The 94,251-nt window shown below is 44.0% G+C and carries 73 protein-coding genes; 52 read left to right on the forward strand and 21 right to left on the reverse strand.

The genetic code is table 11. The features are described from left to right. Positions 1 to 40: 40 nt before the first annotated feature. Positions 41 to 1,018: a transposase gene (locus D2V93_RS06630; RefSeq protein WP_119618839.1), complete on the reverse strand. Its 978-nt coding sequence runs from the start codon at positions 1,016 to 1,018 to the stop codon at positions 41 to 43. A gap of 295 nt (positions 1,019 to 1,313) precedes the next feature. On the opposite strand from D2V93_RS06630, the gene D2V93_RS06635 reads away from it, so the two are divergent. From D2V93_RS06635 to D2V93_RS06665, 7 genes are all read left to right on the forward strand, one after another. Further along, a complete protein-coding gene (locus D2V93_RS06635) occupies positions 1,314 to 1,493 on the forward strand; it encodes a hypothetical protein (RefSeq protein WP_119618877.1) in 180 nt (59 codons plus the stop codon). A gap of 471 nt (positions 1,494 to 1,964) precedes the next feature. Continuing rightward, a complete protein-coding gene (locus D2V93_RS06640; protein WP_119618878.1) occupies positions 1,965 to 2,552 on the forward strand; it encodes a BfmA/BtgA family mobilization protein in 588 nt (195 codons plus the stop codon). Between the two features lie 2 nt (positions 2,553 to 2,554). After that, the gene (gene mobB, locus D2V93_RS06645) at positions 2,555 to 3,574 is read left to right on the forward strand and encodes a MobB family relaxase (RefSeq protein ID WP_119618879.1); all 1,020 of its coding nucleotides are present in this window, start codon (positions 2,555 to 2,557) and stop codon (positions 3,572 to 3,574) included. 11 nt (positions 3,575 to 3,585) lie between these two features. Continuing rightward, positions 3,586 to 5,181 carry a type IV secretory system conjugative DNA transfer family protein gene (locus D2V93_RS06650; protein ID WP_119618880.1) on the forward strand — a complete coding sequence of 532 codons (1,596 nt, stop codon included), beginning with the start codon at positions 3,586 to 3,588 and terminating at the stop codon, positions 5,179 to 5,181. Between the two features lie 258 nt (positions 5,182 to 5,439). Then, positions 5,440 to 8,868 (forward strand): hypothetical protein, encoded by a 3,429-nt coding sequence (locus D2V93_RS06655; protein ID WP_119618881.1) that lies wholly within the window; start codon positions 5,440 to 5,442, stop codon positions 8,866 to 8,868. Next, positions 8,846 to 9,292, forward strand: a complete 447-nt coding sequence (locus D2V93_RS06660) for a hypothetical protein (RefSeq protein WP_119618882.1) — start codon at positions 8,846 to 8,848, stop codon at positions 9,290 to 9,292. The genes D2V93_RS06655 and D2V93_RS06660 overlap by 23 nt, the downstream gene beginning before the upstream one ends. Beyond that, positions 9,289 to 10,407: a response regulator gene (locus tag D2V93_RS06665; RefSeq protein ID WP_119618883.1), complete on the forward strand. Its 1,119-nt coding sequence runs from the start codon at positions 9,289 to 9,291 to the stop codon at positions 10,405 to 10,407. Before D2V93_RS06660 ends, D2V93_RS06665 begins: the two co-directional genes overlap by 4 nt. Before the next feature lie 80 nt (positions 10,408 to 10,487). On the opposite strand, the gene D2V93_RS06670 is transcribed toward D2V93_RS06665, so the two are convergent. Then, positions 10,488 to 10,721 (reverse strand): helix-turn-helix domain-containing protein, encoded by a 234-nt coding sequence (locus D2V93_RS06670; RefSeq protein WP_119618884.1) that lies wholly within the window; start codon positions 10,719 to 10,721, stop codon positions 10,488 to 10,490. 785 nt (positions 10,722 to 11,506) lie between these two features. On the opposite strand from D2V93_RS06670, the gene D2V93_RS06675 reads away from it, so the two are divergent. The 3 genes from D2V93_RS06675 (at position 11,507) to D2V93_RS06685 (ending at position 18,311) form a co-directional block, all read left to right on the forward strand. After that, on the forward strand, positions 11,507 to 14,476 hold the full coding sequence (locus D2V93_RS06675) for a SusC/RagA family TonB-linked outer membrane protein (protein WP_245978117.1): 2,970 nt from the start codon (positions 11,507 to 11,509) through the stop codon (positions 14,474 to 14,476). 108 nt (positions 14,477 to 14,584) lie between these two features. After that, on the forward strand, positions 14,585 to 15,931 hold the full coding sequence (locus D2V93_RS06680) for a RagB/SusD family nutrient uptake outer membrane protein (protein WP_182849954.1): 1,347 nt from the start codon (positions 14,585 to 14,587) through the stop codon (positions 15,929 to 15,931). Between the two features lie 196 nt (positions 15,932 to 16,127). Beyond that, a complete protein-coding gene (locus tag D2V93_RS06685) occupies positions 16,128 to 18,311 on the forward strand; it encodes a zinc-dependent metalloprotease (protein WP_182849955.1) in 2,184 nt (727 codons plus the stop codon). Positions 18,312 to 18,431: 120 nt separating this feature from the next. Here the strand turns inward: D2V93_RS06685 and D2V93_RS06690 are convergent, their stop codons facing one another. The 4 genes from D2V93_RS06690 to D2V93_RS06705 all read right to left on the reverse strand — a co-directional run bounded on the left by D2V93_RS06690 (position 18,432) and on the right by D2V93_RS06705 (position 20,619). Next, positions 18,432 to 18,686, reverse strand: coding sequence for a DUF6520 family protein (locus D2V93_RS06690; protein ID WP_119618888.1), 255 nt, complete (start codon positions 18,684 to 18,686; stop codon positions 18,432 to 18,434). 52 nt (positions 18,687 to 18,738) lie between these two features. Beyond that, a complete protein-coding gene (locus tag D2V93_RS06695; RefSeq protein WP_119618889.1) occupies positions 18,739 to 19,191 on the reverse strand; it encodes a MauE/DoxX family redox-associated membrane protein in 453 nt (150 codons plus the stop codon). Positions 19,192 to 19,287: 96 nt separating this feature from the next. After that, complete coding sequence (locus D2V93_RS06700; RefSeq protein WP_119618890.1) at positions 19,288 to 20,214, reverse strand: helix-turn-helix domain-containing protein; 927 nt, start codon at positions 20,212 to 20,214, stop codon at positions 19,288 to 19,290. A gap of 18 nt (positions 20,215 to 20,232) precedes the next feature. Continuing rightward, complete coding sequence (locus D2V93_RS06705; RefSeq protein WP_036379027.1) at positions 20,233 to 20,619, reverse strand: DUF7793 family protein; 387 nt, start codon at positions 20,617 to 20,619, stop codon at positions 20,233 to 20,235. 198 nt (positions 20,620 to 20,817) lie between these two features. Between D2V93_RS06705 and D2V93_RS06710 the strand changes: the two genes are divergently transcribed. The 13 genes from D2V93_RS06710 (at position 20,818) to D2V93_RS06775 (ending at position 32,873) form a co-directional block, all read left to right on the forward strand. Continuing rightward, complete coding sequence (locus D2V93_RS06710; protein ID WP_119618891.1) at positions 20,818 to 23,223, forward strand: aminotransferase class I/II-fold pyridoxal phosphate-dependent enzyme; 2,406 nt, start codon at positions 20,818 to 20,820, stop codon at positions 23,221 to 23,223. A 12-nt stretch (positions 23,224 to 23,235) separates the two neighbouring features. Further along, positions 23,236 to 24,075, forward strand: a complete 840-nt coding sequence (locus D2V93_RS06715) for an RteC domain-containing protein (RefSeq protein ID WP_119618892.1) — start codon at positions 23,236 to 23,238, stop codon at positions 24,073 to 24,075. A 284-nt stretch (positions 24,076 to 24,359) separates the two neighbouring features. Then, on the forward strand, positions 24,360 to 24,638 hold the full coding sequence (locus tag D2V93_RS06725) for a helix-turn-helix domain-containing protein (protein ID WP_119618894.1): 279 nt from the start codon (positions 24,360 to 24,362) through the stop codon (positions 24,636 to 24,638). Beyond that, a complete protein-coding gene (locus tag D2V93_RS06730) occupies positions 24,589 to 25,179 on the forward strand; it encodes a hypothetical protein (RefSeq protein ID WP_245978119.1) in 591 nt (196 codons plus the stop codon). Before D2V93_RS06725 ends, D2V93_RS06730 begins: the two co-directional genes overlap by 50 nt. Beyond that, positions 25,176 to 25,838: an ATPase gene (locus tag D2V93_RS06735; RefSeq protein ID WP_119618896.1), complete on the forward strand. Its 663-nt coding sequence runs from the start codon at positions 25,176 to 25,178 to the stop codon at positions 25,836 to 25,838. The genes D2V93_RS06730 and D2V93_RS06735 overlap by 4 nt, the downstream gene beginning before the upstream one ends. A gap of 292 nt (positions 25,839 to 26,130) precedes the next feature. Further along, entirely contained in the window at positions 26,131 to 26,418 is a 288-nt protein-coding gene (locus D2V93_RS06740; RefSeq protein WP_119618897.1) for a hypothetical protein, read from the forward strand. Then, positions 26,418 to 26,696 carry a hypothetical protein gene (locus D2V93_RS06745; protein WP_119618898.1) on the forward strand — a complete coding sequence of 93 codons (279 nt, stop codon included), beginning with the start codon at positions 26,418 to 26,420 and terminating at the stop codon, positions 26,694 to 26,696. The genes D2V93_RS06740 and D2V93_RS06745 overlap by 1 nt, the downstream gene beginning before the upstream one ends. After that, positions 26,689 to 29,100 carry a TraG family conjugative transposon ATPase gene (locus D2V93_RS06750; protein ID WP_119618899.1) on the forward strand — a complete coding sequence of 804 codons (2,412 nt, stop codon included), beginning with the start codon at positions 26,689 to 26,691 and terminating at the stop codon, positions 29,098 to 29,100. Before D2V93_RS06745 ends, D2V93_RS06750 begins: the two co-directional genes overlap by 8 nt. Then, on the forward strand, positions 29,097 to 29,702 hold the full coding sequence (locus D2V93_RS06755) for a conjugal transfer protein (RefSeq protein ID WP_119618900.1): 606 nt from the start codon (positions 29,097 to 29,099) through the stop codon (positions 29,700 to 29,702). Before D2V93_RS06750 ends, D2V93_RS06755 begins: the two co-directional genes overlap by 4 nt. Further along, on the forward strand, positions 29,702 to 30,541 hold the full coding sequence (locus tag D2V93_RS06760; RefSeq protein ID WP_119618901.1) for a hypothetical protein: 840 nt from the start codon (positions 29,702 to 29,704) through the stop codon (positions 30,539 to 30,541). Before D2V93_RS06755 ends, D2V93_RS06760 begins: the two co-directional genes overlap by 1 nt. 10 nt (positions 30,542 to 30,551) lie before the next feature. Then, positions 30,552 to 31,178: a conjugal transfer protein TraK gene (locus D2V93_RS06765; protein ID WP_119618902.1), complete on the forward strand. Its 627-nt coding sequence runs from the start codon at positions 30,552 to 30,554 to the stop codon at positions 31,176 to 31,178. Then, positions 31,159 to 32,091: a conjugative transposon protein TraM gene (gene traM / locus D2V93_RS06770; RefSeq protein ID WP_119618903.1), complete on the forward strand. Its 933-nt coding sequence runs from the start codon at positions 31,159 to 31,161 to the stop codon at positions 32,089 to 32,091. Before D2V93_RS06765 ends, traM begins: the two co-directional genes overlap by 20 nt. After that, positions 32,088 to 32,873 carry a DUF4138 domain-containing protein gene (locus tag D2V93_RS06775; protein WP_119618904.1) on the forward strand — a complete coding sequence of 262 codons (786 nt, stop codon included), beginning with the start codon at positions 32,088 to 32,090 and terminating at the stop codon, positions 32,871 to 32,873. The genes traM and D2V93_RS06775 overlap by 4 nt, the downstream gene beginning before the upstream one ends. A gap of 271 nt (positions 32,874 to 33,144) precedes the next feature. Here D2V93_RS06775 and D2V93_RS06780 read toward each other — a convergent pair whose 3' ends face one another. From D2V93_RS06780 to D2V93_RS18970, 3 genes are all read right to left on the reverse strand, one after another. Next, a complete protein-coding gene (locus D2V93_RS06780; protein WP_417935365.1) occupies positions 33,145 to 35,232 on the reverse strand; it encodes a copper-translocating P-type ATPase in 2,088 nt (695 codons plus the stop codon). Between the two features lie 16 nt (positions 35,233 to 35,248). Next, the gene (locus tag D2V93_RS06785; RefSeq protein WP_090294862.1) at positions 35,249 to 35,542 is read right to left on the reverse strand and encodes a phosphoribosylpyrophosphate synthetase; all 294 of its coding nucleotides are present in this window, start codon (positions 35,540 to 35,542) and stop codon (positions 35,249 to 35,251) included. Between the two features lie 177 nt (positions 35,543 to 35,719). Beyond that, a complete protein-coding gene (locus D2V93_RS18970) occupies positions 35,720 to 36,139 on the reverse strand; it encodes an HYC_CC_PP family protein (RefSeq protein ID WP_119618905.1) in 420 nt (139 codons plus the stop codon). Between the two features lie 570 nt (positions 36,140 to 36,709). On the opposite strand from D2V93_RS18970, the gene D2V93_RS06800 reads away from it, so the two are divergent. The 19 genes from D2V93_RS06800 to mobB (D2V93_RS06905) all read left to right on the forward strand — a co-directional run bounded on the left by D2V93_RS06800 (position 36,710) and on the right by mobB (D2V93_RS06905) (position 58,318). Continuing rightward, complete coding sequence (locus D2V93_RS06800; RefSeq protein ID WP_067035961.1) at positions 36,710 to 37,126, forward strand: HYC_CC_PP family protein; 417 nt, start codon at positions 36,710 to 36,712, stop codon at positions 37,124 to 37,126. Between the two features lie 104 nt (positions 37,127 to 37,230). Continuing rightward, positions 37,231 to 41,067 carry an efflux RND transporter permease subunit gene (locus tag D2V93_RS06805; RefSeq protein ID WP_108246726.1) on the forward strand — a complete coding sequence of 1,279 codons (3,837 nt, stop codon included), beginning with the start codon at positions 37,231 to 37,233 and terminating at the stop codon, positions 41,065 to 41,067. A gap of 1 nt (position 41,068) precedes the next feature. Beyond that, positions 41,069 to 42,292, forward strand: a complete 1,224-nt coding sequence (locus D2V93_RS06810) for a TolC family protein (RefSeq protein WP_119618907.1) — start codon at positions 41,069 to 41,071, stop codon at positions 42,290 to 42,292. A 4-nt stretch (positions 42,293 to 42,296) separates the two neighbouring features. Beyond that, the gene (locus D2V93_RS06815; RefSeq protein WP_119618908.1) at positions 42,297 to 44,138 is read left to right on the forward strand and encodes an efflux RND transporter periplasmic adaptor subunit; all 1,842 of its coding nucleotides are present in this window, start codon (positions 42,297 to 42,299) and stop codon (positions 44,136 to 44,138) included. Positions 44,139 to 44,163: 25 nt separating this feature from the next. After that, on the forward strand, positions 44,164 to 46,620 hold the full coding sequence (locus tag D2V93_RS06820; RefSeq protein WP_119618935.1) for a multicopper oxidase domain-containing protein: 2,457 nt from the start codon (positions 44,164 to 44,166) through the stop codon (positions 46,618 to 46,620). After that, positions 46,621 to 46,926: a hypothetical protein gene (locus tag D2V93_RS06825; protein ID WP_182849956.1), complete on the forward strand. Its 306-nt coding sequence runs from the start codon at positions 46,621 to 46,623 to the stop codon at positions 46,924 to 46,926. Between the two features lie 131 nt (positions 46,927 to 47,057). Beyond that, positions 47,058 to 47,687 (forward strand): DUF3347 domain-containing protein, encoded by a 630-nt coding sequence (locus D2V93_RS06830; RefSeq protein ID WP_119618909.1) that lies wholly within the window; start codon positions 47,058 to 47,060, stop codon positions 47,685 to 47,687. Further along, positions 47,688 to 48,146, forward strand: a complete 459-nt coding sequence (locus tag D2V93_RS06835) for a heme-binding domain-containing protein (RefSeq protein WP_036385864.1) — start codon at positions 47,688 to 47,690, stop codon at positions 48,144 to 48,146. Positions 48,147 to 48,486: 340 nt separating this feature from the next. Further along, a complete protein-coding gene (locus D2V93_RS06840) occupies positions 48,487 to 48,984 on the forward strand; it encodes a YybH family protein (protein ID WP_119618910.1) in 498 nt (165 codons plus the stop codon). Beyond that, positions 48,984 to 49,685, forward strand: a complete 702-nt coding sequence (locus D2V93_RS06845; protein ID WP_036385860.1) for a PepSY domain-containing protein — start codon at positions 48,984 to 48,986, stop codon at positions 49,683 to 49,685. Before D2V93_RS06840 ends, D2V93_RS06845 begins: the two co-directional genes overlap by 1 nt. 86 nt (positions 49,686 to 49,771) lie before the next feature. Then, positions 49,772 to 49,954 (forward strand): hypothetical protein, encoded by a 183-nt coding sequence (locus D2V93_RS06850; RefSeq protein ID WP_072882342.1) that lies wholly within the window; start codon positions 49,772 to 49,774, stop codon positions 49,952 to 49,954. 31 nt (positions 49,955 to 49,985) lie between these two features. Further along, positions 49,986 to 50,543, forward strand: a complete 558-nt coding sequence (locus tag D2V93_RS06855; protein WP_313790835.1) for a helix-turn-helix domain-containing protein — start codon at positions 49,986 to 49,988, stop codon at positions 50,541 to 50,543. Positions 50,544 to 50,747: 204 nt separating this feature from the next. Further along, complete coding sequence (locus tag D2V93_RS18625; RefSeq protein WP_161594393.1) at positions 50,748 to 50,972, forward strand: heavy-metal-associated domain-containing protein; 225 nt, start codon at positions 50,748 to 50,750, stop codon at positions 50,970 to 50,972. Positions 50,973 to 51,083: 111 nt separating this feature from the next. Continuing rightward, positions 51,084 to 51,647, forward strand: a complete 564-nt coding sequence (locus D2V93_RS06865; protein ID WP_036383513.1) for a DUF305 domain-containing protein — start codon at positions 51,084 to 51,086, stop codon at positions 51,645 to 51,647. Between the two features lie 293 nt (positions 51,648 to 51,940). Further along, positions 51,941 to 54,199, forward strand: coding sequence for a heavy metal translocating P-type ATPase (locus D2V93_RS06875; RefSeq protein ID WP_119618913.1), 2,259 nt, complete (start codon positions 51,941 to 51,943; stop codon positions 54,197 to 54,199). A gap of 27 nt (positions 54,200 to 54,226) precedes the next feature. Then, positions 54,227 to 54,436: a heavy-metal-associated domain-containing protein gene (locus D2V93_RS06880; RefSeq protein ID WP_051947607.1), complete on the forward strand. Its 210-nt coding sequence runs from the start codon at positions 54,227 to 54,229 to the stop codon at positions 54,434 to 54,436. 771 nt (positions 54,437 to 55,207) lie between these two features. After that, a complete protein-coding gene (locus D2V93_RS06890; protein WP_119618915.1) occupies positions 55,208 to 56,443 on the forward strand; it encodes a site-specific integrase in 1,236 nt (411 codons plus the stop codon). A 262-nt stretch (positions 56,444 to 56,705) separates the two neighbouring features. Beyond that, positions 56,706 to 57,290 carry a BfmA/BtgA family mobilization protein gene (locus D2V93_RS06900; protein ID WP_119618917.1) on the forward strand — a complete coding sequence of 195 codons (585 nt, stop codon included), beginning with the start codon at positions 56,706 to 56,708 and terminating at the stop codon, positions 57,288 to 57,290. Positions 57,291 to 57,295: 5 nt separating this feature from the next. Further along, positions 57,296 to 58,318 carry a MobB family relaxase gene (gene mobB / locus D2V93_RS06905; protein WP_119618918.1) on the forward strand — a complete coding sequence of 341 codons (1,023 nt, stop codon included), beginning with the start codon at positions 57,296 to 57,298 and terminating at the stop codon, positions 58,316 to 58,318. A 210-nt stretch (positions 58,319 to 58,528) separates the two neighbouring features. Here the strand turns inward: mobB (D2V93_RS06905) and D2V93_RS06910 are convergent, their stop codons facing one another. From D2V93_RS06910 to D2V93_RS18550, 3 genes are all read right to left on the reverse strand, one after another. Beyond that, the gene (locus tag D2V93_RS06910) at positions 58,529 to 59,524 is read right to left on the reverse strand and encodes an IS110 family RNA-guided transposase (RefSeq protein WP_119618919.1); all 996 of its coding nucleotides are present in this window, start codon (positions 59,522 to 59,524) and stop codon (positions 58,529 to 58,531) included. Between the two features lie 441 nt (positions 59,525 to 59,965). Beyond that, positions 59,966 to 60,715, reverse strand: coding sequence for a DUF2971 domain-containing protein (locus tag D2V93_RS06915; protein ID WP_119618920.1), 750 nt, complete (start codon positions 60,713 to 60,715; stop codon positions 59,966 to 59,968). A gap of 121 nt (positions 60,716 to 60,836) precedes the next feature. Further along, the gene (locus D2V93_RS18550) at positions 60,837 to 61,622 is read right to left on the reverse strand and encodes a hypothetical protein (protein WP_147377375.1); all 786 of its coding nucleotides are present in this window, start codon (positions 61,620 to 61,622) and stop codon (positions 60,837 to 60,839) included. Between the two features lie 1,335 nt (positions 61,623 to 62,957). Between D2V93_RS18550 and D2V93_RS06925 the strand changes: the two genes are divergently transcribed. The 3 genes from D2V93_RS06925 to D2V93_RS06935 all read left to right on the forward strand — a co-directional run bounded on the left by D2V93_RS06925 (position 62,958) and on the right by D2V93_RS06935 (position 71,939). Further along, on the forward strand, positions 62,958 to 65,843 hold the full coding sequence (locus tag D2V93_RS06925) for an RHS repeat domain-containing protein (protein ID WP_119618922.1): 2,886 nt from the start codon (positions 62,958 to 62,960) through the stop codon (positions 65,841 to 65,843). 601 nt (positions 65,844 to 66,444) lie between these two features. Beyond that, complete coding sequence (locus D2V93_RS06930) at positions 66,445 to 71,472, forward strand: DUF6443 domain-containing protein (RefSeq protein ID WP_182849957.1); 5,028 nt, start codon at positions 66,445 to 66,447, stop codon at positions 71,470 to 71,472. Further along, entirely contained in the window at positions 71,469 to 71,939 is a 471-nt protein-coding gene (locus D2V93_RS06935) for a WapI family immunity protein (protein ID WP_119618924.1), read from the forward strand. The genes D2V93_RS06930 and D2V93_RS06935 overlap by 4 nt, the downstream gene beginning before the upstream one ends. Before the next feature lie 431 nt (positions 71,940 to 72,370). On the opposite strand, the gene D2V93_RS06945 is transcribed toward D2V93_RS06935, so the two are convergent. From D2V93_RS06945 to D2V93_RS06970, 6 genes are read right to left on the reverse strand one after another with little or no spacing between them, the layout of a single operon-like run. Continuing rightward, positions 72,371 to 72,883: a hypothetical protein gene (locus D2V93_RS06945; protein WP_119618926.1), complete on the reverse strand. Its 513-nt coding sequence runs from the start codon at positions 72,881 to 72,883 to the stop codon at positions 72,371 to 72,373. Next, positions 72,867 to 74,075 carry a hypothetical protein gene (locus D2V93_RS06950; protein WP_147377376.1) on the reverse strand — a complete coding sequence of 403 codons (1,209 nt, stop codon included), beginning with the start codon at positions 74,073 to 74,075 and terminating at the stop codon, positions 72,867 to 72,869. The genes D2V93_RS06945 and D2V93_RS06950 overlap by 17 nt, the downstream gene beginning before the upstream one ends. Continuing rightward, on the reverse strand, positions 74,072 to 76,243 hold the full coding sequence (locus D2V93_RS06955) for a type II secretion system protein GspD (protein WP_119618928.1): 2,172 nt from the start codon (positions 76,241 to 76,243) through the stop codon (positions 74,072 to 74,074). Before D2V93_RS06955 ends, D2V93_RS06950 begins: the two co-directional genes overlap by 4 nt. Positions 76,244 to 76,246: 3 nt before the next feature. Beyond that, positions 76,247 to 77,659, reverse strand: a complete 1,413-nt coding sequence (locus D2V93_RS06960; RefSeq protein WP_119618929.1) for a GspE/PulE family protein — start codon at positions 77,657 to 77,659, stop codon at positions 76,247 to 76,249. Continuing rightward, positions 77,659 to 78,141: a hypothetical protein gene (locus D2V93_RS06965; protein WP_119618930.1), complete on the reverse strand. Its 483-nt coding sequence runs from the start codon at positions 78,139 to 78,141 to the stop codon at positions 77,659 to 77,661. Before D2V93_RS06965 ends, D2V93_RS06960 begins: the two co-directional genes overlap by 1 nt. Next, positions 78,141 to 78,554, reverse strand: coding sequence for a general secretion pathway protein GspG (locus tag D2V93_RS06970; RefSeq protein WP_119618931.1), 414 nt, complete (start codon positions 78,552 to 78,554; stop codon positions 78,141 to 78,143). Before D2V93_RS06970 ends, D2V93_RS06965 begins: the two co-directional genes overlap by 1 nt. Positions 78,555 to 78,869: 315 nt before the next feature. Between D2V93_RS06970 and D2V93_RS06975 the strand changes: the two genes are divergently transcribed. The 3 genes from D2V93_RS06975 to D2V93_RS06985 are packed head-to-tail and all read left to right on the forward strand — an operon-like array spanning position 78,870 to position 88,521. Continuing rightward, complete coding sequence (locus D2V93_RS06975; protein WP_119618932.1) at positions 78,870 to 82,007, forward strand: hypothetical protein; 3,138 nt, start codon at positions 78,870 to 78,872, stop codon at positions 82,005 to 82,007. Positions 82,008 to 82,042: 35 nt separating this feature from the next. Further along, a complete protein-coding gene (locus tag D2V93_RS06980; RefSeq protein ID WP_147377377.1) occupies positions 82,043 to 87,985 on the forward strand; it encodes an Ig-like domain-containing protein in 5,943 nt (1,980 codons plus the stop codon). After that, entirely contained in the window at positions 87,985 to 88,521 is a 537-nt protein-coding gene (locus tag D2V93_RS06985) for a hypothetical protein (protein ID WP_119618205.1), read from the forward strand. The genes D2V93_RS06980 and D2V93_RS06985 overlap by 1 nt, the downstream gene beginning before the upstream one ends. Here the strand turns inward: D2V93_RS06985 and D2V93_RS06990 are convergent. Both D2V93_RS06990 and D2V93_RS06995 read right to left on the reverse strand, forming a co-directional pair. Further along, positions 88,518 to 88,991, reverse strand: coding sequence for a hypothetical protein (locus D2V93_RS06990; protein ID WP_119618204.1), 474 nt, complete (start codon positions 88,989 to 88,991; stop codon positions 88,518 to 88,520). The two genes, D2V93_RS06985 and D2V93_RS06990, sit on opposite strands and share 4 nt — an antisense overlap. A gap of 8 nt (positions 88,992 to 88,999) precedes the next feature. Next, entirely contained in the window at positions 89,000 to 89,329 is a 330-nt protein-coding gene (locus tag D2V93_RS06995; RefSeq protein WP_119618203.1) for a helix-turn-helix domain-containing protein, read from the reverse strand. 141 nt (positions 89,330 to 89,470) lie between these two features. Here D2V93_RS06995 and D2V93_RS07000 point away from each other — a divergent pair, with 141 nt between their 5' ends. From D2V93_RS07000 to D2V93_RS07010, 3 genes are read left to right on the forward strand one after another with little or no spacing between them, the layout of a single operon-like run. Further along, positions 89,471 to 91,045: a hypothetical protein gene (locus D2V93_RS07000; RefSeq protein ID WP_119618202.1), complete on the forward strand. Its 1,575-nt coding sequence runs from the start codon at positions 89,471 to 89,473 to the stop codon at positions 91,043 to 91,045. A 37-nt stretch (positions 91,046 to 91,082) separates the two neighbouring features. Then, complete coding sequence (locus D2V93_RS07005) at positions 91,083 to 92,009, forward strand: tyrosine-type recombinase/integrase (RefSeq protein WP_119618201.1); 927 nt, start codon at positions 91,083 to 91,085, stop codon at positions 92,007 to 92,009. A gap of 6 nt (positions 92,010 to 92,015) precedes the next feature. Next, the gene (locus D2V93_RS07010; RefSeq protein ID WP_119618200.1) at positions 92,016 to 92,903 is read left to right on the forward strand and encodes a tyrosine-type recombinase/integrase; all 888 of its coding nucleotides are present in this window, start codon (positions 92,016 to 92,018) and stop codon (positions 92,901 to 92,903) included. Between the two features lie 370 nt (positions 92,904 to 93,273). Here the strand turns inward: D2V93_RS07010 and D2V93_RS07015 are convergent, their stop codons facing one another. Further along, positions 93,274 to 93,480, reverse strand: coding sequence for a hypothetical protein (locus D2V93_RS07015; protein ID WP_147377343.1), 207 nt, complete (start codon positions 93,478 to 93,480; stop codon positions 93,274 to 93,276). Between the two features lie 290 nt (positions 93,481 to 93,770). Between D2V93_RS07015 and D2V93_RS07020 the strand changes: the two genes are divergently transcribed. Next, positions 93,771 to 93,956: a hypothetical protein gene (locus D2V93_RS07020; RefSeq protein ID WP_119618198.1), complete on the forward strand. Its 186-nt coding sequence runs from the start codon at positions 93,771 to 93,773 to the stop codon at positions 93,954 to 93,956. The last annotated feature ends 295 nt before the right edge of the window (positions 93,957 to 94,251 follow it).

A 94,251-nucleotide genomic window follows, 5' to 3' on the forward strand; every position in this document is an offset into this window, starting at 1 on the left:
TTATATACTCTATTAAAAACCAAATAAAATCCTGAGTATTTCAATTCAATTGTCTTGGGTCATTACAAATATGGTTCATATCATATGGTTTTCGACTCTGGATTACACCATAGACAGTTCTGAGCATTTTATTGGATACATTGTTCATTATCAAGAAATAGGGTTTTCCCTCCAGTTTTTTTCGTTCTGCATATAGACTATACTCTTTATTGTGTGTCACGGCTGTCTTGGCGGCAAGGAACAACAGAGATTTCAGCTTTTTGTCGGCCATATGGCTGGTCTTGGACTTCATAGACATTTTCCCGGACGAATTGGGATACGGGCATACCCCGGCAAAGGCAGCAGCCTTTTTGGCTGTATTGATACGTTTGAAATTTTCCGTTTTGATGATCAGATTGTTTGCTATTACCGGACCAATACCTTTGATACTGGTAATAAGCTTGTAGTTATCATTTAAATCGGAATCGTTCTGAACGATTTTTTCAATTTCCTTTTCGATGGCATCAATTTCATTTTCCAGATTGGCTATCGCTCTCTGATAGCCTCTATGGGCCACAATGCTCTGGGAAGGACTGAGCTTTCTTGTTTTCTGTCCCAACAAAAGTGATGTCCTGCTCTTTGACAACTGTTCCCGCAAACTGTAAAGTTCCTTAAGTTCTTTGACCGATTCCGACCTTGGTTCCATAAAGCGTAATTCTTCCACAAACCTCTCACCATATTTCCTGATACGGTATGCGTCTTTTGAATCGCTCTTTCCCCGTTGCAATCCCAAGCTGTGCTTTATGTTGTAGCCAGGGACCAATGCTATTTTAATTTGGAACTGGTAACAGAGATGAACCAACAGGTCACCATAGCTTCCAGTATGTTCAGCTACCAGGATGCAACTATCTTCCACTTGTTTCAAAAAGTTGCAGATACCTTTAAAGTCATTTCTGACAAACCTCTTTTTCTCTTCACCTGCAAGAACATAGCTTACGTCAAATTTATCTTTGGACAGGTCGATTCCATATATTCTCATTAAAAGTCTTTTTGATGTTCCCTTTGAGCGGCTTAAATCGTTAGTGGGTTATGCCCTTAATACTCTCTGGCTTAGGCTCAAATAACTTACCGTACTTAATATAAACATTAGATTCCCTCTATTCCGTTTCTAAAGCTAATGCAGTAAGTGGAACTGTTGATTTAAGGTTAGAACTCTATCTGTTCCAACAATATTATTTCTATCGGCTAAGTAACGATTCCGTTTCCTTTTGAGCTGAAATTTTTGGGAAGTGCGGGGATGCCCTCAAATAATTAATAATCTAAAATCATGTATTATGAAAGCAATTGTAAAAAAGTCATTGGAAATCCCTGCAAAGAAACATCCACAGAAAAGCGTTGTCAAAAAGACAGCGGATGCCACGGTGGACAAAACCTACTCCCTGGTGGTCAATCTCTGGATATTTCGGTATGAGTATTACAGGGAACAGACCAATACTGTTCCATCGGAGGACTGACGGGAACAAGACCCTTGAAAAAGGGTCTTTTTTTTGGCGTTCCCGTGGAACTCCCGACGTTGTGGAAACCCAAAAATGGACGTTTCATATTTACTGCGGGCAAATGATGCCATTTGCCCGCAGAACGCATTTTTGTGCCTGAAGGAATGTGGGTATATTTAAGATGCTACATCGTAGCAAAGTTTGCACGGCAACCCAACTTGATCTGACTTTCCAAAAGTCCGTGCTCCATAGGGTAAAATATGAAAAGGGACGGCTGTCTTTTTAAGATGGTTTGTGCGATGCTTTTTGGGCCTTTGGCGCAAAAAGGAGAAGCAAGAGGATAGCGTGCTGGCGCAGCGCTACCGATCATGGTTGCTCCGTAAGGCCCTGTTTATAGGGGTTTTGGGCATTTTAGAAAACTTGGGGCATTCGGTTTTTGTTGAAAAAATGGGCCGGGCCCAGTAAAACCAAGGAATTTTTGTTGAAAAAATGGATAAGGGTTACGAAAAAGAGACGTTTGCGGGACTGAGGATCAAAATCTCGGTGGCCCTGAAATTTCGGAGCTTTTCCAAACGGCAAGGAAAGTCCCATTCCATGACCTTGTTGGCCATGGTGGAGTTTTTTGAACGCCATGGGATCTCCCCGGAACAACATTTTGGGGAGACCATCGCCAGTATGAAATTGTTCATGAAGCGACGCTTCAATGCCATGGTGGCCATCATGCGCAGCATCGAAAAGGAACAGACCCTGCCCACGGTCAGTATGATGCAGGCCCTCTTTCAGCAGGAACTGGAATCTGGGGAGGGGGACGAATGGGAAGGGGACTTTGAATTTTTTGAAAGGCAGCTGACCGAGATCAACACGCCCACCAATCCTGAGCTGTTGGATAAAGAGACCACCGTTCCCAAGATCGTCCATGAACGGTTGAAGGAACAGGTGGAAGAATTGAAAGCTGATTTTGGGCATGTCCTGGATCATGTGTCCGTGACCAAAAACCGCTTCGGAAAGGACCACCTCAAAGTGGACCTCAAACCCGGAGCCATAGAACAATACCGTACAAAACTCAAAAACCTATAAGCATGTACATCGCCATCACACGACAACACTTGGGAGATAACTATCATGGCAGTGCCAGTGATTTTGTCAAGTATCTGGAAAAGGAGAACGAAGGGAAGGCCCCTGAAGATCAAGAACTGTTCTTCAACCAAACAGAAAACAATATTGATGCCCAGCGGGTCATTGCCGAGATCGATGCCAATACGTCCAAGTTGTCCAAACGGGATCCCAAGTTCTATTCCATCATGGTCAGTCCCTCCCAGGCTGAACTCAACCATATCGGAAATGACCCCGAAAAGCTGAAACAATATACCCGGGAACTGATGAAGACCTACGCGGCCTCCTTTTATAGGGACAAAGAGGTGACGGTCAAGGAGGTATTGTATTTCGCGAAACTGGAAAGGGAGCGGACCTATTCCGAAAAGGACAAAAAGGTCAAGGAGAACCAGGCCTATGCCAGCAAGATTTTGGAACTGCAACACCAGATCAGGGCCATCAAAGAGGGTAGGGAGCAAGGGGACATGGCCAAACTTCAAGAAAAAATCAATGCCTTGGAAATGGAGGCACCCCATAAACAGAACGGGAAACGTATCGTTCCAGGCATGGCCAAGGAAGGCCACCAAAGCCATATCCATATCATCGTCAGCCGAAAGGATGTGACCAACTCCCATAGCCTTTCCCCAGGTTCCAAGTTCCGCACCTCGGAAACCACCCTCAATGGGGAGAAGGTCAAACAGGGCTTTGACCGGGACAAGTTCTATCGGACGGCTGAAAAGACCTTTGACAAACAATTCGGGTACCGCCGGAACTTTGTGGAGACCTACCATGCCCGAAACTTGTTGGATAAAAATCCCAAGCAATTCTTTACGGCTCTTTTGGGATTACCAACAACCGAGAAACAGGCTGCCAAACAATTGTTGTTCAAGGCGGGAATCAAAGTGCCTAGCATCCCCACCAATAAAGCGCAGTTGGCCTATAAAGCGATGATGCAACTTAAAAAAGGTATCGGAAAGGCCATGGAGTCAGGATCCATTGGAATATAAAAAATTTAAATATGGAAAGTTTAGGATGGGTTGAAATAGTATTTGGTATGGTGATCGGGGCAGGAATCTCGGTTGTAGTAAATCGATTTCTCAAATATGGGTTTGTGATATGGGTTTTTGGCATTGTTCTTTTGGCCGTGGCCAATGGTTTACTAAGGGGGTGGGATGGTCTATTAAGAGAATCATTGGTCCTTTGGTTGCCGTTGTTTTTTGTCCATGTGGTAATCTATGGTTTGGTGGACCACTACAAAGACAATCAGAAACCCTCAAAGGTTTTTGAGGTGAAAATGAGGGTAAAGGGGAGGCCTCTGGTTTTAGGAAACATCCGAAGGGGGGTCTCCGTGATGGCTTCTGCAGGAAGCGGTAAGACCGAGAGTGTCATCTATAATTTTTTAAAGCATTTTCAAAAGGAGCATTTCTCCGGGGTCATCCATGATTACAAGGATTTTGAGATCACGGAAATGGCCTATCCTTTATGGAATGGGGAGCAGGTACCCTTTAAGATTGTTTCCTTTGGCCCCATCTATAATCGTGTGAACCCCATCGATCCCAAATATCTGCCCGATGAGGAGAGTGTCCATGAGGTGTCCCGGGTGCTGTTGGAGAACTTGATGGAGCATAGGGACTCCGATGAGAACAGTACTTCCCGTTTTTTTAAGGATGCAGCCGAGGGCTTGATCAGTGGATTGATTTGGAGGTTAAAGACCGATTATCCGCACTATTGTACCCTGCCCCATCTCATGGCCGTTTTTCAGCAATTGGCCACCAAGAGCTTGATCAAATTCTTAAAAGAAAATATAACCTCCCGGGCCATGGCCGATGCCTTTATCAGTGGCATAGGGTCCGAACGACAGACAGCAGGGGTACTCAGTACCTTGGCGAATGGGTTCAAAAAGATCAGTACCCGGAAGATCTTTATGGTGCTTTCTGCTGATGAGATTTCCTTGGATATCAATAATGAAGACCACCCATCCGTCATTGCCTTGGTGAACAATCCACAAAAGGATGCTTCCCTTTCCCCTGTGATCGCCACCATCATCCATACGATTTCCAAGCAGATGAGCCAACGCAACCGGAAACCTTCTTTTATGTTGTTGGAGGAGGCCTCTACCTTACGGCTGTTGAACATGCACAGGATACCGGCTACATTACGGAGCTATGATATCGTAAGTGTCTATGTCCTTCAGGACAAGATCCAAAATGATATGATGTACGGGGAGAAGGCCAGTAAAGCGATACTCTCCAATCTATCGTATCAGTTTTTTGGGAAAGTCAATGACCCGGACACGGCTCGATATTACGAACGCTTCTTTGAGTTGGTCAAGATACCGACCCGGAGTGTGAGCAAAAGTTCGGGGTTGAACCTGGAACGACGGATAACGGAAGGGGAGAAGGAGGTGTCCAAGCGTAGGGCCGAGGTGTTCTTTCGGTTGAAACAAGGGGAGTTTGTGGTATTCGCTGATGGTAAGGATAGAAAGGTACAGTTTCCGAGGCCAGAAATTGAAAGGGGATTGCCCAAGCCTTTGCTGGTTTCAGAATTGGAATTGGAACAACATTATCTGAAAGTGCATCATGAAATAAAAGGAATTTTTCTGTATGTAAAATAAAACTAGTTTTAATACATCACTGACTCCTTTTTTGCAAAGAGGTTCGGCTATCATAACGGGTATGAAAGAAGTTAAGTTTAATGCGTAAAAAATATACTTCCATTCCATTCAGAGGACTTAAATTCATAAGCCAATTATTTTTCTTGGTTACTTCTTGATTTCAAGTAATGAAACAGTGTTATTTTGAAAGGTGTTGAGATAAAATTATGTAGCTTTCCTTATCTTAAACATGCGAATTTATACCCTTAGAATACCATAATGGATTATAGGAAAATTACTCGGAATATAATAAGTAACCCCACCTTAAGTTTGGCACAAAAAGCTGCCCTGATTAAGTTACATGTCCCATCTGGTCATTACAAAGATGCTTTAAGAATTAACCCATTAATAGGTAGATATATACTACAGAATCCTTTTTTTGAATCAATAGAGAGCATCTATATTAAAGATCCATTTAGCTTTTTAAACGATTTGAAGAGCGAGTTTAGATGGATTACTTGGATTATAGATAATTTTTTACAAGAAATAAATGATTTCTTAAAATTAAAATGCCAATTCGATAAAAGCATTTTACTTGAAAACTTTACCAACGCTAAGGAGTTACTTGTTCAAATTGAGACCAAATTTGGTATAAGTCTTTGGAGTATAGAAGCTAGCTTATTGATTAAGGATCATGAAATTGGATCTGAAGCAAATTGGAATGCCCTAAGTGATTATTTGAGGAAAATTAAAAATCCAATATATGAGTTCATAATAAATTCTAGTAGCAAAAGGATTGAGTCGAAAGTTAGTTTCCAAAATTTCATTACACAATTTCAAAATGATATTGATGCGGTAAATACGGAAGGAGCTCTAAGAGATTTTTTGGTTTTTAAAAACTTTAGTTATCCCGATTATGAATATTCGCATCCCAATCTAGAAGGTGTGTTGTATGTTACTAATACTTTATCGATTATCGACCAATATTTGATTGTTATTGATGTAATTGAGCATAACATTTGGAATTCCCCTGCAAACGATTCACTATTTATCCCATTTTTACGGAATGCTAATCAAGTAGTGAAAAATGATCCAAAACTAAGGAATCTATACAATGCAATTAATACTAGGAATGAGTTAGTTATTGGTAATGGATTGGAAATCTATTTGGATTGTATGAATTCATACTATCGAGGAGATTTTGAGAAGGCTTTGGAATTATCAAAAAAAGGGATTAAGGAAAACCCAATAGAGTATGAATTTTTTGAGGTTTATTGCAAATCTCTAATCAATTTGGGCTATGACTTTCAGGCCTTGCCTACAAGCCAAAGTATTAACGAAATATTGCACCAAACTTATGATCTTCTTTCTTTCAATAGCGTAGAGGACAAATGCTTCATTTTTTTGACCAAGGTTTCATTAATTTATATGAACACGACTTTTGGGAAACAGATATTCGCATTGCTATCCGAAATTGAAGGGAGGGTTGATTCAAGAAATTACATCAGAGGTTTCTTGTCATCAAATTATTCCTCATTTCGAAATATGTACATGAGTAATTCAAGGAATTTAGTTTTTAATAATTACTCTGATTTATTAAATTCTCATTGCTTCAAAGTTTACTTGTTTAAAAATGGCCATGACATAGATTTTGAAAATGATGTTTCAATGTCTCCCAAACAAAGATTGTCCTATGAGGCCCTGAGAAATTATGGAAAATCTGATTTCCGACAAGTAATAAACTTGCTAAAATCAAATATTGAATTGGATGATATACCATATTATTTAGAGCGAAAGTATAGTTTATTATATAATTCTTATATCAAGATTGGTGAATATAGGGAAGCATTAATTCTTTTTGGAGTGCTTTTGTTTGATAAAACATTTGTAGGAAGAAAATTTGATAACCATTTATTATTTGAAAGTATAGAGAATTCTAATTCTAAAGAAAGTCTTATATCACTTATCGAGTATCCTATATTGTGCAGTCTGAATTTGAAGGAATACGATTTATTTGAAATATATGATGACTTTTTATTTCAACAAGGAATAAATCATTTAAATGAAATACAAATTTCAGCTTTAATTGAAAAGTTCTCAAAGCAGGAGACCATATTTTTTTTAGAAAATGTAGCGACAATTGACACAATAAAATATTCTTCGGATTATCAATCTATAAGTCAGGTTGAAGAGGATAGAATTATGATTTTGGAGAATTTAAGAAATATAAATCCCAAGGATACTCTTAAGTATGAAAAAGAAATCAACGAGATACTCAGAATTAATTCTGTTCGCAAAGTTCTTCGTGAGGTGGATGAAGGACGTCTGTATATTGATGTGAATAGTCTTAAGAAGAAATTGGTAAAGAAATTCGAAGATCAGTTCAAGAGATTTAAAGAAATAGAACAAAGTGCCTCTTCAAGCACTTTAGTAGGTTTCAATCCTTCAAAAACCAAAAATTGGGAAGCAGTTTTAAAATCATCAGGTAAGGAATATGATAGTTTAGATTCGGCTGAGTACCTGGCCTTTAAAAATATTTATATTGAATCTAGGGAGAATTTTCTTTTTAGCAAAGAGTATGGTTTAGATAGTAGTTTAAGCACAAGAATTAGACATGGGGCGTTAAAAAACCATATAAGAAGCGTTTTTGAAAAATTAGATTTGGTTACATCAAAATCTCAAAATCAATATAAAGAAAATGAGGTTTGGAAGGTTCAATTAGGAAATAACTTTCTACTAAACCATAGGGTGCAGGAAATTTTACAGAATTTATCTAAGGAGGTAGATGATTACATTGAATTTATTATTGATAAATTAATTCAAATCCAAACAGAGAAAACTAAAGATAGGGATGACGGTATTTTTAAATTTATGACTGATGACTATACGCTATTCGAGTTTTTTGCAGGTAATAGAAAGTATTTTGATTCAACTGAAACTGTAGTTGAATTAATTTTAGACTCTTTAGTAAGGCATACTTTAATACCCCTACAAACTACAATCATAGCGGCCTTGTCTGGACCTATTTATAATACGTTTCAAGAAATAATTGATATAACAATAAAGGAACTAAGGAATTTAGATTTACCAAGTAGTTGTCAATTAATTCCAAATCTTATTAAATCAGGAACCGAAATTCAAAAGGAACTTGATGTAATTTCTGATTGGTTTTACTTAAATACAACAAACTCAAAATCTCTTCTAAGTATTGAGACTGTGTTGGATGCTAGTGTTGAGTTAACAAATAAAATTCACCCAAATTTTCAAATTAATCCAGTTATTGACTTAAAATGTAGTCCATTTGGGGTTTACAGTAATTTAATTTTTGTATTTAACATATTATTCAATAATATAATAGAACATTCTAAACTCCCACCTGAAAACATGAAAATAAATGTCAAAATTGGTATGATAGAGAATAAATATTTTGAGATAATATTTACGAATAGCGTCAATAAAGATTTCGACTTTTCAGAAAATGTTGAGAAATTAGAAAAGGTTAAGGGTAATTGGAATGACCATACAAATATTGATAAATCCAATAAAGAGGGTGAAAGTGGGTTTGACAAGATTAAGAGGATATTACTCTATGAGGCATATTCAAAAACAGAAAGATTTGATTTTCTATTAAAAAATGATAAAATCTCAATCAAATTATTTTTTCCATATAATAAAATGTCTGGATATGAAGAATATTCTAATAATTGAGGATGATAAAACTAAGATTGAAAAGCTAGTGAACTTTTTCGATGGAATTAATTTGACAATTGAAGAATCATTTCAAGGTGGAGTATTTGAACTAAAAAATAATTTTCAAAATTATGAATTATTGATTCTTGATATGACAATACCAATGTGGAAAAAGGGAAACAACGATTTAGGGGGCAATTACGAACAATTTGGTGGAGAGAAAATTTTACGTGAAATGAAAAGGAAATCTCTTTTTATTCCGACTGTCTTGTTCACAATGTTTGATTTCTTTCCAACTAAAAAAGGAAACATTACATTCAATGAGTTGAATAAAAAATTCAATTTGGACTATTCAGAATTTTACTTAGGAGCAGTTTTCTATAGTACAAATGAAGATTCATGGGAAAGAGAACTTTCAATTTTAATTGAGAAATCAAAATGAATCATATTAGTGTGCTAATTGTTGATGATGATCTAAATAAAATCAGTTCAGTTATCGCTTCAATACGCGAATCTAACCAAGAAATCATATCATATACCCAAGCATCAAGTGTACAAGAAGCAATTGAGACTCTACAAAAAAAAGAGTTTCATTTACTAATTTCTGATTTGAAATTGCCATTAAAACCGGATGATGTTATACCAAGCGATGAGGGAGGGCAAGCTTTAGTTAGAAGTTTATACAGGAAAAAGACAAGGGCAAATGTACCTATGTATATTGTTGGATTGACCCAATTTAAAAATCTTCAGATTGATTTTAAAGGTGTATGGAAAGTTTGGTATTTTGATAAGAGTCTTAATGATTGGAGAGATTGTTTAAGAGATTTGATTTTTCATATAAGTCTGGTAAAATCAAGAATATCGGTTGAGAAAATTGAAACACTTTTTGTGGAGGGTATTTCAGATCAAAGGATAATCGCTACAGGACTAAAGAAGTATTATCCAACATATGAAAAGCTTATTTATGTTGATTCTATGGACTCAGGAGGAGGAGCTAGTTGGGTAGAACGACAATTATTAATTTGGGCAAAATCATTAAACAAAAAAAATGGTTCTGAGGACTATTTAAAAGCCATAGGGTTGTTCGATGATGATAGAGATGGAAAAGCATCGATTAATAACTTAAGACAACTTGTAGACGTTAATTCAGCAGAAGGAAAAACCTTTTCAATTAAAAAAAGTTGTTACAAATACTCACCTATACTTAAATCAATTAAATCAAAAGGAATTTGTTTTCCAAGTTCAATTGAAGATTTGTTGGCTGAGGAATTTTGGGAAATAGCGAAACTTAACGGTTGGTTAGTTCCTAGATTACCAGAATTTTACGAAATAGATAAAAAGGTCTTAAGCTATTCAAATGAAGAGATATCTAAAACTGTACTATTGAAAAATGGTTTCAACGAGACTGAAGTGGATACAATTCTATTCAAGATTGGAAATAAGTTTAAAAAAGATTTTTCACAATTAGTGATCAAAAATTCAAATAAAGACTTGTTTCCATTAAAATTTCTGGTTGAAGATATTTTGATTACATTAAAATTATTGCCATTAGGATAACTCTGGGCCAACTTTTTTCTAGTTGGAATAATTTCAATTGGGGCATTAAGTTGAAAAGTATAATTTTCGACTTAAAATTTCTAGAGACCAGCTAGTTTAAAAAATTCACTAAGCTTTAAACCTTTTGCTTCACAGATTCTGTTTAAAGTTTCCACAGGGATTCTATATTCTTTTCTACCTTTTATTTTTCTAACTGTACTTTCATCAATATTGTATTTAATGGCAAAGGAACTCTGAGACTTGCCCTCCTTTAACCAAGGAAGTAGCCATTCCCTAGTTATGAACCTGCATATTTCAATATTAATGTTAGACATCTAGACAAAGGAAAATGATGGGAAATAGAATATCTCGGTCGTTCGACCGTATTTTTAAAAATTTTACTATATTTAGCCCAATAACATAAATTTGCGATTCTTCGTTTAGAACATATTTGAAGCTATCGCTTAGAATCTCTCGCTAGAAAACTGGTAACTTTTTGCAGAAGGGATGATAAGTAGATTTGCTCACGACCCGGGCGTGAGCTCACTTGTCTCTGCAAGGTATACCAGTACCACTAGCGGGTAAGTTGAGTTTTCACGCCCAACTTTTTCTTAGCGTTTGATTTCTTTTATTTTTCGGAGTGTCGCCTAACCCTCTAGGTTATGGGAAACACTTGGCAACTTTTTTATGTGGGGTTCACTCTGTGTGATTGTCCTGTTTTTGGTACATCACATTCGGTGTTCGATATCCTATTTAAAAAGAAGCCAAAGAATCCCGTATAATCCCAAGGCTAGCGTTGTGGGATACCCGTTACACTAATTTTTCGGTTCACGATATCCTTTAGTCCCACAACTAACGACTACACTTTTTGGGTGACCGACCCAACACGAAATCATGGTCTTTTTTTGATTAAGGAATCCATTTCCACGGGCTTTTGCCCCTTGGACAGGACGGCCTTTGTCCGAACCTTGATGCCCTTCTGGAAGTTACGGCTTTTCCGTGGCTTTTTGGGTAGTGTGTTGAATAACTAACAAAGAAATCAAACGAACTCATTTTTATGAAACAATCAATATCATGCATGTGCAGGGGGACCCTGTTCATGCTCCTATATGTCTTTTTAATGCCATTCTTTTTAATTAATGTGCAGGCGGGCACAGTCCTGGAACCACCACAAGCTACTGTTTCCGGCACCGTGACCGATACTTCGGGGAATCCCCTGGCCGGGGTGAACCTTGTGGTGGAATCCAAGAATATTGGAACTATCTCAGATTTTGATGGTTCCTTTTCTATTAATGCAGGCCCTACCGATGTGCTGATCTTTTCCATGGTGGGCTTTAAATCCCTTACAGTTCCCATTGTGGGTCGAGAAGAAGTTATCGTTCAATTGGAAGAGGATGTAACCGTTTTAGGGGAAGTGGTACTCAATGCGGGCTATTATAGTGTTTCTGAAAAGGAACGCACTGGGAACATTGCCACCATCAAAGCGGATATCATTGAAAAACAACCTGTGGCCAATCCTTTGGCCGCCATGCAGGGACACATGTCAGGAGTCAATATTGTCCAGGATACCGGGGTGCCAGGTGGAGGATTCTCCATTGAGGTCCGCGGCAGGAACTTCATCAATGGGGTATCCGATCCGCTGTTCATTGTGGATGGAGTACCCTTCGGTTCCCAATCCATGGGTGTGGCCCGATTGTCCAATCAGATTGTCGGGGGTAACATCAGCCCTCTGAATGCCATCAACCCCAATGACATTGAGAGCATCGAGGTCCTCAAGGATGCCGATGCCACGGCCATTTATGGTTCACGAGGGGCGAATGGCGTTGTCCTAATTACCACAAAAAAAGGAAAGGCAGGCAAGACCCGTTTTGATGCCCAATTGAGCACTTCCCTTGGGCAAGTATCCCATTTCTTGGACCTAATGAATACCGAACAGTACCTGCAAGTCAGAAGGGAGGGAATCTCCAATGACGGATATGACAGTTTTTTGGAGAACCCCGCATTTAGCTTCTATTGGCCAGATCTTACCTTATGGGACCAAGATCGCTATACGGATTGGCAAAAGGAACTGATCGGGGGAACAGCATATCGCAATAATGCCCAACTTTCCATTTCCGGGGGCAGTGACCGCACCCAGTTCTTGGTCAGTGGTGGTTATCAAAAGGAGACCACTGTTTTTCCTGGGGATTTTAGGTACAAAAAGGCAAATTTGAACAGTACTGTAAACCACCGTTCCAAGGATGGCCGCTTTGGGATCAGTCTCTCCACTTCCTATACCCATGAAGACAATAAGTTGCCCACAGAGGACTTTACCGCCAATGCCTATTCGTTGGAACCCAATGCACCCGAAATTTATGACGAGGATGGAAATCTCAATTGGGAAAATAACACTTGGGACAACCCTCTGGCCGGTTTGGAAGAGGAATATGCCGCTGTTTCAAAAACCCTTATTTCAAATGCGGTGGTCTCCTATAAGATCATGGACCATTTGGAATTGAAATCCAGCCTGGGTTTTACCAGCTACCAATTGGACACCCATAGGGCCATGCCCAGTTCAGCAACAAACCCTTTGTATGGCCTTACCCCCCAAAACTACTCTTACCTCATGACCAATGCATCCCAACGGGAGTCCTGGATCATAGAACCCCAACTGAACTGGAAAAGGGAATGGGACAACTTCTCCGTGGACATCCTCATGGGCACCACCTTCCAACAGGAGACCACGGAACAGTTGGTACTGCGAGGGCGCGGTTTCCCCAATAATGGATTGCTCTATAACCTGGGTGCAGCACAAAACATTGACATCCTTTCCAATGCAGATGGGGAATACCGCTACAATGCGGTATTCGGAAGAGTCAATCTTAAATTCTTGGATCGATATATCCTCAACCTGACAGGGAGAAGGGACGGCTCCTCCCGATTCGGTCCTGGCAAACAGTTCGGAAACTTTGGTGCCATAGGAGTGGCATGGCTCTTTTCCGGAGAAGGCTTTATTGGGACAAACTCCTTATTGAGCCATGGTAAATTAAGGGGAAGTTACGGGACCACAGGAAGTGACAATATTGGGGACTACCGATACTTGGATACCTATACCGTCACTGGTAACGACTATGATGGGACTACTATCCTGGAACCTACAGGGCTATTCAACCCAGAATTTGGATGGGAGGAGAACCGAAAGTTGGAAATGGCCCTGGAACTTGGATTCTTCAAAGATCGATTGTTGCTCAATTCCTCATGGTACCGAAATCGTTCCTCCAATCAATTGGTCGGTATTCCCTTGGCGGCCACAACGGGATTTTCTGAACTTACGGGGAATTTTGATGCCCTTGTGGAAAACTCCGGATTTGAGTTCGATTTGAGAAGTGTCAACTTCCAGTCCAATACATTCACTTGGTCCACTACCGTCAATCTGACCATACCCAAAAATAAATTAGTAGAATTTGATGGTTTGGATAACTCCACCTTTGCCAATCGTTATGTCATTGGTCAACCCTTGTCCATTGTGAAATTGTACCACGCCCTAGGGGTAGATCCAGAAACAGGCCAGTACCGATTCGAGGATTTTAACGGTGACGATGAAATCGGTAGCCCCGAAGATCGTCAATGGATCGAGGATTTGGCCCCCAAGTTTTATGGTGGCTTGGGGAATTCAATCCGTTTCGGCAACCTTACCCTTGATGCCTTTTTCCAGTTCAAAAAGCAAAAGGCCTACAATACCGTACGGTTCGATGCGACACCAGGATATAAGGGAAACTACCATGTAGACCTTTTGGACCGATGGATGGAACCGGGTGATACAAATCCCTATCAAAGGCCATCTGCTGGATTTGGTGGAGGGACCAACTTAGGGGCATTTCAACAGGAGAGCAATGCAGCGGTTTCCGATGCATCCTTTATCCGATTGCGCAACATTTCCTTGGGGTATGAACTGCCCACAAATGAGCAGGGCCCTGATATTAATATCTATGTCCAAGGACAGAACCTTTGGACATGGACCGAATACAAGGGTCCCGATCCTGAGGAACCTTCGAGTACTCGACTTCCCCCTTTGCGACAGATTACCCTTGGACTTCAACTCAGTTTTTAACCTAAAGAGACAACTATGAAACAATATATAAATTCTACTTCTCGACAATTGACACTTTGGTTTGATAAGCTAGGACCTTATCAGGTAAATGTAAAAAGGACCTTAGTATTGCTTACAGTCATACTCCCCTTGGGCTGCACGGATTTTGTAGAGGTGGATCCCCCAAAGAATACCTTGGTATTGGAGACCGTCTTTGATGACCCCGCCACCGTAGAATCTGCATTGGCCAATCTCTACTATGATATGCGTGAGCAGGGAATGGTGTCGGGATATAGGGGCTTGACCCCCATGATGGCTATCTACAGTGATGAATTGGACTATTATGGTTTTGACGCCGACCTGACCCAATTGTACCGACATGATGTTCTCCCTGGAAACAGCATCACCACGGGATGGTGGGGCCAAGCCTACCATTTGATCTATGGTGCCAATGATATTTTACAGGGTGTGGAGGGTTCCAATTCGCTTACAGAGGGCGAAAAGAAAAGGTTCAAGGGCCAGGCCTTGTTCATAAGGGCCTATATGCACAGCCTGTTGGTATCTGTTTTTGGGGATGTGCCCTATATCACCACAACGGATTATCAGCAGAACAATAAAGTATCCCGAACTGTCTCAGCAAATGTCTATGCCAATAGTATAGCGGACCTTACACAAGCCGTGGAGATTATGGAAAATCTAGAACCCTTTTCAAGTGAAAAGGTATTGGCTGACCAATATGCAACCAAAGCACTATTGTCCCGGATGTACCCATATATCGAAAACTGGGAACTTGCAGAAGCCGTATCCTCTGAATTGATCCAAGCCTTTTCGTTGGAAGATGAACTCGATCAAGTCTTTCTAAAGGGCTCTGAAGAAACAATTTGGCAGCTTAAAGCCGATGAGGAGTCCCCCTTGAATACAAGGGAAGCCGAACAATTGATCATTCAGGATGTTCCCGGTCAGAGATTCGCCCTGACAGATAATCTGTTGGAAGCCTTCGAAGCTGGTGACCTAAGAAAGGAATATTGGGTGGCCAGTATGTCGGATGCGGATAATACGGTCACTTTATTCTACCCCTATAAATACAAGGCAGGACTCAATGAAACGGAATCTCTGGAGTATTCCATTCTTTTTCGGTTAGCCGAACAGTATTTGATCAGGGCGGAGGCTAGGGCTCATTTGGGAAATCTTGAAGGGGCAAAAGCGGATCTCAATGTCATTCGGAACCGTGCAGGATTGCCGAATACAGGTGCCACCTCCTCAAACGAACTATTGGACGCCATTGGCAACGAACGTCGTGTGGAATTGTTCACCGAACAGGGTCTGCGATGGTTTGACCTGAAGCGCACGGGAAGGGCAGATGAAATAATAGGTAACCTTAAACCCAATTGGAAGAGTACCGATGTACTGCTTCCCATTCCAGTAACCGAACTCGAAGCCAACCCTAATTTATTGCCTCAGAATGATGGATACTAAAAAAGTTCATTGTGCAGATGGTCACCATGAACACCATCTACAAAGGAAAGACACACACTATTTAACCTTAGGGATGAAGCATTTCTTCGTTTTTGTTGTTTTAATGGCACTTCCCAGGATGCTTTCCGCCAATGAACACAACCAAAGGTCAGTGTATGGAAAGGGTTTGTCTATCGAAGAACGTAAGAGCCCATTTTTGACCACCAGAATTGAAGACGACCAAATCCTTTTGACTATACCTGAGGAAATTTTGGAAAAACCTATGATGTTCGTGCGACATGACCATGGAAATCAACCCAAGTTCATGCAGGTGGTCTGGTCTATGGAAAGGGACAAGATTTTGCTCAAGGTTCCAAGCCTCTGGTCAACTTCGGGCATTACCTTACCCATAAAACCAAGGTTGGATGTAACGGACAATATACTCGCTGTTTTTCCTTTAGTGCATACCAATAGAGCACAAGCCTCATATACCATAAACATCACAAAGCTCGTCATGACACAAATGATTGAATGGGAGCCGGGTTTTACAGAAACTATTGTTCCCGAAATTTCATTGCTCATGGAATCCAAAGACTTTGATGATGAAGTCATCATCAAGGTCCGAAGGGGTTTGGTTTTGGAACGATCCAAAATATCCATACCAGTTTACTTTGGGATCAGTGGCCTGCCGGAACCCATGAAGGCCAGACGGTTCGATTACCGTATGGGGTTTTATGATGAAGAAAGTACTGGAATTCATTTTCATTTACGTAATAGTCTGGCCAATATATCAAGATGGCGCTTGGAAAAGAAGCATAAAGATCAAAAGGTTAGTGTTCCAATTAAACCCATCACCTTTTTAATTTCCCCCGAAGTTCCCAAAAAGTGGAGGCCGTACATCAAGGCGGGTATCGAGGAATGGTTGCCTGCATTTGAATCTGCGGGATTCAAGAATGCCCTTATCGTCAAAGAAGTGGACAGTCTGGATGAGTGGCAGGCCCATAGCATTCATTCCAATGTGGTCCAATGGTCACAAAAGAAGTACCTACGTGGCTCTGAATATGAGGATTATGGTGGGACTGTGGCCAAAATCATTGATTATCGAACTGGGGAGGTCTTACGCGGGGATATCCTCATGGGTGCATCTGAACGGTCGGTGATGGAGCAGTACTTTGTCCGGGCCGCCCCCTTGGACAAAAGAGCGCAGCAGTTTCCGTTTCCGGATTCCCTGACCGGAAGGTTGTTCCAAGTCATAGCTGCCCATGAGACAGGCCATATTTTCGGGCTAAAAGATGGCAACTATGGAGAGTACACCTATCCATGGGACATAATGAACGATAGTACTTGGTTACGGAACATGGGACATACGCCCAGTGTCATGAACTATACCAGGGCCAATAATATTGCACAACCAAAAGACAGCATCCCACCTTCCCTATTATTGCGACGTGTTGGCCCAACCGATAGGTACAATATCCAATGGGCCTATGCCGAGTTCCCAGAGGGCATTTCAATGGAGCAGGAACAAAGAGCCCTGGAACAAATAATCGGATGGCAGGATACAGTACCTTGGTATAGGTTTGTCAACCCGACATTTGAAGTCCTCGGACCGGCAGCTTCCAACGAGGTTGTCGAGACCAATGATCCCGTTCGAAGCACAACTTTGGCCTTAAAAAATCTAGAGCGGGTCATCGCACTTTTACCCAAAGTGACCAAGGATCAAAAGGATAATGCGAGATTGGATAGGCTTTATGAAAAAACGGTCACCTTATGGAATGACCATATGAAGCATGTAATGACCTTGATCGGGGGCTACGATGTCCAATACAAATCCATTGGACATGATAAAAACAGATATACCCCCATCCCATGGGAAAAGCAAATGGAGGCCCTGGAATTTTTGTTGGCCAATGCCTTTGACCCTCCTGAATGGCTGACCAATCCGGATTTTTATAAAGGGGCAAGATATTCCACTTACACGGATAGGGTAATGGATTATCAATCTGGTCTTGCCTTGGAATTACTTATGGCTCCCCGCTTGAATCGATTGGAATATCTGGAAGACTTTCTTGGGCAAGAGAATTTGATTAAAACATATCTGTCCACCCTGAGATATGGTCTCTTCAGTGAACTCTATCAAGGTTCAGAAAAGGCGGATAGCAGGAGACTGAACCTCCAATCCATTTATATTAAACAGTTGATCCGGGCTATTGGACAAGAGAGAACAGGCTATGGTTTAGAAGAGCGGTTTTATGCCTATTCAGATCACATGAAAGCCCTTATTCTGGAAGAATTGATGGTATTGAAAAAAGATATGCAAAAGGGCATGAAAAGGAAAGGGGAAGATACTATGAGATGGCATTGGGATTTGTGTATTAAGAAAATCAATGGGGCATTGTAAGGGGTATTACCCATTACCCCCATTGGTGTTTCGGTCCATGTTTAGGGATCAAATTTGAATTAGTGAGAAAAGGTGCCTGATCAGGCACCTTTTCATTTCACGACATTTGGTCATTGGAACTCATTCCTTACGCAATTGAATGCTGCCAAAATCATCGTCAGAATACAGCTGCAAATTCATGGGCCCATAGGTACATGCTTCGCCCCCATTATCGCCACAGCCTTCCTCAGCTGTAGTGGTTTTCCATTCTTCGTCTACAGGGTCAAAGTAATAGGCGTCCTGAAACACAGGCTTATCCTCCGTGGCAAATGCCAGGCCAACCGCCAACAAAATGGCGAAGGCCGGTAAAACAAGTTTTAAAAAATTAGATTTCATAATACTAAGTATAAACGTTAATGCCTACTCTTTTCTAGGTTTTCGGCTTCCCCTACTGTACAGTATTTTGATTTATTTGGATGTTGTTTTGTTTCTTTGACCAAAGGATTCCCAATAGGGAAAGCACCATAAAGGAGATATTCAAAATTACATGGTCCTTCCACCCCAAGGCTGAAATGACCCCTCCACAAGAGCATGGAATGGAATTACTGTACCTAAGGATTATAATGATATAAGTGGTGAATGAACCCAATAAGACCAAGCTGGCATACAGGGCAAGTGTGCGGTATCTTGCGAACCACAATAGGCCTGCGATCACCAGCTCCACAAAGGGCACGGCCCATGAGATCACTGTGGCATAGGATGCAATGTAGGGCATACGCTCCACCCTCAATTGAAAGGTATCCAAATGCATCAATTTGCTGACCGCAGTATAAACGAACAGTAGGGTCAACAAAAGGCTGAACAGGGTAATAAGTTTGGAGTAGATTCCTTTGTGAGACATATCCTTTGATTTGATATGACAAAGTTCGGGAGTCTGATGTATCCCTAAGGGAGTATTTGTTATCTGAAACGGAGTAAATGCATGATATTAAGGATTTTATGACCTTAAATCAGTAGGGGATAGTCCATATTTGTCCTTGAATGCCCTTGAGAAATGGGTCTTGCTCTTAAAGCCGGTCATTTGGATGATTTGCTTTATCGTCAGGGTGCTGTGCTGGATCAGGGTCCTTGCCATTCGAAGACGTTCCCTGATCAGAAATCTAAAAATGGTCATACCATAGATCTGTTTGAAGCCATATTTCAGTTTGTACTCGTTGGTGCCCTTCTGACGGGCAAGATCCTGCAAGGTGGGAAGATCCTTGTCCAGATTGTTGATGATCATATCATGGACGTCCCTGATGATTTGGATATCCTCTGGCGTCAATGTGACCTTATGCTCCTTGATGCCCTTGGTCACTTTGAGTTTATTTTTGGGCAGCCCTGTTTCAAAAGGTTCCCCCTTGGAAAAGAATACGGAGTTCAACAGGGTTTTTTGACCGCTCCCATCCAAGGCCTGGTACACCGATATTTGGCAATCCTTGGCCAGCAAAAGACCATCGTTGGTAATGAATTCCAGGAACAATACCGTTTCAGACCGCTCCCGTTTCAAATGTTTTGACATCTTCTTGTTCCATCTTTCACGGGACCTTTCCGTCATGAATTCAGAGATATGTTTTCCGAAAAGATCCTTAGGGGGATAGGACAATAGGGAGCAGGTGCCATTGGTGAGCAATTCAATGTGACCATTCCCATCTAAGATCATGGATAGTTGGATGACACATTGTGGGGTGTTGTGTGCGTTTGCAAAACCCTGATGGATAAAGGCCGCCCCTATTTCCTCATTGACCATGTTCAACATGACCACCAAAGAAGCAATATTGTCATTTTTATCGGAAGGCTCAATGGAATAGAAGAAATTGCCCTTGGCCATTTCCAAGAGCATCTTTTGTATCCGTTTTACCCTAAAGTCATCGCTGTTCGGCATATCCTTTCATTAAATTGGTTAGTTTTCATCGGTTTCCTTAATGCCCAAATAGGCCAAGGCCTCCGCTTTTCTGGTAAAGGATCGTGTAGGCACTTTCTGGGAATGGGTGTCCAGATAAATGGAGCTGATCATATCCGTAACCGGTGGATCGATCAAAAAGGCCAGTTTCTCGATCCAAAGGGAACCTTCCAAAGCCAAATAGTCCCTTGCGGCCTTATCGATATTTCTGACTTCCCGTATATCGCATAGCACCGGCATCGATTTACCTTCTTGTAATTCCATCCGATCCTTGACTATGAGTTGTGCCGCCTTACGGTTGATACACGGCACTTTCTTGTAGATAATATGTAAAAGATCATCAGTCAACAGATATATGGCATAGCTGTTTTCATGTGTTTTTTTCATCTCCGGAAAACTGGTTAGCGCAATCAATTTACAAAATTACTGCAATTGATTTTTTTACAGGAGAGCTATTGACGTTAATAAAAGGATTTTGGTTATCTGAAAAGGAGTATTTGTTATCTGAAAGGGATTAAATAGAATAAGTATGATTTATCAACTTACAAAATCCGTTTCTTTTTATCACAAATAATATCAAATAAAATGGCCAAGATCAAACACCACAATTTTTTGAACACTGTACATGAGGTATTCACTGATGCAAAACAAGCTGGGGTATTGCACCTTTATGCCGGCGGAAAGTCTTTTTCGGGAAGGACGATAGAAGTTGGCGGAAGGGAACTGTACCATTTTGGGACCACGGGTTATTTAGGGTTGGAACTGGATCCCAGATTGAAAAAGGCCGCCAAGGAGGCCATTGATAGCTATGGGACGCAATTTCCCTTATCCAAATCCTATATCTCCAATCCGTTATATGAGAAATTGGAAAACTCGATTTCCGAAATGTATGGCTATCCCATTGTCATTACCAAAAACAGTACCCTTGGGCACTTAGGTGTCATTCCAAGTGCCGTGGATGATGACGACGTAATCATTCTGGACCACCAGGTCCATTGGAGTGTACAGAATGCGGCCAAAATGCTAAAGACCCGGAGTGTTCCCATCGAAATGATCCGGCATAACCATTTGGAAATGTTGGAGGACAAGATCAAAAAGTACCAACATTCCAAAGGCAGGATTTGGTATATGGCCGATGGCATTTATTCCATGTACGGGGATTATGCCCCGGTTAAGGAACTGATGGGGTTGGCAAAGAAATATTCCCAATTGCATTTTTATTTCGATGATGTTCATGGCATGAGTTGGGTGGGAAGGAATGGTACCGGATATGTGTTGGACCAATTGGGGGAATTGCCCGAAAATGTATTGCTGTTCGGTACCTTGAGCAAAACCTTTGGTGCAAGCGGGGCTGTTCTGGCCTGTTCCAATGCTTCGATGTACGATAAGATCAAGACCTTTGGTGGACCCTTGACCTTCTCCGCCCAATTGGAACCTGCTTCGGTAGCTGCCGCCATGGCCTCGGCACAAATCCATCTATCCCCAGAGATTTATCGGTTACAACAAGAATTGAGGGAACGTATCGATTATTTCAATGATTGCCTTTCGATAACGGAACTTCCCCTGATCAATCGGAATGAATCCCCGGTGTTCTATATCGGGACCGGTATGCCCAAAACCGGGTACAATTTTGTGAACCGTTTGATGGGGGAGGGCTTCTTTGTCAATCTCGGAATCTTTCCTGCGGTGCCTGTAAAGAATACAGGTGTAAGGATTACGATTTCTAGGCATAACCAAAAAGAGGAAATCAAAGCATTGGTGGACGCCATGGAATATCATTTTCCAAAGGCATTGGAAGATACCCAGACAGATGCCCAAAGGGTATTCCACGCCTTTAAAATGGAACCAAGGACCCTAAGTGGACCGAAAGTATCCTCTGAACTTACCGTTGAAGTATTCGATACCATTGATCAAGTTGAAAAGGAAGAATGGAACCAAAGTTTAGGTGGGCAGGGGGTTTACGATTGGGAGGGGCTGAAGTTTTTGGAAGAGGTATTCCAGGGTAACCCAAGAAAGGAACATAATTGGTTGTTTCGATATGTGGTCATCAAGGATGCTGATGGGGTACCAGTATTGATGACCTTTGTGACGCTTTCCCTTTGGAAGGATGATATGTTGGCACAAGCACAAATTTCTGCTGCCATTGAGGAGGAAAGGAAAACAAATCCCTACCATTTGTCATCCATGGTCCTGTCCCTCGGTTGTCTGTTCACTGAAGGTGATCACCTGTATTGGAATGCATCACATAGGTTGGGCAAGGAGGCCAGGGACAAGCTATTGGCAACCATGGAAAAACTGGAACAGCAGTTTGGAGCCAAAATGACCGTGTTACGTGACTTTGGTGAAGATACTTCATGGAACGAACCGCTTTACGGGCAGGGATTTTTAAGGGTGCAAATGCCCAACTCCTGTTATGTTGTCCTGGACGAGGTGGATTCCATGGAAGATTATTTGCAAAGATTGTCCTCCAGAAACAGAAGACATTTTCGAAAGGATGTCCAACCCTATCTCGATAGGGCAAAGACAGTTGTTCTCCCATCCATGTCAACAAATCAAATTGAACAGGTCAAATCCTTGTTCGGGGAAGTACAGTCCAGAAATTTGGGGCTCAATACCTTTTCCTTTCCGGACTCCCTGTTTGAAAAGATGAACGAAAACCATTTGTGGGAGTTTATTGTCCTTTGTTCATTATACCAACCTGAAAAGATAGTGGGTGTAATGTTCTGCTATACCAACTTGAAGCAAGTCTATGTGCCGGCCTTTGTGGGTATGGATTATGACGGTCTGGAAGAGTTTGCCATTTATCGCCAGTTGCTCTACCGGACCATTGAACGGGCCATTGGATTGGGCATTCCCAAAATCGATTTTGGGTTGACCGCTGCCTTTGAGAAACGGAAACTCGGTGCAACGGTAGAGAAAAAATATGCCTATCTCCAGACCAATGACAATTTCATCCTGGAATTGCTCGGAATCATGGAAGGCCAGCATTAATGGAAAATCGTCATGAAATACCAAAAGCTGCTATCAGAATTTGAAGGCCAATTGGATTCGTTGGAAAGCGGGAACGGGGATATCCTTTTCAAAGCGGAAAAGGGAATCGTACTTGTGGAGAAGAGCATCCGAAAACTACAAAAACAGATTACGGGCAAGACCTTTGATACCCAAGCAGACGAAATCTACTTCTTTAAGCATGTCAAACCCCAAATTTTTAGTAAGCTGATCTATTATGTAAAATTGTTCAATATCGAGAGCAAGCGGCCTAGGGGAAATGATACGGCACAGATCAAGTACCTACAACTTCAGATTGACAAGTTCCAGACCTTTTTTAACGATAATCTGGAGTTTTATAATTATTACCGTCGTGGGGCGATGTCCCTGGACGAACAATATTTTGTTAGGGGGAACCGAGATCTAAGGCTTCCCCTTGAATCCTTCCACTTTTTGATCGATGACCAGTTTTCCACCTGTCAGGATGGTACCGTGGCCACGATTATGGCCTATGACATGCTCATCGTGTACCTGAGAAAGGAGGTGGATGACCTACAAAACAATTTAGAACCCCAAAAGAACATGACCATGGAAAAACCTTCAAAACTCTTCTGGACCGGAAACAAGACCGATTTGATCGAACTTTTATATGCACTCCAATCCAGCAAATGCATCAATAGCGGTACCACGGACATCAAGGAGTTGGCCTCGCATTTTGAACATTTTTACAATGTGGACCTCGGTAACTACTACCACACTTTTATTGATATCCGGTCCCGAAAGACCAGTAAGACCCGCTTTTTGGACAAGCTCATTGAGATGCTCAACCAACGGATGGATTCCCTGGATGAATGAGTTTTAGTTTTTCCCAAGTTGGTACCAACTTGGGAATTTGCATTTTGATGGGCCATAGTGCCAGGATTATGGGTTTTCTGAGGTTTTCAATAGGTTTACAAAGGTCAAATTCAACCAAATACCATCAAACCCTATGCGCAGAAAAAAACACCCACCTTGGTACCAACTTGGGAAGTTTTTCCAAAAACCTTTTTGAGTTTTGTCCCTGAAAGTCAAATCTATCGAAGGGCCATCAAATGAAAGGATAGTAATGGGATGGTCCTTCTTTTAAAACTCAAAAAACTATGGGAGCGACCATCATCACCTCTGAAGATCTCATGGAGTTCAAAGTGGAACTCTTGGAAGACATCAAAGCATTATTGAAGGACCAAAGTGGACAACTGGGCAAGAAATGGCTCAAATCCAATGAGGTCCGGGACCTTTTGGGCATATCCCCGGGCACCCTCCAGAACCTCAGGATCAATGGGACCCTGCCCTATACCAAGATAGGAGGGGTGCTCTACTACGAATACCATGAGATCATGGAGGTATTGGAAAAGAACAAGGTCCATAACCGTATCTAGGGTGGAGGACATCAATTATATCAAACACCTGAACGGGGTGTTTGCCCAATTTGCCAAGGACAACCGCTTGAACCCGACCCATATCAGCCTGTATATCGGACTGTTCCAATTGTGGAACCAAAACTATTTTGTGGCCGAGTTCTATATCAGTAGGGAAGAGGCCATGGCCTATGCCAAGATCGGGTCCAAATCGACCTATCACCGCTGCATCCGAGAGCTCAGCCATTGGAACTATATCCTGTATGCCCCATCCCACAATCCCTACAAGGGCAGCCGAATCAAGATGTTCGATTTTGGGACAAGTAGTGGACAAGCAGTGGACAACCACCGTACCAAAATCGGGACAAGCAGTGGACAAGCGTTGGTACCTATAAACAAACTTATACAAACAACTAAAAACATTACAAACGGGAAGAAACGGAAAAAAATGAAAAACAAAGTTTTCCAGAATGATGAAAACAATGCCGAACATTCCCCCACTGTCCCATATCGGGACAACCTAAGGACCAGCAAGGACAAGGACTACAACGAACCGCTATGAATTTTAACGCCCCACATATCATCACCGAAGGTGCCATAAGTTATGAACTGGGCTCCCTGAAGGGCAGGGAGATCAAATACGATTTCGAGAAGATCCTGGTCTATCTCAATGCCAAGGGAAAACTCCTGTTCGGCAAGAAGTTCAGGATCCATAGGGAGGACAGGGAGATCCTGTACAAGCTCAGTCTCTACTTTATCAGGGACAGGGAACGTTGCAAACAGTTGGGTATCGATGTGGATAAGGGCCTTCTCCTCTCAGGTCCGGTAGGCTGTGGGAAGACCAGCCTGATGAAACTGTTCAAGTTCATGGTGCCCCACCAAAGGCCTTATGCCGTGATTCCCTCCAGGAACATTGTCTTTGGTTTCAACCATTTGGGCTTTAAGATCATTGGGGACTATGGAAACACCCAATCCTATTGTTTTGACGACCTGGGTGTGGAACCTGATGGGGTCCATTTTGGAAAGGAGTGCAATGTCATGGGGGAGATCTTGCTGTCACGCTATGAGCTGTTCACGGACTATAAGATCAAGACACACGCCACCACTAATCTCAATGCACAGGAACTGGAAGCAAGGTATGGGAACCGGGTAAGGTCAAGAATGCGGGAACTCTTCAACCTTGTAGGATTTGACAAGGACAGCAAGGACAAAAGAAAATAGGATTTTGTAGCTGGTTTAAAATGAAGACCTGAATTTGGGCGAATTGCATCACTTTTTGAAAGGCCGATTAGCCGCATTTGACGTTTTTGGGCCGGAGGGATTGGAACCAGATAGCACTTATGAACAGGGAGTGTTCGCTTTTTCATTAAATCTGAATGGATTCCAGACCAATTGAGCCTGTTTTGATACAGTTATAATGTTATTCACAAATAACTGATATTCAGTTATTTGTGATGTGTATTCTACTAATTTTCACATATCAACAATCGTCTAACCCTTAAACGTTTACGATATGCGAAAACCGTTCTTCATCACCTTAATGTTGTTTTTTACCTCCAGTGCCGTTTTGGCCCAGATCGGGGGCATCGAGGATTCGGTCAACGATATTTCAGATACCATTCGGGCCATCTTTCCCATTATACTGGGGGTCATCTTTCTGGTGGGTTTCCTTTTCAATGCCGGACATTTCTTTGGGGAAAATGCTGACCTAAAAAGGGGCATTACCCGGGTCTTGGTCTTTGTGTTGATCGCTGGTGCCGTTGTGGGCATCTTTACCTATCTCATCGGAATCGTGGTCTGATGAAACAGTACGGGGTCTATAGAAATATTCGAAAACGTGCCATGATCATGGGACTGTCCATTTCCCTGTTTGCCTTGATGATGGTTGCTGTCATCGGTTCGCTTTTGATCATCATTTTTTCTTTTCATTTTGGTGTCATCGTGTGCCTACTGCTCTTCAATGCCCTGCTCTATGGGGCATTGTTGCAGTGGGTGAAGAAACCCTTCCAATTCAAGGTAGTGCAAACCTTTCCCAAGATTATAAGCCTCAAACAATTGAATCCCATTGACTATGTCTAAGCTCAATTTCAATGCATATCACCCAATCCTGGATATCCAGAACCATGTGGTTTTTGGGAGCAATGGAGATGTGGTGTTGTGTTATCAAGTGGAATTACCTGAGATATACTCCCTTTCTGAGACGGATTTTGAGGAGCTGCACGGGATGTGGTTCCAGGCCTTTAAATCCTTGCCCGTGGGTGCTATTATCCATAAGCAGGATAGGTATCAAAAGAAAGGTTATGATGCTAGGAACCTTCCAAAGGAAACCTTTCTGGCCAAGGCCACCCATGATTATTTTGTGGGTAGGGAGCATTTGGACCATCAGAGTTATCTCTTCTTTGTACTTCCTCTTGATAAAGCCCTTAATGCCACCAAATATGTCAATCCCTTTCGAAAAGTAGAGAAAGGGTTGCACCGGAAACTGGATGTGCAGGTAGCGGAATTTGTGACCGCCGTCAACGATGCGGTATCCTATATCAACAACTCCAAAAGCGTGTCCATGGTACCCATGGAACCTGAAGCCATATTGGAGCATACCCATGCTTATTTCAATGGATACAATCTTGATTTTGATACGGATATCCAGTTTGGGAAAGGCCCCATAGAAATTGGTGACCATTATTTTGATGTGATGGCCATCAACCATGAAGAATGTTTTGGAGAAACCGTGCAAAGCAGTGTGCCCAACGGGAAATTCAGTTCGGACGGATTCAGTTTTCATAAAGGTTTTTTGGACGGTCTGGGACTGGAATTGGGGGAGAACCATATCATCAACCAAATCCTATATCTAGATGATACCCATCAATGGCGTAAACTATTGGATAAAAAAATTGAGGAACTCTCCAAGAGCTCCAATTTTGGTTCCCAGAACAAAGTGGTCCGCAACAAGGTCCAACATATCTTGGACAGGATCAATGGGGATGATACCGCACGAATAATTCGTGGCCATGTGAATATTGTTTATTGGCATACGGAAGTTGGGGTGTTGAAGCGAATTGCTTCTGGCATCAAGGCGCAATTGAAGGAACTGGATATACGACCCTATCATCCCCATGGGGAGGAGCGCAAACATTATTTTTTGAACTCCTATCCCAGTTATGCTTCCAACTTTTCCAATGAAGATCTTTTTGTGATGGACCTGAAGGCAGCCCTTTGTCTGTATATCAACAATACCAATTATCGCTCTGATGAAACAGGAATCGTTTTTAATGATAGACAGTACAATATTCCTGTGGTCAAGGATGTATGGGACGAGGGGAAAAGGCGTATCAAGGCCCGGAACTTTGCCATTTTTGCCCCGACAGGAGAAGGGAAATCCTTCTTGGCCAATAATATCCTACGTCAATACTTTGAGGCGGATGTACGACTGGTCATTATCGATTTAGGGGGTTCTTATGCCAAATTTGCCCAATTGTATCCCGATGATCACGTGGTCCTTCGCTATGAGCAAGGCAAGAATTTGGGTATTAATCCCTTTTATATCGCCGATCCGTCCGATTTGACCCCTGAACGACTGGAAGATCTGGCCCTCTTTCTTTTGGAGCTCTTGGCTGAAAACCAGGTGACCAAATCCAAGGAAGTGGCCTTGAAAAAAGTGTTGTTGCACTATTATGATGCTGTCAGGGCGGGGCATTCCTTGGCTTCCCTATATCAGTTTGTTGATAAGCACAAGGATACCTTGATCGAGGAGACCCGAGTTCATGAATCCGATTTCAATGTCTATGGATTTTTGCACATTCTTTCCGAATATGTGGATGGGGGACTGTACAGTTTTCTGTTCCATGTGGCAGAAGACCAGACCTATAAAATAGAGGACAAGCGCCTGATTGTCTTTGAACTGGACGAAGTGCGAGACAATAAGGAAATCCTGTCCGTAATGCTCAAATTGATCAAGTCCTCCATCCAACGCACCATTTGGAGGAACAGGTCGGAACGGGGCATTATTCTTTTCGATGAGTTTGCCAAGCAGCTTAAATTTCCCCATGTATTGGAGAGTGTGGAGTTCTATTACCAGGCCATCCGAAAGCAAAACGGGGCCATTGGTATCATCCTGCAATCCATCAACCAATTACCGGAAAATGCCACTTCGGCAAGTATCCTGGAGAATACGCAGGTCGTGTACAGTTTACGGAACGAGAAGGGCTATGATGAATTGGTTAGACGGTTGCACCTCTCCAACCATGATCTCAATCAATTGAAGTCCCTTAGAAACAACCTTACCGGGGTGCGCAAATACACCGAAATCTTTATCAAAATCGGGAAGGAAAGCAATGTCTTTCGCTTGGAGGTGCCCCCAGAGGTCTATGCCGCCTATCTCACCGATGGGGTGGAACATGGCCAGCTTATGGAGCTCTTTGAACAGTTTGGGAATATGGAACGGGCCATTACTGAATTTATAAATCAACAAAAGAAAATGATATGAGAGTAACAATAAAACAAACCCTTTGGAAGAATCCCAAGACTTTGATATTTGCACTGATCTTGGCCATTTCCTTGCCCGGCCGTGCTACGGCCCAGGGGATGCCGGTGTATGACAATACGAACTTTATCAGTATGACCAAGTCCTTGTTGGAATCGGCCAAACAGACCTCGGAATTATTGAAGACCGTGGAGTTTTTAAAGGAACAGAAGGACAATATTGTCAAGGTCAACAATACCATCAAACAATTGAAGGCAGTCCGGGAACTGGCCCGTAACAATGAGATTTTGTTTCGGACGGTGCAAAATGATCTAAGTGACATTTTGAACTCCCCCTATATCAAGGCAGGAGAGGTGGAACAGGTATCCAAAGCCTTTGAACAGATTATGGATACGGCCATTGATGACCTGGATTTTGTGAACCAGATCTTGTCCAGTGATTTTTTGAAGATGACCGATGCGGAGCGTACCGCCATTTTGATGGAAAAAAAGGTGCAGTCCCAGGAAATGGTGGCCGAGTTGGAGGTCAAGACCCGACGCTATCGAGAGATTATTTCCTTTCGGAGGATGCAGGATATCATCAATAACCGGGAAACGGAATACTGATGGCGGGATACTTTTTGGGCATAGGATTGGAATATGTGGATGCGGTCTTCCAGACCATCAAGGACAGTGATTTCTCCCAATACACGATAGTGGGGATGAAGACCCTGGCCGTGCTGTTCTTTCTGATCAATATTTTGAAGAAATACAATGAGGGAATAGCTTCTACCGATGGCCATACCTGGGGGTTGACCCCAACGGAACTGGCCAAGAATTTTTTGGTGGTGCTCTTGGTCATCTTTTCAACTGAGGTATTGGGAGTTTTTGATGGGATTTTGGTCGCCATTGAGACCCAATACCGGGACACGGCTCCGGCACTCCTCCCATTACAGTTGCAGGATGTGGACCTGGAACGGGATGTGGGTGCCTTGGAAGCCGCCAAGAAAGCCATGGCACTGTTGTATGAGGCCTTGGTCACTCCTTTGTACGGATTAAAGGTCTTGGCCTTTATCATCGGGGTCATTCTTTGGTTGATGGACCTGTTCATCTATCCTTTGTTCCTTGCAGAGCGATATTTCCTATTGGGAATCCTACAGGCCTTTTTTCCCTTGGTCATCAGCTTGGCCGTCTTTGAAAAGTTCAGGCCATTGGCCTATAATTATTTCAAGCTCTATGCAGCAGTATATATGCTGGTTCCCGCCTTCTTTTTGGTCAATGTCTTCGTCAACAACCTTTATACGGAGATCAGTACCAACTTCTGGGGGAACCTCTTTGGTTTTGATTTTGGGAGTGAATTCTTTGCCCCGATCATTGAACTCGGGACCATTGGCTTTATTGTCTTGCTCAAATTTAAATTGTACCGAAGGGCGACCAGTTTTACCCTTCGATTGTTCACCGGTTAAATTGAAGTCTATGAAAACACCTTTTAAAAGTATTGTTCATGTGCTGCGGCTCAACCGTTTTGTGGTTCTTGCCGTGGTTATCGCCTCGGTTTTGGTCTGTATGGTTGCTATGGTCCTAGTGGGCAGGATATACCGTGAATCGTTGAACGGGGCCTTCGTGGTCAATGGGGAAGGGGAGGTCATACCGCTTTCCTGGGCCGAACAACGGGATCATCTGGAAGTGGAGGCCCTGGCCCATTTGGAACAGTTTCATAGGTGGTTTTATGGGGTGGATGCCGGCAGTTATGAGAAGAACATGGAGAAGGCCCTTTGGTTGGGCAATGCCTCCGTTGGTGCTGTCTTTCAACAGAAAAAGGCAGACGGTTTCTATAACCGGTTGTTGCAATATTCCCTTGTGCAAGAGGTCATCCGAATCGATACAGAGCTGGATTGGGATGGGTCTTCCTTTGCGTTTAGGACCCAATTGCACATACGGATCAATCGGGGAACCGTCACCGATACCTATGAACTGGTGACCTCGGGACATTTGATCCAGGTGGAACGGAATTTTCCCCATAATCCTCATGGATTGTTGATCACTGATTTTTTTGAAAACTCACTTCGTAAACTAGAAACTCATGAAAACACAGAAGAATAAAATAGTTTTTGTGCTGGTACTGGCATGTATGGTACTCTTTATCACCATATATAGCATCGTCACTTTTGGTAAGCCAAAAAAGGAAAGCCTTGATGTAGGGAGGATCCCCATGCCGGATCTGGAGGACACTTCGGTGGAGTTTGAAACCAAACTGGAAGCCGTGGAAGCCATCAAGGTGGAAAAACAATCCACGGCACCACAAGTGTATCCCGACCAGATGGTGGATGATAAAGGGTATTTCAATCCCGATTATATGGAATATGAAAAGCAGCGTATCATAGACAGTGTCTTTGATACCAATGCCTTTACTGCGAAAAAAGTTTCTGTGTCGGATGCAGGCGTAATGCCCAGGTTGGGGACTGTAAAGAAGGTAAAGGTAGACGATGAAAAGTTGACAATGGGTTCACCAAGGACGGAAACGGAGCTAGGATCGGTACATCAACTGTTCTTTGCCTCCAATCCAAAAAGGAACCGTTCCGATGGAAATTTACCAACTACTGCTGTGGCCAAGGTGTATGTGGATGGGGACCAGACCCTTCGGGATGGACAACGATTGGACTTGCGACTCGCCCATGACTATGTTGTGGATGGGAAAAGGATGCCAGGAGGTACCCGCCTCTATGGCTTTGTAAAGATAAGGCCCAACCGGGTGATGGTGGAACTTACCCGATTGGGGACAACCCTTATGGATATGCAAGCCTATGATGCCCAGGATGGGCAGGAAGGGATTTATGTGAAGAACCATCTGCGGGGTGAAGTGGTGGATCGGTCTTTGGATGAGGGCCTTGGAGAGATCAATGTGCCGGGTGTGCCCCAGTTCAATGGGATCAAACGCATATTTCAGCGTGATCAACGTACCGTTAAAGTTCAGATTTCCGACCATTATCAATTTTTCTTAATACCTAGATCATGAAAACACTAAACGTCATCATTGCAGTAATGCTAATGGCCTATGGGCACACCGTATCGGGCCAAAAGGTTTTGGACACCATCCAAGCCAATTCACAAATGAACGTGGCCCTCTTTTTTCCCAGTCCCATCAAACAGGCTATAACGGGAAACACTAAAGCGATCTTTACCTATAACCGGGAAGAAGCTCAATATTTTGGGCTATTGCAGTCCACAGCCAACACCATTACCAACCTTTTGGTGGTCACCATGGACGGACAAGCATATGAATTTAAGGTGGCCTATAGGGAAAACGTTGCCCAAACCCATTTTTTTGTGGACAAGGCGCATAGCATTGGTCCAGTACAGCCATTACCTGGTAAAAAAGGGGATTCCTTGGCTTCCCACACAGCTCGATTTCCTCTTTTAAGGGGATTGCCATCAAGTGATGGGAATGGTGCCTTGGCATCGGTGCGAAGAAAGGGAATCCGATTGCTGTTGAAAAGGTTGGTCTACCGAAACGCTCAAGTATTTATGGTTGTAGAGGTGCGCAACCGATCAGGCATTGATTTTGAAGTAGGCACCCTTGAGGCCCTAAGGATAAATGGCAGCTTGAAACGGAGATCCTCGTATCAAGAAACCAGGTTGGAACCCCATTATATCATTGAACGACCCAAAATTATTAAAACCGGGACTTCCCAACGATTTGTACTTGTGCTACCTAAATTTGTCCTATTCGATAAGGAGCATCTAAGACTGATTCTCTTGGAAAGCCGTGGAGGCAGAAGGTTGGAGCTCAACTATTGACCTATCGATAAAGAGAAGTGGAATCCCTTATAGGGTATACACTTTAACATGAAAACAAAATTTTGCCATAACAAAGGTTATAATGGTTACCAAGAAAGGAAATAAATTAGGAATGGTACACCTCAGGAAAAATGGAACTGGCTTCCAGCAGTATTAATACCAGAATCCAGTATTCTCTTCGTAGTGGCCTAATAGGATTGCGGGAACACTGAAAATCCGTATTGCTATTGGGAATGCACCCTTTTATATGCTAAATTGCTCTATTTGCCTATCATCCTTTGATCTGATTACTTCCTATCTTACGTTTTAACAACTGCGCATTGATGGCCACAATGATGGTGCTCAGGCTCATGAACACCGCACCGACGGCAGGGCCCATGACAAACCCTGAGGAATACAGTACACCGGCGGCCAACGGAATGGCCACCACATTATAGGCCGTTGCCCAAATCAGGTTCTGGATCATTTTGTTGTAGGTGGCCTTGCCGAACAGGATGAGATTGGCTATATCCTTGGGGTTACTGTTGACCAAGATGATGTCGGCGGTTTCCGCCGCAACGTCCGTACCGGAACCAACGGCAATGCCCACATTGGCCTTTGCAAGGGCCGGGGCATCGTTCACACCGTCCCCGGTCATGGCCACGAACTCGCCCTTACGTTGGAGTTCTTCCACTATTTCCACTTTTTGGTGGGGCAACACTTCGGCATAGTAGCCATCCAAACCGAGTTTTTCGCTAACGGCCCTGGCCGTTTTTTCATTGTCCCCAGTGGCCATCAATACCTTGATGTCGTTCTTCTTGAATACTTGGATGGCCTCTTGGGATTCCGATCGTATCTCATCGGCCAGTGCAATGTATCCGGCCAGTTTTTCCTCGATCAACACAAATACCACGGTTTCGGCGGCATCGCTATAGGCGTCTTTGGGAATGGGAATGTTGTTGTCCCTTAAAAAACCGGGACTGACCACTTTTACCGGTTTGTCCTCCACGGTTGCCTCGACCCCTTTTCCAGTGATCGCATGAAAGTTCAAGGGATTGGGAATGGTGACCTTTTCCTTTTGGGCCCTTTTGATGATACCCACGGCAATGGGGTGTTCCGAGCTTTGTTCCAAGGCACTTGCCAGGCGAAGGACTTCATCCTGGGAATAGTTGTCATCGACCGATTGGATTCGGGTAACGCCAAAATCACCTTTGGTCAGGGTCCCCGTTTTATCAAATAACAAGGCCGAAATCTTCCGGGATTCCTCAAAGGCGGTCCTGTTGCGGATCAATAGGCCGTTTTGGGCGGATACCGCGGTGGAAATGGCCACCACCAAAGGGATGGCAAGACCCAGGGCATGGGGACAGGCAATGACCATAACGGTCACCATGCGTTCCAGGGCATAAACAAAGGGGAAACCCAGGGCCAACCATACCGCCAGGGTCCCAAAACCAATGGTCAAGGCGATATAGGTCAACCATTTGGCGGCCCTATCGGAAAGGTTTTGCATTTTGGACTTGGTCTTTTGGGCCTCTTCCACCATCGTGATCACTTTGTTGAGGTAACTATCCTTGCCCGTGTGCTCCACTTTGATTTTTAAGGTGCTGTTGCCATTGACGGAACCGCCGATCACCTTGTCCTTTTTCTCTTTCTTTACAGGTTTCGATTCCCCCGTGAGCATGGATTCGTTCAGGTAACTGCTGCCTTCGACGATGGTACCGTCGGCTGGGACCTTTTCCCCCGGCTTGACCAGTATGATGTCATCTTTCAATACCGCTTCCAACGGTATGTCCTCTATGGTTTCCCCTTTGACACGGTGTGCTTCGGCAGGCATCATGCTGACCAACAACTGTAAGGCTTTTGAGGCACCAAGGACGCTCTTCATCTCTATCCAATGCCCGAGTAGCATGATGGCTATAAGGGTGGACAGTTCCCAGAAAAAGTCTTGGCCCTTCAGTCCGAATACGGTGGCCGTGCTATAGAAATAGGCTACGGAAATGGCCATGGAGATCAAGGTCATCATTCCCGGTGCACCCTGTTTTATTTCTGACCAAAAACCTTTCAAAAAAGGCCATCCCCCATAGAAATATACAATGGTGGAAAGCCCAAAAAGAAAGTAAGGGTTGCCGGGAAGCAGGAATTCATATCCAAAAAAATCCTGGATCATGGGCGATAGGAACAAAATGGGTATGGTGAGTACCAGTGTTGTCCAAAATCGCTTTCGAAAGTCGGCGATCATCATTTTGTGGTGGTCGTGGCCCATTTGGCCATGTGCGGGGTTGTGCCCCGAATGGCCCCCAGGGCCATGGTCCATTTTGGAGTGGTCGGTCTTATCGTGGTTCATCCGTGAATGGTCGTGGTGTTGGTGCTTTTCCATCATCGGTCCTTCTTTTGGGTTATCGTAATTTTTTTCTCATTTTTTCAGAAATGTTTTCGGCATAGACGCCATAGGCATCCACCAGGATGCCCCTAATGCCATCCTTGGAGGATATGGCGTACAGCACGCTGTTGTCATCGGTGCTGCTCATCCCCTCAAAACGATGGGTCTGGTCGACCTTAAAGTCTTCCGGTCGAATTTCGATTTTAAGGGAAGCGCATTCCAGACAATGGGGCTTGAGATTAAAATCATAGGTGTAGCCCTTTGCCTGTAAATCGGATATGGCTTCTGAAAGGGTATCATAATTTTTCATAGGGTTTCGATTTTGGGTTATTGTGATATAACCATTTGTTGTTACAATCTCCATTGATAAATCGTCGTTTTTACAACAGATCAGAATGTATTGTCCTGAAAATGCCCCAGCCATTTAAAGGACGAATGTCCTTACAAAGGGACAAACCAGGGCATAGTGCCCAAGGTGGAAAAAAAATCAAATCAATAAAGTCCTGTGGAGGATAGGGAGGTTTCGTTCGACCCAAGGGGGGATATAGTCTTTAAAAGGAACAATGCTTTCCTGTAGCCCACCAGAGCGATCGGTATGGTAAAAAATGGAGGTATATGGAACTATGAGTGTATCGAAATCAAGGTCAAAAGATCGAACCATCAGGTCATCCTTGCCGAAATTGGCATAAGTAACGTTGCTACAGCAATTCTTTTGCTCCAAAGAACACTTCCTTAAGGGGCTTTTGGGGCTTTGAAGCTTTTGGTCGCAGGGTTTTGCCTTTCCTGTCACGGAAAAACTGACTAATTTGTTACAACAAAAATGGGCGTTGGAAGCAAAGGAAGTCGTACTGACCAATACGGAACAGGCTAGAAACAGGGATAATATTTTCGATATGGTTTGCTTCACCTATTAAAATTAAAAAAAATAGTACACCGATCATAAAACATATTGAAATCAATTCGATCTTAACTCACTCATACATTAATAGTTTTTTGTATTCTGATAATGTGGATTGTTCCTGTTTCAAAAGTATGGGAACTACTTCTGAAAAAACATGATGGACATCATGTTTTGGATTGGGTGGAACAACTTCATATGCCCATTCGATTTCTGTTGCTTGGGCAACAGGTGAAGCTAAAGGTCAATGTGCCCGATCCACCGACAGGATGTGGGATGGGACAACCTTTGTGGCCCAGCCTAAGAAATTGGTATACCATTATTCCCTATGGAAGACAAAATATCATAGCCCGTCCTTCCTTCATTTCTGACATAAGGCCGACCTGAAAAAGCCGTTATGTCATTGCTGGCCAGGGAACGTTTTGTCACACTATATGTAATTGAAAATCAAACCGATGATTTTGTGGGACCTGCTTAGGTTCAGGGCTGTGGAATGGCAAGGATTTTACATGAAATCACCATAAAAAATATGTTAAATAAAATAGGGTTGTTAAAATTATTGTAGTTTTGTAATCGCATATGAAACTATTTTGGTTCAAAATATTATCTTGTTTCATGGCACTGAATGTGCTGGCCTCCACATTTTCCTTTGCGGTGGGGCAACACTATTGTGGTGAGGATCTTGTTGATTTTTCCTTCTTCGGTAAAGCGGAATCCTGTGGAATGGATGTGCAACAAGCATCCGATTCGCATGAACATAATCTGCAAAAAAATGGATGCTGTGAAGATGAGACACTTTCTGTCCTCGGGCAGGAAGATCTTCTACTTTCAGTTGAAAATGTAAGTATAGGGGAGCATCAGTTCCTAATTGCCTTCACCTACAGTTACATAAATCTTTTTGAGGGATCACAGGAAAATATAGTTCCTGTCGTACATTACCCTCCGCCCCTTTTGGTCAAGGATATTCAGATTCTTGATCAAACTTTCCTTATTTAAGAGCATATCGATGACGTTTGGCCGTGCTATGGTTTTTGGCATGGCCCTAGGTATTTATTGCCTTTGGAACAATTTCACTATTTCCAACACAATAAACTCATGATATGCTCAATAAAATCATAAAATACTTTTTAGAGAACAAACTGGTGACCGTTCTCGTTTTAATAATGTTGGTTACCTGGGGGATTGTCACTTCCCCCTTCAATTGGAATACGGGCTTTCTTCCCAAAGACCCGGTGCCCGTGGATGCCATTCCCGATATTGGGGAAAACCAGCAAATTGTTTTCACGCAATGGCCCGGACGTTCGCCACAAGATATCGAGGATCAGATTTCTTATCCAATGACGACCTATTTACTGGGGATTCCAGGAGTGAAAACAATCCGTAGTTCATCCATCTTTGGATTTTCCAGTATCTATATCATTTTTGATGATGATGTGGAATTTTATTGGTCGCGTTCCCGGATCCTGGAAAAATTGAATTCACTTCCCACGGGTCTGTTGCCCGATGGCGTTACCCCGACTTTGGGTCCCGACGCCACGGCATTGGGACAGGTATATTGGTATACCTTGGAAGGAAGGGACAAGGATGGCAATCCTACGGGAGGATGGGATCTGCACGAGATACGGACCGCCCAGGATTTTTATGTGAAATATGGATTGAATGCCGTGGACGGGGTGTCCGAAGTGGCTTCGATCGGGGGTTATGTCCAAGAATATCAAGTGGATGTAAATCCGGATGCCCTAAAGGCCTATAATATCCCCTTATACAAGGTCATGGAGGCCGTACGGAAGTCGAACAGGGATGTGGGCGCCAAGACCATTGAAGTCAATCAAGCAGAATATTTGGTCAGGGGCTTGGGATATGTCAAAAATACGGAAGACATAGAAAAGGCGGTGGTTGCCGTATTTGACAATGTCCCGGTTCGGATCAAGGATATTGGGGTGGTCAGCTTGGGACCGGCCACACGAAGGGGCGTGCTCGATAAAGGGGGCGCCGAAGTGGTAGGTGGCGTAGTGGTCGCCCGTTATGGTTCCAATCCCTTGGCGGTCATCAATAATGTGAAGGACAAGATCAAGGAAATCGCACCCGGATTGCCCAAGAAGACCTTGGCCAATGGTGTGGAAAGCCAATTGACCGTGGTCCCGTTTTATGACCGGACACAGCTCATCCACGAGACCATAGGCACTTTGGAAAATGCCCTGTCCCACGAAATACTGATCAGCATCATCGTTGTACTGGTACTTGTCCTCAACTTGAGGGCCTCTGTGATCATATCAAGTCTATTGCCCGTCGGGGTGCTAATGACCTTTATTGTCATGCAATATGCCGGGGTAGATGCCAATGTGGTGGCCCTTTCCGGGATAGCCATTGCCATAGGGGTGATGGTGGACGTGGGGATCGTGTTCGTCGAGAACATTATCCGACATTTGGAAATGCCCGAGAACCATGGTGCCAAGGGCAAGGAACTCATTCAGGTAATATATAGGGCCACCGTGGAAGTGGCCTCGGCAATTACCACCGCATTGGCGACCACTGTCGTGAGCTTTGTGCCTGTCTTTGCCATGCAATCGGCAGAAGGCAAGTTATTTAGGCCCTTGGCCTTTACCAAGACCTTCGCCCTGTTGAGCGCCTTTGTACTGGGAATCGTTGTACTGCCTGCCTTGGCCCATTTTGTACTGGGGGTGGATTATGACAAGAAACGGGTGCGACGATTTTGGTCCATTCTATTGATATCCACTGGGCTTATCTTTGCATTCTATGCCCAGATGTGGTTGCCATTGGTCATTTCACTCATTGGGTTGAACAATTTGATGGAACCCAAATGGCCGGAGCACTATAAATCGTTTCCCAACTATATCAATTTGGGATTGACCGTTTTTATCGCCTCGTTCTTCCTGACCGAGGAATGGATGCCCTTGGGACCCCAAAACGGTATTGTGGTCAACTACTTTTTTGTGTTGTTCCTAGTGGGCATTATCCTGGCCGCTTTGATGGGAATCGTACATTTCTATACCCCGGTCCTAAAGTGGTGTCTGGAAAACAAGGGAAAGTTCATGCTCATCCCATTCGTGACCCTGTTTTTTGGGGTATTGGTTTGGCTGGGGTTCGATAGCACCTTTGGAATCGTGGCCAAAGGCTTTGAATCGGTAGGTTGGAAAAGTGTCAGACAGACCTCGGGATGGCAGGCAGCTTCCAAGAGATTCCCGGGAATAGGGTCCGAGTTCATGCCATCGCTCAATGAAGGTTCGTTCCTGTTGATGCCGACATCCATGCCGCATTCAGGGGTGGAATACAACAAAAGGGTGGTTGGACAGTTGGATATGCTCTTGGGAAGCATACCCGAAGTGGACTTGGTTGTCGGTAAACTCGGTCGCGTTGAATCCGCACTGGACCCTGCACCCATTTCCATGTATGAGAACATCATCAACTATAAACCTGAATTCATTGTGAATGAAGACGGACATAGGGTCCGTTATAAAGTAGATCGAAAGGACAGGTTCATTACCCAGCATAAAGACACTTTGACCAATGAGGAAGCCTTGCAGCGAGGGATTGCCGAGAAGGACCTGATCGTGGATGAGGACGGTGAGTTTTTCCGAAACTGGAGGCCCCATATCAAATCCCCCAACGATATCTGGGATGAGATCGTAAAGGTCACCAAGATCCCGGGCATAACCTCTGCTCCCAAATTACAGCCCATTGAAACCCGGTTGGTGATGCTGCAGACCGGAATGCGCGCTCCCATGGGGATCAAGGTTTTTGGGCCCGATTTGAAGACCATCGAGGATTTTGGGATGCAATTGGAAGGTATCTTGAAGGAAGTGCCCTCGGTCAAGGCAGAAGCCGCATTCGCCGATAGAATAGTCGGCAAACCTTATTTGCACCTCAATATCAACAGGGACGGGATATCCCGATATGGTTTGAACATTGAAGATGTGCAGCAAAGCATCGAAACAGCGATCGGTGGGATGAAGATCACCTCCACCGTTGAGGGAAGGGAACGTTTTCCCGTGCGGGTGCGCTACCCGAGGGAATTGAGGGACGACCCGGAATCGTTGAAGAAAATTTTGATTCCCACACCGGTAGGGGCGCAAATTCCCTTATCCCAAGTGGTGGATTTTGAATATGTCCGCGGGCCTCAGGCCATCAAGAGCGAAAACACCTTTTTGGTGGGCTATGTGCTTTTTGATAAACGGGACGGTTTTGCGGAAGTCGATGTGGTGAACGATGCCCAGGAAGCCATCCAGAAAAAAATCGATGCAGGGGAATTAACGGTTCCCGCCGGAATAAGCTATAAGTTTTCTGGGAGTTATGAGAACCAAATCAGGGCAGTGAAAAGACTGTCCATTGTCATACCGATCAGTTTGATCGTGATTTTCTTGCTCCTGTTTTTTCAGTTCAAGACGGTCATCGCATCCTCCATCCATTTTTCAGGCGTTTTTGTTGCTTTTGCGGGAGGTTTCATAATGCTCTGGCTCTATGGTCAGGATTGGTTCATGAATTTTGCCATTGCAGGGGTCAACATGCGCGATCTGTTCCAAATGCACACGATCAACTTAAGCGTTGCGGTTTGGGTAGGATTTATCGCGCTTTTCGGTATTGCCACCGATGACGGTGTCATCATGGGTACGTACATCCACCAGGTTTTCGAGGAAAAGAACCCTCAAACCGTACCGGATGTGAGAGCGGCGGTTCTGGAGGCAGGGAAAAAAAGGGTTCGTCCCGCCATGATGACGGCCGCAGTGGCCATTATCGCCCTTTTACCAATACTCACCTCGACCGGAAAAGGGGCCGATATCATGATTCCCATGGCCATCCCGACTTTTGGGGGAATGACCATACAGATCATGACCATGTTCGTGGTCCCGGTACTCCAAGCCTATTGGAGGGAAACAGTCATTAAAAATCGCAACAAAGCATTGAAAAAAATACAGTAAAATGAAAAAGGTAGTGACCATTATATTTATCTTGACAAGTATCCTATCCAATGGCCAGACCTTGGAGGACTACTTTGAGATTGCTGCTGGGAACAACCCGGGGCTGCTTTCACAGTACAAAGATTTTGAGGCGGCGTTACAAAAGGTACCGCAGGTGAAGGCTTTACCAGATCCAAACCTGTCCTTTGGGTACTTCATCTCCCCGGTCGAAACCCGGGTAGGGCCCCAAAAGGCAAGGTTTTCACTGACCCAGATGTTTCCTTGGTTTGGAACCTTAAAGGCCCAAGGTGATGCCGCTGCACTTATGGCAGAGGCCAAGTACCAGTCTTTTTTGGATGCCAGGAACAAACTTTATTACGAGGTTTCGGCAGCTTATTTTCCATTGTACGAACTTAAGGAGTGGGTACGGATCGAAGAGGACAACATCGCCATCCTGGAATCCTACAAGACGGTTTCCAATACGAAATTTAAAAACGGCCTGGGATCATTGGTCGATGTCTTAAGGGTGGACGTGCTTTTAAAGGAAGCCCGGACGAATCTGGGTATCCTTAAACATAAGGAAATCCCCCTTCTGGCGTCCTTCAATAAACTATTGGACCGTAAGGAAGATGAACAAATAAACATCCCTGAGACCTTTGGGGTCAATGTACTGCCCATTGATTACACAAAAGATTCCTTGGTGGTGGACCATCCGCTTTTGAATTCCCTGGAATTAAAGGTCAAGGCAGCAGCGGCCTCTGAAAGGGCAGCCCTTAAACAAGGCTTGCCAAAAGTCGGGATCGGACTGGACTATGTAATGGTCGATGAGCGAACGGACATGGTGGTTCCCGATAACGGCAAGGATGTATTGATGCCCATGGTTACCTTGAGCCTGCCCCTATTCAGGGGTAAGTACAGGGCAGCCGAAAAAGAGGCCCAATTGATGCAGGAAAGTTATGCACTGCAAAAAAAGGAAGTCACCAATACATTGAAGACCAATTATGAAATGGCTGTTTTTGACATAAGGCAGCAGACCGATCTGATTTCCCTCTTTGATGAGCAGATCATGGAATCGGAACAAGCACTCAATCTGTTGTTCACTGCCTATGGGAATTCCGGGAAGGACTTCGAGGAGGTGTTGCGAATGCAGCAACAGTTGTTGAAGTATACTAAATTGAAAATAAGCGCATTGACGCAGTATGAAATAGCGTTGGCCAAGTTTAACTATATCACGGCAAAAAAATAATCAGATGAAATCAGAAACACAAAAAATAGTAAAAATAGCCTTGTCCACCCTGGTTCTTGGACTTTTGCTGGGTTGGCTATTGTTCGGAGGCTCGAAGGGCAATGCCACGGAGGAACACCAACATGCTTCGGAAGTATCGGAAGAAACCACTTGGACCTGCTCGATGCATCCGCAGATCAGACAGCCGGAACCGGGAGATTGCCCCATTTGTGGGATGGACTTGATCCCTTTGGAAAGTGATAACGGTTCGGAACTGGACCCTATGGCCGTAAGCATGTCGAAAACGGCCATGCAGCTTGCCAATGTCTCTACGGAAATCGTGGGCAAGACCGCCCCGGTCAAATTGATCGATCTTAATGGCAAGGTGGAAGCGGATGAACGATCGATCTATTCCCAATCTACCCATATTCCCGGGAGGGTGGAACGGCTAATGGTGAATTTTACAGGGGAGTACATCAAGCAGGGGCAGATCATCGCCTATATTTATTCCCCTGACCTGGTCACTGCCCAAGAGGAACTTTTTGAAGCAAGAAAGGTGGCGGACACCCAACCGCAGTTTTTTAATGCCGCCAAGGAAAAATTAAAAAACTGGAAGCTTTCCGACAACCAAATCGTACAGATACTTCAATCTGGGACCGTTAAGGAGGAATTGCCGATACATGCCGATGTTTCAGGCTACGTTACCGAAAAAATGGTAAACCTTGGCGACTATGTCAACAAGGGCAAGGCATTATATCAAATTGCCAACCTGAACAGCGTTTGGGTATTGTTCGATATTTATGAGTCCGACATGCCCTGGGTAAGGAAAGGCGACGAAGTGGTCTTTACCATACCCTCCCTCCCGGGCGAAAATTTCAAAGGCAGGATTTCCTATATCGACCCGGTGATCAATCCCATGACTAGGGTTGCCAAGGCCAGAATCGAAATCGGGAACGCCGGTTTAAGGTTAAAGCCGGAAATGTTCGCTTCCGGAACCGTGAAAGCAAAACAGCCCATTGCATCAGAAGCGATAACCATTCCTAAGTCGGCAGTGATGTGGACCGGGGAACGTTCTGTGGTATACATCAAGAATACCACATCCAATGGGGTGAATTTTGTGTTGCGCGATGTCACCTTGGGACCATCATTGGGAAATGGGTTCATTGTGAAGGAGGGACTGCAGGAAGGGGATGAGATCGCGGTAAACGGGACCTTCAGTATCGATGCGGCGGCCCAATTGGCCGGGAAACCGAGCATGATGAATCCTGAGGGCGGGCCCGCCATGACGGGACATAACCACGGAGGCATGAAGATGGGGGATGACAAGGGTACTGGCGGTAGCGATCATTCGGAAATGGATATGGGGGATCCCGGCTTGGAAAACAAAATAGACCATTCCGATATGAACCAGCGAATGACGGCGACAGCGACTTTTAAAAACCAATTGAAACAGGTGTTGAGCGCCTACTTGGAGTTAAAGGATGCCCTTGTCAATGATAATGGTACCAAGGCAAATGCCGCTGCAAAAAAAGTGTTGTCGGCCTTGGAACATGTGGATATGAAACAATTGACGGACAAGAAGGCGCACGGCCATTGGATGACGATATCGAAGGAAATCTCCAGTTCGGCGAATTCCATTTCAAAGATATCGGATGTCAAGGTGCAACGCAACCATTTTAAACAGCTGTCCGCCCATTTATCCAATGGTATCAAGCTTTTTGGGGTGGATCAAAAGATATACGAACAGTTTTGCCCGATGGCCGATAACAACAAAGGTGCCTATTGGTTGAGTACGACCAAAGAGATCAAAAACCCCTATTTCGGAGAGGCTATGTTGACCTGCGGTGAAATCACCGATGAAATGTAATTGAACAAATGTAAATGAATGAATGATGAAAATATTGAAATCTAAAATCTTGTTTTTTGTCCTAACTGCCTTGACGACCCATGTTTTTGGGCAAGTGGGGACAAATGGTGAGGACAGAAAAGAGGAAGGTAGACCCGTTAGGGAATACAATCTTGTACTGGAACAGAACAAATTGACCCTCGGTGGGGTCACTGCCGATGCAATGACCATCAACGGAAGTATTCCGGGACCGGTCTTGGAATTCAACGAGGGTGACCTCGCCCTGATCAACGTGACCAATAAGATGGATGTGGAAACCTCCGTACACTGGCATGGATTGATCTTGCCCAATTTTTATGACGGGGTTCCCTATTTGACCACACCGCCCATAGAACCTGGCACAACTTTCCAATATCGGATTCCGATCAACCAATCAGGTACCTATTGGTACCATTCCCACACCATGCTACAAGAGCAAAAGGGGGTGTATGGCTCGATATTGATCCATCCCAAGGAAAAGACGTTGGACTACGATAAGGATTTGGTCGTGGTGCTTTCCGATTGGACGAACGAAAAGGCCATGAACGTGCTCCGAAACCTTAAACGGGGAAACGAGTGGTACCAGGTCAAAAAAGGGACCGCGGTGCCCTTGAGTAGGGTCATCAAGGAAGGTGCACTAGGTGCACAGCTCAAATTTTGGCGAGATCGTATGGAGGGAGCGGATATTGCGGATATCTACTACCCCGCATTTTTGACCAATGGGAAAACATTGGCCGAATACCCTGATTTCAAACCAGGGGAAAAAGTGCGGCTCCGGTTCGTCAATGCCTCTGCCTCCACCTATTATTGGATGGATTTCGGTGGCGGTAACCCCATGGTGGTTTCCGGGGATGGTGTCGATGTGGAGCCTGTTTCCAAAAGTCGTTTTCTTTTTGGCATTGCCGAGACCTATGATGTCATCGTGACCGTTCCTGAAGGCACTTTGGAGGTAACGGCCACGGCACAGGACGGCTCCGGGCATACTTCGTTGCATTTAGGGCAGGGAACGCTTTTTCCCGCAACGACCATCGATAGGCCCGACAAAGTGGCGATGATGAAACAAATGGCCCAAATGGACATGAAAATGGGAGCTCCGGCAATGGCCGGCAACAAGAAGAAAAATACACCCGAATATTTGATGCAAAAGTATGGGATGCAGATGGACATGAAGGATGGCAGCATGGATATGGGTATGCACAATGGGATGTCGATGGATAAGACCGAAATGAGCGGTCAAAAGGATAAACCCATTGCGAAGATGGATGATAAAAGGCCTATGAATGCGAATGAAGATCATAGGCACATGGAGATGGATAAAAAGATGGGGGATATGGCAGGAATGGAAAAGGATTCAACGTCAATGAAATCCACCGGACATAAGGATAAGATGGAAGACCCTATGGTTCAGACTATGCCAATGATGCAGAAAGACACTTCAGCTTTTGATTACGATACCCGTAAAACGTATTTCAACTATGATTTCTTAAAAGCAAAGGAAAGTACTACCTATAATGCCGATCTGCCCGTCAATGACATTCTGTTGAACCTGACGGGAAATATGCAACGGTATATCTGGAGTATGAACGGTGTGCCACTTTCAGAAACCGATAAGATCAAGATCAAAGGTGGGGAAGTAACCCGGATCACCCTCAACAACCTGACCATGATGCACCATCCGATGCACCTCCATGGGCATTATTTCAGGGTCATCAATGAGAATGGTGAAAAGTCACCCTTGAAACATACGGTCAATGTGCCGCCCATGCAGAAAGTGGTCATCGAATTTTATAATGAAGAGTACGGGGATTGGTTTTTCCACTGTCATATCCTCTATCACATGATGGGGGGCATGGCCCGGGTTTTCAGTTATGATACCCCAAGGGATGTGAGGATGAAGGATTTTCCTGTTCAAAAGTTGGTAGATGAAACTGACCATTATTATGCTTGGGGTGCTGCCAGATTGGGTTCCAATTTTAATGAACTCTTCCTTGTTTCAAGTAATATCAGGAATGAATTTGGGGTACGGGCAGAATTTGACTACGACCAAAATGCCGAGGTGGAATTCAATTATAACAGGTATCTCAATGACTGGGTACGGGTCTATGCAGGGGTGAACACGGAAACCTCCATCCCTGATTCCTATGACCGCTTCAATACAGTGGGACTGATAGGGGTCAAGTATTTTACCCCATACCGCTTTAATATGGATGTGAGTATGGACCACCAGCTGCGTCCAAGAATAAGGTTGGATAGGGAACTATTGCTTTTTCCAAGGATTTTCCTCGAGGGGGAATATGAATATCGGGCCGATTTTGGATGGGTCAACGATTTGGGGAATTCATCCTATGAAAGTGAGACCCAATGGCTGGTAGGGGCCTCCTATATCCTTTCACGTAATTTTTCAATCCAGGCCAACTACAACAACCGATATGGTTGGGGCGGAGGCCTGCTAGCCCGTTTTTAAATGGTAGAATACAAAAAAAATAGCCTGAGTTTGACCCGGATCGCTGCATTGGGTGCCATCTTTTATTTGATCATGGATATCGGGATCCATTGGGGGGTCCTAAAAAATCTACGAAAGGAAATCGGTGCAAATCCCATTATCCTCATTACGGCCCTTGTGCTGGATGTACTGGTGTTGGGCGTCTTTATTTGGTCAAAGGCGGGTAGTGACCCCTTGGTGGTCATCGTTGCCCTTGCATTGATGGTGCTTATTTTTTTCGGGGAACGATTTTTTTTGGGGAAAAAGCGTACGGTCGAGGAAGAATAAGGGCTGAGTGCCTGCGTGGGAGAAATGGAAAATTAGATGAAAAAATTAAAATAGTAACAATAATAGGGGATAATACAAAAATGCTTACCCCGGGCAATCAAAACGAGGAATTAATCTTAAAATCAATTACAATGAAAAGAACAACAGTTACATTAAGTACAATTGCCATTGCGCTTTTGACCATTACCGTGATTTCCTGTAAGGACGGTAAGAAGGAAACAAATGACAAGGAAGGAGCCCATATGGAGATGGGAACGGAAGAGGGCCATCACCATGAGAGCACTGCAGGGGAAATGGACCACGGGACCATGGACCATGATATGGGTTCGTCCGATGCACAGGGCACATCCGTGATCGACAGCTACCTCCAACTGAAGGATGCCCTGGTGGCGGACAATAAGGATGAAGCGGCCAAATCGGGCCAAGCCTTGGCCAGTGCCTTGGGCAGCTTTGATATCAGCGGATACGATGAACAGCAACAGAAGGAGCTGTCCGATATCATTGAAGTGGCCAAGGAACATGGGGAGCATATCGCCAAAAGTGATATCGGTCACCAACGGGAACACTTTGAAGGACTGGGCAAGGATATGGTCGATTTTATTGCGATAACCGGGACTTCCAAAACCTTGTACCAACAATTCTGCCCCATGTACAACAACAACCAAGGAGGAACGTGGCTCAGCGCAAGCAACGAAATCCAGAATCCATTTTTTGGAAGTAAGATGTTGACCTGTGGTAAGGTGCAAAAGGAAATCAATTAAATGAAAGTACTGAAAATCATAGTATTGGTAGTGCTGTTGGGATTTGTGGGCATCCAGTTTGTGCCCACAGATCCCAACTTGAGCGATGTGGTTCCCGATACGGACTTCATGTCGGTGAACCAGGTTGCCAAGGATATCGAACACGATTTGCGGGTATCTTGCTATGATTGCCACAGTAACAACACCCAATACCCGTGGTACAATAAGGTCCAACCCATCGCCTGGTTTTTGGAAGAACACATAAAAGAGGGAAAGGAAGAACTCAATTTCAATGAATGGGGCGACTATTCGGATCGAAGAAAAAGGAGCAAACTAAAGTCCATCGCAAGTCAGATCGAAGACGATAAGATGCCCCTATCTTCCTATACCCTGATCCATAAGGATGCAAAATTATCGGTGGAAGAGAAAGAACGGATATTGACCTTGGTAAATGATCTAATGGAAGAATTGGATAATTGAAAATGACATGGAAATTACCCTAAAACCGGGACAAACGATATTGCTATTGTTGTTGGTCATGTCCGGTTACTATGAATGAGGAAATAAAGTCCTGAAAGGGAGGGGAACACCCAAAGTTGATTGGTTGGTGAGTTAGTTAGTTAATCGTTCCCTTCCCTTGTCAGGCACTAATGGAAAAAAAGGATGAAAGATTGTTGTCGTGACAATGGACCTGTCCAGCCGAAAAAGGCCATTTTAAAAAAATGGTTGGCCCATATCCTGTATGGGATCGTCATTTCGATTGCCCTGGGAGCCTTTATCATACAATAAATACTAACCTAAACAATGCTAAAACAAACCAATGAAACGTATTACTTTACAGATTTTTCTAATGGCCGTATTTCTCACAGGGACAAGCTTTGGCCAAACAAACCCTAACAAGGAAAACCTAGACCAGGACAGGGCCGCTGTGCTGAGGATTTTGGAAAGCTATAAAGAAGCACTGCAAAATTTGACCACGGAAGGTACCTTGGAGCTTTTTGCGGAAGATTCCGAAGTTTTTGAATCCGGGGGCGTGGAAGGCACCTATCAACATTATCTCGACCATCATATAGGTCCAGAACTTGGACATTTCAACAGTTTTAGGTTTTCGGATTATACCATTGAAGTGAAGGTGGAGCTACCCTTTGCCTTTACTACGGAAAGCTATGTCTATACCATTGGCCTAAAATCGGAAAATGGAGGTGAGGGCAAAACGATCAGCAGAAAAGGGGTTGCCACCACCATCCTTAAAAAAACGGATGGGGATTGGAAAATTGTAAAGATGCATAACTCCTCACGGAACAACGGGAAGAACTAATGGTCGGAAGAAAAACATCGATGAAGGTCAGAAAGATACATAGATATCTTGGCCTATTTATTGGGATCCAGTTCCTAATGTGGACCATCAGTGGACTATATTTTAGTTGGACGGACATTGACGAGATCCATGGAGATCAATTCATCAAGGAGCATCCGGACCAGTCAGAATTTGGGAATTTAATTGCTCCCAATGGACACGGGAACGTTAAAATCAAATCTTTGGAAATGAGAAATATAGGGGGAAGTCCCTATTATTGGATCAATGGCGGGGTTTTGATGGATGCACAAACGGGGGAGATCAAAAAGGGTATCGATGAACAACAGGCCTTAGCCGTTGCTTCACAGTATATGTTGCCCGAACTTAAGGTCAAAAGTGTTGAAAGACTCACCCAAACAGGTGGGCAGCACGAGTATCGTGGACGTCCATTACCGGCCTATGTGATCACCTATGAAACGGATGAAAACCTTAAAGCGTATGTCTCAGAGACCGATGGGTCGTTTCAACGTGTAAGGCATCGGTCCTGGAGATGGTTCGATTTTTTGTGGATGACCCATACTATGGACTATGAGGGACGGGACGATTTTAACACCATGGTTTTACGGATTTTTTCCCTGATGGGATTGATTACCGTTTTGAGCGGATTCTTGTTGTGGTATGTCAGCTCACCAACGATCAGAAAATTATGGAAAAGGCGATAGTTCAAACACATTGACATATTATTTGGCAAAGGACTCCTTAGGAGCAAATAGTTGACTATTGTGCCAGTTGAACCATTTTTGGAAAAATGAGCGAACTTAGGAGGCAAAGACGAAAGAAAAAAAGGGGGCTGGCGAAAAGGAAACGGGACCCGGCCAAGAATAGAAAGGAAAAAAGAATGAAAATCCTTGGCATATTGGCCTTGATATTGATCGTTATATTGGCAGTGGTCGTCATTTTTTTGAAGGCCCTGTGGAAATTCACTGCATGATATGGAAGTTGGGTCCAGTAAATCGAAAGATGTGTTGTACATCAAAAACATGGTCTGTCCGAGATGCATCATGGCCGTCAAAGGTATTTTGGACGATGAGGGCATTCCCTATATGAATGTGTCGTTGGGTGAAATAACCCTCAATGGGAAAATCACGCCTGAAAAACGGGAAGGTCTCAACGAACGACTTGAGAAAATTGGATTTACGATCATCAACGATCGTAAAGGTCAGTTGATAGAACAGATCAAAAACCTAGTGATTGAGGCGATACACTACACCGGACCCATGGAAAAGGTCAAATGGCCCGAATACCTTTCCGATGGATTGCATCTTGACTATAAGTATCTTAGTTCGCTGTTTTCCGCGGTGGAAAGCATTACCTTGGAGCAATATATCATCAACCAAAAGATTGAAAAGATCAAAGAGTTTCTTGTTTATGACGAATTGGGCTTAAAAGAAATAGCGTTTCAATTGGACTATAGCAGCGTTGCCTATTTAAGCAACCAATTTAAAAAAGTAACTGGAATGACACCTACACAATTTAAGAAAAGTGCCATTCAAAATAGAATATCGCTTGATGATATTTAACCTCTACCATTAAGGGCGCAATACCTTTCCAAGGAACCAGCTTCCTAAACGCTATTTAAAAAACATCTTTCTTCGCAAATGGGTCAAGGTTTGTTTTTTTTCAAACAATGCCCTTATACAGAAAGTGTTACTTTTCCCATACGTGTTGGAACCAACATTGTTGATTCTAGGTGTAAAATTGTTAAAATAAAAAATGATCACAACATGAAAAGAAGATACCAAATAGAAGGAATGACTTGTGATGGCTGTAGGGGGCACGTTGAAGAAGCTCTTTTCAATGTGGCCGGTGTAGCCGATGTAGCGGTCGATCTAAAAAACGCAGAAGCTACAGTGGAGTCGCAATTTGAGGTCCCCCTTGAAAAGCTACAAAAGGCATTGGAAAATAAGGGGGGTCAATATAAAATACAAGCGATGAACAAAGCCAATTGAACCGATATACGATAACTGGGACAGGTAAATTGTCAGGCCTACAATTGGAATGGAACAATACAATACTCGAAAGTCAAGGAATAATCACAATAACCAGATAAAATTTGCACAATGGAAGATAGTCAAAGGAAATCCAATAATTATTTAAAGTTTTTTGCGATGATTGGTACTTCAATGGTCGCCATGTTTTTTTTAATGTACACCCACTCATATCAAATCATTGATCACTTTTGGTATAGTGAGACTAGATTTTTCATGACTTTGATTATGGGGGGATCGATGATCATTATTATGCTGCTATATATGCTACAGATGTATAAAGACCGACGCAAGAACATGTCAATATTAGCCTTGGGTGTTTTGTTGATTGCAGGTGGGATATGGCTGGTCAGGAGTCAGGTCACCGTATCAGGAGTCGACTACATGGAAGGAATGATACCCCATCATTCCATTGCTATTTTGACCAGTGAACGTTCTCAAATAAAAGATGTCAGGGTACGGGAGCTTGCCAATGAAATTATCAAGGCACAACGCAGGGAGATAATGGAAATGCAGTGGTTGATAAACGACATTAAGGAAAATGGAATAGTGGAAACCGAAGCAGGAAAAGAAAAGCGGCCTATTCCTAAATTCGAGGGATCGCTTAGCGAAGAAACAAAGAATCTGGCCGAATGAGAGGCGATTATTTACTACCAATGTTCTTGTTTTGCCCCAAGTTCACTACAATGGTTTGTCCTATCGAATATATTCTAAACTGATCGGTGCAAATTCTCCAAAAAAGATTGACGTGGGCGAACCTGATTTCATAGATGTTGCCGAATTCTATAAACCACTCACCAATTATTAGTACTTGACGAGGAAAGATAAAAGTTGATTTTTCGGAAAATTCTACAACTCTTTCAGTAAATAACGTAACAGTCCATTTTAGGTCTATTCTGAAATTTGTACCATACAAATCGGAGTAGAAAATGGATGCAATCGATATTATTGAGGACACCGAAAGGAAAGCGAAGATGGTGTCAAAAAAATCTTTCCCGGTCACTGGAATGACCTGTGCTGCCTGTGCATCCAGCGTGGAATCCATGCTGGGCCATACCGAAGGGGTCTACAATGCCAGTGTCAACTTTGCCAACAGTATGGTCCTTGTGGAGTATGACAGTGCTATGGACCTAAGCGATCTTCAAAATGCGGTACGTCAAATCGGTTATGATATAATTGTGGATGCCGAGGATCCTACCGAAGTACAGGAAGAGCTTTCGAAAAAGCATTATGTATCCATAAAAAAGCGAACCCTTTGGTCCGCTATTTTGACACTTCCCATTTTCCTTCTGGGGATGTTTTTTATGGATTGGGTCCCGGGTAGGTGGATTTCGTTGGTACTTGCCGTTCCTATCCTGTTCTGGTTTGGCCGAAGCTTTTTCATAAATGCCTTCAAACAGGCCAGATTCGGTAAGGCCAATATGGATACCTTGGTCGCACTCAGTACGGGCATTGCCTTTTTGTTCAGTGCATTCAATACCTTTTTTCCTGAATTTTGGCTCAGTAAACGCATGGAACCCCATGTATATTATGAGGCGGCCACAGTGATCATCACCTTTATTTCATTGGGGAAATTATTGGAAGAAAAGGCGAAATCAAATACATCCTCCGCCATAAAGAAATTGATAGGGTTGCAGCCCAAGACCTTAAAGGTGATAGCAGATGGGGAGGAAAGGGAAATCCCTATTTCTTCGGTCAAGGTAGGTCAAACGATATTGGTCAGACCGGGAGAGAAAATCCCTGTGGATGGAACGGTGTCCAAAGGAAGTTCCTATGTTGATGAAAGTATGATCACAGGCGAACCCGTCCCTGTAGAAAAGACAAAGGATGAAAAAGTTTTTGCCGGTACCGTAAACCAAAAAGGAAGCTTTCAGTTTGTAGCTGACCGGGTGGGAGGGGAGACCCTTTTGTCCCAGATCATCAAGATGGTGCAGGAAGCACAGGGGAGCAAAGCGCCCGTACAAAAATTGGTGGACAGGATTGCCGGTATTTTTGTTCCCGTGGTAATGACGATTTCACTGGTGACATTTATCACCTGGATGTTCCTGGGAGGTGAGGACGCTTTTACCCATGCACTGTTGACCGCAGTTGCCGTATTGGTAATAGCTTGTCCCTGTGCGCTGGGTTTGGCAACCCCCACGGCCATCATGGTGGGAATCGGCAAGGGGGCCGACCACAATATTCTCATCAAAGATGCGGAAAGCCTGGAGTTGGGTTACAAAGTGAATGCCATTGTCCTGGATAAAACGGGTACCATAACTGAAGGAAAGCCTGTGGTGACCGATATGGTCTTTGCGGACCATGTGACCGATCACAGGGCCCTGGAGCAAATTTTATATGCCATGGAAGGACAGTCCGAACATCCCTTGGCTGAAGCCGTGGTCTCCTTTTTAAAAAATAGAAAGGTAAATCCGGTCGAAATTTTGAACTTCAATAGTATTACAGGAAAAGGTGTTCGCGCTGAGGCATTGGATGGAACCCAATACCTTGTGGGCAATCATAAGTTGATGGTCGAAAAAGGAATCGCCATGGATGACAACCTGGGGCACATGGTCGAAGGGTTAGAGCAGGAGGCCAAAACGGTCATATACTTTGGCGGTGGAGGCAAGGTGAAGGCGATTTTGACCATTATGGATAGTATAAAGGAATCCTCAAAGGAAGCCATACGGGAAATGCAGGGGAATGGTATGGAAGTTTACATGATGACCGGTGATAACAAGATGACCGCCGAAGCCGTATCACAACAGGTGGGTATCAAAAGCTATGAAGCCGAAGTACTCCCATCAGAGAAAGCTGATTTTGTGAAAAGGCTTCAAGAAAGTGGAAAGGTGGTCGCCATGGTGGGCGATGGTATCAATGATTCGCAGGCACTTGCCCAAGCAGATGTCAGTATCGCGATGGGCAAAGGGTCCGACATTGCCATGGATGTCGCGAAAATGACCTTGATCACCTCTGATTTAAATGCCATTCCCAAAGCGTTGAAGCTCTCCCATAAGACCGTTATAGGTATAAGGCAAAATCTTTTTTGGGCCTTTATATACAATATCATTGGAATTCCTATAGCTGCAGGGCTGCTGTATCCGATCAATGGATTTTTGTTAGATCCGATGATAGCTGGTGCCGCTATGGCTTTTAGCAGTGTATCGGTCGTATTGAACAGTTTGAGGCTTAAAACGATTAAACTATAGTAATTTTCTAATTTAAAATCGATGAACATGAGTACATTACAATTCAAATCAAATATTAAGTGCAGTGGGTGTGCCAATACCGTAAAACCATTTTTGGATAAGGTGGATGGCGTGACCGATTGGTCTGTTGACTTTGCCTCCCAAGACAAATTGTTGACCGTACAGACTACAAGTGCTACGGAAGAGGAAATCACTTCTGCTGTTGAATCGGCTGGATATCATTTGACCAAGAAATAAAGGAATGTCCAGAAGAATATATTAAATGGTTCGAATAGGGTTGGGGGTTACCTTAATCCTATTCGGGTTGTATAAGTTTATTGGATTTTTCTACACAACTTCGGTATAGGCATGGTCATTGGTAGTATTGAAAACATCGTAAGATTCAGGTATCACTGCAATCAAAACCTCTAAACTTGATTGTGTCCATCATGTAAGGTGGACCAGTAATGGCTTGGCTGGAACACTGGTGGCAAAAATCTAAATCTTGTAATTTATACAGCTAGTTTAAAAATGACAATCAAAGTTCTTATTATATCTGCTTGTCGATAGGGCGAATAGATACTCATCTTGTTTGTGATGAGATTTTGAACTCACAAAAATTCCTTTGTCTATTTTGATTTAAAATTAAATAAAACAAGATGGTGTGGTTTGATTTTAAATATCGATATTTACGTTGTGAAAATCATTATTTCACACGAAGATGTCCTATGGGATGTCCTATTTTGGGAAAATCGACATAATATTCTGGATATTAATGGGTTAGCGCCTCTTCAAGAGGTCAGTCATCCCGACGAACCACTAAATAGGTGGTATCAAAGCACTGTCAACTGACTGATTGACAGTGCTTTTTGTTTTTATTGCATTCAATTGAATTCATTTAAAACCATATAAAAGGTGTAGAGTTCGGTGAATGGTTCGGTACGTTCATTGTGCATAATTTAGATAGCGTTTGACGCTGTTCATGGGTGTTTTGCAAACCTGTTTTGTCAAACCCAAAAGTTATGTATTATGCGCAATTCCAACACATTAAAAGTACTGCTCTTCACTCGGGACATTTCAAGTAATCCCCAAAAGCTGACCATTTATGCCCGCATCACCGTCAACGGAAAACGTGCAGAAATAAGTCTTAAACGATATGTTTCGGTGAATGAATGGGACGAAAACAAGGGAAGGCTCCATGGTCTGACCCACAAGGCCCGTTTATTGAACAGCTACCTTGATGAGGTGTATGCTGCAATAATGGACACCCATAAGGTATTGTTGCGGGAAGAAAAGGTAATCACGGCACAGGCCATCAAAGCCCGTTATCTAGGGCAGGACGAGCAACATAGTACCCTTCATGAACTTATCGAGTATCATAATAAAACACAAAAGAGTGTGCTCCGCCCCGGAACGATGAAGAACTATTACGGGACCAAAAAGTATCTTTTTCGCTTTTTGGAATCCAAATACAAACTCCCCGACATCCGATTGAAACAATTGAACTATAAGTTCATTACTGATTTTGAACACTATCTATTGAACGGCCCACAACTCCAAAAGGGAAAGAAATGTACCAATAATGGCGCTATGAAACACTTGGAGCGTTTAATGAAAATGGTCAAGCTGGGCGTTAAGTTGGAATGGTTGGACAAAGACCCCTTCATTAACTATAAGCTCAGATTTCATAAAACTGAACGAAGTTATCTTACGGAAAGGGAACTTAGGCGCATTGAAGAAACGGACTTCACTGGATTAGGCTATGAAAAAGTCAAAGATGCATTCCTTTTCGCCTGTTATACTGGCCTATCCTATATCGATGTCCGGGAACTTGAAAAGAATCAATTGGTACTTGGTATTGATGGAAACCAATGGATTTATACCAAAAGGGAAAAAACATCGGAAAGTGTAAAGCTGCCCTTATTGCCCAAAGCAAAAGAAATCATTGAAAAGTATTGGGACAGCCCTGAGACCGATACAAAAGTGATACCTGTGCTCTCCAACCAGAAGACAAACAAATATCTAAAGGAAATTGCTAAGGCTTGTGGTATTTACAAAACCATATCCTTTCATTCGGCTAGGCACACATTTGCAACAACGGTAACCTTGTCCAATGGAGTCCCTATAGAAACCGTTTCAAAAATGCTCGGTCATACCAAACTGTCCACCACACAAATCTATGCAAGGGTATTGGAACATAAGATAGGGGAGGACATGCAAAACCTTATAGAACATATGCAGACCAAAAAAGCAGCCGAAGGATGATAAGGTTGTATTCATTCGGTCCCGCTTGCGGGACGTAGGAATAGCAAGAGGGTGATGCGCAAAATGCGCCATCACGGTTGTTTTCGGGTCTTCAACAAGTTGAAAACCAGTTGATTGAATTGATTTTGAAATTCTGTACAAAAATCGGGGCTACAGTAGACTTTTTTGAAATCTACAGTAAACCCTTTGGGAAGCCCTATAAACACTGGAAATTTTTGACGCAAAAATTGACGCAATTTCACTAAAAAACAAAATCGCACCCATGGAAAAGCAAAAAACAAATGAGAGAACAAAGAAAGGAAGCGGTGGTTATTCCAATATCACCGTAAAGAAGCAAACGGCCACACGCTTTCGCAGTTATTCAAAGAAGTTCAACAAATCCCATAGCGAGGTATTGGATGGAATGATACAATACTTCAAGGAGAACAACCTTGACCCTTTTGGAGAGGGCACAAAGATCATTCTTGACAGTATCAAAAAGTTGGAGCGTCAGATGATGAAAAAATTCGATAGGCTCATTGCCATTATCAAGAACATGGAAAAGACCAGTATCCGGCCCACCTATGAAATGGTACTCATTCTTTACGAGGCCTATGTAAAGGATGGGAGGAAACCCAAACGTGAACCAGTCCAAATTCAGGAGGAACGAATGGATTTTTTGGAGCCTAGAAACACCGTTCCAAAAGTGGAGCATGATAGAATGCTGCAAGATTTTGAAAGCTATAAGAAACGCTGCAATGAAATCCTCAACAATGTGGAGAAGGTAGAGCCTATGATGGGAAAGCCATATCTGAAAATCAATATGGGCATCGGGGATTTTGAAAGCTTGAAATATCAATTAAAATAATAGCCATGTACCTTACCATCTCGGCACAGAAAATGGGCAGTACCTATAACTCCAGTGTAGGGAACTATGTGGACTATCTGGAAAAGGAAAACGAGGATAGGTCGCCCGAACATAGGGAGGAATTCTTTAACCAAGAGAACGACAGTGTAAGCCCTCAAACGGTCATCGATGAAATAGATGCCAATACGGCCAAATTGAGGCAGAAAGATCCGAAATTCTATTCCATAGTGGTAAGTCCCAACCAAAGGGAGTTAAAGGCCATTGGAAATGACCCAAACCTGCTAAGGCAATACACAAGGAAACTTATGGAGGACTATGCCAAGAGTTTCCATAGGAACCAAGAGGTCAAGGCCGAGAACCTGAAATATTATGCCAAGATCGAACATGAACGCACCTATCGGGGATTTGATAGACAGGTTCAGGAAAATGCCCCATATAGAGGAGAAATTGCAAGACTTCGGAACGAGATACGGAAAGTGGAGCGTGGCGAATCCATCGGGAATGTCAAAGAGCTTGAAAAAAGGATCAAAGAGCAGGAAAGATTGGCCCCACATAAACAGAATGGACAGTTAGTGGCAGCCGGAATGCAAAAAGAGGGGCCACAGACCCATATCCATATCATCGTCAGTAGAAGGGACATAACGAACACCTATACGCTTTCACCCAGGGCAAAACACAAAGCCTCCGAAGTGGAACTGAACGGAAAGACGGTAAAAAGGGGTTTTGATAGGGACAGTTTTTACCAAGCAGCCGAAAAGACTTTTGATAAAACAACAGGGTTCAAAAGGAACTATGTGGAATCCTATGTTGGGAGAAAGGCCCATGCCAAGGAACCGGGGAAGTTCTTTGCAAAGGTGATGGGACTGCCCACCAAGGAAAAGGACATGGCTTTTAAACTGCTTAAGACAATGGGCGTCAAAGCTCCAAGTATTCCGACCAATAAAGTACAAATGGCGGCCAAGATCATCAAAGCTCTTGGGAGGGGTATCAATAAAGCTAGGGGTATTGGTGAGGATATGGGTTACTGAGATCCAAAAAGTAGGTTGCGCCCTATCGTGTTTTTGCTTGACGCTTATCTATCGGAACACTACAAAAACCCGACAGGATCCATGCGCAAAAGTCGGGGTAAGTATTCTATGGACTTTCCAAATTAAATCGGATAATTTTTAGGCATTATTTTTTCCTATCAATACACCCCGTCCATTTGCGGGGGGCGATATTGAAGGAAAAAATAATGTTTAGGAGGCGTGTTTGTACACGTTGACGTAGGGTGTCCCCCGATGGACGACGGCGAATGCCCGTGAGACGAGCTTGTTGCGGACGATGTTCACAGTGCTCATCTTGTTCTTTCCGGACGCGACCCTCTGGTCATAATATCCCTTCAGTTCCGCATCGTGCCTAATCGATGATAGTGCACACATGTTCAACAGGCCCTTGATGTTCTTATTGGCCATCTGGCTTACCCGTGACTTGCCCCTGATGCTGCTACCAGATTGGTGCGGGTAAGGTGCTATCCCGCAATAGGCCGCGAACTGTCTTGCACTCTTGAACTTGGTGAACCCCTCGGTGTACACCAACAGGAGCATGGCCGCCTGTTTCCCGATGCACTTGATGCTCAGCAATAGGGAGAAGATGCAATCAAGTTCCCTGTCCGATTTGATATTGGCCTCCATTTCGAGTTCCAGGGCATCGATATGTACGGTGAGCTCCCTTATCATCTTTTCCTGGACCTTGAACAACAGTTTGAAGTCCTTTCTTCCAAGTACCTTTTTCTGTTCCTTGATACTGGCCTTGTAACCCGCCCGTTGTCTTATGAGCCTTTCCCTTAGGGAGAGCAGTTTTTTCAATGTCCTGATGGTACTTGAGGGGGACTTGGATAATGTGATCTCGTCCCTGAGCCTGTAACCGTACAGTGCAATCCTTGCGGCATCTACCTTGTCATCCTTTCCACGGACTATCCCGAGCGATCTCTTGATATCAAGACCGGACACTATGGAATAGGGAATCCCCTCCTTGGAAAAGTGCTCCGAGAGCCTCTCCGAGTACAGTCCCGTGTGCTCAAAGATGAACAGTATATAATCTTTGGAGTGCGGGCTGTTGGCGTAAGCCCATTTGACAAGTTTGGCGAACCCTTTTTCCGAGTTCTCAAAGACGGTACTTTGTCTGTTGGAGTGGATGTGGGCATCCAATGTCAATTTGCTGACATCGATGCCGATGGTCTCTTTGATTTCCATAACTTTATGATGTTTTAAATGGTTACGTTGACTAAAACCTTTAACAGGAGGTTCCTAAAATTCTATATGGTCCTTGTAACCGGGTTAAGAGAGAATGGGGACTAATACTTACCATGGGCCATAAACCCTGATTTGGGCCGAGTTCACCCCATTCTCTTTTTTATTACCATCAAAGTTATCCATAAAATGAAGGTCAAAGATTTGGTCTAATGACCAACTTTTAGGAATCAACAATGACGGTTCTTAAATGGAAATCTAATCTAAAGGATTTGGGACGCTTGGAGTGTAAAACCATGTTTTAATAAACAACATTTGTAGCATCGGAATGTAATTTATAAGTCCACTTTTAAATAGATTGTTGACCTACTCACAACTTTATTAGGTACAGGTCATGACAAGAAAAGGAATCCAGACTTAATGTATACTGGATAAGTTCAAATTTCAAATTGGGATCAGTGATAATTTGTTGAACTCTTTGGGCTCCATCATTTTGAATACATGAGTTAATGGATAGTTGGTTTTTACTATGTCCTTTATTCTTTTTATGAATTCTGGCTTGCATTTATATCCTAGAATTACCTTTTCTAAAGCCTGTTTATGAAAATAATGCCGGCCAGTATGTACTTTTAGCAATCGCATTTCCTTTTCATAACCCCAATCCAAAGTTTTTTGAAAAAATAACTTCGTCAAGGTATCCCAATCGGGATGTGGATGGAAGGTAACCTTACTTGGTTCTGGAATATATTGAATGGGACGGAGGTCGCTGAACAATCTCCAATCCTTTTCAATATTGAATTGCAAACATAATCCAGAATGGTTGTCTGCATAATTTGCCCATAGTGGATAATTTTTCAAATACATGGAAAAGCAGACCACTCCGTAATGAAGAATATAGAATTCCAGTTTTTCAATCATGAAATCCCGAAGGGTGTTTGGAGTGTAATTGTTAAGAAAATCCAGCTTGGTGACTTCATTTGGAAATGAGCTCGCCATGAAATCATAGAATTGCTTCAGTTCATTTTCATCCTCTGTTACACTCACCATATTAGGATTGGAGTCGAAGGGGTCATTGAGTTCATTTCTATTTGCAAAATAGACGTAACCCTCCTCCAATTCAGAAATGGTCCGCTCAGAACCACTCCTGAACCTATATACATAAGGATAACCTCCAAAGTCTTGTAGAAAATCCATTCTATTGGTCAGTTAGTTAACTAGATAATGTAAAGAATATTAGCGTATGCATATACCTTCTTGATCTTTGCTCCTTAAATTTTAAAGGTTTAAAAAAAACGAATTTGGGACTAAATCAAAATCATGTCATTTCGTTTATATCCTCTTCCGAATCAATGATCTCATTGCCATGGGAGTTGATGAAGTTTATCCCGTTAAGGTCAATCTTGGTAAGATCGGCCTCAAGAATACCATCTTTGGCCAATTGTACGATTGTTTTCAAATTTTCCAGTTGGGCCGCGGTATTTTTCAATTCCAAACTGCGGTTTTCCAACCTTTTTCTTTCAAGGTCAAGAAGACGATCCTTCTTTTTGTTGTTTGCATCTTCATTATCATCCAATTGTCGTTGAATAAGTTTTTGTTCCCTTTCCAACTTATCGATTTCAGCCGTCTTCCTTAATGTATCAGTGGCTGATATTTTACCACCCGTTAAGGCACCAAACAACAATTCACGGAGTAAAATAAAAAAATTCTTTACTTCACTCTTGGCAATAAAATCTTTCATTTTGAGCCTGATACGGGTCAATAAGCTACCTTTTTCCAAATGCTCAAATTCAAGTGAAACATTCTCGATGCTTGAGATACTGGATATTATTTTAAAGAGTGAGGAAGAAATCTTTTGGGCATCATGTTGTTTGCTGTCAATGCTAAGATCCAGAATGTATTCATAACACTCACTCTGATAAATCAATTCATCTGTATTTTGGAACATATATCCGTGTACCATAAAATCCATCATGTACAAATTGATAATCTCACTTTCCTTATCGTATTTGACCAAAGTCTTATCAATTAGGTTAAAATCGTATTCAATGCTGATTTCCAGTTCCTTAAAATCAACATCATAATAAAATGGATTCCTTCCCATTAAGTCAATTGGGATGCCATGGTCAAAGTGCCTTTTAAGATAGGTAGAATTGTACCTGACCTTAGGACCAAATAATGAAGGGAAATTTTTGGTAAAGTTTCTTGAGAAAAAGAGAGGGTTTTTAGGACAATTTTCTTTATTGAACACCAATCGGAGGAAATTGATGTACCTGAAATATGCATTTAGCATGGGACGCTCCAATAAACCACCCCTTTTGAGAACATAAAGAAATACATGAAGGCTCATTTCCAAATAGCTGTGAGCTATTTTGGCGATTTCGATATTTGAATTTTCTATAAAGCTTCTGGATTCTTCCTCGAGATGTTGGGTGGCCTCATGGAATTTAAGCAGTGTAAGAGCATTTGTGTTTTGGAATTTTTGGCTTTCGGCAAAATCATATAATTCCTTAAAAATGTCAAGATTGCCCAAATCTTGTTTTAGGATAAAGGTCTCCATTCAGTATAAAATGACTTTAGATTTGGCCCCAATAAAATCAACTGGTCTGATTTATTTAAGCCAAAGTTCTACATATATAAGTATTAGGAACCATACTAAGAAACAAGCCAAAATTGCATGTAAAGATTTTCAGGAGGGGCTCTCGTAAGAGAATTCCCAAGATATGAATATTCTTAGAAATTCAAATATAAAAGTTGTAGGACAATGAGTGGGCTATGTTACCTCTGTTTTACGGTGCCTCATCAAATGTTTAAGTGTTTTTACCGAATTGTGGAGAAGATTGATAATGAGAAACATCCTGCAATTCGTCGAAAAATTATATAAATGTCAATGTCACACGACTAAATACTATATACTTGTAAGGCAAATACTTTGAATTAAGTAAACAAAAGATTACATGACTTAACCTACAATTAAATGAAAAACCCATGTCCCAAGAACAAAGGAAATCCCATTTGCACCCATTTCTCAGTTACCCTGATTGGTTTTCAAAAAAACTCTTTTTGATATAAGGGGTATCAAACCAAAGAAAAAGCTTTTATATAAACACTGCCCATTCATAGAAGCAAACATTGATAGGCTCAATGGATTGTGCGGTTGGTACAGATCGTATTGGTTTTTATTGGATGAATGTTTTCCGAATGACTTTAAAGGTTGAAAGACTAAACCAATGAACCATATCGCTGCAATTTGATGTTTCTGAGTAAATTCTGGTAAACAATTTTTACAAAATCTATAAAACCCATCGATAAAATAGAAATTGGACCAAAGAGTTTGAAAGGAAAAGATTTTCCATGAAAATGAATGATATCGTTCTCCATGCCATGGAATAGGAATGAAAGATTTATACCGTATTAAAATTAAACCATAACCAAATCGATGAAAAAGTTCATATTCTGTCTTTTAAGTGCATCACCTGTTTTCTGTCAAGAATTGCCCGATGTTATTCCTCCATCCCCGAGAGCGACCGAGATGGTAAAATATATAGATTATCCTGCCAATCTTTCCTCAGGATTGCCAACGGTAAATGTTCCCATTTATACTATAAGCGCCAGAAGTTTGGAAGTGCCCATCTCACTGAGTTATCATGCTTCTGGTCTTCGGCCCAATGAAGCCGAGAGTGGTGTTGTTGGGCTTGGATGGCAATTAAACGCATTTGGTTCGGTAAACCGCTCAATCAACAAAAGGGAGGATTATGGTTTGTCCGTGCCATTAACGGACACTATCATAAGTACCAATACAAATTTATTGGTGGAGGATGAAGCTGTATTCCTTTTGGACAATTTGGCAAATCGAGAAGCAGATGCTTCCCCGGATATATTTTCATATGTCTTCCCAAATGGGGATGGGGGCAAATTTGTTTATGATGAAAACTCCAATCCTGTTCAGCTTCCCTACAAAGCGAAGAGAATTTTAGATGACCCAAGTTTGAAAGATTACTATGACATCCTCGATGAGAATGGTAACCTGTATAGGTTTGGGAAATCATTGAGTACTGGGCAAACTGTACATGAGGAATTTAGACAGGTGAGTGGATATGATGTCAGTGATGGTGTAACCTCATGGTTGTTGACCGAAATGATATCAGCAAACAAAAAGGACACCGTTTACTTCGAATATGAAAATGTACTGAACTCAGGTACTTTGCCGCCTTCCAATCCCAATAGGCACACTTTAATAAAGTATAGCCCATCGTTCAGTAGATCCATGAGAGAACAGGTAGGCTCTGGTGCAGGCTCAGGTACGAATTTCAGTACTCCACCAAGTGAATCTCGAACCTCCATAATTACCACATATACCGAAAAAAGAATAACAAAGATCAAATTCAAAAATGGTGAAGTGCACTTTGTGTACAGTGGGGACATCTACCCCGATCATCTTTTGGATAGGATTGAAGTATATGACAATCACACGACCGATCCAATAAAAACCATCAGGTTGAAACAGACAAAGTACCATAGTAATCCGAACAAGCTCAATTGGTACAAATTGGACGAACTCGAATTCTATGATGCGAATGATGCCAAGGTCAATGAATATGGTTTTCATTATAATACAGGCATTTCCTTTCCCGACGAAGATGTATTTTTGAGCGAGCCGACCAGGTACACGTTGGCCATTGATTTTTGGGGATATTACAATGGTGCAAACAACAATCAAGACTTGCTGACGGATGAATTCGAATGGGAACCTAAATTTGTGAACTTGTTCGGGTCGGCAAATCGCTCACCAAGTCCATCATATACTCAGGCCGGTATCCTTACCAAAATTATCTTTCCAACGGGAGGAGAGCGAAGTTTTGTATATGAGGGCAATAATTTTTCAGCAGGCATCAATGGTTATGTGGGAGGGGTCCGTATCAAGTCCATTACAAATACAACTGATGGCATAACAACAAAAAGGACTTTTTCATATCAAGGCAGTGCAAGACAGGTAATCCGAGAATATTTTATAAACCATTCCATGACATTTCATGCAGCTAATGGGAGCACGGACTATTTAACAAACGATTTTTCGGTTTCATCAAATCCAAAGGCAAGTCTCTTCATCAATGGTCGGCCCATGCTGTATACCAAAGTGACTGAATATGATGGGGATGAAAATACAAACAATGGATGGATCGAACACAAATTTGATACGTCCTTTCTTGGGGTTTCACCAATCTCCACTTACACAAATGCTACTTTGCCGGACTCTCCTTGGAACTTTAGCTCATTTTATATTCCTTTTCCTAAATATTATGACAATGTTGTCTTCGGTGATACCTACGAAAAAGAAACTTTGGTCCTCAACAATCAAGGGGATACGACCCAAGTTGTTAAAAGATATTATTCCAATGATGTGGTTCAAACTATCAAAGGTTTCGATGCCTCCAATTTGATAAACTATTTCCCAGGCCACAGTTACCGAAAAGCAGGAGCATTTCAATTCCATAACTATGATATCAGGCAATTGGAACAGAAATTGGACAGTACGGAGACGGTCAATTATCAGGGCAATGATGAGGTTTTTGAAAAAGTGGAATATGTGTACAACGATAAGCTGTTCCCCACCCATAAGAAAGTAATGAACAGCAGCGGTGCCATATCCAATTTTCAGTATGGATATCCTATGGATTTCAGCACGCAATCTCCTTATAATACAATGGTTACAAGAAATATCATAGCGCCCGTCATTGAAGAGGTTTTGGATGTGGACTCACAAGTTCTGTCAACAAGTAAAAAACTTACATCCTACAAGGATTGGGGCAATTTTATCATTGCTCCCGATACTGTAAAAACCGCAAAGGGTCCCGCAACCTTGGAAAATCGAGTGATTTATCGGGATTATGATTCAATGGGAAATCCAGAGGAGGTTTCCTTGGTTGACGGACCCCATGTATTTTTTATTTGGGGATATGGTGGCCAGTATCCTTTGGCCAAGTTGGAAAACTTTGAATCCGCGCAGATCACAGGAACCATCCAGGGGCTTATTAATACGGCTATCTCGGCTTCTGAACAGGATAGTGACCGTACGCGAAATTATATCGGAAATGAAGGGGCGTTGAGACAAGCCATGGACAATTTGAGAAATGCTCTGCCCAATGGTTCCATGATGACCAGCTACACATATGATCCAACTGTGGGGATTACAAGTGTGACCAATCCACGTGGACACACTACATATTTTGATTATGATGATTTTGGCAGGTTAGAGGAAGAAAGGGACAAGGATGGAAACCTGTTAAGGGATTATGACTATCATTTTAAAGGGCAGACTAACTAAATAGAAGGACATGTACTCGAATAAAACAAAAATTAATAGGCTTCCTGTAATATTTATGATATTTGTTGCTTTATTCTTCTCAAAAGAAAGAATACAAGCTCAATGTGCAATCAATGGAATGATGCCATTCTCAGCAACTTTTAGTAACACTGGAGGAAGTGTGTTCTTAAGCATAGATTATCAATCTTCGGGATGTACTTCAACTACGATAACATTTACGGATAAGCCAAGTTGGGTGACCGTTGCGCAACAAATTAATTTCAGTACGATAGAGTTGCGGGCCGGATCGACCACGACTTCCCGTAGTGGACTGATCTATTACCAGTATTATGTGAATGGGAACCTTACGACATCATCTTTTCCAGTATCCCAATTAGCTCCACCAAGTACCCCGCCGGCACCTACCGTTCAAAGCATGACATGTGGTAGTACGATTATTGCAAGGGCGTCCCCCCCAACAGGAACCACTTATTACTGGCAAAGTAGCGCAACGGGAACAAGTACCACTAATTCAAGCGCAACAATAACGCATACCAGTGGTAGTGGGACACAATATTTAAGGGCTAGGAGAAGCGGGATATGGAGCTTGTCATCCAGTTCAGTGACGTATTCAGTCAATACCGCACCCTCGACCCCATCAACCCCAGCCATCACCAATAACTGTGGCAACACTGTTTTGACCAGGGGCAACCCTCCGACTGGTATTACATGGTATTGGCAGAGCAGCTCCTCTGGAACGAGTACCTCCAATTCCAGTAGTTCGGTTACCCTGACCAGTGGGAGCACATATTATCTGAGGGCAAGGAACAATTCCTCTGGTTGCTGGAGTTCTATAAGGACAATAAGCTATTCTGTAAACGCAGTGCCCCCGACCCCATCAAGCCCAACGATTACCAACAATTGTGGCAACACTGTTTTGACCCGGGGCAACCCTCCCAGCGGCATCACATGGTACTGGCAGAGCAGTTCATCTGGGACGAGCACCTCAAATTCAAGTAGTTCGGTCACTCGTACCAGTGGGACGGTATATTATTTAAGAGGAAGGAACAATGCCTCTGGCTGCTGGGGTCCCGCTAGGACCATAAATTATACGGTTAATAGTGTGCCTTTGGCACCAGATGCCCCCTCAATCACCAATAATTGTCAGAATACTGTTTTAACTAGGGGCACCCCACCCAGTGGCATTACATGGTACTGGCAGGGCAGCGCGTCAGGGACCAGTACTTCCAATTCCAATAGTTCGGTTACCCTGACCAGTGGGAGCACATATTACTTGAGAGCGAGGAACAATTCCACTCAGTGCTGGGGCCCCGCAAGGACCATTAACTACACAATTTCACCGCCGTTTACGTGGTATGCCGATACGGATGGTGATGGTCTTGGAGATTCCCAGTCCTCCACATCATCATGTACACAACCTAGTGGCTATGTGGACAATTCTGATGATTATGATGATGAAACCCCCATGGTTACGAACATTGCACCCCAAACCTTCTATTGGGACTCCGATGGTGATGGTTTTGGGGAATCGTCCCCAACACTTTATGCAAGTTTCATGCCCTTGGGGTATGCGAACAATGCTCTTGACCAATGTCCTGATGCCCCGGGAACAGTGAATGGATGCGACTATGCCCCACCCATTCTAAGTGACGAGAACTACGTATATACCCGAAGCTACCAAGTGCCCATGTCAAGTCCAGGGAGCATCAAAGAGAATGGTGATGTCCTTGAAAATGTGGTCTATTATGATGGACTAGGAAGACCCAAACAACAGATAGGAATAAGGTCCTCGGGTATATACACTGGCCTCGATGCGAACACTCCAGCCGGATGGGCTATGGACTGGACAGAAGGAGCAGGTAGCACCTCCTTTTTCAACCAAAATGGTGCGACCGAGGAAAATCGGCGTTTCTATGCCCCGAACCCGTTCGGGCAAACCGATTTGATCTGGGAGTGCGGTAACCAGCCGGACAACGGTCCTGATGGTGGCTGGAATACGGATTACTTTAATGTGGACAATACCAAAACATATCGCTATATGGTTTGGGTAAGACGCAATCATTCACAGGATGGGACCACGTACCATGGGACACAGAATGTGGAAAATTTGGGAGGAGGGAGCAACAGCAACCCATATTTTTGGAGTGGAGACCTTCCCCAACTGGGACAGTGGTATCTTTTGGTGGGCATTGTTCACCCCTATGGCCATAGTGGAGGGGATACTGGAAAAAGTGGAGTGTATGATATGGAGGGCAACAAGGTTTTGGATGGAACCGAATTCAAGTGGGGTTCCGGTACAACAACCTCTAGGTTTAGGAGTTATTTGTATTATAGTACAGACGTTAACGTCCGCCAATATTTCTATCAACCAATTTTGGAAATAGTGGATGGGAATGAAATCCCATTGCAGGATGTGTTCCGCAACGGTAAAGCTTTGGATGTTGTGAGCCATATAGGCTATGACTCTTATGGAAGGCAGGACAAGGAATGGCTTCCCTTCCCTGAGATCAGTGGGGAGATGGGAAGCTATCGCGGCGATATCACTACAAAGATACAACAATACCATCTGGATCAACATCCTGAGGATTTTCCAAGTACTTCCTTGGGTAATGTAAATGCGTATTCGCAAAAGAATTTCGAAAATTCTCCCCTCAACCGTGTTCAGGAACAGGGAGCACCTGGCAAGGACTGGAAAATAGGCAATGGTCATGGGAGACATTTTGATTATCAGTCAAATGTATCCAACGAGGTCCGCAGGCTCTCTGTGAGCCTAAGTCATTCCAATGGCCTTTATTCCCCCACTTTGGTAAATAGCGGATATTACCTTGCAGGAGAACTCTACAAGAATATCATTAAGGATGAAAACCATATCTCTGGCACGGACCACACCACGGAAGAGTTTGTGGACAAATTGGGTCGGGTGGTATTGAAACGTACCCATAACAATGGTGACCATGACACCTATTATGTATATGACGATTATGGGAACCTTACCTATGTGATTCCCCCAAAGGTGACGGCGGATAATGTTAGCACCACGGAACTCAACGAGCTGTGCTACCAGTACAAATATGACCATCGCAACCGTTTGGTGGAGAAGAAGTTGCCGGGCAAGGGCTGGGAACACATGGTGTACAACAAATTGGACCAACCAATAATGACACAGGATTCCAAACAGGATGCTGCCAATGAATGGCTGTTCACACAGTACGATGCCTTTGGTCGTGTGGCCTATACGGGTATTGATACGGGCAATGGAAGTACAAGGGGTTCCGTTCAGTCATTGGCAAATGGAGCTGCTAATCAATATGTGGAAAGGACATCAACAGGCAATAACTATGCGGGTACAACGGTCTATTACACCAAAAATGCATATCCGGATAGTTTTGATCAGGTGTTCACGATCAATTATTATGATAGTTATATTGATATGGACGGGTTAAGTGTGCCAGGAATGGTACTGGGACAAGCCACAGCGAGTAATGTTACCGGCTTGGCCACAGTCTCCAAGGTACGGGTGTTGGGTACCAATAATTGGGTAACCACCGTTACGGGGTATGACCTAAAAGACAGGCCTATTTATACGGCAAGTAAGAACAACTACCTTGGTACCACAGACATTGTCGAGGTGGAGCTTGACTTTGGGGGCAGGGTATTAAGGACCAAGTCCACGCACACCAAAGGGACAAACCCTTCCATAGTAACCACTGATGTTTTTGAATACGACCACATCGGAAGGCTCAAAAGCCAAAAGCAGACATTGGCAGGCAACACTGAGACATTGGTGGAGAACAGCTATGGCTTTTTGGGACAATTGGCGCAAAAGAAAGTTGGAGGTGGGCTGCAGACGGTGGACTATGCCTACAACGTGAGGGGCTGGCTTAAGCAGATCAACAATCCTGCCAACCTAGGGAACGACCTGTTCGCCTTTGGTATAAGCTATAATGACCCTTCCCACGGAGGGACTCCGCTCTATAACGGAAATATCAACGAGACCGAGTGGCGCACGGCCAATACGGACAACAGCTTGAAGTGGTATCGCTATGGCTATGATGCCCTGAACCGAATAACATCGGCCACCGATATATCGGGCAAATACAATATATCGGGAATCCTTTATGATAAGAATGGGAACATCTTGACCTTGAAAAGGGAAGGATGGACAATTGCAAACCCACTGTTGGCCACCAATACAGGATTTGGCACCATGGATGACTTGGTATATTCTTATGATGATGGCAACAAACTTATGAAGGTTGCCGATGGCGCTGCCATTGATCAATTTGGCTTTAAGGACGATGCAGTGGATACGATGGCAGACAATATGGACGACTATGCCTATGACCAAAACGGGAACCTGACCAGGGACGACAACAAGGATATTACCTCCATAAGCTATAACCATCTGAATCTTCCCACAAACATTGCGATGGGTTCGGGAACTATTTCGTATGTTTATGATGCCACGGGAAATAAGTTGCAGAAAACTGTATCGGTGGGAAGTACTGTGACAGCCTATGCGGGCAATTATGTGTACCAAGATGGGACATTGCAGTTTTTCTCCACTCCCGAAGGGTATGCGACCCCGGACGGTATGGGAGGATATGATTACGTATACCAATACAAGGACCACTTGGGCAACATACGCTTGAGCTATGTGGAAGACACCAACGGGGAACTTGAAATCGTGGAGGAGAACAACTACTACCCATTCGGGCTTAAGCACAAAGGGTACAATGAGGTGACTTCTTCTTTGGGTAACAGTGTGGCACAGAAATGGAAGTATCAAAATCAAGAGCTAAATGAATCGTTCGATTACAACATGTATGAGTTCGAGTTGAGACACTATGATGCTGCTCTTGGAAGGTTTGTTACAACTGATCCGTATGAACAGTTTCACTCTCCTTATTTAGCAATGGGTAATAATCCTGTAGTAGCCTTTGATCCTGATGGAGGAAATTGTTTTGATGTCAACGGTAATCCTATCGCATGTCCCGATGATTCTCTTTATGACGACTATAGGGATAATAAAAACAACCATATTACTATATTAGATGAAGCCGGAGGCACAGCTGAGGCAAGTCAAGGGGATGAAAGTTCTGATGGTATAAGCCTTGTAGCTGTTAATTCACTCATTGGAGCTCAGGTTTTACCAAAAAAACAGACGGCACTCGGAAGGGTATGGGCGACCTTGGAACCAAGAACTGTAGAACTTAATGGATTTACCTATAGGGTTAATGCAGATGGAGAAATAACGATGATACAACCAATGGGGGGTGCTGGTGCGCTTGCGCTATTGGGAGGATTTGGATCAGGAGTGAAGCTACTAAAATTTAAAGGATTAGTTCAGAACCTGAGTCTAAGATCATTAACTCACCATCAATTGGTAAATGCATTTAAAGGAACAGGCCTTAAACTATCGGGTCATGCTATTAAACGACTTAAGAGTTTGAGAACTTTCGAATTGGGTATAAAGAATTTAAACGATTTTAAACAAATAATAAATAAAGGAACTAAATTCAATGCTGGAAATGGAGCAGTTGGTTTTTCACATAAAGGTGTTGAAGTAATAATCAACCCTAAAACCAAGGTTATTGTTACCATTAGGCCTGCTAAAAATATCAGATGATGTTTATTATAAGAGATAAAAACAAACAGTTTAGATTGACAATAATTGATTATGAGTATTTGACATCTGAAATTGTTGAAGATTTGAATTGGTTATGTATTTCAATATTTGCTTCAGATTTAAAAGCTGAATGGAGTGCTAGTGGCCCTTATGTTAGAACTTTTGATTTACTTGAAATGCAATCTTGGTTTTTAAATATGAAAGAGGGAAAGCAAATACCAAAAAGATTAGACTTTATGGAGCACGAACTGTCATTCGAGTATTATGAAGGAAAACATGAGTTCTCTGTGAATTTGGATTATGATTTACATCCAAAAGGGAAGCATTATAGAATGGATACGGATAGCGAATACAAAATTATTTTTAGTCTAAGTGAAATAAATATAGATTCGTTATTGGTTTCTTTAGAATCATTAGTGAATAAATTTCCAATACGATCTTTTCAAAGTAATAGTCCAACAACATAAATTGGTATTGTAGTAAAACAATTGTTTTTACTGACAGTAATAATTCAACAGCAACTCTTTTTGGGTTGCTGTTTTGTTTTTACCACTTTTCAACTCTTTCAATGATATGGAAGCGTTTGCGTCTTGAACTTCAGGGTGATTTTTCTTCGTGTCATATTCAGTAAATTTAATGAATAAGCTTACTGCCCTAATTTTTGGAGTATCTACACTATCCATGGAAATAATAAGAAACCGGCTTTGATAACTGTGTTGAACAGGTTGTTGAATCAGGATGTGCCAATGAAAAATCAAGTAAGCCGGAGGATAACAATTAAGCTACGAAGTGTGTTTAAAAAACTCTTTTTTCATATTACAATTGAGAAATAGAGTTATAAACAAAATCCAATTTTAAGTTACCCTATTTTTGGGTAGGGTTACACTCTGCAAAGGCATCAATAAGCCTGTTCCAAATGGATAGTGGCCCTTAGGGATGTCTTTTTGGTACGATGATCCTTTTCCTTTGTGAAGGCCATATGGGAAATGGCCCCAAAATTACCTTGGTTTTCAAGGGCATGGGCCACATGCAGTATCCCTTTAAAATTTCCTTCTAGGGTAAAGATGTAGCTTTTATAGGCAGTGTTGCCATCTTGTGTCAGATGTGGGGCACCAAAGTCCATGATCTTGACCCCATGGTCCCCCGTATGGCTGTTCAGGAATTTCAAGAGGTCGTTCTGGACCGAGGAACTGCCCAAGTTCAGCTGTTGGAACTGTTCGTCCAGATAGGTTTCCTTTTTGGTTAGGCTCGCCAGTTCCCTGGGAATGTCCGTGGCTTGCTCCGCCTGTTCAAGTCCGGCCACATATGCCTCCCTGAGCACCAACGTTTTTTTGATGGCCAACTGGTAGCTCAGTACCAACAGGACAATAAATCCGCCCAGAAGCAATTTGTTCCTACTGTCCAGTCCCATGAAGTTCAATTTTTAGGGAAAACGTGTCGGAAGAAGAGGAGGCATATTCATAGCCAAGGATGTCCACATGTGCGATCCACTCCATTTTCTCCAAAGTGTCCGTCCATTGGGTAAATGCTTCCTTGTCCGAAGTTTCACCGGATAGGACCAAACTATGTTTGGTCACTTCTATAGGTTTCCCTTCCTGTACCGGTTTTGAAAGGGGCTGGTACACCAATTCGTCCAGTAATATGCTGTTGGGCAGACTTTGCGCTACCCTGTCCAGATAATAGGAGGTTTTGGAATGGGAAGAGCCCAACATGGTGTTGAGTTTGGTTTCCTTTTTGTTGACCCTGTCCCTGACCTCCTTGAGCATCTCGGTCTGTATTTCAATACTAGAGGACGAATCCATGTCCTGCGTTTTGCTCCGATAATGGGAAAACAGTACAAAGTTTAAAAGTAGGATGACCAAGATGGTCCCCAGACCCACCTGTAGTCCCAAGTGGAAGAAGCGTCTGTTTTTGAAACCGCTGGCTAGGGTCAAATTTGTACTGGCGAGATTGGATATGCCCCTATCTTGTGCAATATGGCCAAGAATGGCGGAAAAGGGCAGCAGATTGGGTACGGATAGCGTCAGCCCATGGATATCCATTTTACCTTGTCCCAAGGCATCTGTGTTTTCCAGGTGCAGTGAGCCAGTGCTATGTTTCCCAATCATAAAGTTGGAACCTTGTATGGGAAAGTCCAGATAGGGTAAACTATTTTTTAGAGGGGAAACACCCAAGCACACTTTTGCAGAAAGGATACCATGGCCTTTCAGGTTTTCCAGCATGCCATTCACCTCCGATGTCTTGCAGATGGATACCAACCTTATACTGGGAGATTCCATGATCTCAAAATGGAAGCTGTCCATATCCAAGTTGGGAAAAGCCTGTCCCATCCATTGTTCAGGTGTTCCTTGTGCCTCTTTGGCAATCTGTTTTTTGAGGACTTTTGAGGTATTGATGACCAAAACCAAAGGATTTTTTTTGTCAACCTCTGGCAAAAGGGTGTCCAATGATGTCGATGTGGATTCGTGCAAAAGGGTCAATTCTCCTTTGCTCCGTTTCAGTTTCAGGAAAGACCAGTGCACAGCATCCCCGATCGTAAAGACTTCCAGTCCCTGATAGGTATTGCCATCGATGATATGTTGTAGCCTTTCTTTCAACTTCAATAGATGACGGTGGGTTTGATGAGAATGGTCAACTTTTGTTTGGTATCCTCACGTTTACGTTTGCTGAAAAGCCACTTAATGACAGGGATCCTAGCCAATAAAGGCACTCCGCTCCCCGAATCATTTTTGATCTTTTCCTCAAGTCCGCCCAAAATGGCGAGATCTTGGTTCTGCATGCGGATGATGGAACTGAACTCCCGTGAGGTGAGCCCGGGTGGTGCATCCTCCTCGATACGCTCCCCACTGAAATCGGATTGGATGACATTGATGTTCAGGGTCACCTGCCCATCGCCGGATACCAAGGGCTTGATGCTCACACCCAATTCGGCATCTATGGGCGCATAGTTACGTATCTCTGAAGTCGTGGGAATCTGGGACCCAAAAAAGTTCTGGTTGGTGACCACATAATAAGTGGTTTCGCCAATCGATAGGTGTGCCCGGTGTCCGTTCAGGGTCGATAGCTTTGGGGTGGACCGTATCTTGATGTTGCCATTTTCCTCCAAGGCCTTTATTGTGGCAAAGAACTCGGGGACTACCTTGCCCATATTGAAGGAACCAAAACCATCAAAACCGCCAATGACCTTGTTCACGGTCTTGGCTCCCAAAGTGAGTTCCGCATCGGGAAACAGTTTACCTTGGGTCTCCACGGGCTCTTCCCCAATGCCCCAACTGATCCCGGTTTCGACAATAGAGGATTTTTTTACCTCAATGATCATGACCTCGATAAGCACAACGGGAACTGGTTTATCAATTTCAGCAATAAAACTTTTGAAACGTTCTATATTGGCCGAAGGCCCACTGACAAAAAAACTGTTGAGTTCAAAATCCACTTTGATGTCCAGATCGGCCTTGATCTCATCGGGCAAGATGCCCACCAAAGCCTCTGCTGTGTCCTTATAATCACCAAAACCATCATTTCTTGTGTTGATGGACCTTTGCCCATTGAAGTTTTGAAGTCCGTCCTGAAAGTTCGAACCCTGTCCATTGCCATAATAGTTGATGCTTCCCGTGTTGGTCCTTCCCGCAGAACGATATCCTTTGGAGTAGGAGGTAGGGTCGCCCAAGAGTTCCACGGAGCGGTGCATCATTTGCACAATTTCCACTTTACGTAGACTGAGTTGGTCGGCAGTACCAAAAAAATAAATGTTGTTTTCCTTCTTAAATGTAAAGTGGGCTTGGGAAGGGACGTTCAAGCTCGGTGAATCGGGAAGGTTCCGTGCACGTGTGGGGCCATTTTGTGGTAAGTTGTTCTGCAGTGGTAGCGTTCCCGTTTGTTGGCTTTCAAAGATGTGGGAAAGCAGGTCGTCAAAATAGATGTTCTTGGCATTGAAGGTGACCTTTCCGGCCTGTTCCAAAGGAGTGGCCGTATATACATCCAACTTGAGGTCGCGGGCCAAAGAACCAACGATATCGGCAATGGGGGAATCATTGAAATCGACGTTCAGGATCTTGTTGATGGTATCCAAGACCTCATAGTTTGTTCCCCTCCCATAACGCTTTGCATTGAAACCGCCCGTGTTCCCTTCTTGGGCACTGAACAGATAAAAACCGTCCCTGGACTTGGAATGGGCAAGTCCGTTCAGTCCGGCCAATTTTTCCATGGCGGTATCAAAGGGAACATTGTTAAGGTAAATATTGATAGGTCTACTTTTGAGGTCATTGGCATACAGCAGGTTTTTGCTGGACACTTCCATAATCCTTCGGAAGACACGATCCAAGGAAATATCATTCACATCCATACTGATGGTCTGCAGTGATGGATTCAGTTGGACCTGAAAAGAATTCTCTACAACTTCAGGCTGTGGTGGCACATACCGTTTGATGGATAGGATGCTTCCCGTAAAATCGATGGTAAGGTCATATTCCTTGCACAGAAAGATAAGGAGCTCGGAAATGGTCACGTTGGAGAAATTATTGACGATGCTGATGTTGGCAATATCGTTGGACACACTCAAATTCAGGTTGTGCACTTTGGAGACCGCAATCAGAAAATTGGGCAGGGTCACATTGGCAACATTGACCTCCAATTTCAAGGTCTCAGTATAGGATGGATTGTCCACGGCCAAAAGCTCCAGTTGGTTTTGGATGCGCTGTATCCTGTCCCCCTGGTATTGGGAGATGGCCAGATGGACGACCAACAACAATAGTATGGTAATGGTTTTTCTCATAGATCAGTGGCTTAACAGGGCATATACTTCCTCGATAGAGGTCACCCCTTGCAGGACCAGGTCCAGGGCATTCCGTTGTAAAGTGGGTATACCATTTTCCTCTAGATAGCTATCTATTTGTAGTTCGTTGTTTTTGATGGATGGTGCCAGTTCCTTCGAAATGGGCAGGATTTCATAGATGGCCTTCCGGCCGCTGTATCCTGTATGGTGACAATCATTGCACCCCACGGCCACATGGTGGTACTCCAAGTTTTTTGGGATGGCAAAACCGGATGGAAAGGCGTTGGGGTCGATCGGTTCCTTCCGTTTGCAGGAGTTGCAAAGTTTCCGGACCAAACGTTGGGCCACACTCATGTTCAGGGTACTGGCAATCAGGAATGCGGGAACACCCATGTCCACCAATCGGGAAACTGTGGCCCATGCAGAGTTGGTGTGGATGGTGGAAAGGACCAAGTGACCGGTCAAGGCTGCCCTTATGGCCATATTGGCCGTCTTTACATCGCGGATCTCACCCACCATGATGATGTCCGGGTCCTGTCGCAAAAAGGTGCGCAGGGCACTGGCGAAATCAAGGCCGATGTTTTCTTTCAATTGGACTTGGTTCACCCCTTCCAGGGTATATTCTATGGGGTCTTCGATGGTGAGGATGTTCGTCGCCCCATCGTTCAATTGTTTTAAGGTAGCATATAGGGTAGTGGTCTTCCCGGAACCTGTGGGTCCTGATATCAATACGATACCATTCGGCTTTCGGATACCTTCCCTGTACCTGTTCAGTTCCAGATCCGTCAACCCCAGTTCCCCAAGTTCGATGGAACCCGTGTCCCTGCTCAGGATCCGGAGTACCAGTTTCTCCCCATGCAATGTGGGGAGGGAGGATACCCTGATGTCGAATTCCCTTCCATTGGAGTTTACGGTGATGCGACCGTCCTGGGGCAATCTTTTTTCAGAAATGTCCAGATGCGCCCGTATCTTGATCTTGTTGACCATGGTCGGATAATCCTGAAGAGGGATGTTGTAGTATTCCAAAAGTTTGCCATCCAATCGCAAGCGGACCCGGCATTGGTTCTCATAGGGTTCAAAATGGATGTCACTGCTCCCTATGGCCTTGGCCTCGAGCAGTATGCGCTCCAGAAAATCATTTGTGTAGCCAAACTTTGAAATTTCTTGTCCTTTGCCCTGTCTGTAGTTGGTGGTCAGATACTGTTGCAAATCCTCACTCGAACAATGCTCCAGCACCACCTTGGAATTTAGTACAATGTCCAGTTCTGCCAGCAGTTCTTTCAGGGCGTTGTTATCTGTCTTCAGGACAAGTCCTGCATCATTTTTGGCGACGGGTACGATTCGGTAATGGAAGGCCTGGTCGGCAGAGATGCACTGTTGCAAATGGGGCGGTATCTTAAAGGTCTTCTGTAGCATTAGATTACATATAGGGAGGGAGTGTTCGGAAACAAGGTCAACAAGGTCACGGCCATCAGAAAGATGCCCATCAAACCGGCCAAGGGAACGGTCTTCATTTTAATGAACCTGTTCAGAAGGAAAAAGGCAACAAATGAAAAGCAGATGGAGCCTACAAGCAGGTAAATGAATGTAATCGTTGGAAAACCAAGAGCAAGGGCATAGAAAAAAAGTACATCACCCAACCCAAAGCTGACGTTCAAAAAAACCTTCTTGAAAATATATTTGGTAACGGCCCAAAGGATCAGGAGTATACCGCTGACCACAACAACGTTTCCAAGAACAGAAACAAAAAACAGGGTCATTTCTACATGAAATAGATGGAGCAAAGCCATCAGCAGACCCAAAATCGGAAAAAGCACCCAAGTGACCTCCCGGTCCTTAAAATCCTGAAAGGCCATGATGCCACATCCGGCAAACGTCAATGTCTGTAGGGCCAACATCAATCCTTGATCAGTTGTTTGGGGTTGCCGTTCTCATCGATTTCCCAGACATTGAACACCCCGTCACCATCAAAATCCGTGATGGCCTCGGCCCTAGCCTTAAAGGATGCGTTGGTGGCCGATAGTATCTCGTATCGGTAGTTGGCGGTACCATTTTCCTTGTCCGTCTCGGGTGGGGCGAAATCCAGTTCGTTCATATCCATGGTGTACTTGCTGTACATATATCGATACGTGGTCTGTGAATTGTAGAGGGCCTTGAGTTGGGTCTGGGCCTCGATGCTCTTTGCCTTGGAAATAAGCGGCATGAGATTGGGCAGGGCCAACAGCAACAAGATGCCAATAATGGCGAGAACTATCAGGGTTTCCTGAAGGTTCAAGGCTTTTACTCTTTTGGAAAATAGAGGTTTTGCCATAAGTAGGTCATTAAGATTGGGTCATTGAAATAACAAAAAAAAATCCAGTTTAGTATATAGGTAGGGTAAATTAAGAGAAAAGGGTGTCGTTAATGCAGTTTATCGAAAACGCAACAAAATGTTAAACACATTAAATTTATTAACATATAATTGTGAAGTGATTGGATAATTCCCAAATATTCGATTACAAAGTAAACCTTAACCTACTAAACTATGTGTAGTCTATTTTCTTCGAAAAAGGCAGCTTCACTATTCTGCCATATTACCCATTTTTTCAATTCTACATCCATTACTAGCAAATGCGCAGCATTTTTAATGTTGTGTTTGTTTACGGGTACGAATGGGACGGACGCTCAGGAGTTGCCACAACTGACCCCACCATCCCCTACGGCATATGAATTGACAAAATATGGGGAAATTCCTGTGAATGAATCAACGGGCATGGTCAATATCAATATTCCGTTGTTTGAATACAACGCCGGTAGGTTGTCGGTCCCGGTAAGTCTCGGATACACCTCTGATGGTGTAAAGGTCGATCAGGTGGCCACTTGGGTCGGGATGGGTTGGAACCTACATGCCGGAGGGGTGATCACTAGGCAGGTAAAAGGGGTTGCGGATGAACTGGCGTACACTAGGGTTTTCACAGATTTGACCACTGTGGAAAATCTGAGAAGTGACGCTTCTGGGTTTACTTATTTTATTCGTGATCTTTTGGATGATACAATAGATTATGAACCTGACATTTATTCGTTTTCTATTGGAGGTATCTCAGGTTCTTTTTACATCGATCAGAATTCCAATGCAATCCTAATAAAAAACGAACATGAGATCAAAGTAGAAGTCGACGGCCTTGGATTTATTGTAAAAACCACAGATGGGAAGAGGTATTATTTTGATGGAACAGGGGAAAATGCAAAAAGCGATGCAATGGTGGGCTCTGGCCCTGGCGGTATATCCAATTTTACGCAAACTTCTTGGTATTTGACCAAGATGGACAACCATTTCGGGGATGAAATTTATTTCACGTATGCTTACACAGCTAGTTACGTCTACACTACGGGCTTTGATCAGACCATAAGGGTGAAAAATAGTTGCCCTTCAGGGTTGGAGAGTATTACAACTTGTTATGTAAGCCAACAAAACACAAGAAAGATTTCTGAGATTTCGTCAAATAGAAATGGGGCAAAAATTGTTTTTAATGCTGCCAAGCAACGATCGGATTTGCCAGGTGAGTACATCTTGAATTCCATCGACCAAAAAAATGGGAATGATTTGGTCAAACGATATAACCTGTATTATGATAATGTAGAAAGCACAGAAAGTTATTATGGTGCGGCAAACCATGCTTGGTTAAACTACCCCAACCATTTTTTTAGGCATTTCCTAATCCATGTAAAAGAGACGGACAATAATGGAAATGAGTTAAATGGCAGGGTACATTCGTTTGAATATGATGATCCGACCGGACTCCCCCCACGATTGTCATTTTCGCAAGACCTGTTGGGCTATTACAATGGTAAATTGAATATGGGCTATATTCCCATAAACACTGGGGATCAACTGGATTTATACTCACTGAACGGTTACGCAAGGGGAGATCGTTCGGCGGATTTCAATTATGCCAAAAAGGGTTCCATGACAAAGGTTACCTATCCTACCAAAGGCTATACCGAGTTGGAATATGAACCCATATTGAACCTGGAGACCACGACAAGCACGCTCACCTCCACATTTGTGATGGATGTCAATAATCTTAACCAAGTGGATTATTTTGTGCAGGAATTCAACTCCTTATATGAGCAGCCACTGAATATAAATGTAGACTTGACCATATTGGAAGGGGATGACTATATTCATGATAGGGCAATTATTACTATTAGAGATAAAGTTACAAGTGCTGTATTGTTGTCTGAAAATATAGACCAGAATTCGACTTCATTGCCATTGGTCTATGTAGAAGCAAACACTGTATACGAAGTGATCATTTCTTTGCAACCTGTCATTATGGACGATGTACAAGTGGAATTGGACTTCTCATACAAATCTGGGGAAGTTACCCAAGAGTCTCCCATCAACAAATCCGGGCTCAGGATCAAGAGGATCAAAAGCAAGGCGGCATTAAATTCTGATGAGGAAATTGTAAGGTATTATTATGCGGCAAAAGAAGACTTGAACAGTTCTACCCTTCTTTTGGTTTCGGAGTTTGAGTTTATTGAGGATTTGGGAGCCTCTGCACCTAGCCCTTATTGTATAGTTCCTCTTTATGCCATCAAATCCACTAGTTTGAATCACTATTATCAAGTGATGCCCCAACGATTTGCATATGCAAAGGTCACCAAAAGTTATGGGGAGAATTTTGAGAATGGAGGTACGGAGAAGCATTTTGAGAGCATCATACCTCCTTTGAATACTGTGGTGTGGGGCAATACCATTCCCAATTCAGGACTATCCAATTATGCCGAACTCCACAATGGGAGGTTGAACAAGGAAATTCATTTCAGTATGGAAAATGGGGCGGCTCAAGTCAAGAGTGAAAAAAGATATGTGTATAAGGAAACAGGCACATTTATAGATGCCTTTGCTGGTAGACGAAGGTTTTTAAATTTCGGTTCATTGCCAGGAGAAACAACATACTCACTGGGAGTGGATGTGGAAAGATACAAACTGTATTCCCAATGGAATTCTATAGACTCCATCATTTCCACGGACCACTTGAACGGATTGGAAGTGACAACAACCGAATCCTATGTCTATGGGGGAAATTTGGCTGGACATCCCACTGAAATCATTAAAAGGAACAGTAGAGGGGAGACCCTTAAAACTAAAAATACGTATCCTACTTCCGGAACCCTTTTCAATGAGTATAGGATTGCTGAAATCCTAAAATCGGAAAACTTCAAGGACAACGATCCTCTGTCCACCCAAACAACAGAATTCTCAAATTTTGGCAGTTTATATCTTCCATCGAATGTAAAAACGTTAAAAGGGGAAGAATCCATAGACAATGCAGAGGAGAATAGAATTGTGTACCACCAGTACGATGGCTATGGCAATCCGATGGACATCTCCAAGGCCGGTGGCCCACATATCTATTATGTTTGGGGGTACCAAGGGCAGTACCCGATTGCAAAAATTGAAAACTTTGATTCGTCCCAGGCATCTGCAATCCAGGCCACAAGGATCGATCCTGCTGTAACTGCCTCCAACAATGATTCTTCGGAGGCAGCGGAAGATACGTTACGTGCCAAATTGGAAGATCTTAGAAACGATCCCGCACTTTCAAACGCATTGATCACCACCTTTACCTACGACCCCTTAATAGGCGTTACCAGTATCACCGATACAAAAGGAGTGACAACCTATTATGGATACGACAATTTCAATCGCCTGGAAAATAGTAGGGACAATAACGAAAAACTGCTCATGGAGCACATCTATCATTACAAGGATTGATTCCAATCCACACCAACGCTTTAAAAATATTCAACATGAAAAGATTTTTTACAACCTTGATTTTGGCTGTGGTTTCCTTGTGTGCGTTTGCACAGGAAAAGGACAATGGAGGAGATGGGAACGATGACCCGGGAGCCGTATTAATGGACATACCCCCAGGAGGTGGCGATCCCAATGACCCTATATGGAACCGTGATAGGGACAATGACGGTTATGGAGATCCCAACACGACCATCACCAATCCCACAAAGCCAGCAGGCTATGTGGCAAATGCACTGGACTGTAATGATTATGACAATACTATATATTATGGTGCACCGGAAAGATGTGATGGGAAGGACAATGATTGTGATGGACAGATAGACGAAGGAGTGGTTGTTCCTGCAACGGCCGGGGGCAGCAATGTGGGACGTTGCGGCCCAGGAACGGTGACTTTGACGGCCACTGTGGGCAGTGGGGGCAACACCATCCGCTGGTACAGTGCGGCCAGTGGCGGTACCCTGTTGCATTCTGGCACCAGTTTTACAACGCCGAGCCTAAGCAGCACCACCTCATACTATGCAGAGAGCTACAATACATTGACCTACTGCAAAGCCACCACCCGAAAACTGATCCAGGCGGTGATCAACCCGATTCCGGCAACGGCCGGTGGCAACAACGTTGCCCGTTGCGGTCCCGGTACGGTCACATTGACGGCCACGGTGGGCAGTGGGGGCAACACCATCCGCTGGTACAGTGCGGCGAGCGGCGGTACCCTGTTGCATACGGGTACCAGTTACACCACGCCCAGCATCAGTAGTACGACCTCGTACTATGCACAGAGTTATAACTCGTCCACGGGCTGTAGTGCTTCCAGCAGGAAACAGATTCAGGCAGTGGTCAATACCGTCCCGGCAACGGCCGGAGGCAGCAATGTAGAACGTTGTGGTCCGGGAACGGTGACCCTGACGGCTTCAGTGGGCAGTGGGGGCAACGCCATACGATGGTATAGTGCTGCCAGTGGTGGAACCTTGCTGCATACGGGCACCAGTTACACCACGCCCAGCATCAGCAGTACAACTTCGTATTATGCACAGAGCTATAACTCGTCCACGGGCTGCAGTGCCTCCAGCAGGAAACAGATCCAAGCAGTGGTCAATACCGTCCCGGTTGAAGCTGGGGGAAGCAATGTCCCTCGTTGTGGTCCGGGAACGGTGACCCTGACGGCCACGGTGGGCAGTGGGGGCAATAACATCCGATGGTACAGTGCGGCAAGTGGTGGTACCCTGTTGCATACGGGCACCAGTTACACAACGCCCAGTATCAGTAGTACGACCTCATACTATGCGGAGAGCTACCATACAGGGACAACCTGTAAGGCCACTACCCGAAGACAGATCCAGGCAGTGATCAACCCGATTCCGGCAACCGCCGGAGGCAGTAATGTAGAACGTTGTGGTCCGGGAACGGTGACCCTGACGGCCACTGTGGGCAGTGGGGGGAATACCATCCGATGGTACAGTGCGTCCAGTGGCGGTACCCTATTGCATACGGGCCCCAGTTTTATAACACCAACTCTTAGCAGCACGACTTCCTACTATGCGGAGAGTTACCACACGGGAACTACCTGTATGGCCCCTACAAGAGTGCAGATCCAAGCTGTGATCAATGCGGTCCCTATTTGGTATGCGGATACGGACGGTGATGGATTGGGAAATCCTTCCTCATCTATAGCTGATTGTAATCAACCGACTGGATATGTGTCCAATAACTCCGATTATGACGACTCTTCGACCATGATTACCAATCTTGCACCACAAACGTTTTATAGTGACAAGGATGGAGATGGATTTGGGGAGTCCACACCTACCATATATGCAAGTTTCAAGCCTTTGGGTTTTACGGACAATACCTTGGATGAATGTCCCGAAGTGCCTGGTGCAATCAATGGGTGTGATTACCAGTCACCGGGCTTCAGTGATGAGAATTATATATTTACACGGACTTTTCAGACTGAAATGTCCTCATCATCAGCTATTAAGTCCAATAAGGACGTATTGGAAAGTATTACCTACTTTGACGGTCTAGGGAGGTCCAAACAGCAAATTTCCATTAAAGGCTCTACGGGTCTATCCAATATCATAAGTCCCAATACACCTTCGGGATGGGTCATGGATTGGACAGAGGGAACAGATGGTACAGGATTTTTTAACAGGAATGGTGGAGTAATTGAAAATGAGCGCTTATATGGGCCAAACCCATTTGGCGAAAAAACGCTTATATGGGCCTGTGGCAATGATCCTGCCTCGGATGCAGATGGAGGTTGGAACACGGATTATATCAATGTGGATAAAACGAAGACCTACCGCTATATGGTGTGGGTACGCCGTGATCAATCCAATGATGGTACAACGTACCATGGCACACAAAACGTGGACAATTTGGGCGGAGGTGCCAACAGCAACCCTTATTTTTGGGCTGGGGACCTTCCCCAATTGGACAAATGGTATCTCCTAGTGGGTATAGTGCACCCCTATGGACATTCAGGAGGGGATTCTGGCGTGAGCGGGGTCTATGACCTGCAAGGAAACAAGGTAATCGATGGTACGGAATATAAATGGGGTTCAACCACCACCACATCCAGATTCAGGAGTTATCTCTATTATGCCACGGATGTCAACGTGAGGCAGTATTTTTATCAACCTATTTTGGAAATTGTTGATGGTAATGAAGTACCCTTGGAACAGATGTTCGGAAATGAGGGATATGCAGACATGGTGACCCATATTGGGTACGATGCCTTTGGCAGACCGGCAAAAGAGTATCTACCTTACAGCGAACCCGGTGGCACGGTAGGCAGTTATCGGACCAATGCCTTGGTGGCCACGGAAGATTTCTATGATGTATCCAAATACGACAATACATCGAACCCCTACTCGGAGAAGCAGTACGAACCTTCGCCCTTGAACAGGGTTTTGAAGCAGGCCGCACCGGGGAACGATTGGGCCATTTCTGGACCGGGTGATGACAACAGCATCGAATTTGGATATCAGGCCAATGCAGCCAATGAAGTACGCCTTTTCCAAGTCAGTACGGTCTTTGGCAATGGCATCTATGGCCCCACACTTACTCTTGGAGGCGGATCGGGTTATTATTTGGTCGGAGAGCTCTACAAAACAGTGACCCGTGACGAGAACCACGATGGTACGTCCACAAAACTGCACACGGTGGAGGAGTTCACGGACAAGCAGGGCAGGGTGGTGCTCAAACGCACCTATGCAAACATGGATACGGACAACAATGGAACCGTGGAGCAGGAAGTGCCCCACGACACCTATTATGTCTATGACGATTATGGGAACCTGACCTATGTGCTTCCCCCGAAGATGGACGCCAGTTCAGCCACACTGATGACCCTCGAGGGGCAGTTGGACGAACTCGGTTACCAGTACGTTTACGACCATAGGAACCGCTTGGTGGAGAAAAAGATCCCGGGCAAGGGCCAGGAACATATCGTGTACAACAAGCTGGACCAACCCATCATGACGCGAGACGCCCTATTGGAGGGCCAGGGCAAATGGCTGTTCACCCGGTACGATGCCCATGGCCGTGTGGCGTTCACCGGGATGGCCACCGGTGGCAGCAGACAGGCGGAGCAGACAGCGGCCAACAATGCCTCCGTGCTATGGGCCGACCAATCCGGAACGGGCACTACCGTGGACGGCATTCCCCTTTATTATGGCACCGGTGGCTACCCCGCACTGGGGTCGGTGACGGAACTGCACACGGTCAATTACTACGATGGCTACAATGCCACCAGGGACGGCCTATCAAGGCCCGTCGGCCAGGTATTGGGGCAGGACCAGGCCACAGATGTCACGGGGCTTCCCACCGTGGCAAAGGTGCGGGTGCTGGACCACCCCCAATGGATTACGACCCTGATGGTCTACGACCCCAAGGGCAGGGCCATATATACCACCTCCCAGAACGGCTACCTCAATACCACCGACATCGTGGAGACCGAGCTCGACTTTACGGGAAGGGCAAAACAGACCAAGGCCACGCACCAGCGTACCGGTTATGTGGACATCCTAACGGTGGACACCTATGGTTACGACCATGTTGGGCGTCTGGTACAACAGGAGCAGACCCTGGGCGGGCATACGGAACTGTTGGTCCACAACCAGTACGATGCCCTGGGGCAACTGGAGACCAAACAGGTGGGCAACACGCTGGGCAACCCCCTGCAGACGGTGGACTATGCCTACAATGTGAGGGGCTGGCTAAAATCCATCAACGACCCAGCCAACCTGGGCAGCGACCTTTTTGCCTTCGGGATCAACTACAACACGGTGTCCCATGGCGGAACGGCCCTGTACAACGGAAATATCAGCGAGACGGAGTGGCGCACGGCCAACACCGACAATGCACTGAAATGGTATAAATATGGTTATGATGCGTTGAACAGGATTGAAAATGCCCAGAACTGGAACAATAGTTACAACCTGTCTTATGTGACCTATGACAAGAATGGGAACATAAGGACATTAAAACGTCATGGATGGCAGAATAGCAGTAATTATTGGGACATGGACGTGCTGGACTATGACTATTTCAACAGTGAGGCCAGTAATAGACTCTACAAAGTACGTGATGACGGGAACGATGCTTATGGCTTTAAGGACAGTGGTAACGATGACCAGGACTATTGGTATGACGCCAACGGCAACATGACTTCCGACCTGAATCGGGGGATAGCAGCAGGCGGTATCGAGTACAACCACCTGAACATGCCAGTCAAGATCACGGTGAGTAGTGGCGGCAATGCGGGAGTGCTTGACTATGTTTACGATGCCACCGGTGTAAAGCTCAGAAAGGTCAACAGCAACGGTACCACCACTGATTATGTTGGTAATTACGTTTATGAGAACGGTAACCTGAAACAGATAACCCATCCCGGGGGCTACATCGAACCCGATGGACAGGGCGGCTATGACTATGTGTACCGTTACGTTGACATCTGGGGCAATACCCGTGTCACCTATGCCGATGACAATGGCAACGGTTCCATTGATGGTGCTTCCGAGATACGGAGGGAGCAGAACTACTACCCCTTTGGATTGGAGCACAAGGGGTACAACTCGGCCTCGTATGGTGTGGAAAACAATTTGAAGACCTATCAGGGACAGGAGTTCACCGATGACCTTGGGCTGAACACCCATGAATGGAGATACCGTATCGGAGACCCGGCCATTGGCAGGTTCTGGCAGGTGGATCCATTGGCGGAGGACTATATGTACAACTCCACCTATGCCTTCCAAGAGAACAAGCTTGGCATGGGGGTTGAACTGGAGGGATTAGAGTTGGCGGAATGGTTCATGGACAATGTTTGGCACGGTCTTTTGGGTCAACCACGGGGAGGGAACACCAACACCCATTTGGACAACACTTTTACGGCCAACACTCCGACCAAGAACAAGACGGGGAACTATTTTGGCGATGTAGTTTATAATTTAGCCGGGGGCGAGACCATATCAAAGGCAATAGACGGAGATGACAGGGCCGAAGGTCAAGTGATAATGAACGCTATACTCTTGTTCCAGCCGGGACCTAAAGGAAGTGGGGCTGCTGATGACGTGGTCAAAAACACTGCTGATGATGTTGTAAATGCCAGCACAAAAAAAATGAGGGGTCGATTAGGGAATGCCACGACGAGAGCCCAAAATAGTGCAATAGCTGACGAACTTGAATCAAGAGGATATGAAATTACAGGTGGTGGGGGAAGAACGAAGGAGGAATATCTAAAGCCTTTAGATGGCGGAAGCACAGGAGGTTCTTATCCTGATATTACAGCAACAAAGGATGGGCGAACATTGAGAGTTAACACCGTAGATACAAAAGTAAGCGGAGCTATGACAAAGCGTGAGGCTGAGAATGCCGAAAGAATAAGAGCTCAAAGACCATATGATCACTTATTGATTATACCGAAAAGCCAATAATGGGAAAGGAAATATTTTTGTTGGAAACAAAAGAAGGCTTGATGAAACTATTAGATTTCATTGAGTCTTCTTTTGAAATAAAATATATCAGGGCAGGTTTATTAGATGAACACCCAAAAACTAAAAATTCCTTAACGGATAAATTAGAGTTAGGGATTGTGGATCACAAAGACTGGAACTTTAACGAGAAATATTTGATTTTAAAACAAAACGATGAGTTACATGTTCGAGAAGTTCCTCAAAAAAAGGGGGGCATCAAATATGCTATCGACCAGATGAAGAATGCAGATAGTTTGATTATCAGTCTGGGAGGTTATAACAAAACAGAGAATGCAATAATTGCGAGCAAAATAACTACTAAAAACAACACTTCGTTCACTAATCTTTTCTTTAAAAAGCTTAATGAGTTTTTAAAGGCTAACAATAAAAAAGTGGAGAGTTTTTACATTGGTGCCGATGCCTTAATCATGGCAAAAGAGGGAACCCGTTTAACGGAAGACGCACGCTTGGAAGAAACTCATGACATAAGTGCCTAAAGCGGTTCGAATATTGCATTTTCCACTTGATAGGTGATAAAATCTATCTCTTGTCTTACGCATTCCGAATCCAATTCTTCGGAAAGCACGGTATAGGAGAAGTTGACCAATCTGGTTTTATTGAATTGGATAGACTGGACTAAAGACCAATAATAGATGGTTATATCTAACCCATCATCCGTTGCCTCTTCATAGAACATTTTGTAGGCGTTTTTATTGGGTAGCACCATGGTTTTTGACCCTTTGTTAAGGGTCAAATCGTTTAATACATCAGCGGTATTTACGATATTGGAACTCTCAGGAACTTTAATTGAAATGATTTTTACTCTTAATGTGCCGGACTTTGGGGAGTTTTTGTAGAAAGTTCCACCATCGTTATCGTCGTATTCTTCAATCCAATTTTTTGGAATCTCAAAACTCAATATACCACGATAAGTTATTAGTTTTTTGTTTTTTAAATCTGAACTCATTGTATGGATTAAGCATACGCTTTTTTTGCCTTAAAATCACGAATGGACATGTCGATAAAGTAGAAGAGTTTCTCCCTAACCTCTTGTGGAAGTTCCTGCACTTCAAGGATGCGCTGCAAGGTCTTGGTGTCCAGTTCCACATCGGTCTTGCCCACCAAATAATCGAGGGAGACTTCTAAAAGGTCTGCTAATTTAGTGGCAGTCTCTATCGAAGGCTTCATCTCATCACGTTCATAACGGCCGATGACGGGTGCCTTGGTGCCAAGGTGCTTGGCGACTTCTTCCTGCGACAGTCCCTTGGACTTCCTTACTTCCGATAGGCGTTTGCCAAAACTCATAAGTACTGTTTGTTACGGATAAACCTAGTGTTCAACAAATGTACAGAACCTAAAAGTATTTATCAAATAGTATAAGTGTTGTCAATTTAGAATTGATTAGTTACTTTTGATACTGAAAAGTACTATCAAAATATTTTTGCGATGCTGAACACCACCGACCCGAACAATTACGAATACACCACAGAGCACCTAGAAATCCATATCCTCGGGGGCATGAAGGCCACCAAACTCGAAACCTTACGAGTGACGCTAAGCGTTCAGAAGCCAAAGTCCCACAACATCCTGCGCCACTCGATAGACCTGTACAACGACAACCAGACCGAAAGGTTGGTGAGGAAGGTGGCCGAAAGGTTGGAGATTGGTACGACCATCGTAAGGCGCACCTTGCAGGAACTGACCAAGGAACTGGAAAACCACCGCTTCCTGTTGTTGGAGCAACAGCAAGTCGCCTCACCCTCCAAGGAGTTGAACGCAAGGGAAACCAAAGAGGCTGAAACCTTCCTAAAGAAAAAGAACCTGTTACAACTCACCAATGAACTCATCGGAAAATCGGGTGTCATCGGGGAGCATACCAACCGATTGCTGATGTACCTGATATTCACGAGCAGAAAGACCAACAACCCGTTGCACTGCATCAGCCTAGGGAGCAGCGGGGCGGGAAAGACCCACCTACAATCCAAGGTGGCCGAACTCATACCACAGGAGGACAAAGTGGAGATTACCGTTTTAAGTGCCAATGCCTTTTATTACTTCAACAGAACGGAACTGCAACATAAGTTGATACTCATCGAGGACTTGGACGGGGCGGAATCCGTACTCTATCCGCTCAGGGAACTCCAATCCAAAAAGCGCATCACGAAAACGGTCGTCCACAAGGATGCCAAAGGAACCACCAAGACCATACACCTAACGGTAGAAGGTCCGGTGAGCGTTGCGGGCTGTACCACCCAAGAGTCCGTTTACGAGGACAACAGCAACCGAAGCTTCCTTTTGTACATTGACGAATCCGCCGAGCAGGACAAGCGTATCATGGACTACCAGCGGTTGGCAAGTGCGGGCAAAATCGATGAACAGGGACAACTAGAGGCTGCCGAACTGTTGTGCAACGTGCAACGGGTATTGAGGCCCATCAAAGTGATAAACCCCTATGCGGAATTTTTGGAACTACCGGGATCGGTGTTCAAGCCACGACGGACGAACAGCCACTACTTACAATTTATAGAGGCGATTACCTTTTACAAGCAATGCCAACGGGAATCGAAGGTCGATTCCCAAACAGGGGAAATGTATATTGAGACTACGATTGAGGACATCAGGGAGGCCAACGAACTTATCATGGATGTGCTGCTGCGAAAATCCGACATCATCACAGGGGCCTGTAGGAACTACTTGGAGGAACTCAAAAAACAAGGTGACCGCTTCACCGCCCTTGAAATGCGACGGAAACTGAAAGTGAAGAAAACGACCCAATGGCGTTACCATCAACAACTGTTGGAGAACGGTTATATCAAGAAAGTAAAAAAGAAGGGGGAGGGCCTTGTGAGCTACGAAGTGGCCGACCCCGACGAATACAGGGCATTGGAGGAAACCATATCCCAAGCCCTAAAGACCTGCCTTGATAAGATAACCGTCAACGGCGACCCTGCCCGTTCCACCGTTCCAAGGCGTTCCACTGCCAAAATGGAACAGGTAAAACACAGAAATAGAGCCAGTTGAACCATCTGTTCCACTAAAACTCCAAAAACACATACCCATGCAAAAATTACCGTTGCACAATCGTACCTATAAAGCATTGCTGCTCTCCTTCAAGGAATGGCTGGGCATCCTCGGATATAGCAAGAGCTGTACAAAATACTCGCCCCTTTACCTACGGGAGTTCTTCCACTGGTTGGAACAGAACGGACATACCGACCTGAACACGGTAATGCAACAGGACATCACCGAATACTATGTCTATCTGCGCCAACGTCCCAACCAAAGCTATGGCGGGGCACTGGGCAATCATAGCCTGAACAACCATATCAGTGCCCTGAAACGTTTTAACGAATACCTGAAAAGACACAATGCCAGACCGCTGTCCATCCACCTGCGTTCCGAAAAGACGGACAAACTGGATGCGACCGACATCGTGAGCCAAGAAGAGATAAAGGAAATGTTCGCCGCTGCCGAACACAGCTATGTGATGCCCCACGTATGCCTGCGTGACAGGGCCATGTTGGTGGTGCTGTACAGTTGTGGGCTTAGAAGAAATGAAGCCGTGCACTTGAACCTTGGCGATGTGCTCTTTGGACGCAATCGTATACTGGCACGATGGACGAAGAACGGAAAGGAACGCCATGTACCGCTCAACGACCACAACATGGAAATCCTCGAGGAATATATCTATGACGGTCGCCCGGTCTTCTACAAGGCCAACGAAACGGATGCCCTCTTTGTTAACCAACAGGGCGGACGGATGGGAGGGCAGAGCTTTAAGCTACGGTTGCGTGCCATCATAAGGGCCACGGGGAACCCCGAACTGATGGAGCGGCGTATCACGCCCCATAAAATGAGGCACAGTATTGCCACCCATTTATTGGAGAACGGGGTGGCCATCGAAACGGTCAGCCGCTTCCTAGGGCATACCTCATTGGAATCCACCCAAGTATATACCCACTTGGCAATGCCAAGAGATAATTAAGATGATATGGACTTTAGAGAATATTTATTGCAGAACCGATACAGTGAAAGCACCATCAGGGTACATCTGTTACGAATCGGACGTTTAGGGGACTGGCTAAAAAAGCAGGGCATCAAAGAAAACGGGATGACCTATCCGCAAATGTTGCAGTACACCAAATACCTACAAACGGAAAAGGGCTACGAAAGGCAATCCATCAACAACGAGCTGCGGGCGGTAAAACTCTACCACGATCATCTGATAGAGGAAAACAGGGCCATGGAGAACCCCGCCACCGATATGTCCATAAGGGGAACCCGTACCAAGGCCATCGGTGATGTATTGGACGAAGAGGAACTGGAAGACCTGTACTACAGTTATGGAACGGAGCACCATGATACTTTTTTTAGGGCAAGCAAATTGAGGGACAAAACCGTGGTCGGGCTAATGGTCTTCCAAGGTGTCACTGTCATGGAACTGCACCATATGCAGGAAGAGCACTTACAGTTGAAAAAGGGCAAAGTGGATGTTCCCAGTACCCGAAGGAGCAATGCACGTACCTTGAACCTACAGCCCTGCCAAATGATGGAGCTGTTGCAGTACATGCAGGAGGCCCGTCCCTATCTATCGGAAAGGGACAGGGGAGGCAATCCGGAGAAACTGTTCTTTGGCAGCATTGACCAGATGCACAGCATAACCAGTAGGATATTGAAGGCCATGAAAGGGAACAACCAAAAAGTAAAGGGATGTTCCTCACTGCGGACAAGCATCATCATCAACTGGCTAAAGAACCACAGCCTTAGAAAGGTCCAGTACATGGCGGGGCACCGATACATTAGCAGCACAGAAAAATATGTCCAGGACGACTTGGAAAACCTGCACGACATCGTGGAGAACTTCCATCCGATAAACTAAGGGCCTTCCACTTGCCACCACACCGCCCAAGCTATGTTTACATAACGTTGCATTATGCCTCCAAAAATGGCGCATAATAACGCTATGTAAAATAGCCGCTCCCTCCACTTCCAAAACCCGAAATAATACCAATATCAAGATGTGTGCGTGTCATGACAAACACCCCGTTCTCGCATGACGCTCAATCGCCGCTTGGCTACCATTTTTAAAGCTGACGGACGCCACCGCTCGACCCCTTGCAGTCCATCAACTTTAAAAACGTCCAGAAGCTCGATAACGTTTTAAAGAACGACAGGGGAAGTGGATGGCGGGCGGAGCCCTGTCGGTCTTTAAAATGCAACAACCCCGAGCCTGTCGAGGGGGCGTTAGATCACTTCATGTGTATATAGTGGGCGATTGCCTTCGGTAAATTGATAAGCTCGCCATAAATGAAGTGGTTCAATTGCATGTTTTGATCATTAAGGCGTGCATTTACATAGTTGATGTAAGCCTCAATATTGGTTTTTTTATCAAGTCCCGTATCACGCTTAAAATCTTGTTCAAAAGCGTTGAAATTGTTGTGAATTTTTTTTGCCATGACTCTGGTTTTAAAATTAATAAAGGCAAAGTAGCCATAAAAAAATAGAAAGGAATCTGGCATTGGTAATGTAGGTGCCTTAAACAATACTTTTATGTTTTTGAAATAAAACCTTCATGTTACAACTGAATCCAAGAACTCTTTGTTGATTAGCGAAATCCCAATAAACATGGGTGTGCAGGGGTGTTACTAGGCAATGTCCTTTTAAAGTGGAACTAAAAGACATAGCTTAAACCCGCCCGATTGAAAAGTTTTATCGCTTAAGGGGGCGAATCTTTAAAACATCGCTTATGGATAACAACGTTTTATACATCTTGATATGGTCGCTGGTGCTGGTGGTGTACCTGACCCAATTGCCCAAATGGCGGTTGGACATGTTCGGGAACTTCTTGAAGAAAGTGCTGGCCGTACTGCCCATTACAAAGGTGGCCGAGGCCATAATGAGGGGTCTGAAAGACCGACAAAGTCCCCGATAGGTATAACGGGGACTAACTCGACGCGTGAAATTTTTATGGTATAATATGCTGTAAACAAATGGGTTGCAATGATAGTAAAAATCGGTCGAACCACCGCAATCAGAAATGGGAACCCATCCCATGAACACATTTAGCAAGCTATGTTTTTGCTATCAAAAACCCTGTTCACTCTGTTCGTCAACAACAGGAATAGGGTTATCTTTATGCCACGTTCTTTTACATTTTTGGCGGCCCGATGTTCCAAAAAATGGTGTCGATAAATGCTTTTTTGCATAGGGTATGACCAAAACGGCAA

The organism is Flagellimonas taeanensis (assembly GCF_003584105.1).
Classification (GTDB): domain Bacteria; phylum Bacteroidota; class Bacteroidia; order Flavobacteriales; family Flavobacteriaceae; genus Flagellimonas; species Flagellimonas taeanensis.

Excerpts from the sequence above, each read along its gene's own strand:
- D2V93_RS06630 (WP_119618839.1), bottom strand. The coding sequence starts at position 1,018 with ATGAGAATATATGGAATCGACCTGTCCAAAGATAAATTTGACGTAAGC.
- D2V93_RS06635 (WP_119618877.1), top strand. The coding sequence starts at position 1,314 with ATGAAAGCAATTGTAAAAAAGTCATTGGAAATCCCTGCAAAGAAACAT.
- D2V93_RS06640 (WP_119618878.1), top strand. The coding sequence starts at position 1,965 with ATGGATAAGGGTTACGAAAAAGAGACGTTTGCGGGACTGAGGATCAAA.
- mobB (WP_119618879.1), top strand. The coding sequence starts at position 2,555 with ATGTACATCGCCATCACACGACAACACTTGGGAGATAACTATCATGGC.
- D2V93_RS06650 (WP_119618880.1), top strand. The coding sequence starts at position 3,586 with ATGGAAAGTTTAGGATGGGTTGAAATAGTATTTGGTATGGTGATCGGG.
- D2V93_RS06655 (WP_119618881.1), top strand. The coding sequence starts at position 5,440 with ATGGATTATAGGAAAATTACTCGGAATATAATAAGTAACCCCACCTTA.
- D2V93_RS06660 (WP_119618882.1), top strand. The coding sequence starts at position 8,846 with ATGAAGAATATTCTAATAATTGAGGATGATAAAACTAAGATTGAAAAG.
- D2V93_RS06665 (WP_119618883.1), top strand. The coding sequence starts at position 9,289 with ATGAATCATATTAGTGTGCTAATTGTTGATGATGATCTAAATAAAATC.
- D2V93_RS06670 (WP_119618884.1), bottom strand. The coding sequence starts at position 10,721 with ATGTCTAACATTAATATTGAAATATGCAGGTTCATAACTAGGGAATGG.
- D2V93_RS06675 (WP_245978117.1), top strand. The coding sequence starts at position 11,507 with ATGCCATTCTTTTTAATTAATGTGCAGGCGGGCACAGTCCTGGAACCA.
- D2V93_RS06690 (WP_119618888.1), bottom strand. The coding sequence starts at position 18,686 with ATGAAATCTAATTTTTTAAAACTTGTTTTACCGGCCTTCGCCATTTTG.
- D2V93_RS06695 (WP_119618889.1), bottom strand. The coding sequence starts at position 19,191 with ATGTCTCACAAAGGAATCTACTCCAAACTTATTACCCTGTTCAGCCTT.
- D2V93_RS06700 (WP_119618890.1), bottom strand. The coding sequence starts at position 20,214 with ATGCCGAACAGCGATGACTTTAGGGTAAAACGGATACAAAAGATGCTC.
- D2V93_RS06705 (WP_036379027.1), bottom strand. The coding sequence starts at position 20,619 with ATGAAAAAAACACATGAAAACAGCTATGCCATATATCTGTTGACTGAT.
- D2V93_RS06710 (WP_119618891.1), top strand. The coding sequence starts at position 20,818 with ATGGCCAAGATCAAACACCACAATTTTTTGAACACTGTACATGAGGTA.
- D2V93_RS06715 (WP_119618892.1), top strand. The coding sequence starts at position 23,236 with ATGAAATACCAAAAGCTGCTATCAGAATTTGAAGGCCAATTGGATTCG.
- D2V93_RS06725 (WP_119618894.1), top strand. The coding sequence starts at position 24,360 with ATGGGAGCGACCATCATCACCTCTGAAGATCTCATGGAGTTCAAAGTG.
- D2V93_RS06730 (WP_245978119.1), top strand. The coding sequence starts at position 24,589 with ATGAGATCATGGAGGTATTGGAAAAGAACAAGGTCCATAACCGTATCT.
- D2V93_RS06735 (WP_119618896.1), top strand. The coding sequence starts at position 25,176 with ATGAATTTTAACGCCCCACATATCATCACCGAAGGTGCCATAAGTTAT.
- D2V93_RS06740 (WP_119618897.1), top strand. The coding sequence starts at position 26,131 with ATGCGAAAACCGTTCTTCATCACCTTAATGTTGTTTTTTACCTCCAGT.
- D2V93_RS06745 (WP_119618898.1), top strand. The coding sequence starts at position 26,418 with ATGAAACAGTACGGGGTCTATAGAAATATTCGAAAACGTGCCATGATC.
- D2V93_RS06750 (WP_119618899.1), top strand. The coding sequence starts at position 26,689 with ATGTCTAAGCTCAATTTCAATGCATATCACCCAATCCTGGATATCCAG.
- D2V93_RS06755 (WP_119618900.1), top strand. The coding sequence starts at position 29,097 with ATGAGAGTAACAATAAAACAAACCCTTTGGAAGAATCCCAAGACTTTG.
- D2V93_RS06760 (WP_119618901.1), top strand. The coding sequence starts at position 29,702 with ATGGCGGGATACTTTTTGGGCATAGGATTGGAATATGTGGATGCGGTC.
- D2V93_RS06765 (WP_119618902.1), top strand. The coding sequence starts at position 30,552 with ATGAAAACACCTTTTAAAAGTATTGTTCATGTGCTGCGGCTCAACCGT.
- traM (WP_119618903.1), top strand. The coding sequence starts at position 31,159 with ATGAAAACACAGAAGAATAAAATAGTTTTTGTGCTGGTACTGGCATGT.
- D2V93_RS06775 (WP_119618904.1), top strand. The coding sequence starts at position 32,088 with ATGAAAACACTAAACGTCATCATTGCAGTAATGCTAATGGCCTATGGG.
- D2V93_RS06780 (WP_417935365.1), bottom strand. The coding sequence starts at position 35,232 with ATGATGGAAAAGCACCAACACCACGACCATTCACGGATGAACCACGAT.
- D2V93_RS06785 (WP_090294862.1), bottom strand. The coding sequence starts at position 35,542 with ATGAAAAATTATGATACCCTTTCAGAAGCCATATCCGATTTACAGGCA.
- D2V93_RS06800 (WP_067035961.1), top strand. The coding sequence starts at position 36,710 with ATGAAACTATTTTGGTTCAAAATATTATCTTGTTTCATGGCACTGAAT.
- D2V93_RS06805 (WP_108246726.1), top strand. The coding sequence starts at position 37,231 with ATGCTCAATAAAATCATAAAATACTTTTTAGAGAACAAACTGGTGACC.
- D2V93_RS06810 (WP_119618907.1), top strand. The coding sequence starts at position 41,069 with ATGAAAAAGGTAGTGACCATTATATTTATCTTGACAAGTATCCTATCC.
- D2V93_RS06815 (WP_119618908.1), top strand. The coding sequence starts at position 42,297 with ATGAAATCAGAAACACAAAAAATAGTAAAAATAGCCTTGTCCACCCTG.
- D2V93_RS06820 (WP_119618935.1), top strand. The coding sequence starts at position 44,164 with ATGAAAATATTGAAATCTAAAATCTTGTTTTTTGTCCTAACTGCCTTG.
- D2V93_RS06825 (WP_182849956.1), top strand. The coding sequence starts at position 46,621 with ATGGTAGAATACAAAAAAAATAGCCTGAGTTTGACCCGGATCGCTGCA.
- D2V93_RS06830 (WP_119618909.1), top strand. The coding sequence starts at position 47,058 with ATGAAAAGAACAACAGTTACATTAAGTACAATTGCCATTGCGCTTTTG.
- D2V93_RS06835 (WP_036385864.1), top strand. The coding sequence starts at position 47,688 with ATGAAAGTACTGAAAATCATAGTATTGGTAGTGCTGTTGGGATTTGTG.
- D2V93_RS06840 (WP_119618910.1), top strand. The coding sequence starts at position 48,487 with ATGAAACGTATTACTTTACAGATTTTTCTAATGGCCGTATTTCTCACA.
- D2V93_RS06845 (WP_036385860.1), top strand. The coding sequence starts at position 48,984 with ATGGTCGGAAGAAAAACATCGATGAAGGTCAGAAAGATACATAGATAT.
- D2V93_RS06850 (WP_072882342.1), top strand. The coding sequence starts at position 49,772 with ATGAGCGAACTTAGGAGGCAAAGACGAAAGAAAAAAAGGGGGCTGGCG.
- D2V93_RS18625 (WP_161594393.1), top strand. The coding sequence starts at position 50,748 with ATGAAAAGAAGATACCAAATAGAAGGAATGACTTGTGATGGCTGTAGG.
- D2V93_RS06865 (WP_036383513.1), top strand. The coding sequence starts at position 51,084 with ATGGAAGATAGTCAAAGGAAATCCAATAATTATTTAAAGTTTTTTGCG.
- D2V93_RS06875 (WP_119618913.1), top strand. The coding sequence starts at position 51,941 with ATGGATGCAATCGATATTATTGAGGACACCGAAAGGAAAGCGAAGATG.
- D2V93_RS06880 (WP_051947607.1), top strand. The coding sequence starts at position 54,227 with ATGAGTACATTACAATTCAAATCAAATATTAAGTGCAGTGGGTGTGCC.
- D2V93_RS06890 (WP_119618915.1), top strand. The coding sequence starts at position 55,208 with ATGCGCAATTCCAACACATTAAAAGTACTGCTCTTCACTCGGGACATT.
- D2V93_RS06900 (WP_119618917.1), top strand. The coding sequence starts at position 56,706 with ATGGAAAAGCAAAAAACAAATGAGAGAACAAAGAAAGGAAGCGGTGGT.
- mobB (WP_119618918.1), top strand. The coding sequence starts at position 57,296 with ATGTACCTTACCATCTCGGCACAGAAAATGGGCAGTACCTATAACTCC.
- D2V93_RS06910 (WP_119618919.1), bottom strand. The coding sequence starts at position 59,524 with ATGGAAATCAAAGAGACCATCGGCATCGATGTCAGCAAATTGACATTG.
- D2V93_RS06915 (WP_119618920.1), bottom strand. The coding sequence starts at position 60,715 with ATGGATTTTCTACAAGACTTTGGAGGTTATCCTTATGTATATAGGTTC.
- D2V93_RS18550 (WP_147377375.1), bottom strand. The coding sequence starts at position 61,622 with ATGGGAAGGAATCCATTTTATTATGATGTTGATTTTAAGGAACTGGAA.
- D2V93_RS06925 (WP_119618922.1), top strand. The coding sequence starts at position 62,958 with ATGAAAAAGTTCATATTCTGTCTTTTAAGTGCATCACCTGTTTTCTGT.
- D2V93_RS06935 (WP_119618924.1), top strand. The coding sequence starts at position 71,469 with ATGATGTTTATTATAAGAGATAAAAACAAACAGTTTAGATTGACAATA.
- D2V93_RS06945 (WP_119618926.1), bottom strand. The coding sequence starts at position 72,883 with ATGGGACTGGACAGTAGGAACAAATTGCTTCTGGGCGGATTTATTGTC.
- D2V93_RS06955 (WP_119618928.1), bottom strand. The coding sequence starts at position 76,243 with ATGAGAAAAACCATTACCATACTATTGTTGTTGGTCGTCCATCTGGCC.
- D2V93_RS06960 (WP_119618929.1), bottom strand. The coding sequence starts at position 77,659 with ATGCTACAGAAGACCTTTAAGATACCGCCCCATTTGCAACAGTGCATC.
- D2V93_RS06965 (WP_119618930.1), bottom strand. The coding sequence starts at position 78,141 with ATGTTGGCCCTACAGACATTGACGTTTGCCGGATGTGGCATCATGGCC.
- D2V93_RS06970 (WP_119618931.1), bottom strand. The coding sequence starts at position 78,554 with ATGGCAAAACCTCTATTTTCCAAAAGAGTAAAAGCCTTGAACCTTCAG.
- D2V93_RS06975 (WP_119618932.1), top strand. The coding sequence starts at position 78,870 with ATGTTGTGTTTGTTTACGGGTACGAATGGGACGGACGCTCAGGAGTTG.
- D2V93_RS06980 (WP_147377377.1), top strand. The coding sequence starts at position 82,043 with ATGAAAAGATTTTTTACAACCTTGATTTTGGCTGTGGTTTCCTTGTGT.
- D2V93_RS06985 (WP_119618205.1), top strand. The coding sequence starts at position 87,985 with ATGGGAAAGGAAATATTTTTGTTGGAAACAAAAGAAGGCTTGATGAAA.
- D2V93_RS06990 (WP_119618204.1), bottom strand. The coding sequence starts at position 88,991 with ATGAGTTCAGATTTAAAAAACAAAAAACTAATAACTTATCGTGGTATA.
- D2V93_RS06995 (WP_119618203.1), bottom strand. The coding sequence starts at position 89,329 with ATGAGTTTTGGCAAACGCCTATCGGAAGTAAGGAAGTCCAAGGGACTG.
- D2V93_RS07000 (WP_119618202.1), top strand. The coding sequence starts at position 89,471 with ATGCTGAACACCACCGACCCGAACAATTACGAATACACCACAGAGCAC.
- D2V93_RS07005 (WP_119618201.1), top strand. The coding sequence starts at position 91,083 with ATGCAAAAATTACCGTTGCACAATCGTACCTATAAAGCATTGCTGCTC.
- D2V93_RS07010 (WP_119618200.1), top strand. The coding sequence starts at position 92,016 with ATGGACTTTAGAGAATATTTATTGCAGAACCGATACAGTGAAAGCACC.
- D2V93_RS07015 (WP_147377343.1), bottom strand. The coding sequence starts at position 93,480 with ATGGCAAAAAAAATTCACAACAATTTCAACGCTTTTGAACAAGATTTT.
- D2V93_RS07020 (WP_119618198.1), top strand. The coding sequence starts at position 93,771 with ATGGATAACAACGTTTTATACATCTTGATATGGTCGCTGGTGCTGGTG.